General features: G+C 46.0%; 109 protein-coding genes and 2 tRNA genes (2 of these 111 only partly in view). 37 read left to right on the top strand and 74 right to left on the bottom strand.

Translation table 11 applies throughout. The annotated features are described in order from the left end of the window. From ICL80_RS09965 to ICL80_RS09920, 10 genes are all read right to left on the bottom strand, one after another. On the bottom strand, window positions 1-59 hold the start of the coding sequence (locus ICL80_RS09965; RefSeq protein WP_194211844.1) for an XrtA/PEP-CTERM system-associated ATPase. Its footprint begins 985 nt before the window's first position; the window shows 59 of its 1,044 coding nt (coding positions 1-59); it begins with the start codon at window positions 57-59; its stop codon lies beyond the left edge, outside the window. A gap of 6 nt (window positions 60-65) precedes the next feature. Beyond that, window positions 66-1,538, bottom strand: a complete 1,473-nt coding sequence (locus tag ICL80_RS09960; protein WP_194211842.1) for a TIGR03016 family PEP-CTERM system-associated outer membrane protein — start codon at window positions 1,536-1,538, stop codon at window positions 66-68. An 8-nt stretch (window positions 1,539-1,546) separates the two neighbouring features. Next, window positions 1,547-2,650 (bottom strand): XrtA-associated tyrosine autokinase, encoded by a 1,104-nt coding sequence (locus ICL80_RS09955; protein ID WP_194211840.1) that lies wholly within the window; start codon window positions 2,648-2,650, stop codon window positions 1,547-1,549. 17 nt (window positions 2,651-2,667) lie between these two features. After that, window positions 2,668-4,296: an XrtA system polysaccharide chain length determinant gene (locus ICL80_RS09950; protein ID WP_194211838.1), complete on the bottom strand. Its 1,629-nt coding sequence runs from the start codon at window positions 4,294-4,296 to the stop codon at window positions 2,668-2,670. 32 nt (window positions 4,297-4,328) lie between these two features. Then, window positions 4,329-4,928 (bottom strand): XrtA/PEP-CTERM system exopolysaccharide export protein, encoded by a 600-nt coding sequence (locus ICL80_RS09945; RefSeq protein ID WP_194211836.1) that lies wholly within the window; start codon window positions 4,926-4,928, stop codon window positions 4,329-4,331. A 331-nt stretch (window positions 4,929-5,259) separates the two neighbouring features. Next, window positions 5,260-6,264: a UDP-glucose 4-epimerase GalE gene (gene galE / locus ICL80_RS09940; RefSeq protein WP_194211834.1), complete on the bottom strand. Its 1,005-nt coding sequence runs from the start codon at window positions 6,262-6,264 to the stop codon at window positions 5,260-5,262. A 19-nt stretch (window positions 6,265-6,283) separates the two neighbouring features. Continuing rightward, window positions 6,284-7,471 carry a glycosyltransferase gene (locus ICL80_RS09935; protein ID WP_194211832.1) on the bottom strand — a complete coding sequence of 396 codons (1,188 nt, stop codon included), beginning with the start codon at window positions 7,469-7,471 and terminating at the stop codon, window positions 6,284-6,286. 2 nt (window positions 7,472-7,473) lie between these two features. Beyond that, window positions 7,474-10,275, bottom strand: coding sequence for an XrtA/PEP-CTERM system TPR-repeat protein PrsT (gene prsT, locus ICL80_RS09930; RefSeq protein WP_194211830.1), 2,802 nt, complete (start codon window positions 10,273-10,275; stop codon window positions 7,474-7,476). Window positions 10,276-10,306: 31 nt separating this feature from the next. Next, complete coding sequence (locus ICL80_RS09925; protein ID WP_194211828.1) at window positions 10,307-11,695, bottom strand: TIGR03013 family XrtA/PEP-CTERM system glycosyltransferase; 1,389 nt, start codon at window positions 11,693-11,695, stop codon at window positions 10,307-10,309. A gap of 119 nt (window positions 11,696-11,814) precedes the next feature. Continuing rightward, window positions 11,815-12,693, bottom strand: coding sequence for a nicotinate-nucleotide--dimethylbenzimidazole phosphoribosyltransferase (locus tag ICL80_RS09920; RefSeq protein ID WP_194211826.1), 879 nt, complete (start codon window positions 12,691-12,693; stop codon window positions 11,815-11,817). Window positions 12,694-12,937: 244 nt separating this feature from the next. Here ICL80_RS09920 and ICL80_RS09915 point away from each other — a divergent pair, with 244 nt between their 5' ends. Beyond that, the gene (locus tag ICL80_RS09915) at window positions 12,938-15,325 is read left to right on the top strand and encodes a hypothetical protein (protein WP_194211823.1); all 2,388 of its coding nucleotides are present in this window, start codon (window positions 12,938-12,940) and stop codon (window positions 15,323-15,325) included. Window positions 15,326-15,460: 135 nt separating this feature from the next. Here ICL80_RS09915 and ICL80_RS09910 read toward each other — a convergent pair whose 3' ends face one another. From ICL80_RS09910 to ICL80_RS09885, 6 genes are all read right to left on the bottom strand, one after another. Next, entirely contained in the window at window positions 15,461-15,862 is a 402-nt protein-coding gene (locus ICL80_RS09910) for a helix-turn-helix domain-containing protein (RefSeq protein ID WP_194211821.1), read from the bottom strand. A 258-nt stretch (window positions 15,863-16,120) separates the two neighbouring features. Next, a complete protein-coding gene (pepN, locus tag ICL80_RS09905) occupies window positions 16,121-18,745 on the bottom strand; it encodes an aminopeptidase N (RefSeq protein WP_194211820.1) in 2,625 nt (874 codons plus the stop codon). A gap of 2 nt (window positions 18,746-18,747) precedes the next feature. Next, window positions 18,748-19,239, bottom strand: coding sequence for an Lrp/AsnC family transcriptional regulator (locus ICL80_RS09900; protein WP_194211818.1), 492 nt, complete (start codon window positions 19,237-19,239; stop codon window positions 18,748-18,750). 268 nt (window positions 19,240-19,507) lie between these two features. After that, entirely contained in the window at window positions 19,508-20,188 is a 681-nt protein-coding gene (locus ICL80_RS09895; protein ID WP_194211816.1) for an HvfC/BufC N-terminal domain-containing protein, read from the bottom strand. After that, window positions 20,181-21,053 (bottom strand): MNIO family bufferin maturase, encoded by an 873-nt coding sequence (gene bufB, locus ICL80_RS09890; protein WP_194211814.1) that lies wholly within the window; start codon window positions 21,051-21,053, stop codon window positions 20,181-20,183. The genes ICL80_RS09895 and bufB overlap by 8 nt, the downstream gene beginning before the upstream one ends. Before the next feature lie 32 nt (window positions 21,054-21,085). After that, complete coding sequence (locus ICL80_RS09885) at window positions 21,086-21,364, bottom strand: BufA1 family periplasmic bufferin-type metallophore (RefSeq protein ID WP_228073408.1); 279 nt, start codon at window positions 21,362-21,364, stop codon at window positions 21,086-21,088. A 187-nt stretch (window positions 21,365-21,551) separates the two neighbouring features. On the opposite strand from ICL80_RS09885, the gene ICL80_RS09880 reads away from it, so the two are divergent. After that, window positions 21,552-22,208, top strand: a complete 657-nt coding sequence (locus ICL80_RS09880) for a cyclase family protein (RefSeq protein ID WP_194211813.1) — start codon at window positions 21,552-21,554, stop codon at window positions 22,206-22,208. 16 nt (window positions 22,209-22,224) lie between these two features. Here the strand turns inward: ICL80_RS09880 and ICL80_RS09875 are convergent, their stop codons facing one another. Genes ICL80_RS09875 through ICL80_RS09840 form a run of 8 tightly spaced genes read right to left on the bottom strand, consistent with a single transcriptional unit; the run spans window position 22,225 to window position 30,273 of the window. Then, window positions 22,225-25,341, bottom strand: a complete 3,117-nt coding sequence (locus ICL80_RS09875) for a tetratricopeptide repeat protein (RefSeq protein ID WP_194211811.1) — start codon at window positions 25,339-25,341, stop codon at window positions 22,225-22,227. Then, window positions 25,328-26,047, bottom strand: coding sequence for an OmpA/MotB family protein (locus tag ICL80_RS09870; protein WP_194211809.1), 720 nt, complete (start codon window positions 26,045-26,047; stop codon window positions 25,328-25,330). Before ICL80_RS09870 ends, ICL80_RS09875 begins: the two co-directional genes overlap by 14 nt. Then, on the bottom strand, window positions 26,047-26,715 hold the full coding sequence (locus tag ICL80_RS09865; RefSeq protein WP_194211808.1) for an OmpA family protein: 669 nt from the start codon (window positions 26,713-26,715) through the stop codon (window positions 26,047-26,049). The genes ICL80_RS09870 and ICL80_RS09865 overlap by 1 nt, the downstream gene beginning before the upstream one ends. A 23-nt stretch (window positions 26,716-26,738) precedes the next feature. Then, window positions 26,739-27,389, bottom strand: coding sequence for a protein phosphatase CheZ (locus ICL80_RS09860; protein WP_194211807.1), 651 nt, complete (start codon window positions 27,387-27,389; stop codon window positions 26,739-26,741). A gap of 39 nt (window positions 27,390-27,428) precedes the next feature. Then, window positions 27,429-28,094: a MotE family protein gene (locus tag ICL80_RS09855; protein WP_194211806.1), complete on the bottom strand. Its 666-nt coding sequence runs from the start codon at window positions 28,092-28,094 to the stop codon at window positions 27,429-27,431. 28 nt (window positions 28,095-28,122) lie between these two features. Further along, the gene (locus ICL80_RS09850; RefSeq protein WP_194211805.1) at window positions 28,123-28,536 is read right to left on the bottom strand and encodes a DUF6468 domain-containing protein; all 414 of its coding nucleotides are present in this window, start codon (window positions 28,534-28,536) and stop codon (window positions 28,123-28,125) included. Window positions 28,537-28,540: 4 nt separating this feature from the next. Continuing rightward, entirely contained in the window at window positions 28,541-29,674 is a 1,134-nt protein-coding gene (gene fliM, locus ICL80_RS09845) for a flagellar motor switch protein FliM (RefSeq protein ID WP_194211804.1), read from the bottom strand. 35 nt (window positions 29,675-29,709) lie between these two features. Continuing rightward, the gene (locus ICL80_RS09840) at window positions 29,710-30,273 is read right to left on the bottom strand and encodes a flagellar basal body-associated FliL family protein (protein WP_228073406.1); all 564 of its coding nucleotides are present in this window, start codon (window positions 30,271-30,273) and stop codon (window positions 29,710-29,712) included. Between the two features lie 346 nt (window positions 30,274-30,619). Here ICL80_RS09840 and ICL80_RS09835 point away from each other — a divergent pair, with 346 nt between their 5' ends. Genes ICL80_RS09835 through ICL80_RS09820 form a run of 4 tightly spaced genes read left to right on the top strand, consistent with a single transcriptional unit; the run spans window position 30,620 to window position 34,009 of the window. Further along, window positions 30,620-31,366, top strand: a complete 747-nt coding sequence (locus tag ICL80_RS09835) for a flagellar hook-basal body complex protein (protein WP_194211802.1) — start codon at window positions 30,620-30,622, stop codon at window positions 31,364-31,366. A 27-nt stretch (window positions 31,367-31,393) separates the two neighbouring features. After that, window positions 31,394-32,179 carry a flagellar basal-body rod protein FlgG gene (gene flgG / locus ICL80_RS09830; RefSeq protein ID WP_194211801.1) on the top strand — a complete coding sequence of 262 codons (786 nt, stop codon included), beginning with the start codon at window positions 31,394-31,396 and terminating at the stop codon, window positions 32,177-32,179. Between the two features lie 12 nt (window positions 32,180-32,191). Beyond that, a complete protein-coding gene (flgA, locus tag ICL80_RS09825) occupies window positions 32,192-33,187 on the top strand; it encodes a flagellar basal body P-ring formation chaperone FlgA (RefSeq protein ID WP_194211800.1) in 996 nt (331 codons plus the stop codon). Between the two features lie 15 nt (window positions 33,188-33,202). Next, window positions 33,203-34,009, top strand: a complete 807-nt coding sequence (locus tag ICL80_RS09820) for a flagellar basal body L-ring protein FlgH (protein WP_194211798.1) — start codon at window positions 33,203-33,205, stop codon at window positions 34,007-34,009. Window positions 34,010-34,185: 176 nt separating this feature from the next. Here ICL80_RS09820 and dksA read toward each other — a convergent pair whose 3' ends face one another. Together dksA and ICL80_RS09810 are read right to left on the bottom strand one after the other, a co-directional pair. Next, complete coding sequence (gene dksA, locus ICL80_RS09815) at window positions 34,186-34,617, bottom strand: RNA polymerase-binding protein DksA (protein ID WP_228073405.1); 432 nt, start codon at window positions 34,615-34,617, stop codon at window positions 34,186-34,188. A 161-nt stretch (window positions 34,618-34,778) separates the two neighbouring features. Continuing rightward, on the bottom strand, window positions 34,779-35,198 hold the full coding sequence (locus ICL80_RS09810; protein ID WP_228073881.1) for a flagellar assembly protein FliX: 420 nt from the start codon (window positions 35,196-35,198) through the stop codon (window positions 34,779-34,781). 202 nt (window positions 35,199-35,400) lie between these two features. Between ICL80_RS09810 and ICL80_RS09805 the strand changes: the two genes are divergently transcribed. From ICL80_RS09805 to ICL80_RS09790, 4 genes are all read left to right on the top strand, one after another. After that, window positions 35,401-36,528, top strand: coding sequence for a flagellar basal body P-ring protein FlgI (locus ICL80_RS09805; protein WP_194211794.1), 1,128 nt, complete (start codon window positions 35,401-35,403; stop codon window positions 36,526-36,528). Beyond that, window positions 36,529-36,870 (top strand): rod-binding protein, encoded by a 342-nt coding sequence (locus tag ICL80_RS09800; RefSeq protein WP_228073404.1) that lies wholly within the window; start codon window positions 36,529-36,531, stop codon window positions 36,868-36,870. Between the two features lies 1 nt (window position 36,871). Further along, window positions 36,872-37,348: a hypothetical protein gene (locus ICL80_RS09795; protein ID WP_194211793.1), complete on the top strand. Its 477-nt coding sequence runs from the start codon at window positions 36,872-36,874 to the stop codon at window positions 37,346-37,348. A gap of 572 nt (window positions 37,349-37,920) precedes the next feature. Further along, a complete protein-coding gene (locus ICL80_RS09790) occupies window positions 37,921-38,751 on the top strand; it encodes a flagellin (RefSeq protein ID WP_194211791.1) in 831 nt (276 codons plus the stop codon). Between the two features lie 113 nt (window positions 38,752-38,864). Here ICL80_RS09790 and pseC read toward each other — a convergent pair whose 3' ends face one another. The 10 genes from pseC to ICL80_RS09740 form a co-directional block, all read right to left on the bottom strand. Further along, window positions 38,865-40,058 carry a UDP-4-amino-4,6-dideoxy-N-acetyl-beta-L-altrosamine transaminase gene (gene pseC / locus ICL80_RS09785; protein WP_194211790.1) on the bottom strand — a complete coding sequence of 398 codons (1,194 nt, stop codon included), beginning with the start codon at window positions 40,056-40,058 and terminating at the stop codon, window positions 38,865-38,867. 11 nt (window positions 40,059-40,069) lie between these two features. After that, window positions 40,070-41,107 (bottom strand): UDP-N-acetylglucosamine 4,6-dehydratase (inverting), encoded by a 1,038-nt coding sequence (pseB, locus tag ICL80_RS09780; RefSeq protein ID WP_194211789.1) that lies wholly within the window; start codon window positions 41,105-41,107, stop codon window positions 40,070-40,072. Between the two features lie 103 nt (window positions 41,108-41,210). Further along, window positions 41,211-43,199: a glycoside hydrolase family 57 gene (locus tag ICL80_RS09775; protein ID WP_194211788.1), complete on the bottom strand. Its 1,989-nt coding sequence runs from the start codon at window positions 43,197-43,199 to the stop codon at window positions 41,211-41,213. 40 nt (window positions 43,200-43,239) lie between these two features. After that, on the bottom strand, window positions 43,240-44,388 hold the full coding sequence (locus ICL80_RS09770; protein WP_194211787.1) for a Gfo/Idh/MocA family protein: 1,149 nt from the start codon (window positions 44,386-44,388) through the stop codon (window positions 43,240-43,242). Then, a complete protein-coding gene (locus tag ICL80_RS09765) occupies window positions 44,385-45,620 on the bottom strand; it encodes an ATP-grasp domain-containing protein (RefSeq protein WP_194211786.1) in 1,236 nt (411 codons plus the stop codon). Before ICL80_RS09765 ends, ICL80_RS09770 begins: the two co-directional genes overlap by 4 nt. Then, window positions 45,617-46,708, bottom strand: coding sequence for an FkbM family methyltransferase (locus ICL80_RS09760; RefSeq protein ID WP_194211785.1), 1,092 nt, complete (start codon window positions 46,706-46,708; stop codon window positions 45,617-45,619). The genes ICL80_RS09765 and ICL80_RS09760 overlap by 4 nt, the downstream gene beginning before the upstream one ends. 1 nt (window position 46,709) lies before the next feature. Then, window positions 46,710-47,648 (bottom strand): class I SAM-dependent methyltransferase, encoded by a 939-nt coding sequence (locus ICL80_RS09755; RefSeq protein ID WP_194211784.1) that lies wholly within the window; start codon window positions 47,646-47,648, stop codon window positions 46,710-46,712. Further along, window positions 47,632-49,386: a cytidylyltransferase domain-containing protein gene (locus ICL80_RS09750; RefSeq protein ID WP_194211782.1), complete on the bottom strand. Its 1,755-nt coding sequence runs from the start codon at window positions 49,384-49,386 to the stop codon at window positions 47,632-47,634. Before ICL80_RS09750 ends, ICL80_RS09755 begins: the two co-directional genes overlap by 17 nt. Beyond that, window positions 49,371-50,234, bottom strand: a complete 864-nt coding sequence (locus ICL80_RS09745) for an N-acetylneuraminate synthase family protein (RefSeq protein WP_194215824.1) — start codon at window positions 50,232-50,234, stop codon at window positions 49,371-49,373. Before ICL80_RS09745 ends, ICL80_RS09750 begins: the two co-directional genes overlap by 16 nt. A gap of 11 nt (window positions 50,235-50,245) precedes the next feature. Then, window positions 50,246-51,994 carry a tetratricopeptide repeat protein gene (locus ICL80_RS09740; protein ID WP_194211780.1) on the bottom strand — a complete coding sequence of 583 codons (1,749 nt, stop codon included), beginning with the start codon at window positions 51,992-51,994 and terminating at the stop codon, window positions 50,246-50,248. 212 nt (window positions 51,995-52,206) lie between these two features. Here ICL80_RS09740 and flbT point away from each other — a divergent pair, with 212 nt between their 5' ends. From flbT to ICL80_RS09695, 9 genes are all read left to right on the top strand, one after another. Further along, the gene (gene flbT, locus ICL80_RS09735; protein ID WP_194211778.1) at window positions 52,207-52,605 is read left to right on the top strand and encodes a flagellar biosynthesis repressor FlbT; all 399 of its coding nucleotides are present in this window, start codon (window positions 52,207-52,209) and stop codon (window positions 52,603-52,605) included. A gap of 29 nt (window positions 52,606-52,634) precedes the next feature. Beyond that, window positions 52,635-53,057, top strand: coding sequence for a flagellar biosynthesis regulator FlaF (gene flaF / locus ICL80_RS09730; RefSeq protein WP_194211776.1), 423 nt, complete (start codon window positions 52,635-52,637; stop codon window positions 53,055-53,057). Between the two features lie 288 nt (window positions 53,058-53,345). Continuing rightward, the gene (locus tag ICL80_RS09725; protein WP_194211774.1) at window positions 53,346-54,173 is read left to right on the top strand and encodes a flagellin; all 828 of its coding nucleotides are present in this window, start codon (window positions 53,346-53,348) and stop codon (window positions 54,171-54,173) included. A gap of 244 nt (window positions 54,174-54,417) precedes the next feature. Then, window positions 54,418-55,245, top strand: a complete 828-nt coding sequence (locus ICL80_RS09720) for a flagellin (RefSeq protein WP_194211772.1) — start codon at window positions 54,418-54,420, stop codon at window positions 55,243-55,245. Window positions 55,246-55,514: 269 nt separating this feature from the next. Then, complete coding sequence (locus tag ICL80_RS09715; protein ID WP_194211770.1) at window positions 55,515-56,342, top strand: flagellin; 828 nt, start codon at window positions 55,515-55,517, stop codon at window positions 56,340-56,342. A 113-nt stretch (window positions 56,343-56,455) separates the two neighbouring features. After that, the gene (locus ICL80_RS09710) at window positions 56,456-56,854 is read left to right on the top strand and encodes a flagellar protein FlaG (protein ID WP_194211768.1); all 399 of its coding nucleotides are present in this window, start codon (window positions 56,456-56,458) and stop codon (window positions 56,852-56,854) included. A gap of 232 nt (window positions 56,855-57,086) precedes the next feature. After that, window positions 57,087-57,932, top strand: coding sequence for an AAA family ATPase (locus ICL80_RS09705; protein WP_194211767.1), 846 nt, complete (start codon window positions 57,087-57,089; stop codon window positions 57,930-57,932). A 21-nt stretch (window positions 57,933-57,953) separates the two neighbouring features. After that, the gene (locus tag ICL80_RS09700; protein WP_194211766.1) at window positions 57,954-59,126 is read left to right on the top strand and encodes a vWA domain-containing protein; all 1,173 of its coding nucleotides are present in this window, start codon (window positions 57,954-57,956) and stop codon (window positions 59,124-59,126) included. Window positions 59,127-59,225: 99 nt separating this feature from the next. Then, window positions 59,226-60,728 (top strand): alkaline phosphatase, encoded by a 1,503-nt coding sequence (locus ICL80_RS09695; RefSeq protein ID WP_194211765.1) that lies wholly within the window; start codon window positions 59,226-59,228, stop codon window positions 60,726-60,728. A gap of 184 nt (window positions 60,729-60,912) precedes the next feature. Here ICL80_RS09695 and ICL80_RS09690 read toward each other — a convergent pair whose 3' ends face one another. From ICL80_RS09690 to ICL80_RS09675, 4 genes are all read right to left on the bottom strand, one after another. After that, complete coding sequence (locus ICL80_RS09690; RefSeq protein WP_194211764.1) at window positions 60,913-61,416, bottom strand: hypothetical protein; 504 nt, start codon at window positions 61,414-61,416, stop codon at window positions 60,913-60,915. Next, a complete protein-coding gene (locus tag ICL80_RS09685; RefSeq protein WP_194211763.1) occupies window positions 61,409-61,960 on the bottom strand; it encodes a response regulator in 552 nt (183 codons plus the stop codon). Before ICL80_RS09685 ends, ICL80_RS09690 begins: the two co-directional genes overlap by 8 nt. Window positions 61,961-62,083: 123 nt before the next feature. Continuing rightward, complete coding sequence (locus tag ICL80_RS09680; protein WP_194211762.1) at window positions 62,084-62,428, bottom strand: Hpt domain-containing protein; 345 nt, start codon at window positions 62,426-62,428, stop codon at window positions 62,084-62,086. 2 nt (window positions 62,429-62,430) lie between these two features. After that, window positions 62,431-62,703, bottom strand: a complete 273-nt coding sequence (locus ICL80_RS09675) for a hypothetical protein (protein ID WP_194211761.1) — start codon at window positions 62,701-62,703, stop codon at window positions 62,431-62,433. A 161-nt stretch (window positions 62,704-62,864) separates the two neighbouring features. Between ICL80_RS09675 and ICL80_RS09670 the strand changes: the two genes are divergently transcribed. The 5 genes from ICL80_RS09670 (at window position 62,865) to ICL80_RS09650 (ending at window position 70,269) form a co-directional block, all read left to right on the top strand. Beyond that, complete coding sequence (locus ICL80_RS09670) at window positions 62,865-65,636, top strand: coiled-coil domain-containing protein (protein WP_194211760.1); 2,772 nt, start codon at window positions 62,865-62,867, stop codon at window positions 65,634-65,636. A 22-nt stretch (window positions 65,637-65,658) separates the two neighbouring features. Then, window positions 65,659-67,116 carry an APC family permease gene (locus ICL80_RS09665; RefSeq protein ID WP_194211759.1) on the top strand — a complete coding sequence of 486 codons (1,458 nt, stop codon included), beginning with the start codon at window positions 65,659-65,661 and terminating at the stop codon, window positions 67,114-67,116. A 130-nt stretch (window positions 67,117-67,246) separates the two neighbouring features. Further along, on the top strand, window positions 67,247-68,317 hold the full coding sequence (locus ICL80_RS09660; protein WP_228073400.1) for a TRAP transporter substrate-binding protein: 1,071 nt from the start codon (window positions 67,247-67,249) through the stop codon (window positions 68,315-68,317). A gap of 13 nt (window positions 68,318-68,330) precedes the next feature. Continuing rightward, complete coding sequence (locus ICL80_RS09655; protein ID WP_228073880.1) at window positions 68,331-68,900, top strand: TRAP transporter small permease subunit; 570 nt, start codon at window positions 68,331-68,333, stop codon at window positions 68,898-68,900. 1 nt (window position 68,901) lies between these two features. Then, window positions 68,902-70,269 (top strand): TRAP transporter large permease, encoded by a 1,368-nt coding sequence (locus tag ICL80_RS09650; protein WP_228073398.1) that lies wholly within the window; start codon window positions 68,902-68,904, stop codon window positions 70,267-70,269. Window positions 70,270-70,329: 60 nt separating this feature from the next. Here ICL80_RS09650 and ICL80_RS09645 read toward each other — a convergent pair whose 3' ends face one another. Further along, the gene (locus ICL80_RS09645) at window positions 70,330-71,454 is read right to left on the bottom strand and encodes a DUF2336 domain-containing protein (RefSeq protein ID WP_228073397.1); all 1,125 of its coding nucleotides are present in this window, start codon (window positions 71,452-71,454) and stop codon (window positions 70,330-70,332) included. A 241-nt stretch (window positions 71,455-71,695) separates the two neighbouring features. Here ICL80_RS09645 and ICL80_RS09640 point away from each other — a divergent pair, with 241 nt between their 5' ends. The 3 genes from ICL80_RS09640 (at window position 71,696) to ICL80_RS09630 (ending at window position 74,409) form a co-directional block, all read left to right on the top strand. Next, entirely contained in the window at window positions 71,696-73,246 is a 1,551-nt protein-coding gene (locus ICL80_RS09640; protein ID WP_194211758.1) for an alanine/glycine:cation symporter family protein, read from the top strand. A gap of 118 nt (window positions 73,247-73,364) precedes the next feature. After that, window positions 73,365-73,784, top strand: a complete 420-nt coding sequence (locus tag ICL80_RS09635) for a c-type cytochrome (RefSeq protein ID WP_228073396.1) — start codon at window positions 73,365-73,367, stop codon at window positions 73,782-73,784. Between the two features lie 22 nt (window positions 73,785-73,806). After that, window positions 73,807-74,409, top strand: a complete 603-nt coding sequence (locus tag ICL80_RS09630; RefSeq protein ID WP_194211755.1) for an MlaC/ttg2D family ABC transporter substrate-binding protein — start codon at window positions 73,807-73,809, stop codon at window positions 74,407-74,409. 12 nt (window positions 74,410-74,421) lie between these two features. Here ICL80_RS09630 and ICL80_RS09625 read toward each other — a convergent pair whose 3' ends face one another. Then, entirely contained in the window at window positions 74,422-74,958 is a 537-nt protein-coding gene (locus tag ICL80_RS09625; protein WP_194211753.1) for a glycine cleavage system protein R, read from the bottom strand. A gap of 80 nt (window positions 74,959-75,038) precedes the next feature. Here ICL80_RS09625 and ICL80_RS09620 point away from each other — a divergent pair, with 80 nt between their 5' ends. Then, on the top strand, window positions 75,039-75,266 hold the full coding sequence (locus tag ICL80_RS09620; RefSeq protein WP_194211751.1) for a DUF4170 domain-containing protein: 228 nt from the start codon (window positions 75,039-75,041) through the stop codon (window positions 75,264-75,266). 56 nt (window positions 75,267-75,322) lie between these two features. Here ICL80_RS09620 and ICL80_RS09615 read toward each other — a convergent pair whose 3' ends face one another. Then, window positions 75,323-75,511: a hypothetical protein gene (locus ICL80_RS09615; protein WP_228073395.1), complete on the bottom strand. Its 189-nt coding sequence runs from the start codon at window positions 75,509-75,511 to the stop codon at window positions 75,323-75,325. 268 nt (window positions 75,512-75,779) lie between these two features. On the opposite strand from ICL80_RS09615, the gene hspQ reads away from it, so the two are divergent. Continuing rightward, on the top strand, window positions 75,780-76,124 hold the full coding sequence (gene hspQ / locus ICL80_RS09610; RefSeq protein ID WP_194211747.1) for a heat shock protein HspQ: 345 nt from the start codon (window positions 75,780-75,782) through the stop codon (window positions 76,122-76,124). 71 nt (window positions 76,125-76,195) lie between these two features. Here hspQ and ICL80_RS09605 read toward each other — a convergent pair whose 3' ends face one another. The 7 genes from ICL80_RS09605 to ICL80_RS09575 all read right to left on the bottom strand — a co-directional run bounded on the left by ICL80_RS09605 (window position 76,196) and on the right by ICL80_RS09575 (window position 86,249). After that, on the bottom strand, window positions 76,196-76,306 hold the full coding sequence (locus tag ICL80_RS09605) for an aa3-type cytochrome c oxidase subunit IV (protein ID WP_194211745.1): 111 nt from the start codon (window positions 76,304-76,306) through the stop codon (window positions 76,196-76,198). Window positions 76,307-76,658: 352 nt separating this feature from the next. Continuing rightward, window positions 76,659-77,984, bottom strand: a complete 1,326-nt coding sequence (locus tag ICL80_RS09600; protein ID WP_194211743.1) for an aminotransferase class III-fold pyridoxal phosphate-dependent enzyme — start codon at window positions 77,982-77,984, stop codon at window positions 76,659-76,661. 78 nt (window positions 77,985-78,062) lie between these two features. After that, window positions 78,063-80,363 carry a TonB-dependent receptor gene (locus ICL80_RS09595; RefSeq protein ID WP_194211741.1) on the bottom strand — a complete coding sequence of 767 codons (2,301 nt, stop codon included), beginning with the start codon at window positions 80,361-80,363 and terminating at the stop codon, window positions 78,063-78,065. A gap of 116 nt (window positions 80,364-80,479) precedes the next feature. Further along, window positions 80,480-82,105, bottom strand: coding sequence for a tetratricopeptide repeat-containing sulfotransferase family protein (locus tag ICL80_RS09590; protein WP_194211739.1), 1,626 nt, complete (start codon window positions 82,103-82,105; stop codon window positions 80,480-80,482). 9 nt (window positions 82,106-82,114) lie between these two features. Beyond that, window positions 82,115-83,428, bottom strand: coding sequence for an NAD(P)/FAD-dependent oxidoreductase (locus ICL80_RS09585; protein ID WP_194211737.1), 1,314 nt, complete (start codon window positions 83,426-83,428; stop codon window positions 82,115-82,117). Window positions 83,429-83,455: 27 nt separating this feature from the next. Further along, window positions 83,456-84,799, bottom strand: a complete 1,344-nt coding sequence (locus tag ICL80_RS09580) for a glutamine synthetase family protein (protein ID WP_194211734.1) — start codon at window positions 84,797-84,799, stop codon at window positions 83,456-83,458. 1 nt (window position 84,800) lies between these two features. After that, window positions 84,801-86,249, bottom strand: coding sequence for an NAD-dependent succinate-semialdehyde dehydrogenase (locus ICL80_RS09575; RefSeq protein WP_194211732.1), 1,449 nt, complete (start codon window positions 86,247-86,249; stop codon window positions 84,801-84,803). Window positions 86,250-86,632: 383 nt separating this feature from the next. On the opposite strand from ICL80_RS09575, the gene ICL80_RS09570 reads away from it, so the two are divergent. From ICL80_RS09570 to ICL80_RS09545, 6 genes are all read left to right on the top strand, one after another. Next, window positions 86,633-87,505, top strand: a complete 873-nt coding sequence (locus tag ICL80_RS09570; protein WP_194211730.1) for a hypothetical protein — start codon at window positions 86,633-86,635, stop codon at window positions 87,503-87,505. Then, window positions 87,502-88,257 (top strand): gamma-glutamyl-gamma-aminobutyrate hydrolase family protein, encoded by a 756-nt coding sequence (locus ICL80_RS09565; protein ID WP_194211728.1) that lies wholly within the window; start codon window positions 87,502-87,504, stop codon window positions 88,255-88,257. The genes ICL80_RS09570 and ICL80_RS09565 overlap by 4 nt, the downstream gene beginning before the upstream one ends. Window positions 88,258-88,277: 20 nt before the next feature. Next, window positions 88,278-89,660 (top strand): glutamine synthetase family protein, encoded by a 1,383-nt coding sequence (locus ICL80_RS09560; RefSeq protein ID WP_228073394.1) that lies wholly within the window; start codon window positions 88,278-88,280, stop codon window positions 89,658-89,660. 3 nt (window positions 89,661-89,663) lie between these two features. Beyond that, window positions 89,664-91,043: an aminotransferase gene (locus tag ICL80_RS09555; RefSeq protein WP_194211726.1), complete on the top strand. Its 1,380-nt coding sequence runs from the start codon at window positions 89,664-89,666 to the stop codon at window positions 91,041-91,043. 229 nt (window positions 91,044-91,272) lie between these two features. Beyond that, entirely contained in the window at window positions 91,273-92,649 is a 1,377-nt protein-coding gene (locus ICL80_RS09550) for a Na+/H+ antiporter NhaC family protein (RefSeq protein WP_194211724.1), read from the top strand. An 8-nt stretch (window positions 92,650-92,657) separates the two neighbouring features. Next, entirely contained in the window at window positions 92,658-93,413 is a 756-nt protein-coding gene (locus tag ICL80_RS09545) for a GntR family transcriptional regulator (protein WP_194211722.1), read from the top strand. A gap of 12 nt (window positions 93,414-93,425) precedes the next feature. On the opposite strand, the gene ICL80_RS09540 is transcribed toward ICL80_RS09545, so the two are convergent. The 4 genes from ICL80_RS09540 to ICL80_RS09525 all read right to left on the bottom strand — a co-directional run bounded on the left by ICL80_RS09540 (window position 93,426) and on the right by ICL80_RS09525 (window position 96,707). Beyond that, the gene (locus ICL80_RS09540; protein ID WP_194211720.1) at window positions 93,426-94,268 is read right to left on the bottom strand and encodes a MipA/OmpV family protein; all 843 of its coding nucleotides are present in this window, start codon (window positions 94,266-94,268) and stop codon (window positions 93,426-93,428) included. Next, window positions 94,268-95,266 (bottom strand): endonuclease/exonuclease/phosphatase family protein, encoded by a 999-nt coding sequence (locus tag ICL80_RS09535; RefSeq protein WP_194211718.1) that lies wholly within the window; start codon window positions 95,264-95,266, stop codon window positions 94,268-94,270. Before ICL80_RS09535 ends, ICL80_RS09540 begins: the two co-directional genes overlap by 1 nt. A gap of 133 nt (window positions 95,267-95,399) precedes the next feature. Beyond that, window positions 95,400-95,822 (bottom strand): group I truncated hemoglobin, encoded by a 423-nt coding sequence (locus ICL80_RS09530; RefSeq protein WP_194211716.1) that lies wholly within the window; start codon window positions 95,820-95,822, stop codon window positions 95,400-95,402. A gap of 3 nt (window positions 95,823-95,825) precedes the next feature. Continuing rightward, complete coding sequence (locus ICL80_RS09525) at window positions 95,826-96,707, bottom strand: DUF3034 family protein (RefSeq protein WP_228073393.1); 882 nt, start codon at window positions 96,705-96,707, stop codon at window positions 95,826-95,828. A 186-nt stretch (window positions 96,708-96,893) separates the two neighbouring features. Here ICL80_RS09525 and ICL80_RS09520 point away from each other — a divergent pair, with 186 nt between their 5' ends. Continuing rightward, window positions 96,894-98,180 carry a sensor histidine kinase gene (locus tag ICL80_RS09520; RefSeq protein WP_228073879.1) on the top strand — a complete coding sequence of 429 codons (1,287 nt, stop codon included), beginning with the start codon at window positions 96,894-96,896 and terminating at the stop codon, window positions 98,178-98,180. Window positions 98,181-98,216: 36 nt separating this feature from the next. Here ICL80_RS09520 and ICL80_RS09515 read toward each other — a convergent pair. From ICL80_RS09515 to yajC, 11 genes are all read right to left on the bottom strand, one after another. Further along, a tRNA-Glu gene (locus ICL80_RS09515) sits at window positions 98,217-98,292 on the bottom strand. Between the two features lie 28 nt (window positions 98,293-98,320). Then, window positions 98,321-98,396 (bottom strand) — tRNA-Glu (locus tag ICL80_RS09510). 69 nt (window positions 98,397-98,465) lie between these two features. After that, window positions 98,466-100,277 (bottom strand): single-stranded-DNA-specific exonuclease RecJ, encoded by a 1,812-nt coding sequence (recJ, locus tag ICL80_RS09505; protein WP_228073392.1) that lies wholly within the window; start codon window positions 100,275-100,277, stop codon window positions 98,466-98,468. An 8-nt stretch (window positions 100,278-100,285) separates the two neighbouring features. Further along, window positions 100,286-101,242 (bottom strand): class II fructose-bisphosphatase, encoded by a 957-nt coding sequence (gene glpX, locus ICL80_RS09500; RefSeq protein ID WP_194211712.1) that lies wholly within the window; start codon window positions 101,240-101,242, stop codon window positions 100,286-100,288. Window positions 101,243-101,265: 23 nt separating this feature from the next. After that, window positions 101,266-102,567, bottom strand: a complete 1,302-nt coding sequence (locus ICL80_RS09495; protein ID WP_194211710.1) for a homoserine dehydrogenase — start codon at window positions 102,565-102,567, stop codon at window positions 101,266-101,268. A gap of 18 nt (window positions 102,568-102,585) precedes the next feature. Continuing rightward, the gene (locus ICL80_RS09490; RefSeq protein WP_194211708.1) at window positions 102,586-103,803 is read right to left on the bottom strand and encodes an LL-diaminopimelate aminotransferase; all 1,218 of its coding nucleotides are present in this window, start codon (window positions 103,801-103,803) and stop codon (window positions 102,586-102,588) included. A gap of 207 nt (window positions 103,804-104,010) precedes the next feature. Then, window positions 104,011-104,289, bottom strand: a complete 279-nt coding sequence (locus ICL80_RS09485) for a hypothetical protein (RefSeq protein ID WP_194211707.1) — start codon at window positions 104,287-104,289, stop codon at window positions 104,011-104,013. Between the two features lie 73 nt (window positions 104,290-104,362). After that, on the bottom strand, window positions 104,363-104,764 hold the full coding sequence (locus tag ICL80_RS09480) for an Mth938-like domain-containing protein (protein ID WP_194211706.1): 402 nt from the start codon (window positions 104,762-104,764) through the stop codon (window positions 104,363-104,365). An 18-nt stretch (window positions 104,765-104,782) separates the two neighbouring features. Continuing rightward, a complete protein-coding gene (secF, locus tag ICL80_RS09475) occupies window positions 104,783-105,757 on the bottom strand; it encodes a protein translocase subunit SecF (RefSeq protein WP_194211705.1) in 975 nt (324 codons plus the stop codon). 12 nt (window positions 105,758-105,769) lie between these two features. Continuing rightward, window positions 105,770-107,371, bottom strand: a complete 1,602-nt coding sequence (secD, locus tag ICL80_RS09470) for a protein translocase subunit SecD (protein ID WP_194211704.1) — start codon at window positions 107,369-107,371, stop codon at window positions 105,770-105,772. A 73-nt stretch (window positions 107,372-107,444) separates the two neighbouring features. After that, entirely contained in the window at window positions 107,445-107,786 is a 342-nt protein-coding gene (gene yajC / locus ICL80_RS09465; RefSeq protein WP_194211703.1) for a preprotein translocase subunit YajC, read from the bottom strand. Window positions 107,787-107,955: 169 nt separating this feature from the next. On the opposite strand from yajC, the gene ICL80_RS09460 reads away from it, so the two are divergent. Further along, a complete protein-coding gene (locus ICL80_RS09460; protein WP_228073387.1) occupies window positions 107,956-108,834 on the top strand; it encodes an ATP-binding protein in 879 nt (292 codons plus the stop codon). A 37-nt stretch (window positions 108,835-108,871) separates the two neighbouring features. Here ICL80_RS09460 and ICL80_RS09455 read toward each other — a convergent pair whose 3' ends face one another. The 9 genes from ICL80_RS09455 to ICL80_RS09415 form a co-directional block, all read right to left on the bottom strand. After that, window positions 108,872-109,900: a M23 family metallopeptidase gene (locus ICL80_RS09455; RefSeq protein ID WP_228073385.1), complete on the bottom strand. Its 1,029-nt coding sequence runs from the start codon at window positions 109,898-109,900 to the stop codon at window positions 108,872-108,874. A gap of 72 nt (window positions 109,901-109,972) precedes the next feature. Continuing rightward, the gene (surE, locus tag ICL80_RS09450) at window positions 109,973-110,755 is read right to left on the bottom strand and encodes a 5'/3'-nucleotidase SurE (RefSeq protein ID WP_194211701.1); all 783 of its coding nucleotides are present in this window, start codon (window positions 110,753-110,755) and stop codon (window positions 109,973-109,975) included. Then, window positions 110,755-112,032 (bottom strand): serine--tRNA ligase, encoded by a 1,278-nt coding sequence (gene serS / locus ICL80_RS09445; RefSeq protein ID WP_194211700.1) that lies wholly within the window; start codon window positions 112,030-112,032, stop codon window positions 110,755-110,757. Before serS ends, surE begins: the two co-directional genes overlap by 1 nt. A 28-nt stretch (window positions 112,033-112,060) precedes the next feature. Beyond that, window positions 112,061-112,909, bottom strand: a complete 849-nt coding sequence (gene tatC, locus ICL80_RS09440; protein ID WP_228073383.1) for a twin-arginine translocase subunit TatC — start codon at window positions 112,907-112,909, stop codon at window positions 112,061-112,063. After that, the gene (gene tatB / locus ICL80_RS09435; protein WP_194211699.1) at window positions 112,906-113,247 is read right to left on the bottom strand and encodes a Sec-independent protein translocase protein TatB; all 342 of its coding nucleotides are present in this window, start codon (window positions 113,245-113,247) and stop codon (window positions 112,906-112,908) included. Before tatB ends, tatC begins: the two co-directional genes overlap by 4 nt. 50 nt (window positions 113,248-113,297) lie before the next feature. Then, window positions 113,298-113,528 carry a twin-arginine translocase TatA/TatE family subunit gene (locus ICL80_RS09430; RefSeq protein ID WP_194211697.1) on the bottom strand — a complete coding sequence of 77 codons (231 nt, stop codon included), beginning with the start codon at window positions 113,526-113,528 and terminating at the stop codon, window positions 113,298-113,300. 59 nt (window positions 113,529-113,587) lie between these two features. Then, window positions 113,588-114,295 carry an SMC-Scp complex subunit ScpB gene (gene scpB / locus ICL80_RS09425; RefSeq protein WP_228073381.1) on the bottom strand — a complete coding sequence of 236 codons (708 nt, stop codon included), beginning with the start codon at window positions 114,293-114,295 and terminating at the stop codon, window positions 113,588-113,590. Beyond that, the gene (locus ICL80_RS09420; protein WP_194211694.1) at window positions 114,288-115,100 is read right to left on the bottom strand and encodes a segregation and condensation protein A; all 813 of its coding nucleotides are present in this window, start codon (window positions 115,098-115,100) and stop codon (window positions 114,288-114,290) included. The genes scpB and ICL80_RS09420 overlap by 8 nt, the downstream gene beginning before the upstream one ends. Window positions 115,101-115,126: 26 nt before the next feature. Beyond that, a protein-coding gene (locus ICL80_RS09415) for a site-2 protease family protein (protein WP_194211692.1) crosses the window boundary here: on the bottom strand, window positions 115,127-115,343 show its 3' portion. The gene runs 431 nt beyond the window's last position; only the last 217 of its 648 coding nucleotides appear in the window; its start codon lies off the right edge, out of view — the gene reads right to left on this strand; it ends in the stop codon at window positions 115,127-115,129.

The raw sequence follows: 115,343 nt of genomic DNA, 5'->3' as shown, positions 1-115,343 counted from the left end.
CGCGGATCAGGTGTTAACTGAAACGGGCGCCCCTGTAGATTGTAAAAACTTTCATACATAACGACTTAATACGTTCCTCTTATATAAAAAGTCAGAGTGTTCTCTTCAATATCTGCACCTTGCGCAGTTGATAACCTCTCACTATGCCCGTATCCTACGGCAATTTTGAAATATCTGGAAACTGTTTTTGCCCAATCCAAGTTACCTTCAAAATAATCGTCTACACGGTCAGAATTTTCAAATTCACTGCGACGATACCCTAAACTGCCAGAAAGTGTAGTGCTTTTGTTTATTTTGTGCTTAAAGCCCGTCGATGTACCATAAGAATTGGCCGTGCCTGAATCATTATCAAATGTGCGACGTTCATAATTTGCGGTGATATACGCATCAGTTCGTTTATGGCGCCATGAAAGTGTCATTTTCGCAACCCTGCGACGAAAATCTATATCTGAAAACGAGAATTTTGGATCTGATTCATCTGAAGGTAAGCCTTGGCTATCTATTATGCCAATATCATCATTAAACTGGTATGATTGCAGTGTATCATTTCCAACAATAGTGTTCGCTGTGATAATGTCCTGATATGAACCCGTTAATTGAACCCGCGACGTTATAAGGTATTGCATCGTAGCATACCATGTTTTGCGGCTTCCCTCTCTACCATGTCTGACGGTTAAATCGAGCTTACGGCCTGGTGTCCAGCGAAAACCTGCATCCCAGCCAAAACCCTGTTCAGACAAGATCGCGCTTTGAAAATCATTAGAAGAATAGCTAACAGATCCAAGAAGTGAAAAGAAACGGTTAAATTTGTACTTTAGCTCAGCGCCCACATGTTCATTACGAAAGTCATTCGTCTCAAGACTACGGCTAACCTTTGAACTATCCGCATATAACCGCCACTCAAAATGTGTAAACCTGTCCCCAGAACCAAGAGATGCTGTTAGTTCTTGCGAAGTTGAGTCAGAAAAATTGGAAGTCAATGTCTCGTCATCAAGATTATCAGCGGGCGACAATGAAACACCATACCGATATGTCATGCGCCAATCTGCATAATCCCTCAAGCCACCCTTCAGGATTGCTGTGCCTGTATAATTTTGCAACGTTCTTCTGTTATCTGTCCGGTTTGCAAAGCTACTTGAAAGGCTACCCCGCTGGTTAAGGTATTGCTGGCTAATACTAGCCCGACCATTAATGCTTAAGTGATCTTTCCATATCTCAGAATCGAGCGTACTAAACATTTTGTGCCGGACATCATGGCCACCGTCAGACAAATAATAATAATAATCGTAAGCGTAATCTAGCGCTAGACGCGTTCTAGCACTTTCAACATGCACATTTATGCCGGGAGAAAGGTTTAACACAGCATCTTGCACCCTGTCGCTTTCAGTGAGATTAGCATTATCCGTTAATGTCACTCGCCCTTCACCCCGTGGATCAATCCATACATGCTGTGCATACGCAGCCTGTAAGCTCACTACGGGTAATAAAAAAAACACTGCAACGCGTGCAGCTTTTCTATATGGGGCAGCAGTCTGCATAAAAACTCCTACCGACCACCATAGCCATAGTACGTAGCGAAACGCTTATTACTGCCGCTAAATTTCGTTTGGTTAAGTAACAGGTTAATATTTTCGCACGCACTGATCATGTTAAGGCTTTCCTTGATCTGCGGCTCTGATGTTTCTTCTGCCTTAATAACGAAAACAACTTGCCCCATATAAAGGGCAAGAACTGAAGCTGCAGAACTGGCAAGAACTGGAGGCGAATCAAAAATAACAAGTCGATCAGGGTAGCGTGTAGCAATTTCATCAACGATTGCTTCCATCCGCTCACTGGCCAGTAGCTCGGTTGTCAAATTATGCTGCCGCCCGGCTGGTAACAGTACCAGATTGGGAATGTTGGTGCGAATGAGACAGTCTGATACATCAAGCTCACCGTCTGCCACCACATCCATTAAACCTCGGCCACCAGCAACACCAAGCCTATTAAGAACCTCTGGTTTCGAGAAATCCGCATCGACAAGTAATACGGTAGTATCCTGCTCCGTAGCGATGGAAAGTGCTAGATTAATTGTGCAAAATGTTTTTCCCTCAGCCGGATTAGAACTCGTTACCAAAATAACATTACTATTTTTGCTTTTCTGCATGCCCTTCGAAAAAGCATTTAGAAGAATAGACCGTTTGATGATCCTGAATTCCTCTGACATTAAGTTAGGTGGCATGTCAGGTGTAATATAGCCCGCCTCACGCAAGCTTACCAAATCAACTTCTTGCTCCGGCTTTTTCTTGGCTTTTTTTATCTCAACAGGAGTTTTATCTGCCCCCCCGCTATCGATATGGCTTTTGCCTATCGCAAGTGTTGTTGGATCGTCTTTCTGCGGTAAATCTGCATCCGCGTTTTCGTCTTTTGGCTTTGCTTCGCGATTTTTTCTCGCACTTGAATCGCCTATTCCACCAGCAAATGGTCTGCTCTGACTTTCCTGATCTCCAGGGTTCATTGAAGAAGGGTCACGCTTCTCTGTTTTGGCGTCCCCAGATTGTTTTTTAGACGCAAAAGGCGATTTTCCGTCGAGAGAGGCAGCTCGCTCAACAAGGCTGGAGGCCTTCTTTTTCTTTTCTTCGTCTTTTGCTGACCGTTCTATAATATCCATTTTACTACTCTTCAATGTTATCCAAGTGATGGTCCGCCTAAAATATCCATCGCAAGGAACACTGCAAATACGATAAACAGCAGCGCACTAAGGCCCGCAAATAACAACAAATCGATACTACGCTGCTTCGTCTCTTGTTCAGAAAGCGTCCTTGTGACATTACCGAGAACAGGCAAATCAAAACTCGCCCTCAACTGTTCAACAGTAATGATTACAGGCCGTAACTGCGACAAAACAAGTGCCACACCAATACCGGCAACTAAAGCACCAACAAGAACTGCGCTCATAAAAAGCAAGCGCGGCGGGCCACTGGGCTTTTTAGGTGCAACAGGAGGCTCAACAACACGAAACGCAACGGTTTCATCTGCGCCTTCAACATCCGCTCGTAAATCAAGGCTTTGTTTTTGTTTCTGTAATGATTCGTATGTTTTCCGGATCAAATTATAATCGCGCTTAAGCTGGCTTTCCTCGGCCTCAATCTCTGGAACACGCTTGGCTTTTTCTTCAAGCTCAGCCACTTGATTTATCTGTTCTGCTTCACGTTGCTCCATTGACTTGATCTGCGTTAACGTTTGTACGTTTTGAAGCATTAATTCTTCATAAAGCCGGTTAGGCGTCTCAGTGGTGAGGTTTGAGGCCCGCCCTGTCTGAACAGCATCTTCAATTTCAGCGGCTACTTCTGCCTGTTGCTGTTCCATTTCCACTTTTAAGGCATCGATCTGCCTACTTACATTCACCACATCAGGGTGCATATCGCGGAAGCCAAGAATTCGAAGTTGATCTAATTTTTTCTGCAGGTCAGCGAGCCTTTCTTGCAAAGGATCTCTGTCACCTCCATTTTTAGTGCGAGCAGAACGTGCCTCCCTGATTGTCGGAGGCACGTTTTTTAATTGTTCCTGCAATGTTTGCTGCGAAACTCGCAACTCGCCTATCTTGTTACGCGTTTCTCTTAAATCTTTTTTGGCATTATCTAGGCGTGTCAGAAACTTGCTATCGCCACCAACATACTCAAGGTTATCTTGTAAAAACTTAGCATGAGCAGCTTCAGCCGAGCTTAACCTGTCGGAGTATTCCCGAATATTCTGTTCAAGAAACTCCTGACCTTGGCGAACGTCACTTCCGCCTGATTCTCCCCCTTTCTCCAAAAAGAAAGAAAGAAGGCTGTTCACAACATTTTTTGCCACTTCTGAGCGCTGCTTATCACTCAGTCTTTTTTCATCAATCTCATACTGTATTCTGTATTCGCCGTCATCCAGCGGTATAATACGTATATCTCGCTGCAGACTGGCTACCATCTCGGTTAATAGTGCATCATTACTTGCTAAACGATCAAGATAATCAGAGCGGCGGATAATTTTTTCGATATTCGGACGTGTTATCAAGGTCCTGCGGATAGCATCCACTTTTCGAGTTGTATCAACATCAATACCAAGATTTTTTGCAATCATCGGCAAAATAGTATCCGCATCAACAAAGATACGTGCATTTGCCTCGTAACGATAAGGCATTGTTGACACTAGTCCCCAGCCCAGCAAGCTGATAATCCAGCTTGTCACAAGCAAATACCAACGCTTTCTCCATATGCCATAAGCAATGGTTTTAAGCTGTTGAAAGACTTCATGAAGTCCTAATGCTTGCGCGGCCAATTATACCTCCTGAACCTTTAGTGCACTACTTACTACAGAATACTCTCTGGAATTATTAAAACATCACCAGGCAAAATCTTAACATTTGCGTCAATTTCGCCGTCCCTAATCAAAGATTCAATCTTTAATCCATATTCCTTTTGCTCACCTTCTTCAAACCGTACAAGCGTTGCACGGTCTCCAGCAGCAAACTCAGTTAGGCCTCCCACCTGGATCATCACATCCAACAAGGTCATATTAGCCCGATACGGAATAGCTTGCGGGCTTGCAGCTTCCCCCACAACACGTACCTGCTGCGAAAATGGGCCAACAAAATTTTCAACCATTATTGAAACAATTGGCTGCTGAATATAAACGCCAAGAGCTTCCTCGATATCACGGGCAAGCTGGCTTGGAGTTTTACCTGTAGCTGGCAAATCATCAATCAAAGGAATTGAGAGCCTTCCGTCCGGGCGCACTGTTATACCAACAGACAACTCTGGATTACGCCATACAAACACATTTAATCGGTCAAGTGGGCCTATTAAATACCCAGGACCAGGGCCTTCGTTAGGAGGCACAAACGGCGCGGGTGGCAGCTTGCCATGGTTGGAACAACCAGAAATGATAAGTACAGCCCCAATTACGAGCATGCTCTTCATCCAATTACGCAACAAACAAGACACCACAAGGCCTCTCCCGTATCGATAAATTTCGAATTAATAGTAATAAAGTGTATAACTCAAATACAATAAGCTAATCCAGCCAAATATTTAGCCTTCTATATGACAAGACACTTAATCAATATACTAAAAAATTTTACTCTGGACTTTGATTTTTGTCAGAAATGTTTTTTGCTGAAAATTTTTCATCTCTTTTTTGGCCAGTAAATTCGGCCTGATCATCATTTTGCAGACACCAAAAAATCACATAGGCGATTATAAAACAAAACATTATAAAGTAGACTGTATCCATAAAATGTCTCTATTTCTCAAAGTTTGTTCTTTGTCGCCATTCAAGTGACGTCGCGATTATTTCTTTTAAATTAGCGTGTTGGGGTTTCCAAGCCAAATGTTCAGTGAGCATTTTTACATTTGCAACAACGGATGCGGCTTCCCCTTCCCTTGCTGGCACGAATTCGTAAGGCACAGGTTTACCGCTAATTTCTTCAAGACACTTTATCACATCCAGAACACTATGTCCCTTGCCATATCCCAAATTTAATAGGCGGTTTTTAGGTATGCTTTGTAGATTTTGTAATAAAGCAACATGGGCATCTGCTAAGTCAGAAACGTGAATATAATCTCTAACACCTGTTCCATCGGGTGTTGCTAATGTATTACCAAATATCTGCAAAGGCGGAGCCGTTCCCAGCAAGGCATCGATTGCACGCCCAATCAAGTGCACCGGTTTTTCTAAAAACTGCCCATGTCTAAAGCGCATATCAGCGCCGGCTACATTAAAATACCGAAAGATGCCGTATTGCATACCATGGGCCTTGGAAACGTCCTGTAACAGGCGCTCAGTAAAGAGCTTAGACCACCCATATGGATTAAGGGGGTGCACCTCAAGCGCTTCATCAACAGTTTCTACGCCTGTAATTGAACCATATACCGCTGCGGTTGACGAAAACAAAAAAGTCTCAACATTGTTATGCACGGCTGCCTCGATAAGCACCCGGCTACCGTCTGTATTGTTGTTATAGTACTTCAAGGGGTTAGATATAGACTCGTCTACCTTAATAAACCCGGCAAAGTGCAATATGGACTTTATCTGGTGCTTTTTCAGAATTTCACTAACAAGGCCTTGGTCTTGGATTCTACCTTGATAAAAAGCTGTATTTTCGTGAAAGGGTCGTACACTGCCTGTTGATAGATCATCAAGAACAACAACATCAGCGCCTTGATCCAGTAAACTTAAAACTGTTTGCCCACCAATATACCCAGCACCGCCAGTAACAAGTATAGGGCCTGTAATAAGAGCATTCATACAAGAAGTTCCCATTTATTCATTTATTACCAAGAGCTTTATCAAAAATTTCTTTTTGGCTTTTTGATGTTTCGCGCCAGTCATAATGATTAGCAAATTCCCTTATCGCAGCACGGTCCTTACATCTATCGAGAACACTTTTAACAGCTTCGGCTATTATAGCAGGATTATCTGATGAAACGACCTGCCCTACATGCTCGCTAATAAAATCAGCGGCGCTCCCAACATCTCTGCTTACAACCGGCGTGCCACATGCCATAGCCTCTAGCAAAACATTTGCCCACCCTTCCCGGTCAGATGGCAGAAGAAGTATATCAGCTCCGCTAAACAGCGCAGGCATTTCTGTAGGTTTTTTAAGGCCCTCAAAAATGATACGGTTTTCCAAGCTTTCTTTTAAAACCCAATCATCTATAGAGGCCCTCAAAGGGCCATCACCAACAATTACCGTTCTTAGATCAGGCAATAGTTTCGTAACTTCAAGCACAATATCAAGGCGTTTACGGGGGATTAGCCACCCGGCAAAAATCATTACTGGCCCAGTTGATCGCCAGCGTTCTCTAGTTTCATCACGATCAGTTTCATGGAAAAGCTGAAGGTCAACGCCGTTTCTTAGGGTTGATATTTTGCTACAGGAAACACCAACATTATTGACCAAGTCACGCTTTAAGTTTTCGCTTACTGTAATAATATGAGCGGCAGATTTAGTCATATTCAAAATCATTTTTTTAGGCCAGGCCATCAGGCCTATCTGCGTCACATCACTTCCTCGTGCTGTAGCACAAAAGGGCACAGAAAACTTTTTCGCAAGCCATTTTGCCGCTATTGCGTCCGGATAGAGGTAATGTGAATCAATCAGATCAAACTGATAGCCTTTTTTAACGAGCTTCTTAATGCAAAGTAAAGCAGACCAATACAAAAAGAATGGGGTTAAAAGCATACCAATTTTCGGTATAACCAGAAATCGTGGATGAAAAACAGTAATTCCACTACGGACTTCTTTTAACGGTGCGCGTGCAGCTTTTGCGTAAGAACCAAACTTTTCATTTGTGAAAGGAAACCAAGGCACTGGCGCAACGACAAACGCTTCAACATCTTCATCATCTAATAAATTACGCAACCTGTTCTCGACAAAAACCCCCAAGCTTGGCTCTGCTGGGTGAGGAAACAATGTAGAGAACAGAAGAATACGCACCGGTTTAGCTGACATTATTAATAGTCTAACAATGAAAGTTGTCGCCTAGCCTCAGAGGCGCCTTCAAACGTAGGGTCCAAACTTAAAGCCTGCTCAAGGAATTTACGGGCATCAACACGATTACCACGTGCTACATACGCCATACCAAGATGATATTTGTAAATTGCTTTTGCTGGGTCACGCCTAACCGCTTTTTCAAGCGCCTCAATTGACTCTTCCGTATTGCGTCCGGCCTGCAATATAACCCACCCGTAAACGTCCTGAATAAAAGGGTCGTCCGGCATCATAAGATGCGCGCTGGATGCTAATTTGATACTCTTATTATTACCAAGCATGAGATAAACATATGCCAGCCGCGCCGCAATTTGGGCATCAGCAACGCCGCTCCGCAATATTTTTTCATATTGCCGGCTTGCATCATCATACTTTTGAACAGCCTCATACCGTTTACCGAGTGATGCTAGAACAATGCGATCTTCAGGCTTTTTAGTAAGGTACTTTTCAAGTTCTTTAATAGCCTCAGCAGCCTTTTCTTGCGACGAAAGTGCATTAGCAAGACCAATAACAACATCGCTCGTTGGTTCATTTTGCATAATACTGCGATAAGATTCTTCTGCCTTAACCGGCTCTCCTGTCGCCAAAAGGAAATCACCCACAATACTTGCTTTAATATCTGCAGGCCTCTTCGACAAGTTAAGCGAACTTAATCGCGCGGCAGCTCTATCGTATTTATTGCCTAAAGCTTCTGCTGTAAAAAAGTACCATTCAAGCTCCGCTTTATCAGCCAAGTCATTAGTTGCTGTTTCAGCGCGGCTAAAAGACATGGCAGACCCGGTGTATAAACCCATCTGCAACATTGCCCTACCGTGCATAACATGAGCTTCGCCAGAATTCGGATTAAACGCAGCATACCGCGATAAAGGCCGCTCCGCTGCGGCAGGCTGCTGTAAACGCAATAGTAAAAGGCCCATACGCTTTAAAACGGCAGGGTCATCTTGCCCCATCACGGCGGCTTTCCGCGCCTGCTCTATTGCCTGGGTAGTAATGCCCGCATCGGTTAAGGCTTGAGCGTAATCAGTGGCAAGCTTCACAGAACGCGGCATCACACGAATAGCTTCACGAAAATAATCCGTCGACTCTGCGGCTTCCCCCATTAATAATAATGTTTTGGCTAGTACAGCCTTTGTAAGAACATCATTAGGCTCATCTGAGAGTACTTGCTTTAAGTCTTTCTTTGCATTTTTATAATCACCAAGCTGCATATATGATAAGCCGCGATTACGGCGTGCCGTATGATAATTGCCGCTTATATCAAGAGCCTTGGAGTATGACACAATTGATTTAGCGTATTCGCGCCGCTTAAACTCCAATGTTCCGCGCATATTATAACCAAGAGCACGATCAGGTGCTAATTTTAGCACTCTGTTTATTGTATCTTCAGCTCCCTCATAATCCTGCGCACGAATTTGCATGCTACCCATTAAGCCAAGTTCCCGAAGGTCAACCTCACTACCTGCAATAACACTTGAAAGAGTTGCCAGCGCTTTTTCACTATCACCAACAGCATACTGTGCAAGAGCAAGCTTGGTGCTAAGTCCACCAACACCACCACTAGCTCCTGATGCCTTTAACGCAGAAGCGCGTTTATAATATTCTTCGCCTTTAGCGGCATCTCCTGATGCAACTGCCGCTGAAGCAGCAACCGTTAAGACATTCAAATCCACCTGTTCCGCCTCTAGCAAAGGCGCCAAGATCTTCAGGGCAGTCGCTGGTCGCTCTGACTTAGAATAACTGGTTGCAAGCGCCAAGCGTGCCGGCTTATTATCTGGTCGTGCGCCTATTACTTTTGTAAGAGATTCAATTGCCACATCATATTTTTCCAGTTGAAAAGCAACCATCCCTTTCACATAAACAGCAGGCAAATACACATCCGCAAGACCTTTGGCGCGGCTTAATAATGTTGCTGCCTCCTGATAGTTCCCTTTAGAGGCATTAATAACGGCAGATAGATAAAGTGCTAAGGGCTGGTGCGGCGATACAGCATATACCTTATCAAGCAAAGCTTCTGCTTCAGCAATTTTCCCGTCATTAACCTTACTGCTCGCAATTTCGATATTGGCCATAATATTATCTGGGTATAGCCGAACAGCCTCAAGGAAATACTTCTCAGCCTCTGCTGGAGCACCTGTGTAGCGCGCAATAAGCCCCAGTGTATATTGCACCATTGTATTATCAGCTGCACGGCTTTCCGCTTCAACACCGAACTCCTGTGCCTTTGCAAGGTTACCTCGGCGTAACTCCAGACGCGCAAGCCCCAGAAAAGCTTGAAAATCAGTATCATCTTTGGCTTTTGCAAGCTCATAGTCACGTTGTGCTTCTGCAAATTTATTTTCAGCAAAGTTTGCATCACCTGATATGATATAAGAATCTCTCAGGTATTCATCAGGGATACTTACCCCTCTTAAGGCTGCTTTTGCGGCCCCATATTTACCCTGAATAAGTAATGCTTTTGCATAAGGCACTGCAGTTATAGCGTAATCCGCTCCTAAACGGCGCGCTCTATCGACCGCAGCTTCAGCAGCAATGCCTGCGCCCGTTAGCAAATAAACCTGTGCTAACAGTCTATATTTTTCAGCCTCTTCAGATGAAGAAACCGTTAATTTATTTAAAGTTTCAATTGCTTGGTCATACTGTTTGCTGGCAATCAATTTCTGTACAGGATCAAAAACAGCCGTTTGCGCTGTAACCTGCGTTGATAAAGAGAGTGATAAAGCTCCGGCAATAATAGGATAAAGTAACCGGTTGTGTATAAGTTTCATTACGGCCTCTCTTGAAGTTACTTTTCAATCATTATCGAACGCCAACAGGGAATAAAATGACCCGTATTGTTTGTAGTATAATAAGTAGATCGAGGAAAATTGAATAATTTTTGATATAATAAAGATCATATTCAAGTTTTCTTTTACTATCTTCAAAAGACGCCCCATATGGATACTGTATTTGCGCCCAACCTGTTATGCCAGGTTTTAAACAATGTCGCTCTTTAAAAAATGGTATCTCTTTTTCTAATTGAGAAACAAAAAAAGGCCGTTCCGGACGCGGCCCAACAAAGCTCATATCACCCTTAAGGACGCTCATCACTTGAGGTAACTCATCAATGCGCGTGCGCCTTAAAAAGCTACCAACAGGCGTCACTCTCGGGTCAGCTTTTTGAGCAAATTCAGGCACCCCATCTTTTTCCGCATCTACCTTCATGCTCCGAAACTTTAAAAGGTTAAAACATGCGCCGTTCAAGCCAACTCTTTCTTGGCGGTAAAAAATTGGCCCTTTACTAGTAACCTTAACAGCCAAGGCAGCAAGTAAAATAATGGGCATAAAAAGAATAAGCGCACTTAAACTAACAACAATATCAGACACGCGCTTCAGAGCCCTTTCCCAACCACTTCCACCTTTAAAGCCGTCAGAAAATATAATCCATTCCGCCTTAACGCTTGCCAGATCCACATACCCTCTGACCTGCTCAAAAAATGCCAATCGATCCTGCACCTCAACACCCGCTAACTTACAAGCGATAAGTGCTTCTACGGGCAAGCTTTTGGTTATATCACCAGCAATAATCACTAACTCTGCCTGATACATATGTATAAACTGTTCAAGGTTGCCAATTTCTTCAATAGGTACCGAATCCTTTACAACGACAGTATCCTCAGGTAGCGCAATTGTTGCCACAATAGTGAGCCCTGCATCTGCAGCCCTTCCTGATAACTGCATCAATTCTAATGCCGAAGCGCCAGCACCTAAAACAACCACCCTTCGGCTTAGAAAATTTCTATCTGTAAATTTTAAAAACAGCCAATGCGTGACAAAAACCAAAAGACCACCAAGCAAAATCGTCATTAAAAGAATAGACCGCCATAGAGGCAACATTGGTAACATGTACAGAAAAGCTGAAAGAGCAAGACCTGAGCCAAGCAAACCAACCATAAGCCTTAAGAAAAACACACGCATATCGCTAATAGCTTCGGCCTCATACCCCCCAACCCCCAACAGAATAGGGATAACAACACAAGGAACAAGCAAATTAGCAATAAGAGACTGGCTTTCCAAAAATGACTGCAGGCCAATCATTTCATATCGTATAAGTTCAGCCAGAAATACACTCGCAAGAACAACACCAAAGTCTACAAGAGCTATCGTCAGCTTTACCGGCGATACATAGTGCCTAAAAATTCGAACCATTCAAACCCAGCCTTTTACCCCCAAGGATGTCAACAATCTAAAGTGCTTATGAGTCTTAGGCAAGTTATTGTAAAAATGTTATTTTTAAGGGCAATCATCAGGAAGCTTATGTCATCGTCTTAAATATCACAGGCCGCTTTCAAAAGGGCCATGCTGCTAGCAACACCACAACCCGTACCTTCGTCAATACAAAAACCAACTAAAGGCACCTTGCCAATTTGACGCGCTATAAGCATATATTCATCGTCCTCTGCCGCAGCCACCAACACATGATCTGAAGCGCCCTTTTGCACTGCCTCCAGAACAGCCACAGCAGCTAATCCGGCCCATGCATCAATAAGCACCGGCAACCTTCTGCTGCGGGCAGCAACCAACGCACCAATACTCGCTGCAATTTCACGGCCGCCATTCGTACGCATCATATGAAGAACCGAAATCGCATCTATCACCTCTCCATTTACATTATGCAGCGGTTGAACCAAGCCCAAGCTTTCATCGTAGATAGATTTAATAACAGAGATAGCCGCAGCTTTGCCACCAGGAGCAATAGCCGACAACCCCAGAATATTGCCACCTGCCGCAGTTGCCTCCATCCCAAATGCCACAGCAGCCATGCACTCAGATTCTAGCCAGCCATCATTGCAGGCATGCGGTAGCTCTGGCGCTAATTCAAGCACACGTAGCCCTACACCCATATCGACACATAATCGATTAACCGGCGCGGTGCCTTTGGAAGCCCCCGCAATAAAGTTTTTTACACTTGAAACATCCTCTCCTTTATAACAAGAAGCTAAAACACAAATGTGAGCTTCGTTTACAGAGGGTGTTTCCGACCCCTGCCAACCAGCCAGCCAAGTCTTCAACCCTATTAAAGTAAGGCCCTGCTGCATGGTCGGTGAAGGGCAAGCCGTCTGTGCCTTTTTGACAGCACAGTGATCAATATCAGGCAACTGATGAATGATACCTTGTAAATCAGAAAATGGAGAGTGTGGCTGCATATCTATTCCAAACCGCCAGCCTTGCTAAACCTATAAGAATAAACTGACTAAAAAACAATTAAATGAGAGGATAATTATGAAACTATATGCCTTATTCGCAAGAAAAGGATCAAGCCATATTGTTAAGTAAAGCAATCTTTTCTTAGTTTACTATAGTGAATAATTTTCATGCTGGCTTTTTATGTCAAGACATTATAAAATATAATAATATTGGTGTGTCCAGATAAATTAAACGAGACCTTATATGTTTTCGAGCAATAAATCACTTGTCATTTCAACGCTTCTTGCGGGTACTGCTGTCGCAACAGGGACTTTACTTTATGGTGTTTACCAAAAAGATGGCGATGATTTGGCTATACTGGATAACACTATCCCCCCGGTAATTGGCAATGGTCTGCTGCCACCACCAGCGACTTATGTCATGACAACGCCGCCGCCTAAGGAGATTCCCGGTATACGTAGGCTGAAAATTGCCCGCCCTGCCCTTCGCGGTGTTACAACTGATAAAGTTGATGAAATTGGCCAAGCCTCTGCTTCTGCTGCTGAAGAAGAGTTTTACCTGACAGGTACACGAAGCGCAGAACTTATTCGGTCGCCAGTAGAAGCACGTATCGAAACCTTCCCAACCGTAACATTGGACGAAGCCGTTGAGGGCGCCCTTGCTGTTGACGAATGGGGATTTCAAGTTGTTCAATCCTACCTCAATCAAGCGATGGGTGATGCTGACGCTCTTAAAGTGCGTATGGATGCTATTCTTCATAAAATTGAAGAAAAAGCTGGTGATTATGATTTGGCAACCATTTCTGATGCCGCAAACCTGATTATTGAAGCTGGCGCGCGCACTCACTGGACCGCCTTTATGGCGCCCTTTGTGCTAGACGACTCATTCAAGTTATCAGAAGACGCAATTGGCTGGGACTTTGGGCCATCGCAGTATGAACCATACGACAAATTTACCCGTGTTGGTTCTGAAAGTAAAATGCTTGTAGGTACTAACATTGGCGATGAAGGCGATGTTGAAGGCCCTTCAATTCTGCGTAATGGTGTTCGAAATGTTGAACAGTTTGTCGCCACAGGCTTAAAAAATGGCCGGTATAAAGTTGTTATTCTAACAGCGCCGCGCAACGATGGCTCTGCACCACTTTATCCGTTCGGCGTTGATTTAAAGCGTAATGGCGGCAAAGTTAACATGGTTGACACGCGGGCAACGGATAACGTAGTGCCCATGATGAAACTTTCCACCGGTGGACCTGGTCGTTTAACTGATGCCCCCGCAGAAACCGGTGGGGCAGCTGATGCAGCAGGCTTTGATATACTGTATTCCATGTCTGGTTCATCTTCCGCACCGCTACTATTATCAGCAGACCCGCTTCTTGCCGCAGAGCGGATGGGCAGTGCCAATATTGGTATGCAGAATTTGGGCATGCTAGAGCCTTTTGCTCAAGCAAGCGACTTTGCACCTTTTTATCAAACAGACGGTAGTAGTGGTCATTCCGCTACAGGGCACATGCTTGTAACACGTGCCGAAGTGGTAGATGGGACACTGCGTATCAGTTTCCGGCAACTAGGCGGGCAAGACACTTATGTAACTGCGGTTATTATTTACCCTGAACCAGATGTAAATATAGAAGAAGACCTTGCTGAAGAAATGGTTGAGTTTCTTGAGCGGATCGCTCCTGCCGCTGGTAACAACCTGACTGCAGAAAATATTCTACGAAGTGATGCTCCGATTGTTGATGCGGTTGTTGTATTCTCTGACAACAGTAACGGCCTGCCTACGCCTGAATCTGAAAATGCTACCCCTGATGGAGGAACCCCTCCCCCATCACCAGAACCAGAGCCTGAACCAACACCGGAGCCTACTCCTGAGCCAACGCCAGAACCTACTCCTGAACCAGAGCCAGAGCCACCATTTACTGGCACCCCTGTGCCTGAGCCAGAGCCAGTTCCTGAGCCATCGCCAGAACCAACCCCTGAGCCAACGCCAGAACCAACTCCTGAGCCAACGCCAGAACCAACTCCTGAGCCAACGCCAGAACCTACTCCTGAGCCAACGCCAGAACCTACTCCTGAGCCTCCTGAGCCTGAAACTCCTGAGCCACCACCTCCTCCCCCTCCCCCTCCCCCCCCACCGGAGCCGGAAATGAAAAGACTCATCCTTGATGCGGGTGGCGGTGATGATGAAGTTTACGACCCTGTTTTACTTGGTGAAGCTTTCCAGCTTGATGGATGCGGCGCTACTTTTGAGGCTGAGATATACTGTGACCTAACAGATACGTCTGATTTTGAAATCGTATGGATACTGAACGGACAAGAAATTGGAACTGGAACCTATTTGACCGTTCAAACGGGCGCAGGCACTTTATTTGATACGACTGGTACAGTTAATATTACTGCTGCGGTACGGTATGATGGTGTTCTTCTTCAAGATGGGGCCATTATTAATATAGGTAGTAGTGGTGGATCAGGCATGCCCTTTATGCCTGGTGATATTATTTTAACTAGCCTGGATACAGCTATCATTAGGATTGTAACAACAGTACCTGAGCCAGGAGCACTGTTCCTGTTAGCACCAGGGCTAGTTTACCTGACTGTGCGAGAGAGAAGACGCAGAAAAGCTAAAAAGCCATAAATTAACAACAATAAGAAGAGCCCATTTATAACTGGGCTCTTTTTCTAAGTGTTGCAGCTGCATAGTTAAAGGGCTGGGCATATAAAATGCCCAGCCCTTTAACTTAACTAGGTAATATCATCAGACTTACAGCACTTACATGCCATATTCGTCTACACCACTAGAAAGTAACCGAGCCAAGCCCAAAACTTTTTTACGAATTCGCGGATCAGCAATACGGTAGTATGCCTCCACCAGCTCTTGAGTTTCCTGTTTTTCGTATATACTCTGGTCTATAGCCTCAAGCTCTTTCTCATACCCCGGCAATTTAGTTTCCGCGCCCTCAAAAAAGTAAGCTACAGGAACATCAAGTGTCGAAGCCATTTTGAATAATCGGCTTGATCCAATTCGGTTAGTGCCACGTTCGTATTTCTGCACTTGCTGGAAAGTCACTCCCAATTCTTTCCCGAGCTGTGTCTGTGATAGACCCAGCATCTTTCGGCGAGCGCGCACCCTTTGACCTACATGAACATCAATAGGATCAGGTCCTTTAATCATGATACTCTCTCCGGTGATTGGCAATGCTCAGTATAAGTCCCAAAACAGGATTATTCTATAGAAGAATATAACACCCGGCCATGCTGAAAATTCCCTAACAGCCAATCATCATACATTATGTTTTTATTACACAACCATTACAATTGTTAGACCCCGCAGTGGCGCACGCTACTACGATACAAATCAATACGCAACAGGCACTATAAGTTCGCGTCTGCTAATACATTTCAGAGGTTTATAATGCGAATTAAGGTTGAATTACTCGATAGACTTCAAGCAAAGCTCCCTAACATCATCACTAATATTAGGCTTATTTAGAATCCACTTGAGACTTTCTTGCATTTGACGCATTGCAACCGCATTTAATCTTTGCCACCTGCCAAGAGGTGCAACAAGCTTGGCTGCGGTTTGTGGATTATACGCATCCACCTTAACAATCATTTCAGCAAGAAACCGATACCCAGCCCCACCACTGATATGGAACGCAGCCTGATTCAGCATACTAAACGCAGAAACAAGTGAGCGTACACGGTTTGGATTTTTAAAGCTAAAACTTGGATGCTCAACAAGCTTTAATACCATTTCCACTGTATCAGACCTTTTACTGAGTGCCTGAACAGAAAACCATTTATCAATTACGAGCGCATTTGAGTGCCACGTTTCGTAAAAGCCATTCAGCAGCTCTTGCCTGTTCTCATAGTCACTATGAACAAGAAGCTGCAGTGCCGCCATGCGGTCAGTCATATTATCAGCCGCTTTAAACTGTGTCTCAACATAAGTCGCGCCTTCGGGGCAAACACTAATATATGCCAAAAGTATATTCTTCAGGCGCCGCTTGGCTACAGAGGTTTGATCGAGTGAATAAACACCTGTATTTAATTTAGTGTAGCGTTTAATCAGATACTCTTTATTTTCAAGCGCGAGCTTTTTTATCAGCTTTTCACGAACCTGATGGATACCTGCGGGATCCAGAGTTTGCATTTTCTGACCAAGATCAATTTCACTGGGCAGCGTTAAAAGCTCCGCGACAAACGCAGGGTCTGTTTCTTCGTCTCTTAATGCAAAGTGAAATGCTTTCTCAAAGGCTCCATCAATTAACGGTTTACCATTCACTTCACTCAAGAATTGACGCGATGCAAGTTGTTGTGCCGCCTCCCAGCGCGCATACGCATCACTATCGTATGCCATTAAAAATGCGAGTTCTTTATCACTCAAATTATGATCAAGCTTTACAGGTGCAGAAAACTGCCTATGCAAGCTAATAACGGCCCCTTCTGGAACATCCATAAACTCAAACACTTCTCTGGGGCTTTTCAGTTCCAGTAAGCAACTTTCTTTGAGCCATTTACCGCCCGCTCCAATATTAGGGCAAATAGGGTTCCCTGCGCTATCAAGCCATCCAACAAGCAAAGGCATATGATATGGCTTTTTATCTGGCTGGCCTGGCGTTGGTTTGCAAGATTGATCAATAGTTAGCTTGGCGGTCCCGTGGCTGCACGTAATGTTAACTTTTAAGTGCGGGGTACCTGCCTGCGAATACCAAAGCCTAAACTGCTTCAGGTCGAGGCCGCTTGCATCTTCCATAGCAACGACAAAATCTTCACACGTTACGGCATGGCCGTCATGACGGCCTATATATAGGTCCATCCCTTTTCTAAAGGTTTCAGCCCCCATAAGGGTATGCATCATGCGTATAACTTCAGCGCCTTTATTATACACAGTGGCAGTATAAAAATTATTGATTTCAACATACTTCTCAGGCCTAACCGGGTGAGCAAGTGGGCCACTATCTTCCGTGAACTGCAATAGACGCAGTATGCGCACATCATCAAGCCGTTTAAGCGAACGAGATGCCATGTCACTGGTGAATTCCTGATCTCGAAAGACCGTTAGCCCCTCTTTCAGGCTAAGCTGAAACCAATCACGGCATGTAACCCTGTTTCCCGTCCAGTTGTGGAAATACTCATGGCCAATCACACCTTCTACATGGCTAAAATCCGCATCAGTCGCGGTTTCCGGGCTTGCAAGCACATACTTGGTATTAAAAACATTAAGGCCTTTATTTTCCATTGCCCCCATGTTGAAATCAGAAACAGCCACAATATTATAAATATCGAGATCATATTCGAGGCCAAAAACCTCTTCATCCCATTTCATGGAGCGTTTCAGGGAAGCCATCGCATAATCACTTTTGTTCAGATCATCAGGAGCAACATATATATTAAGTTCAACATGCTTTCCGCTAGCTGTAACAAAGTGATCATTTCGGCACGCAAAGTCTCCAGCAACCAAAGCAAAAAGATAAGAAGGCTTTGGGTATGGGTCTTCCCATACTGCATAATGATAGCCACCAGACATAGAGCCTTCAGCTACCCTATTTCCGTTTGATAATAGTACGGGGAACTTACTCTGCTCTGCCTCTATCCGAACTGTGTATTTTGCCAAAACGTCCGGCCTGTCAGGATAATATGTGATATGGCGAAAACCTTGTGCCTCACACTGCGTGCAAAAGTTGCCACTAGAATGATAAAGCCCTTCAAGCCGTGTGTTATTAACAGGGTCCAGTTTTGTGACAACTTTCAAAAGGAACTGATCTGGTACGCTGTGCACTGTCAGTGCTGTGGCACTTACTGTATAAGCACGTTCATCAAGAGGTGTGCCATCAACTGTTATGGATTCAAGAGCCATATACGGGCCACCATCGAGAACTAACGCGTTGTCAGTCTTAGAATTCCTTCTAAATTTAGTCTCTGCCGTTACGCGCGCGCCTTTTTCGCCAAGATTGAAACAAAGTGATATTTCATCCACCCAAAAGTGCGGCGGCTGATAATCTTTCAAAAAGATTTCCTGTTTTATGGCAGGCGTCGCTTCTAAAGCGTCCATTATTAAACCTTTCTACGGCGAGAACGAGCATCATCAAGGGCGTAATCCAGAGGAAGTGCCGTCGTATATTTAATACGCTCCATCGCAAATGATGAACTAACATCTGTGAGTTGCACCTTCTTGATAAGGGACTTGTAAAAAATATCATAAGCCGCCATGTCAGGCACAACCACACGCATGAGATAATCAATTTCACCGCTCATACGGTAGAGCTCAACCACTTCGGGAAACTCACAGACAATCTCTGCAAATTCATCAAGCCATTTCCAATTATGCTCATTCGTCCGTATGGCAACAAAAACGTCTAGGGGCACATTGACCTTATTGCGGTCAACCAGCGCCACACGGCGTGTAATATACCCCTCTTGCTCAAGAATTTGAATTCTGCGCCAACACGGCGTTGTTGATAGACCAACAGATTCAGCAATATCCGCTGTACTCAATGTTGCGTCTTTTTGCAGTAAATTCAGTATCTTACGATCAATGTCATCCATAATGATCTTCCCATAGCTATAGTTTGGAACACATATACCATAAAATGTCATATTCTTAGCGTTTTCTTCCAAGAAAACCATACATTGTACAAAAATAAGGAATGAATTGCCCATAGCAACACCATCTATGGATTTTCATTCTTAAAATTAATTCCGGAATTTAAAGCCTGTTCTTTGACACAAAACCACCTGCAACAATACAGCCAGTGCAAAAGGGCAAAAAAGGCGGGCTCAGTGTAAAGCCTTTACATTTTTTATAGGTATCACATTATAAAATAACATCTTTTTTGATTAAGCTCGCAAGTTCATCAGACGCAAACGAGGCGATACTCCCTCCCCCTTGAAGAAGGGAGACAATGCTTTCTTCATCGCGATTAAGGCTTACAATTCGCACTTCATGGTTTGACAAAACAATACACACCGTTTGCGGGCCTTCTTGTAAGGAAACTGCTTCAGGCTTTAATTGCCCAATGCCCGCCAACCAAAGCTTCATAAGGGGGTACTTACTTTTAATAACTCTAATATGTGGGTTTAACGTCTTACTATTTGGGTCAACAGAAACAGGGGGTTTATGCTGCAAGGTATGCACTGACCATTCAAGCAACGCTATATCAGCCACATATGGTACATTTTGAGCTGGCTCAAAGTTTTTCAAAAACACAGGTAACCTGTCCCCATATGATTGGAGAGCAGGTCTAGATGGCGGGTATTTTTTTATAAATTCCCAGCAGACGTGGCCCATAAAATCTTCCCCAACAAAAGTGTTAACGATAGGGAATATTGAAGTAAGATTTTCAGTTAATGAGTATACATAATTGTTCTGATATACCTGCAGCCGCTGTTTAGAGCTTACTGTATCACTCACAATTCCATCAAGCAGAGCGGCTTTAACCTCACCAGAATGAAGAGCTATTTTCATAGCTTTCTGAACTTCATGTAAACTAGGCATATGCACTAGCTCTTTCAAATTTTCTCATCAAAACTGAAGCTTTATCAGCTTCCTGCACGAACGTTTCCAAAGGAGGTATATTTGTATCCCATTCAATAAGAACAGGTTTTGACCCCCAACTTGAAAGCGCTGTTTGAAAAAGGTTCCAAACGTTATTAGAAATAGCCGCGCCGTGATCGTCAATTAGAATAATGCCACCATCAACAGTACGAACTGTATGCCCTGCCAAATGAATTTCCTGAACAGCTTTCCCATCAATATATTTTAAATACTCCTCTGCATTCCAACCTAAGTTGGATGCCGAGACATAAACATTATTCACATCCAGCAAGAGACCACAGTTTGTTCTTTCAACAAGCCCCGAAAGGAAATCTGGCTCAGGTATCTCACTGTTCTTAAACGTAAGATAGGATGATGGATTTTCAATCAATATCTGACGCCCTAAAAAGTCCTGCATGTGGTTTACATTATCTGCAACAACAGCCATGCTTTCCTGCGTTAAGGGCAGTGGAAGAAGGTCGTTAAGGTAATACCCATCAACGGCTGACCATGCCAAGTGCTCAGAAACCAACATAGGGTTAAACTTATCTACAATTGCTTTAAATGCTTTCAGATGAGTGTGCGATAAACCTTCAGCAGAACCAAGCGACATGCCTACCCCGTGAATGGACAAAGGATAATCTAGGCATACTTTTTCAAGAAAGCGCCGGTGATTACCGCCTTCAGACATAAAGTTTTCCGCGTGTATTTCAAAAAAACCTACACGTGGTTTTTGCTTCATAATATCAAGAAAATGTTGGTTTTTAAGGCTTATACCAGCTGTTTTATAGACATCAGGTGGTAAAAAATCTGATATCGTCTCCATATTTTACCACCTGGGCTAAATTGCTTTAAAAATTACATTGCAGCAGGTTCTTTTGAGCCACCCGCTAGACGATCACACATTCCGGCAGGAACATAAACCCATTCCTCTGGGTGTGCATCCTCTGCACTTTGCCCGGCACAGCTATGTGTAGAGGTGCCACAATCATTCATCCCTTTAGCAACCACACCATAGCATTTTTCTTTTTTGGCTTTCATCTCATCATCAGCATGTATGCTTGCCGCAGCAGTCATGGCAAAGGCCACTGCACTTGTCGTGACGAAAGCGGACTTGGCGAACTTAGAAACTTTCATAATGTATCCCCTTCAATTGGCTTTCCTGTCAGTGCACTTTTTTGTGCCTGCCGAAGTATGATTCACTAAATTCACATAAAGATAAAATAATTTTATCATCACGCTTTGGTGAAGCCCTTTAACCACTCTTCATTAGGTCGTATTATATAATCGCTGCTAACACTCTGAAAACTGAGTAGATACCCATATGCCAATAATTGACCTAAGCCACACCATACAGCATGGGCAGACCACTTATAAAGGCCTGCCACCTGTGCATATTTGTGACTATCTATCGAGAGAAGAAAGCAAATCATTATATGCAGAAGGCACTTCTTTCCAAATAGATATGCTCACAATGGTGGGCAATAGCGGCACATATATTGACTCTCCTTTTCACCGGTATGCAGATGGCGACGATCTCTCTACTCTAGCCCTTGAAACAACAACAAACCTTCCTGCACTTGTTATTCGTGCCCCCTATAGCTGTAACTGGCATGCAATTGACGAAGATACGCTTGACGGAAAAGACTTTAAAAACAAAGCTGTTTTGTTTGATACAGGCTGGTCCAAAAAGTTTGGGTCCGATACATATATGGAAAAACACCCGTTTTTGACGAAAGCTACAGCACGCGCCTTGGAAAAAGGCGGCGCTGTTCTTGTTGGAATAGATAGTCACAATATTGATGATATCAGGCTAAATGAAAGACCCGTTCATTCCATTTTACTGAAAAGCGCCATACCCATTGTTGAGCACCTAACAAACCTTAGTGCTTTACCAGACCAAGGTTTTAAATTTTACGCCGCCCCACTAAAGATAAAAGCCGTTGGCACGTTCCCCACACGAGCCTATGCCATTCTTTAAACTGTTTGCTGCTCGCTTACCGCCCAGAGAAATCGCTTCGATAATCACGCATAAACGATTGCAACTTCTCTACACTTGCGATTTGGCTAGCTATCGAGCCAATTTCCCCACGGGTTAAGTCCTGATCATTTGTGAGCAATTCAAAAGCATTTGTAAAATCGCCAGAGCGCATTTGATTGCCGTACCGCCTGCGCATTTCGATCAAGCCCGCCCTGTCTTCGGTAAAAGTCATAGCAATAGCAAGTCGAATAAGGTTTAGCCTTTGAAGAGCGGTTATAGTTTCATTGCGACGCCAGCCGTCTCCTAATAACCTGCGGATTGTTGGTACAAGACGTGACCAGTCCTTCGCACCCCAATAAATATCCGCCCTTAAAATATCAGCCTCAGTACCTCGGTCCTGTTCAATAAGAACTTCGGCTTCTTCGTACTTTTCAAGCTCGATTAAAGCACGAGTTTCCACATGTTGGCGATTTTGGGCAATATCATCTGGCAATCGGGGTTCTCGGGTTGCGCGCAGAATTTCTAATGCATCATTTGGCCGCTCATCGAGAAGGTATATTTTTGCAAGATTTGCAGCAATTTGTGCTCTCGCCGCACCTTCTGTACGGGCTTTTACCTGATATTCAAGAAGCTCTGCTGCCCTCCCAAGCAAATCGACAGACACAAGCCGTTCAGCCAAACGCCTGATCATCAAGTCGCCCTCGGTTCCAAGCGGCGTTAAATCACGAAACTTGTAAAACAAACCAATTGCTGCAACAGGGGTCATTTCATCTGCCCCATTATCAAGGAACAAATACCGGAAAATATCTCCCATACGAAGCAGCATACGTTTTTGTCTTGCTACTTCAGGGTAATAAGAAATGCCCTGCCTTAAGGTTTCAAGAGCTTCCTCATATTTGCCTGCATTTACATACAGGTTAGCCAAGTCATCGAGTAATTGGGATTCAAACCTGTCTCCGCGCCATGCGTACCGAAGCCGCTCAAGCTGATCAATCGCAACACCAACATCAATATCGCCATTTTTAAGGCTAAATTTAATACGGGAGTATCGCGCACGTGCTGAAATCCAACGCTCTCTGGAACCGGACAAATCATCATATTGCGCATATGCCGTTTCATACTGCCCCTGTTTTTCAGAAATACGCGCACTTTGATAAACAGACTCTGCTAGCTGCGCACCGGTCAGCTCGAGCCCATTCAGTAATCCAAGCTCTTGCTGTGCAAGCTCAAGATTGCCTGTTTCAATAGCAGCTCTTATAACTGCAAGCTGAATTTCCGCACGGTCATACTCGTCATATGTTCCCATAACATCACGGCCGCGACGATAATGCTCAAGGCTTTGCTCATATTGGCCCAGTGCTTCCGCAACAAGGGTACGCCAAAGTTCGGCGTCCTGCTCTGCCTCAAGTTCACGGGCAGAGAGATCGCTCATAGCTTCCGTTAATCTACCCTGTTTAAAGTTGGCAACCCCACGAACAGCTAGATATTCAGTATTTTTAGCCAGCAACGGGTCTTCTAGAAGCATTACATTTAATACACCTATACATTCCGCGGCCCTACCATGAGCGAGATAATACCGTGCAAGCTTCCAGCGAACACCATTTCTTTCCTTTTTGGGCTGCAAGGAAAGCTCATACAAAAGTCTGGCTTTATTCTTTCTATATTCCCAAGGTTCACCAATGCGCCAGTTCTCAAAGTCAATTAATCTAGAAAAGCCCGCCTGTATATTATCGCCAATACCCGTTGCGCGGGAAAGCCTTGAAGCTGATAAGATATCATTACCCGTTGACCGCACAATGATGCCGTCTCTAAATCTCTCAACCTCAACAAAATCAGTAAGTGGTGTAATGGCAACACCCTGTGCTGTTTCGAGTAACTCTGCTGCGGCATAACTATAACTTTCCGCTAAACCATTCCCTTGCCGCGCAAGAGGCAGAACAATAATTGTGTCGCCAACATCTGGGTCCTCAACTTCAATTTTGCGGCCAATATCTGTGGCAGAAACATAAATCTGCTGCCCTTGTCCCTCAGACCTGCGCTCTGGCTTCAAGGGGAAACGTGGCTTGGCCGGCGTATCTTTTAAATAAAGCACCCATTTGTTCTGATCGCGCTCAACAACTGCATTCTGATTGGAGCGTATAAACATTCTCAGTACAAAGGCATCAGCATTTGGGCGTTGTTCTATCCGGTTTATACGCCCTGTAACCAAGTTATCCGCTTGATAAATACCCTCTTTATCAAGTTTGCCAATCTGATCAAAAACCACCCACAATACGCCGCCACGTTCAAAAACTGCCGCAGCTGTTGCTTCAGGCCAATCAAAGCTTAAAGAAATTCCATTATCATTTTCAGCGACTGAAACAGGAACAACCTGCGCATCCGTCGCCGCTTGCTCTGTACCCGCAACTACAACACTACCCTTAGGTCGTGGTTCTGGTGCTTCAATGTCTGTGACTGCAGCACTTGGTGCGCTAGGCGGTAAAGCCTGTTCTTTCTCAGGTGCTTTTGGAGTTTCTTTAATCGGCTCTGGATCGTTCTCGCTATTCAAGCTCTGTGGTTCCACACCTGCTTCTTCTTCAGCTTGTGTACCCTGATCAGCAGAGCCTTCTTCGGCATCATTCTTATTTTCATCATCCGCGGACGAGTTGCCACTTGTATCATCCCCCCCGGTTTTCGCTGGCCCATTTGCCGCTGAACTTGGCAGCAAGGGTTGTGGTTTGGGCAAAGTTGACCCGGCATCACCGCCATAAATATCGATGATTAAGAACTCGCCTGATCTAAAATCGCGCGGTGAAACATTAGGTAACACATCAAAGGTTATAATAGTTTCATTCAGGTTTCTAGTTATGACCGGGTTACCAACTTGCCTTAGATCTGCATTTTCAACAGCCATCATATTAGGGCTTAAATTACCTTGAAAATATATCCTGAGCTTCGTGCCGGTTAATGCAATCCGGTAAACAGTTGTGGCAGGCACCCCAAAACCCAGTCGGGCATAACCAGAAAGCTGGGCCGCTTGAACCACAACAGCCTGCTGCCCAACCTGAGCATAAACCGAAGGGCTGATTGCAAAGGCAATAGCCAACACGCTCGCCTTAGATACTTTCGCCAAATATCGCTTAAAACAGATCATACAACCCCTTTTCTCTGCTTTCTGCGACAATGATAATATCAACCCGCTCATCAAAGGCCATATCGGCGATTGTATCCGTTTCAGCATTTCCTGTATCTGCATAGCCTAGGACAGTGATTGGCTCCGTATATCCTGCATCAGACATCATGCCCGCCACGATACGCGCGCGCACCATTGAAAGTTCCCAGTTAGACCGGTACCGACCATTGATAATCGGAGCTGAATCTGTATGCCCCGCTACCTTTATATGATTATCAATTTGCACAAAAGTGCCCGCCATTTGCTTTAGCGCTTTCTCCACACCAGGTTGAAGTATTGTATCTTTCCGAACAAATAAAAGACTGGCTGGAATGGATATAACAACACCACCCTGAACCCTCGTCACCCTGGACCCTTCGAAAACTGCCTGTTTCACCATAGCTCTCTCGAACAAAACTTGAAGATAATTCAAGTTTAGGCCTTTACCCTTTCTTGTCTTTATTTGTTCAACATCCGTTATTTCTTCAATTACAACCTTTGGCCGCGAAGGGTTAAACTCATAAGTCATTGTATCTACAACGGCTTTCCAGCTTTCAAAACGCACAGAACTCATTGAAAATAGCAAAACAAAAAATGTTAGTAACAGCGATAGCAAATCAGCAAAAGTGAGCATCCAGGCTGCACCATCCTGCTTGGTAGTAGCTATTCTTTGATCATTCCTAAACACTACCGCCTTACCCCCGCAACAGGTTGGGGGGCACTATAAAAAGCCGCTAAAATTTTTCCTTCCGGCACAGCAACAAACCCGGTTGTGAAGATGCCATCAGGAATACCCTGCTGCTGCAAATAACGCGCAACAGCACCAGCTCGTCGTGTCGCAATTTCCTGTGACCGCGTCATCTCTCTAGCCACGGCACCAGTACCTGAACCAAACATGATGGCCATTTGTTGCTTATGTGATCTTGGTGCCTGCTGTACGACTTTAATCAATTGGTCCAGAAAAGGGCTCATATCATCCCGAATACGCATAGAGCCTGGTTCAAACAAATAATCCGCAGGAAACTCAACCTCAAAAACATTCCCGCCATTACTCGAAAACCTGCCTTCAATATTCATTTCAGATAGAAAAGCTTGATGAACACTTTTCAACACCGCATCGCTCGCTGGTACATCTTCACCTTCTGGGTCAAAGGGTTTAGGGTTAGTAGGCTGGTTGGCTTTTTGAAAAGTATTATTCACACTTTCCATCGCATCCATAGCCCTTGACGCAGCGTGCTCAGATACAGCATTCATCAAAATAAAAAATGCCAGCAAAATAAGATAAAGTGCAACAAACAGTCCCATAGTTGGGTCTGTTCCAAAAAGGCGTTTAGTTTGATGATCTTCATGCATCATAATGCAGTGCCATACCTTGCCTGTTAATCAAAACTTGCCAAAATTGCATCAATTTCATCCTGACTGTTGCCCTCACCTTCAAGTTGCGGGCCGTGCAGTAAATCATCCGCGTCAACAGCAATGCCGTCTTCATCAATTTCCAACTCGGCCTCATCCGGAGCGACATAGTCATCACCGATAGCATCAGCAAGAGCATTCAGCCGTTCTTCAAGATGCTCAAGAGTGCGGGTTACTTTTGTAATACGCTGTCCCGTGATATCCTGAAAACTTGATGCCTGAAAAAGGTTCGTAGCAATATCATTCAGCTTAACTGCGGTATCATCGTCTACGTCTTCCGCAATCGCTCCAATCTGGTCTGCGGCATCCATAATAGAGCTGGCAGCAACTTCAGTTGCACTTACAACTGCATCAAGCTGTATTCCAGCATCAGGTATGTCCCGGTTCGATAAAGACTTGGCCTGCATACCGACCAATTCTTCTTTAGCTGCCCCAATAAACTGTAAAAGCTCCCTCAGCTCTACTGCAATTTTATCAAGGCCGTCATCATGGGTTGTGCCCTCGACAAGAGCACCCACGACACCTGCAATATCATCAACTGACACACTATCGCCTGATGTGTCCCTTAATGTTTTAACCCGATCTTCAAGTGTTATGACTTTTGCCTGACTTGCCATAAACTTTCGCTCCTATTCCCCTACCAAATTTAAAGAGGCCTAATTGTCCCCTTGTAACTCACTTATCCCAGGTGGCTGTGCTCTGGTAGCAAGCTCTGTTGTGAGTGCAGATGCCCTGTTTGGACTCATTTTTTCCATTAATGCCGCAACTTTGTTGGGCTTCATACGCGTTACAAGATCTAGCTGCGTTTGCAATGACAAAACTTCAAAACGAGGTGCGGCCTCTTTTGGCTTCATCGTTTCATACACTTTTACAATTGATTGCAGTTGCTCATTCTCGCGCTCTTCATATAAGCGCAGGTGCCCTTTAATCTGCTGCTCCAACGCTTGCAATTGAACAATTTTATCGTCGATTCTTTTTTCTGTGCTGGAAAGAAGCTGCTCTTGAAGCTCTAGTTGATTTGACCGCTGCTCAAGCTCTACCCGGCGTTGACGTAACTGGGTAATGATTTCCATTTCTTCATTATCAGGTAAACCAACAATGATCGGAGCCCTCGCGGCTTCGCCTCCAACGTCAGCATGTGCTGTTTCCGTTTTTTCTTCTGCTTTAGTAGCGGCCTCTGCAGCATTCTCTTCCGCTATCACAGGTATCTCGAGAAAATTCAAACCCGTATAGATATCAACAGCGCGCAGCGATAAAGAAACCAACGCCACCATAATCAGCATCGGGAATAAACGTATTCGGGAAATAATGGTATTTCGCATTATTTATATAACCTTTCGCAAAAAAACATCAGCGCGCCTCACGAAGAGCAGCTAAAATTTCTTCCTGCTGTTTTTTATTTGTTCCTTTATCTATGGCGGGCTTACCATCTCCTTGCGTTAAACCTTTTTCGATGCGGTCCGCAAGGTTATTGCCTGCCTCAGTAATAAGGGATAACTCGTCGGCTATTGCCGATGCTTTTTGAACTTCGACTTTAAGTCGGCCCTCAATATCACTCGCAGACTTCCCCAAGGTTCCAACACTACGCTGTGCTTCAAAAACAGCAGTATTTAACCTATCAACCAAATCTCTAAGTTCGGTTTGGCCTTCCTTGATAACAGATAGCTTACGATACACAATCAGGCAGACAATGATTACCGCAAACAGTAAAACAGCCAGAACACTGTCAACTATCAGTTCAGGAATTGCTATGGAACCCGTCATAATCTTAATCCAAATCTAGGTTTTGCAGGCGCTCTGCCGTCTGCCGTATTTGAACTGCAACGTGCTGACCAGACCGGCCAATAGCACCGCTTACCATAGGCACATTACCGCATTTCAAAACCACATCATCTTTTGGCGACTTGTTAAATAGAATGGTTTGACCCACCTTAAAATTCATGACTTCGCCCAAAGTCATATTGGTTTCATCCATAATGGCCAGCAAATCTACATTCGCACGCCAAAGCTCTGTAGCCAAATGCGTTTCCCAAATGGTATCGCGGCCAAATTTTTCCCCCATAAAGCGCTGCAGAAGAAGCTCGCGAACAGGCTCAAGCGTTGCATAAGGGAACAGAATTTCGCACCTGCCGCCACGGTCTTCCATATCAACGCGCAGTTTAATAAGAACTGCGGCATTAGGCGGCCGGGCAATAGTAGCAAATCTCGGATTAGTCTCTAGTCGGTCAAAGGTAAAGTTCACGGGGCTAAGCGGTTCAAACGCACCACACATGTCTTTCAAAATAACCGAGATCATCCGCTCAACCAGAGTTTGCTCAATCGTTGTATAAGGCCGCCCTTCAATTCTCATGGCAGCCGTTCCTCGGCGGCCACCAAGCAGAACGTCAACAATCGAATAAATCAAACTGGAATCAATGGTCATCAAACCATAGTTATCCCACTCCTCTGCCCTGAACACCGCCAGCATCGCCGGTAAAGGGATAGAGTTTAGATAATCACCAAACCTCACAGAGGTTATATTATCCAGAGACACTTCAATATTGTCGGATGTAAAATTCCGGAGAGATGTGGACATCATCCGCACCATCCGATCAAATACGATATCCAGCATAGGTAGGCGTTCATATGAAACGAGCGCACTGTTTATAAGAGCGTGAATACCGGTTACATCATCGTTACCATTGTCGCCGTCAAAGCCTAAAAGGCTATCGATCTCATTCTGGTCAAGAACACGGCCAGGTGAAGGCCCGCCTGAATCATCAGCTTCAGCATCGCCGTCATCAGCCATAGCTTCCCATTCAGCAGCCATGGCATCTTGGTCAGCGTCATCGTCGCCGCCCGCCATTGCTTCCCATTCCGCCGCTACGGCATCATCATCAATTGGTTCGTCTTCGTCAGCCATTTATCTTTTTCCTGACATAGCCTTATGTCTTATCATTACTGGCCCTGCACTAAAAACTGGCGGAACAGAACATCTTTAACCCGTGTTGGAGCAACAGCCTGATTAATACGCATTAACAGTTCTTCTTTAAGCCTGAATATACCTGCCGCGCCATCCAAGTCTTCAGGGCGCAATTCTCGCATATAGGCATTAAACTCATCAAGAATACGAGGCATCTTGGCATTAATCTCGGCGCGATAGCTTTCACGATCAACTTCCAGAGATATTTTGGCCTGTAAAAAACTGGTACCTTGTCCGCCTGTGTTCAGATTGTATAGCTGATCTGGCAGCTCAACAAAAAGCGCCTGCAATTCTTCAACCGGCTTGTCCTCTTCCAGCTTTGCCTGTTCGCGGTGCTCGGCAGCTTCTGCCGCCATTTTTTCAATAACCGCATCTTCTCCTGTATCCTCTTCATGCTCGCCGCCAAAAAACGACATAACACCCATCACGATAATCAGGAGAACAACGAGTGCTGCAACAATAACAACAAGCTTTTTGCCGCTAAACTTCTTTCGTTCCAGACCTTCAACCAGTTCGGCTTCACCTAGTGTTTCTTCCATGTCACCCGCCATTAAATTGCCATTCCGTTAATTTGCCTGATCCGGTATGCGAATTCTGGACCAACTATATTATCAGAGCCTTAAGAAAACTTTACCTTTAATTCTTTATGGTTAACAACCATTTCTATGAATTTTTATTATAGCGCATTCCTGCCTGCACACCAAATCAACCTTCTCGGCAAATATTGACGGCAATAATTTCCAACTGTCACCATTGGTATCTGCCCGCTTTTTAGCAACCCATTGAAAAATAATCATATTATAAGTTGGCACACTTCATGCTCTTACTTTTGGCAAATAACTGTGAAAACACAGAAACCATATCTGCGAATGCAGGAGAAGAATAATGGATACCGCACTTTATGTCGGGTTGGCTCACAAAGCAGCACTTAAAAGGCGAATGGATGTCGTGGCACACAATATCGCCAATATGTCTACAACCGCCTTCAACAAGGAACGCGTTGTCTTTAGACAGCTGTTAATGGATGCGCCCGGCGCTGAAGCAACAGTTGGAGGCAAGATTTCCTACGTGCAGGATTACGGCATTATCCGTAACCTTAACCCTGGGACCATGATTCCATCCTCGAATCCGCTTGATGTTTTCATCAAGGGAAGAGGCTATATTCCTGTTCAGAATAAAGAGGGCGAAACCCTTTACACCCGTAATGGCCGCATGATGATAGATAACAACAGAAACCTCACCCTACTTTCTGGTGAGCTTGTTCTGGATGATTCTGGTCAGCCCATTTTGTTTGATGATGACGACTTCGACGTTCACATTTCCGACGATGGTACAATTTCAACAAACAATGGTGATAAAGGCAAAATTGGCCTAGCTCAGTTTAGTAACGAGCAAGACATGAAACGTCGTGGGTCTTCCTTATATGAAACCACTCAGGCCCCGGTTGCTCAAGATAACATGACAGATATCGCTTTACGTTCAAAAGCCTACGAGGGCTCAAACGTAAACTCTATTGAAGCAATGACAGAGATGATCGATGTCATGCGAGCTTACGAAAAAGCATCACAAACTGAATCAAGTTACGATGACCTGAGAAAAGATGCCCTCAAACGGCTATCGCAAGTGCGTTAAGCCAAGGCCTGAGGAAAGGATAATATTATGAAATCACTTAGTACCGCCGCAACAGGCATGCTTGCACAGCAGTTGAACATTGAGGTGATATCAAACAATATCGCCAACATGAACACCACGGGCTTCAAACGCCAGCGCGCAGAGTTTCAAGACCTTTTATACCAAAACATTGAACGAGTGGGTGCCAGTTCATCTGATGCAGGAACTGTTGTTCCAAGCGGCATTCAGGTAGGTGTTGGTGTACGCGCTGCGGGTGTTTACCGGATATCGGATCAAGGGGCCTTGCAAAATACTGGCAACCTCTATGATCTCGCCATAAACGGTAAAGGATACTTCCGTATTCAGCTACCTGACGGACAGGATGCTTATACACGAGCGGGGTCTTTCCAGATTGACCAAAATGGACAGTTAGTTACCCCTGAAGGCTATGCTGTACAGCCTGCTGTTAACTTCCCCCAAGGGGCCGTTGATGTCTCCATCAATGAGCAAGGCGAAATTAGCGTGAAACTTGATGGCCAGCCAAATCCTCAACAAATTGGCCAACTTGATCTCGCTATTTTTCCAAACGAAATTGGGCTGGAAGCAATCGGCAACAACCTTTTCCTTGAATCACAAGCGTCAGGCGCTGCCAACCTTAGCAGCCCGGGTCAGGACGGCTTTGGGGTCGTCATGCAAGGATTCCTTGAAAATTCAAACGTGAACGCGGTTGGTGAAATCACAGCCATGATTTCAGCACAGCGTGCCTATGAATTGAACTCAAAAGTAATTCAAACATCTGACGAAATGCTTCAGGCAGCAAATAACCTTCGCTAATAGGAGCTAACAATGTTTTCAACCGCCTCAGATAACAACAAATGCAAAAGCATGATGCGTACATTTTTGATGCTTGTTACAACCAGCATCACCAGCACGTATCTTGCGCCCGCCTATGCTGCTGATCTACTGGAAAACCCAGTTATTGAAGATAGCGTAGTTCGGCTTGCAGATATATTTTCTGGCACGGCTGAAAAAGGCAACGAAATTGTTATGCAGGCCCCAGAACCGGGTAAACGTCTTGTTGTAACAAGCTATGAACTAGACCGGCTGGCCAAGGCGTATGAATTGGACTGGGAACGCCCTGTTTATCTGAAACGTATCTATCTGCAACGCGAAGGTGAGGCATTCACTTTGGATGACCTTGAGCCAATCATAAAAGGCTTGCTACAAGAAAACGGCGTGCACTCGGATGTTGAAATCAAGCTCTATGGTCGCCAGTCAGGGCATTATCTACCTGTTGGCTACAGCGTTGAAGATATCACATGGAAAAGCTTCACCCTTAGCGACAGAAAAGATCGCTTTATTGCGGTCATCGAGGTGCCCACGGGAGACGTTATTCCCAATGAGTTACGGCTTACAGGAAGCATTCAAGAGGTTAGTCTCATGCCGGTCTTAAACCGCATGATTACCCCCGGAGAAATCATTACAAAAAGTGATATTTCATGGGAAAAGCAGCCAACCAGGCAAATCAACAGAAATTCGATTGTCAGCAGCCAGCAGCTTATTGGCCAAACAGTAAGCAGAGCACTGCAAGTGGGAAGCCCTTTAAGAACAAATGACATCGCAACACCCGTGATGATTGAGAAAGGTGCTTTCGTGACCATGACATTCCAGCAAGGTGCTTTGTTGCTCTCCGTTGAAGGTCGGGCGCTTGATGATGGCGGCAAAGGCGACATTATCCGGGTTATGAACTCAAAGAGCAAACAAAGCCTTGAAGCAAAAGTTATATCACCGAGCACAGTTGAGGTGCAGTCATCTGCCTTTCAACAGGTAGCTACACGGTAAAGAAGGAGACACAAAATGATTGGCACATTTGTTAAAAAAGCTGGCCTTACTGTGGCCCTTCTATCGGTCGCCGCTTGCGGTGCAGCAGAACGTATTGGTGATATTGGCAAAGCCCCTGATATGACCCCTATAAAAGATATCAAAGCTCCGGTTACAGAGCGGTCTATCAGTTTGCCCATGCCATCTAGTGAACCAACAACCTATCAACCAAATTCGCTTTGGCGCACAGGGGCCAGGGCCTTCTTTAAAGATCAGCGCGCCTCAAAAATTGGCGACATTCTGACAGTCAATATTGCTATTTCAGACAGCGCGCAAATTGGCAACACAACATCTCGTGCCCGCACAACAGCGGAAGATGCGGGGCTGAGTAATTTTTTAGGGCTTGAAGCTGCGATCCCTCACCTGCTTTATGGTACAAACCCCGATACGGGCGCGGCAGGCAATGGCACCCGAAAAGCCGCGGCAGCAGCAGCTTTTGCGCCAGACACAATGGTAACTGCTGATGCCACATCAAGCTATAACGGCACTGGCTCTGTAAACCGCAGTGAAGCTATCAATATGACAGTCGCCGCAATCGTTACAGATGTCCTGCCAAATGGAAACATGGTTATTCAGGCGCGCCAAGAAGTCCGTGTAAACTTTGAAAAGCGGGAAATGTTGCTTGCCGGCATTGTCCGCCCAGAAGATATTTCATCTTCGAATGAAATATCTCACACCAAGATTGCCGAAGCCCGCATTTCATATGGGGGCAAGGGGCAAATTACCGATGTCCAACAGCCTCGTTATGGGACCCAGCTGTACGACATTGTATTTCCATTTTAACAATTTAAGAGGAGATGTCTAACGGAAGACTAGGAATTTACTTACCGAATAAAGCCAACTCAATTCTGCATTATGTGCAGTGGCCGGAAGCCCCCAGTGGCTACCGGCCCTTTTTTCATATAAAAAAGGGAGCCAATCAATAGCCCCCCTCTTCCCTTGATCAATGTCTTTGATGTTTATTCGTCGCGGTGAACTTTTTCAGCACGCTCATGAGCTTCCTGCGCCTCAATCGTCATAGTCGCAATAGGCCGTGCATCAAGCCGTTTCAAGCTTATTGGCTCGCCAGTAACTTCACAGTACCCATATTCACCTTCATCAATTCTGCGAATAGCAGAATCAATTTTCGAAACAAGTTTTCTCTGCCTGTCTCGCGTGCGCAGCTCAACAGACCAATCCGTTTCTGAAGATGCACGGTCAGCAATATCTGGCTCGCGCAAATTGTCCTGTTGTAAATTTTGCAGGGTTTCTGCAGATTCCCTGAGTATATCTTCACGCCATGCTATTAATTTTTGGCGAAAATACTCAAGCTGCAGTTCATTCATAAATTCTTCGTCGGGTGATGGCATATAGCCTTCGGGTAATTTCATTGCCGTTGTAGTTTGTGTCATTGCCACTTCCAAACAAAATAATCACTCAGAGCTTACACCTCGGAACACGTAAAAAAAGCTCGGGCGTTATATAATGGCTTCAAACGCAACAAACAAGCGGAATAAGCATCAACTGCAGCTAATCATCAAAAACAGTAGAAAAAATAATATGATAGAGAGAATTATTCACCGTACTTAGCAAGCTCAACTTCGGCTCTAAGCTCTATATCAGCTAAAATTTCGTTCAATCGGTCATCGCCGGTTTTAGATTTTTGATTCCGAGCCATGTCTGCAAGGTTCCTAAGGTTAGGCATAGAAATAGCCCCTAGAAGAATCCCTTTTCGAATATCATCAAGCAAGCTCAGCATTTCTTCTGCCCGGGCAAGCCCTTTTGAACGCCCATCAGTACTATCTGTCACTCCCTGCAATGCAAGAAGCGCATCCACAGAAGCAATACCAGAGGTCCCCCTGACAGATTGAGCTGGAGTGGAGTCAGACGAACCCGACACCTGACTACTAAAAACACTACCAGAAGACCCCTTAGATGAAGATGTCTTCTTGAGCGTTTTTGACTGAACTGGACCTGAACCTGTAATTTTCATAGCCACAACTTATGCCTAACTGCTGAAGAGAGCAAGCCCTGCTTGGTTTACCGGCAACAAATTCCGCTTCTGCAACCATAATTAAGAATAATGCAATTAAAACAGCAGCGTATACCAACAACAGCGGTTGGCACAAAACTCGCATATATAAGCCCGAAGAACTGGAATAAGGCAATATTAGCCGCAAAACCGGATAGTTGTTATGGTAAATGCAAATCGATTCACACTCATATTCTCTGCTCTTATTGCTCTGGCATTCATGGCTGGAACATCAGTGCAAGCAGCGACTTCTCGCATTAAGGATATTGTTGCAATTGAGGGAATCCGCGAAAACCAATTGATCGGTTACGGTCTGGTTGTGGGCCTTAACGGTACAGGTGATACACTCCGTAATGCGCCATATACCGAGCAAAGCCTAACAGCCATGCTGGAACGGCTCGGCGTAAACGCCAAAGGCACAACAATGCGCCCGGAAAATATTGCCGCTGTTATGGTAACAGCAAACCTCCCTGCATTTTCACGCCAAGGCACACGTATAGATGTTTCTGTTAGCTCAATGGGTGATGCGAGCAATCTCTCTGGCGGCACACTGATTGCCACGCCATTAATGGGTGCAGACGGCGAAGTGTATGCGGTTGCCCAAGGCGCGGTTGCAACAGCTGGTTTTGCGGCCGCAGGTGAAGCGGGCTCTGTTGTTCAAGGTGTACCAACAAACGGTCGCATTGCAAACGGTGGTATTGTTGAGCGGGAAATCCCTTTTGAACTACGTGATATGTCATCGCTCAAACTATCTCTTCATAACCCAGACCTGACGACAGCACGCCGTATTGCAACCGCCATTAACGGGTATTTACAAAATGATATTGCTCGGTCGCTTGATCCTGCAACTGTGCTGCTAACGCGCCCAATTGGGTACCGCCTATCTATGGTAGATCTGCTAACAGACATTGAAAAATTAAGCGTTCAACCTGAAAATAAAGCACGGGTTATTATTGATGAACGTACCGGCATTATTGTTATGGGCAATGAAGTACGCATTAATTCAGTCGCCATTGCACAGGGCAACCTTGTCATTCGTATTTCCGAGCAACCCCAAGTATCCCAGCCTGGCGCCTTTTCACAAGGCGGCCAAACCGAAGTCGTACAACGTTCAGCCGTTGATGTTGAGGAAACAGGCACAGAGCATATCGCGGTTCTGCCACCCTCCGTTACACTGCAAGAACTGGTGGATGGCCTAAACTCACTCAAAATTGGTCCCCGTGACATGATCGCTATTCTGCAGGCTTTAAAAGCCGCAGGGGCCATGCAAGCTGAATTGCAGGTGATGTAAATGCAAACCCAGATATTCAATGTAGCGCAATCACAGCTTATGGACGCCCAGTCCCTTGCGGCAAAAGCAAGGGTGGACAGCAGTTCATCTGCTCTAAAAAACGCTAATAAAGACTCTCTTAGAGAAGCAGCTGAAGATTTTGAAGCCGTTTTTATTGCGCAAATGATGAAACCAATGTTTGACACAATTAACCGCGAGGGTGGCTCTATGTCAGGCGGTTCAGCAGAAGAAATATATCAGTCCATGATGGTTGAAGAAGTTGGCAAATCTATCGCTAAGAGTGGCGGCATAGGTATTGCCGACAATGTTTACCGTGAACTTCTTAAGCTACAGGAGCACTAAAATGCCCCTTGATCCAATCCCTCATGACATAGAAGAAAGTGCTCCGGTTCTATCTGGCCACGGCGCCAAACTGGCTAAATTAACGATTGAGTTAACAGATATTATTGCCCGAGAAACAGACTTACTCAAAAAACGGCTACCGCGTGAAGCACAAAGCTTACATGCCGCCAAAAGCCGCTTGATGGCTGAATACACCGCTACACTGAATAATTTAAAAGTGAACGAAAAGCTCTTGGGTCCAAGCGATTCCCCTGCCCGCAAATATTTGAGAAAACTTACAGATCTCTTACGGGAAACACTAAGGGATCATGCTCGCATTATCCTGCGTTTAAAAGCCGTTGCCGAAGGCATTATTAAAAGTGTTGGTGAAGAGGTTGTGAAAAAAAATCGCCCTGTAATGGCTTATGGACGAAATGCATCTTATCAACCCCTGAAAGGTGCACGGCCAACGTCGCTTCAAATTAATCAGGTTATTTAATTAAATGGCTGTCCAACCAGTTAGAGCTGGCGCGGTTCTCCAACACCTTCTTAGTATCGCTAAACCTTTCTCCCAAAAGCCAGCCACTAATCTTTTTGTTGCAGTCTTGCGTGATCAGCTATCAGGCAACAACCCGGCCCCTCAGCAATTCCAAATACATACCTTAATGGGCAGACCTGTCATTTTCATTCCAACACAAATGTTTGAAATGGGTGCTGCATGCGTACCCCAAAAATCAACTGATAAGCGAAATCAAAAATCACGCAAAACACTGCGAAACTCAACAAACACACCCTTGTTTAATCTAGGCAAAAAATAACACACAACTGTTTTTTACCTACCTTAAGAAATCCGCATGTCAATTTCTCCCGGCAGATGTTGCACAAACCGACAAAAGATTCCTCCTTCACAATTTAACGCCCGGTCAACATTTTCGCGAAAATTCAAAATATTTTAATTTATTATTTAATTTCAATGACTTAAAAAAAATAAAAAACTGGCACACTCATTGCTTTATTCAATGCAGGCCGAATAATCGGCAATGGAAAAACGTCATAATGAGGAGAGGTTAAATGACCTTTTCAATTAATGTTAATGCAAGCGCTCTAAACGCTTTACGTAATCTGAATATTACCGGTAAAGAGCTGGAAAATACGCAGACAAAAATTAACACGGGCTTGAAAATTTCATCTGCAAAAGATAATGCTGCAGTATATTCAATCGCGCAAAAGTTGCGCGGTGACCTACGCGGGCTAAACGCCGTTCAGCAATCACTTGATCGTGGTGTATCTACTGTAGACGTGGCACTCGCTGCAGCAACAGCCATTTCAGACCTTCTCCTTGAAATGAAAGAGAAAGCCGTTGCCGCCGCTGACCAAGGCTTGGATACCACAAGCCGGGCGGCCCTTTCACAAGATTTCACATCGCTGCGTGACCAGATAAACACTATTATTAATAACGCGGCATTCAATGGCACAAACCTGATTGACGACGGCACTGACGCTATCGTGGCAATCACGAATGCAGATGCCACACAGACCCTTACAGTTTCCCACCAAGACCTTACTCTTGGCGGCGGAAACATCTCTATCACCTCGACACAAAGTATTGCGACACAAGATACAGCCTCGGCTGCGGTAACTGATATTGGCGAATCTATTATTCGCTTGAATGCTGTATTGACAAGGCTCGGCTCTGGCTCAACGTCACTAGAGCAAAACCGTAGTTTTTCCGGTAAACTTGCTGATGTGATAGAAGTCGGCATTGGTAACCTTGTTGATGCTGACATGGCAAAAGAAAGTGCAAACTTACAGGCCCTCCAAGTGAAGCAACAACTTGGTATTCAGGCACTCTCGATTGCCAACCAGTCACCTCAGTCTATCCTGTCTCTGTTCCAGAGCTAATAACCGCACAGGTAGGACAGCCTACCTTGCATTGATTATGACGTTTCCATTTAGCCCTATGCCTATACTGGCATGGGGCTTTTTTTTGCAATTCAAAGGGTAGCAGGAATATTTTAGTTGTTGAGTACCGCCTTAAGGGTTTTTACAACAAAACCAGGGTCTGTATCAAACATTGATGGGAACAAAGGAAGCGTTAGTGTGCCTGCATAATAATCTGCGGCACCCGGCAAATCTTGCACCCCATAATGTTTTTGATAATAAGGCTGTTCGTGCACAGGGATATAATGCACCTGAGTGCCAACCCCCTTCTCTGCAAAGCTACGCATAATATGGCCTCTGCTCTTGCCCATAGAAGCAAAATCAATTTTGACAGCATACAGATGCCAAGCAGAGTTACAGTCAATAGAACGAGGGTTTGATGTTACCACAGGAGCAAGAGGCTCTAAAAGCGTATCGTACATATCAGCAAGTTTAAGGCGTCGCGCCAAAAATTTATCGAGTTTACCAAGCTGACTAAGACCTAGCGCACACTGTATATCCGTCGCGCGGTAATTATACCCCAGTTCGTGCATTTCATAATACCACGGGTTAGGTTCGCCGCTATCATCAAAACCGAGCTCTGGGCGTACAAACTCTTCTGGAAGGCGTCTCATATCGTGGCTACGAAGTTGCCGTATATACCGTGCCAGTTCCGGTGTTTTTGTCGTTACAACCCCGCCTTCACCCATAGCAATACTTTTAACTGGATGCAGGCTATAGCAACCGAAATCTTCGAATTGCCCGTCTCCCGGCGAGCCGCCTGCCTTATAGCTTGCTCCAATCGCGTGGCAACAGTCAGAAATAATAACCATGCCTTTATCTCTGGCATAGTCATGAATTTCTGCCATGTGCTCGGACTGACCTGTCAGGTGCACTGGTAAAACAGCTTTTGCTTTGTAGTTTGATTTTTTAAAGGCCGCCTTCAGTGTATCTGGTGTCATTAAACCAGTTTTAGGACAAACATCTGCAAAAACAACCCTGCCACCTGCCATATGAACAGCATTCGCTGTAGATAAAAACGTCAGTGTCGGAACAATGGCAATATCACCAGGACGAAAGTTTGCCGCCAATAAAGCTAAATGAAGAGCTGTTGTACCATTGGACACAACAACAGCCTCCACAGCACCAATTTTACGAGCAAATTCTGCCTCAAATTCATCCACTTTGGGGCCACAGGTAAGGGCACCGTGCTTTAAGACATCAACAACAGCAGCAATATCATCGCTATCAAGTGTGTGCCGCCCATACGGTAGAAAATGCTGTGGCATGATTAACCCCGTTATGACCCACTATCTGGGATCGTTTTTAAAATCGTCCTTAACGATTCAACATCCAGCCAGCTATCATTTTTGTCGCTAGAGTACTCAAAACCCTCATCCATTATAGAATGCCCGCCTTTTGTATGAGCATCCTTATCCCAAAAGTTCCATTCAGGTTGAATGATATACCGGTCACCATAGTCAACCGTGTTTAATGCATTATGTTCAGTAATCATGATTTCATGCAGCTTTTCACCGGGCCGAATACCCACATGTTTTTGCCCAACATTAGGTGCAAGTGCTTCAACCAAGTCTGTTATACGCATGGACGGTATTTTGGGAACAAAAATTTCACCGCCCCGCATGATAGAAATACATGAAAGCGTAAAAGCAACAGCCTGTTCGAGGGTTATCCAGAAACGTGTCATCCGTGCATCCGTGATAGGAAGCTCTGTTGCACCTTCATTCAAAAGCGACCGGAAAAATGGAATAACACTCCCCCGTGATCCAAGAACATTACCGTATCTTACAACAGAAAATCGTGTACCAGTTCCTGAGGCCAATGCATTGGCCGCCACAAAAATTTTATCAGATGCAAGCTTACTGGCACCGTAAAGGTTAATAGGGTTTACAGCCTTGTCTGTTGACAAAGCCAAAACCTGTTTAACACCGGCCTGAATAGCCGCTTGCACCACATTCTCTGCACCAATCACGTTTGTTCTGATACACTCAAAAGGGTTATATTCAGCGAGCGGCACCTGTTTTTGAGCCGCAGCATGCACAACAAGGTCAACATTCCGCATCGCCATAACAAGGCGGTCACGGTCGCGTACGTCCCCAATAAAGAAGCGCACTCTGGATTGCTGGTCCTCTGTCAGGCTATTCTGCAGCAGAAAATGGTTATACTCACCTCGCGCAAAAATAATCACCCGGCGCGGCTCATGGTCCCTTAACAACTGCTTAAGCAGCGTTGAGCCAAAAGAACCAGTACCCCCGGTTATTAAAATTGACTTACCTTTAAGATCAGCCGTGGAACTGTCAAAACCTGTCAGTGCCATAGAGGCCCTCCCATAATATCTGCACCGTTGAATGGAAGCCTATCATTCAATACTATAAGGTGAAAGAACTTCTTTATTTCTAACCGTTTAGAAAACAAATCATTTATGTATGCGAGCCAAAAGACAAGGTGGCCGCCACACAAAGCGGCGACACCATATCCTGAAGTGTAAAATGATCCCGCCCGGCAGTTTCATCCAGTTCCTGCAATGAAACAGCTGCTCTAACAAAAAAGCTTTTGCTCACGGCCTTACTGGTTATCATTCCGATGCCTGCCGCTGCTGTACGATCAACTTCCAATCGGACATAGTTTTTATCATCCCCAAATTCCAGATAGCCCCCAGTCATGCCAAGGCCTGTTGTTGCTGATACAAGCCGCGAAACAGGTGCACCGTGGTCAATCTCGATCAGGCCTTTACCCCATAAAGCATGCCTATCTGGGTTTTTACCGCCATTATGGGCTGCGTAATACAGATGTTTCTTTTTAAAGGCCCGTGGGTTCAGTGTTATATTGAACAACCGCAGACTACCAACTTGCGGCAACGGTATGCCCTTATATTCTATTTTTAGCTTGCGTTGGTACGGATAGAATAAAAGGCGTTTGGTTATTGTGCCCAGAGACGTTTTAATAGGCGCCGTAATTTCAAGCGCTTCTATCTCAGGCAACCAGGATAAAGCATGGCCAACACGCACCAAGTCTGTCACTTTATGGCTAGCAGCTGGCTCGAACGTAAAATGCCCGGTATAAAAGTCAGCCCCCATGGCAATATCTTGATAAAAACCATGCGACAAAGTGCCAATAAAACCATTGCGCGCCGGAGCACCTGCATTTTCCACCTGCGCTTTTCCCGGCCCGTAAGACTGAATAGCCATCCCCCGGTAAAGGTTTAAAATCAGATGAGCCTTATCAGCATTTATCACCAAAAAACGTCTATCATTGCTGATATGCACATCATCAGACACGGTCTCTCGTTTTTGCTGTACTACAGCAGAGGCACGATTGATTTCAGGCAAACTGGAAACCATGGTTTTCCAGCGCTTTTCTGTAATATGTGTCCGGTAATCGCTGGCCCACAAGGCGCAAAGCGCACGCCATTCATTACTGCCTGCTTTGGCATCACCTTTAAGACCTTCAAAAACACGCCAGCAATGCGTATTTAAAAGAAGGTCATTTCTACCTGAAACTGCCCATCTGGTAATATTGTATTTTCTTTGCTTTTTAACAGGCACTGGTGCCGTTGCTGTCTCCAACCGTACAGGCTTTGTATCAGTTGCCAACAAAGAAAGCGCATCTGACGGTAAACCAAGTTTTACATATCCACTGTTTTTCAAAGCCACCAGCAGCAGCCGAATACGTTCATACTCAGAAATAGCACCTTGTAACGCCTCACTCTGAAACCTGCCGGGGCGGTAATCAAATATTTCAGCGTCACTTGTGTAGAGCGGGAATGTTTTGGCCCCCTCGCCCAACTGCAAACTTAAAAATTCCAAATATTCATCTGCGTCAATTTCGCCTTGGGCATAACGTTGAAATTTTTGAAATGAAATTGCATCAGACCACACCACAGGAATAACACTATCGCCCGCGCCTGCAATACACTGTGGATAATGTGCAAACTTATTTTTCCACGATGTATTATGACTGGCTGGTTCTGACCAATCCATCATAATTGCCTTAAACCCGGCGGCGCAGTATAAAGGCACCAGTCCTGGCGCATATGCCTGTTCATTAATGAGCGCAATAGAAGGCTTAATGCCTAAAATTTCTTCATAGTCCAGCAGGCCAAGCTTCAGGTTCCATTCGGTTACCTCGGGTGGCACCAGCGGCGCAATCATTTGCGTAAAACCACTGCCTATAAACTCAACACTTCCAGCCTTGATTAAAGCTTTCAGTTTAACAATCCATTCTGGATCAAGTGCCTGAATAGCTTTCAAACTATAGCTGGTTGCTTCGATCCCGATAGGAAAGCCTGCCTCAGCAAGCTCTAAAAGAGGCCAATAACACTGCTTTATAACAGCAGATCTGTCCTCCTCCTCAATTGAAGAGAAGGCCATATTGATATGAAACGCTGTATATACTAGCGGTAGCGGCACGTACAAAGCCCCTGTTACATTTTCACAGGTAACACTAGCGTTAATCTAATGTTCTGTAATCAAATTCTTTGCCGGTTTTAAGCGCTTCCTGAACACCGAATAAAACCTTTTCTGTTTTGAGGGCTTCCTCAAGCGTTGGCAAAATTCCAGAAGATGGCCATTTTTGACCAGACTGCACAAGGTCGAGAAACGCCTGAACGCTTTTATAACCGTATCCAGTGTAATAGCTATTCCCCATAGCATCCAATGCCTCACCGAAAAAGTAAGGGTTAATTTCAGAGACCCCTTCTTCGTGCCATATTTCAATACCACGCCGCGTTTGATCAAGGTTCACCAGCCCTTTCTCAAATTGCACTTTCAATACCTGCAGGCTTTTTGTCGGCGAACCAGCAGGGTTAAACCAGCCAATATTCATGGGCACCAATAGCTCATTGCCCTCCACATCAAAACGCAGTGTTGCAATCACACCGTCAAACTGGCCCGTTTTTTCATAAACCTTGCCTTTTACGGGATATGCAGAGGCAGAAACAGGGCGCGCACCTGGGTACAGATAAAAAACCTGATCAACATAATGACAGCCAATATAGGTGAAAACATCCACATCACTGGTCCAGTCAAAGACCTGTGTTGGCAGTGTATAGGGCTGATGATAGTCAACTGAATACACAAGCATTCTGCCATAGTCACCAGCTTGGCCTTTAAGCTTCAGATAAGCATTAGAGGGGTCAAAACGCTTGTGATAATCAACCCAAACATTTCCACTTAATTCGCCACATATCCTGCTTAAATCTTTCGCAGCGCCATAGTTTCCGGTCAGAGGCTTCACAAGCCATACTGGGCAGCCATGTTCTATAGCAAGTTTGCAGTATTCCGCATGATGTACATCAGGAACTGCAATAAAGCAGGCTGCAACATCACCAGCGGCAAGAATGTTTTTTACAGCGGAAGCTGCTTCAAACTTAACTTTAACTTTATCATTTATTCCATTGAAATAATTAATAATAGCTTCAACTTCACTCTGCTTTTCAGGTAGTTTTTTTTCGCTCTGATATGTAAGCGTAATGGTAACAGCCTGCTGCTCAGCTACCCTGCTATCTTTGGTCCACTGCAAGACAGACCGCAAAACAACACCGGGTCCGAACGGGTCACTCAGAACATAAGACCCAGAGCCAATGATCAAAATGTTCATGTTAGTGTCTCCAGTGTTATAGCTTTCACCAGTTGTTCAACAATTGTCTGTGCTCTTTTGTCAGCATTATCTCTGGTATCAGCACTACAGATAACATAGCCAATCCTGTCCCTGTGCGACATAATTTTGGGCGCTTGAGCCAAGTCTTGAAGGTCATCTCTAAACCACCATCCAATAACATCTTCCTGCAAAAGAATATGCTGAATTGTTTTGTATTCCTTTAACCGGTTACCCTCAGGAATTAAGACAAAACGCTGTGACACACCAACATGTCTGTCCGCTTTCAGGTATGCAGGATCAGGCGTTTGCCCTAATGCATACTGAATGAGCGGATACAGGATATTTACCCCTGTACTAACAGGCACAACAGTATCACAGAAACGGCCACCTGATGTGCGCACCGCCATTTCCAGTACGATAATCTCACCTGATGGGGAAATAATTAAATCTCCCTTTAACACGCCCGTTTCAATACCAAATGCTGCACGACATTTTTCAGTCACATCATCAATAGAATTTTGCAGCTCAAGAGAGGCGTCATAGGGCATTGAGTGACCATCTTCGATCTGGTGTGGCCAGAGATGCTGCGTCGTATCATAGTGTCTAAGTGCAATACTCGTGCACACAAGCGCACCGTCAAGAGCAACACTTTCTGTACTAAGCTGGGTACCTTGCAAAAACTCTTCAAGTAAAAAGTCTTGCGCTTTAAAGCTTTGTTTACCCTCGAAATATCGCTGCAAGGCTATTTCATCTGGTATAAACTCCACCCCTTGCGCGCCTGCAAGCTTGGTGGGTTTTGCTATAATCGGATAGCCAAGGGCATCACCAGCGTTTCTCCATGCGCTCCAATCAGATGCAGCAGTCAGTGGCTGATACTTTGGTATCCGTACACCTGCCCTCAAGAGGCACGCTGCTCTCAAGGTTTTATCTGTTCCAAGCTTGGCAGATTCCACCGAAATACCAGGTAGCCCAACAGCCTCAGCAACCAGCGCGCATTCAATAGCAAGCTCAGCCGCATGAACAAAAACGGCATCGAGCCTGAGTTCTTTTGCCTTCGCTATAAGTGCGGCATGGTCTTTAATATTCACTTGGTAAAATTCGCATGCCTCAAAGGCGCAAGCCGCTGTTTCGTGCCCATCAAAAACAATAACCTCGGCGCCTAATTCCTGAGCAATACGAAGCGCGTTCAGTTGCTCAAAACCACCACCGAGTAATAATAGCCTTTTTTTCATAGAGCCTTCGCACCCGTAAAAGAAATATAATATTCCAGCTCATATACAGCCTGTGGGTGATGACCAATTCGCACATCAAAGCCAGTGAAGTTTTCCTGAAAAAACTTAATTATATCAATGCAGTGGGACTTAACATGATACGCACTTATAGCAATATGGGGTCTATAATCAGCCAAAGTCTTTTTCGCCCCTTCCAGAAAGGCGAGCTCAAAGCCTTCAATATCAACCTTGAGAGCAGTCAGGTTTTTCAAACCCAAGCTATCAAGCGGAAAAACTTCTATTTTTTCCTGCCCCGCCTGATCCTGCCCGTCAGTTTCAACAATACGTGCTCGGCTTGATACATCTTCTGTATTCTGCCACAGGGTTTCCCTGCAGCTACCAAGCGCTATTTGCCGAGGTTCCAGTTTCTCGCCTAACTTATTTTTTTTAATATTATATAAGAGCTTATCATAATTTTTTGCAAAAGGCTCAAGGGCAACGACCTTATCAAATAGTCCTGTCGCTAAAAAGTCTATTGAGGAAACGCCGTCATAGGCACCAACATCACAGCAAACACCGCCCGGCCTAATAGTCGCTTGCCACGCCTTGTGTTCATATTGCCGCCCAATAGAAGCCATCGCTTTTAAGGTTGAATAATTCCCAGTTTCTTTAAAAGAAAGCCATGTTTCAAAATAGCTTTTTTCTTCCAAAGTTTTCAGGCCTTCCAGCACTTTTTGCAGCACCGGGTTCTCAACATAACCTGCCCCATACGTGGGGAAAAACATACCATCAAGGTGCGGGAAAATTCTTTTATTATCAATACCTTCCTCAATGAGGTATTGATAAATTTCAAGCTGATAAGCAGACACAATAATAACACCGGCTGCCTCAGTGGAAGCCTGTAAAAAAGTTGCTGGTGCAATTACAGGATAGCCTAAAAAATCCACCGATTGCTTCAAAGGATCACGGTCTACAAAAGCTGCTATCTTTTTGCCGTGCTTCTTGAGTAAAGCAACCGTCTCAACCGCTGCCGGTGTTGCGCCGTACAGAAAAAAGCTGTCAAACTGATCATAGCGTTCTTTGAACATATTTATATCAGCTATGCCCATCTTATTCATCACCCAGAACAGCAAATACAATAGCGAGCCTACCCATGCGGGCTTCTGCAAGCTTTTCATAGAAAGTGCGCAAAAGTTCTGGCGATACTTCGGCTATATTTGTGTCCATCGTTTTACGCCAGCCATGCATTTGTCGGCCCAAAGCCGGGTTTCCTGCATAGTCTTGCCCCATAAGTAAAAATAGCTCCATCGGGAAGTTTGTGAGTTCCTTCTTAACCCTCAAACTATTTTTTTCAATAAGCCCTGTTAAGCTATCAAAATCGAAGTAATTCAGATGGTGATCAGGCACGATCCACCACTTTTCTTTCTCAAGTTTTTTAACAGAAACACCCTGTAATGGATTGAAATCATTAGGAACTGATACACACAGAACACCGTTTTTTTTCAAAAGGCTTCTTGCCAACTTTAACAAAGACTCTGGTTCAGCGATATGCTCTAACACCTCACTCAAATGAATGAAATCAAATCGTCCAAGATCTTTTGCTGTGTCTGCATTGAAGAAACCATTAATGACATTCAGCCCACGTGAAGCCGCATAGCGAGCAGCAACAGGTGAAGGCTCAATACCAACAGCATCCCAGCCCCTTGACTGTGCCACTTTTAAAAAGTCTCCGGGTCCACTGCCAATATCCAGAACACGTCCGGCTTTAATACCTGACAGCTCAACCGCAATATCAATTCTTAGGCCGCACTCCACTGCTTTCCATGCAAAATCTTCTTCTGCTTCAGCCAGATACTTAGCTTTCTCTGACTGGTAAAAGCTCTCTTCATAGAATGCCTTTTGCACAGTTTCGCTTGGGAGTGGCACAATGTGCCTAAACCCGCAGCATGCACACTCAATCAGCGTATCAGCACCCTTTTGCCACAAAACAGCCCCTTTATGGGCGCCGTATCTGGCATCCTTCCATTCATATTCAGGAGGCATCGGCATATTCCACTTTTCTTGCAGCCAGCAACGCGCCAATTCTGTTTGCAAAATTGGCAGGCCCTTGACGCATTTGATCTTGCAAGGCTTGCAGCTTGTTGGTGTCCGCGCTCCTAACCGCCTTCAGCAGTTTATCGAACGCTTCCTCGTCTGTATCAGCCGTAAACTCTGGGAATAACGTTTTGAGATACGCCCACTCTTTTGGCTTGGCCGCCCCTGCCGCATTTGAGACAACAGCAGGAACACCAGCCAGTAAACACTCAAAATAAGAAACACCAAAAACGACAAGCGCCGCCGTATAAGAAGGCAGCAAGTCTGTTAGATTGTCAGGGGCATGCAGAATATTCATACCCGCTCCAGCGAGCATAACTGGCGGTGCTGCAAATGGCCCTTGCACCCAGTCAATTTCAGCGGCAGTGTTCATGACAGCCAGCAGCTTTTCTGGCCATACAGCACCCAACCCAGCGGCATCACTACCACCGGTTAAAACCACCACACGGTTCTGATCATGATCAGGCTTTTTTGTATTATTGCCTGCCCTTAACAAAAATGTATGCCAGCCATATTCAACTTTATCAGCACACGGCTTAATGGCTTCCTCGTCAAGATACATACAGGGCTGCCACATGAAATCAAATGTATCATGCAGCTTTAAGTCCTGATCAACAGCTATTTTCAAGGTGCCATCAGGGAGTTGTTCCAACACATCAAACAGGGGCTGATCAAGTGTCTTTACATCAACAACAGCGGCATCCCAAACCTTACCTTTAGTTGTAAAATTTGAAAAACTATCAACCCAGCAGTGTGGCACAAGTGCCAGCGCACTGTGCCTAAGCGCTTGCCCTTTAATACAGAGCATAACAGATGCAGACAGATGGTCTTGCAGTGCCTGTATCACCACTAACACTCTGGAAAGATGCCCTAGCCCCACGGTGGGGCCTGCTTCACAGAAAATCACAACACGCGGGCATTCTTCACCCACCTTGCGTTGCCGAACTTCCTTATTGGTTTTTGTAAGATCCGGGTCTGCTAAAATCCGTTGAATAACAGTTTTCAAATCCACCAAACTTTCAGGCCCATTATCTTTGTACCAATCCTCATAGATACGCCGCATAAAAAAATAGTCTGACGATGTATCAACCGATAGTCTGTGGTCACAGCTTGCATAAATATCATCGTCGATTACGTTGGCTATTTTATTCGGGCTAACCTTATGCAGATGGTGGTACACTGCGCCAATATGCTCGCGCTCAAAAGGCTCAAGAGCAACTTTTTCCATCCGATCCCAAAATGATCGGCGGAAAAGATCAAAACCTTCATGAATATATTTTTTGCTATCGTTGCGGGGCATAAAGGCGGCCATTTCACATGCGGGGTCGGCCAACATGGCATCCACCCATTTTTCAATACTAGCCGGTTCAACAAGAGGACAATCGCCGCACACATAAAGAAGCATATCAGCGTTATGTTTCTGCACAACGCTGTCTACCCTTCCCACAAGATCATTAACATCACCGTTATATGCTTCAACGGTAATACCGTATTCCTCTGCCCAGTTCACGAGGTCGCCATTGTAATCATCGCCTGTCGTGGCGAGAATAATATCATCAAGGGACTTTACCGTACGCAGCCGGTCGACAAGACGCGCAATAAGCGGCTTGCCGGCAAGGGGTAAAAGCTGCTTCCGGGGGAGCCGGCTACTGTTCAGCCGTGCCCCAATAACTGCAATTATTTTTTCGCCCATTCCCGCCTCATTTCAAGGAATGGCCTAAGGCCATCTGATGGGTCCGCACGCCAGATTCTATCTGATATTTCCGCAGGGGTTGGCTCTTTTATACCGGTGCCGTTAGCAGCCTCAAGCTGGCGACAAGCCGCAATTACCGGTGCTATCTCTTTTGGAAGCCAACAATGCCCTGAGGCATACTCAGCGCCCTGTTCATCAAGATCAAGGTGAAACTCAACGACAGAAGCACCCCAATGGTTCAAAGCCTGACTAACAATAACCGGATTACGACTATGGTCTGACCACCCAACCGGTACATCAAATGTTTCCCGTAATGTTTTAATAGCAGCGAGATTGCAAAACTCAATTGGCGTTGGATACCCAGATACGCAGTGAAGGAGCGTTAAGCCCTTGCCGCCTGCATCATGAAAAACAGCCACAGCATGCTCAATCTCGTCTATTGTAGCCATACCGGTTGATAAAATCAGTGGTTTTCCCGTCGCAGCGCAGGCTTTAATCAAGGCATCCCAAGGCAGTTCATACGAGGCAATTTTAAAAAAGCTTACATGGGGGTCCAGCTCTTCAACTGCCTTTAGATAAAAAGGCGTGCAGGTAAAAGCAAGGCCGTGGTCCGCGCTAGCTTTGGCAAGGTCTGGTAAAAACTCAAGCGGCAGTTCCCACTGCCTGCGCCTGCGGTGCTCCTCGCTTTTACTAAGAATTTCAGGGGCAAAAAGCTCGTCAATTTTAAAAAGCTGAAACTTGACAGCATCACAGCCAATCTCAGCTGATGCTTTTATAAAATCAATACAGCGCCCTAAATCGCGCGCATGATTGCTTGATACTTCTGCTATAAAATACGGAGAGTTCATAGTCACAGAAATTACCCCTTCAAATTCAGACGCGATACCATCCACTTTCTGACTTCTTCCATAATTTCAGCCCAGTCATGACCTTGCAGACCAGAGCTAAAATGGCAATCTTTTACAAAAGGAATGGAATTCTGCTGACCATAACAATACCACGGCGGTACTTTATGCATCAGCATTGTTGGCCGTCCAAGAGACATGGAAAAGATACCCGGCGCAGAACAAGCACCAATCATGATGTCGCAGTTTTCCATGATTGCCAAGTTAGCCTCAATATCCGCTTTAAGATTAACATCTTCAAAATTATGAACAGTTACGCCGTAACGCTCTTTCATTTCTAGCAGTTCATGGGTGCAGTCACCGTATTGAAGGTTAACAAAGTCCACCTGATCTTTATAGGCAAACAAGGGGGCAAGCTCATCAATACCCGCGTAAATACCAACCCTGTCTGCAGCCATCAGGCCACTTCGCCACGCAAGACCAACTTTTGGTTTATCCCCCAGTGCCTGCAACCGGCTTTTAAAGTCCGCTGCCCTTACCGGGTCTGCCACTAGAAAGGTATCTGGGTGACATTTAACATCGTCTTTTGTAAGCCAATCATACATAGGGGCACTTGCAAGAGGTATGGCATAATCCATATGCAACTCACCCTTTTGCATGGGGCCTTGAATAAACGGAAATGTACGGTACCTGTACCCTGCTTTAATCTGATCAACATAGGCGCTTACAATTGCATCTGGAAAGCGCCTTTGGTAGATAGATACCAAACGCCGGTCACACCCAATCGCCAGCTTTGCCGCACGCTCGTACAAATAAGGCAGGTAGTTTCCAAACATAACCTCGTCGCCAATGCCCTGCTCTGCGGCCACAAGCACAGCTTTTCCTTCCAGGTTCTCACCCTGCCATTCTTCTAGCCCGTGAGTATATATCTGAGTCTGCGTAATTTTACGGCGCGGGCTTAATCTATGCTTATAATTTTCCCAGCCTGTTTTCATGTCACCTTTCATGAAAGATATCTGGGCAACACCCATACGCGGCTCTGGGTTACTCGGGTTAACCTCAACAGCCCTAAGATTCATAGCCAGCGCCTTGTCATACTCAAGTCGCGCCGTGAAAGACTGGGCATAATTACTGATAACCTTAAAGTCATCCGGGTTCAGCCTTAAGGCTTCATCAAAAAAGACATCTGCAGCAGCGGCCCCGTCACGTGCCCGCACTTGCGTCGCCAGCACATTCCACAAATCAGCTGTATCAGGAAATACTGGCAGTATCGCCTGTAACATTTCAATACTTTCATCAAAAGCATTCATGCCCGTATAGGCGGTGGCCAAATTTACATAGTGCCTCGGCGCATTTGGTTCCATTGCGATCAATTGCAAACCAAGCTTTGATGCTACTTCATACATACCCATATCAAGTGCAAGTGTTTGCATAATGGTGCAAAGATCAATCGTTGGCTCGTGTTGGCTAAGAGCCCGCTCAAGAACCTTAATGGCATATTCTCTAACACCAAGGCGCGAGAGGCCCTGTGCGATAAGGGTTAGAACGCCAATATCATCCGGCATTGCATCCCATGCCTTCAGAAGCGGTGGCAGGGCATTTTCCCAATCTTCCGCTTCAGCATACTTTATGCCTTTGTTTAAAGACTGCCGCAATTCCTTGATGGACATATCGACATCTTGAAAACCAAGCTTTTCCAGTTTGGTTTTTTTCTTGGGCGCTGCAGCTTTTTGCTGTGTCTTGCGCTTTCTTGCTGTTGCCATTATTGCCCCCTGCCTTTATTTATGCGGCAAAAATTGCAGATTGCGCATATAAATTTGCATACCGGCCTTATATTTGCAAAGCTGATGCCAACAAGAAAGGATAAACCTGTCTTTAACTTTATTCATATAGTATAAGGCTCTAAAAGAACAGGATTATACTGATTGCGTAATTATATAGAAGCTAGCTGACCGAAATTTCGGGGGAGAAACGTATGGCTTTAAAACTTTCCTTAAAACCAGATGAGAAACTGGTGATAAATGGCGCAGTAATTGCAAATGCTGACAGGCGTGCAACATTGATTGTCCATAACAAGGCATCAATACTGCGAGAAAAGGATATTTTGCAGGAAGAGCAAGTCGATACACCAGCTAAACGGATCTACTTCCCGATTATGCTGATGTATATGGATAATGCTCCCACGCCAAAATATTACGATGAATTTGTTGTCAGAATGACAGAATTCATGCACGCGATTAGCACCCCCGAAGCAGTGGAAAACTGCGTTGGAATTAGCCGGGATGTTATGGATAGGAACTATTACAGGGCCTTGATGAACTGTAAAAAGTTGATCGCTTTTGAAAATGCGCGGCTGGCGCCCTCCAGCGAGTAACAGTTTAAAACAACAAAGCAGGAATACGAATGTCGTATCAAGCGTATCAGAAAGCTCAGAACACCGCAGAAACTCCAAGTCAAGTGGAGTACAGGCTCTTTGCTCAGGTTACCAATGCCCTGATGAAAGCCAAAGACAGCGGTGTTCGCGATATGAAACTTATTGATGCAGTGGACTGGAATCGGCGGATGTGGTCGACACTGTCTAGTGACTGCGGCGCTAAAGGTAATTCCCTGCCCGACCAACTGCGTGCAAGCATAATATCCTTAGCCATATGGGTCTCGAAACATTCTTCCCTTGTTATACGCGGGCAGGAATCTGTTGATGACCTGATCAGCATCAACCGCACCATTATGGAAGGGCTTGCCGCCCAAAGCCAGCTACAAAAACAAGCTGCTCAAGCGTCAAATACAGACCAGACCGCCCCCACGCCGATCAATTCCATTTTATAAACAGTCTTCGGTTGCCGTAAAACATGCGGCAACACTTGCCTCATTAGGCATTTTTTACCCACTCAACACTGCAAAAAATTCTACATAGGCAAAAAATGCCCAGATAAAAACAGTAGCATTAAATCATCGTCAGCACATCAAAATCAAAAATATTCATTTATTATCAATACATTAATAAAAATCGTTCAATTATATTAAAATTTGGCACACTAGATGCTTGTATCACTCCGAACGTAAAATGCGTTCGTGAGCAAAAGGCTCAATGAACTCTCAGAACGGAGAAACAACATGGCGTTTTCAGTAAACACCAATGCAGGTGCGTTTGCAGCCCTGCAAAACCTCAATAAAACAAATGCATCTCTCACCACAACTCAAACCCAGATCAACACTGGCTTAAAAGTAGCGTCTGCCAAAGACAATGCTGCAACTTTTGCCATTGCGCAAAAACTGCGTGCTGACGTATCTGGTTTGAATGCGGTTAAATCATCTCTTGACCGTGCACAATCTACTATCGACGTAGCAATTGCTGCCGGTGAAGCTGTGTCTGACCTGCTCATCGAACTGAAAGAAAAAGCGGTTGCTGCTAAAGACAGTGGTCTTGACACTGCCAGCCGTACATCTCTCAACGATGACTTCAAACAGCTCCGCGATCAGATTACATCGATCGTCGATAACGCTGCTTTCAACGGCACAAACGCAGTTGAAAACGGTGGTGACGCTATCATCGCGATCACAAGTGATGACGGTAGTAACTCTATCACAATCGCAGCGCAGGATCTGTCTCTTGCGGGTTCTACTGTTACCCTCACTGCAGGTAGCTCTATCAGCACGCAGGATCTTGCATCCACAGCTGTTGCAAACATTGAATCTTCTATTTCCAATGTGAACACGGCTCTGTCTGCTCTTGGTTCAGGCGCAAAACGCCTTGATCTACAGCGCAGCTTTGTGGACAAACTGTCTGATTCTATCGAAATCGGTGTTGGTAACCTTGTTGATGCTGACCTTGCCAAAACAAGCGCGAACTTGCAGTCGTTGCAGGTTAAACAGCAACTTGGATTGCAAGCCTTGTCGATCGCCAATCAGGCACCAGGAACAGTTCTCTCTCTATTCCGGTAAGTGGTTCTTAGAAAACCGCAAACGTCTAAAGGGGCCTTTGGGCCCCTTTTTCTATGCGTGCGCCGCTGCCACAAGGTCAATTTAGTGGCAATTCTTGCCGACTAGATATTGCCTCGCCCTCCCTCAATGTAAAATAAATCACATTATATCATTATATAACAAAGACTTATAATTGGCACGTCCCTTGCCATTATGAGAGCAAGAGCAAAAGGCTCAGATTTATTTTCTCAAAAGGAGACGACTAATGACATTTTCCGTAAACACAAACGCAGCCGCTTTATCAGCACTACAAAACCTTAATAAAACGGCTACCAGTCTCGGAAAAGTACAGACTGCTATTAACACAGGAATGAAAGTGGCTTCATCTAAAGATAACGGCGCCGTTTTTGCTATAGCACAGTCCCTACGGGCTGATGTGTCTGGCATTAATGCGGCAACAGCATCAATGGACCGTGCATTATCAACAATTGATGTTGCTATTGCTGCGGGCGAAGCAGTTTCAGACTTGCTCATCGAAATGAAAGAGAAAGCAGTTGCCGCAAAAGACCAAGGGCTTGATACGGCTAGTCGAACTTCCTTGAATAATGATTTCAAGCAGCTTCGCGACCAAATCACATCCATTGTCTCAAATGCCGAATTTAATGGTACAAACGTAGTTGAAAACGGCGGCGATGATATTGTTGCTATTACGAATGACGATGCCAGCAACACCATTACCGTTCAGGCGCAAGACCTGTCGCTGACCGGCAGTATAGTTTCACTGACGGCGGGTAGTTCTATCAGCACACAGGATCTCGCATCTACAGCTGTTGCAAATATCGAAAGCTCTATCCAGAATGTAAACTCCTCGCTATCTGCACTTGGCGCTGGGGCTCGCAGACTGGATCTGCAAAGAACATTTGTTTCACAACTTCGCGACACTATTGAAGTAGGCATTGGCAACCTTGTTGATGCTGATATGGCAAAAGCCTCAGCTAACCTGCAAGCGCTGCAAGTAAAACAGCAGCTCGGTTTGCAGGCCTTGGGCATTGCCAATCAGGCACCACAGTCGGTGCTCAGTCTGTTCCAATAGCCATTTGGCACGCCGGGCGGGTTCGCCCACCCGGCAAAAATTTCCTCATAACACCCCTTTCATGTCGGCAAATATCACCACCCGGCAAAAATTTCCCATGCCCGAGATACATCAAAAAACACGACCATCATAAAAAATCATTTAAAAATAATACCTTAGCCATGTTGATAAAATTTCGTTATTTGGCCCCATTCTTGCAAATATAGGTTCGGGACAAAAAGTCCCGTGGGCAAAATGCCTGTATAACAACTCCAAAAAGGAGAAGCAAAATGGCTTTCTCGGTAAACACCAATGCGGGTGCTTTTGCAGCCCTGCAAAACCTTAATAAAACCAACTCTTCGTTAGAGAAAACTCAAAGCTCTATCAACACTGGCCTTAAAATCGCATCTGCCAAAGACAATGCTGCAACTTTTGCCATTGCGCAAAAACTGCGTGCTGACGTATCTGGTTTGAATGCGGTTAAATCATCTCTTGACCGTGCACAATCTACTATCGACGTAGCAATTGCTGCCGGTGAAGCTGTGTCTGACCTGCTCATCGAACTGAAAGAAAAAGCGGTTGCTGCTAAAGACAGTGGTCTTGACACTGCCAGCCGTACATCTCTCAACGATGACTTCAAACAGCTCCGCGATCAGATTACATCGATCGTCGATAACGCTGCTTTCAACGGCACAAACGTTGTTGAAAACAGTGGTGATGCAGTTGTTGCTATTACAAGTGATGACGGCAGTAACTCTATCACAATCGCAGCGCAGGATCTGTCTCTTGCTGGTACTACAGTTACCCTCACTGCGGGTAGCTCTATCAGTACGCAGGATCTTGCATCCACAGCTGTTGCAAACATTGAATCTTCTATCGCCAATGTGAACACGGCTCTGTCTGCTCTTGGTTCAGGCGCAAAACGCCTTGATCTACAGCGCAGCTTTGTGGACAAGCTGTCTGATTCTATCGAAATCGGTGTTGGTAACCTTGTTGATGCTGACCTTGCCAAAGAATCTGCAAACTTGCAGGCCTTGCAGGTGAAACAGCAACTTGGTCTACAGGCCTTGTCGATCGCCAATCAGGCGCCATCGACAGTACTTGGTCTCTTCCGTTAATACCTATTTGGGTGAGCCGGCAAGCCGGCTCACCTACAGGTACTATATAAAGAGGCTCCAGTACGTAGGGATACAATCATAAACAAGCATGATTTATCGCTTGGAGTGGAACAATGACGGACATAAATAACATTAAGAACAGTGGAGAGGTCGCAAGTCTTCGTGCCACCAATGCAAGCCAGCCATCCGTGGCTAGTAGCGCTCGCTTTTCTAGTGCTTCTTCAATTACTTCAACTGCTCAAGTCACAGCGGTTTCCAATACCAAGACTTTTCTAGAGTCAGGTCAGGATCCGCTAGAAAAAGCAGCCAGAGCGATTGAACAACTAGTACCTGAAAACGGCGAAAATACACGGCTTCGCATTAATAAAGATGATGATACAGGTCGTTTTGTATACCAAAATGTCGATAATGATTCCGGTGAAGTGGTGAGCCAGTTCCCCCCTGAAACCATCTTGGAAATCATTGCACACTACAGAAGCCTTGAAGGCCTAGTTGTAGACGACAAAGCTTAAACTACGCGGTCCGCCGTTAAAGCCGCGTAGTTTAGAGTATATAAAACTTATTCTGATAAACCTTTATGGCCACCTTCTGGTGTGCGGTAAGGGATTTTTTGCGTTTATAGGTAGTTCATCAATCCCTGAAAACCTAATACACCCATTAATAACATCCATTCTTGTCATTATCCTGCAATGCCCTATCTTGAATAAAACTGTAAAAGCGTAAGATTTCGCACGGAGAGTATTCATGAAATTCACAGGTACAGAACACTATGTAGCAACGGATGACTTGAAGGTGGCCGTTAATGCTGCGGCTACATTAAAGCGGCCTCTCCTTATTAAAGGGGAACCGGGAACCGGAAAAACTGTACTGGCCCAAGAAGTTGCACAAGCATTTGGCACAGACCTGATTGAATGGCATATCAAATCTACAACCAAAGCACACCAAGGGCTTTATGAATATGACGCGGTTTCCCGGCTACGTGACAGCCAATTGGGTGACGAAAAAGTAAAAGACATTAAAAACTACATTAGAAAAGGCAAGCTTTGGGAAGCTTTTGAAAGTGAAACAACCCCGGTTCTGTTAATCGACGAAATTGACAAAGCTGATATAGAGTTCCCCAATGACTTACTGCTGGAACTGGACCGGATGGAGTTTTATGTTTATGAAACGGGCGAGACCATAAAGGCAAAAAATCGCCCTATTATTATCATCACATCAAACAATGAAAAAGAACTGCCGGATGCTTTTCTGCGGCGTTGCTTTTTCCACTTCATCAAGTTTCCTGACGCTGGAACCATGAAAGAGATTATTGCAGTTCATTACCCTGACATCCAAAAGGAACTGGTCAAAGATGCCCTGTCTATATTCTTTGATATAAGGGACGTACCGGGGCTAAAGAAAAAACCGTCTACAAGTGAATTACTTGATTGGCTGAAGCTTCTGATGGCTGAAGAACTGCCTCTTGAAGTTCTTAAATCAAAAGACCCATCCAAGCTAATCCCGCCGCTTCATGGTGCCCTGCTCAAAAACGAGCAAGATGTGCATCTATTTGAACGTCTTGCCTTTATGAACAGACGGCAACAGGGCTAGAACTGGTCAGAGAGGCTTTGTATGTTTGTTAATTTCTTTTACGAGCTCAAGAACAATGGCTTACCTGTTAGCATCAAGGAATATATGACGCTAATGGAAGCCCTAAAACAGGGCTGCGCAAGCTATAGCATAGATGATTTCTACTATTTATCTCGCGCGACATTTGTAAAAGATGAAACAAAGCTTGATAAGTTTGACCGTGTATTTGGTAAAGTTTTTGATGGCATAGAGTTCATAGGAGAAGACGAAGGCGTTGATATACCTGAAGATTGGCTTAAAAAAATGGCCGAACTTTATCTAAGCCCTGAAGAAATGGAAAAAGTGCAATCCATCGGTGACTGGAATAAACTGATGGAGACACTTCAAAAGCGCTTGGAAGAACAAAAAGAGCGCCACCAAGGTGGCAATAAATGGATTGGCACCGCAGGCAGAAGCCCTTTTGGCGCATACGGTTACAACCCTGAAGGCGTTCGCATTGGCCAAAAGGAAGGCCGCCACGGTAAAGCTGTAAAAGTGTGGGACAAACGCGAGTTCAAGAACCTTGACGACACTTTGGAACTTGGTACCCGCAACATCAAGGTTGCCCTCAGGAAACTGCGCCAATTTGCGCGGCAAGGTGAAGCAACAGAGCTTGACCTAGACGATACAATACGGTCAACCGCACATAAGGGCTTTTTGGATATCAAGATGGTACCAGAACGCCATAATGCGGTTAAAGTTCTGTTATTTTTAGATGTTGGCGGGTCGATGGATTCACATATTCGTGTCTGCGAGGAATTGTTTTCTGCCGCCAGATCTGAATTCAAGCATCTAGAATTTTTCTATTTCCATAATTGCATGTATGAACGCGTCTGGAAAGATAACAGCCGCCGTATGAGCGAAACCATACCAACCATGGACGTTTTGCACACCTACCCTCATGACTATAAAGTTATTTTTGTGGGTGACGCCTCTATGAGCCCTTATGAAATTTCATACGCTGGTGGCTCTGTGGAGCACTGGAATGAGGAATCTGGCGAAACCTGGCTCAAGCGCGTAACAAATATTTACCAAAAATCTGTATGGTTGAACCCGATTCCAGAGCAACACTGGGACTACGGCCACTCAATTCAAATGATAAAAGGCTTGATGGACAACAGAATGTTTCCCCTGTCGTTAAGGGGAATAGACGAAGCGGTTTCAAAGCTCCGGTAATTTAGTTTCATCTTTTTGACATACAGCTCGATTAGCGTAATACTGCGCAGGTTGTCACGCCCTGTAACCAAACTTTAGACAACTCTTATCGAGGACTATATGAAACATACACATACCTTGAAGGCCGTTTTGTTCTCAGGACTGGCAAGCATATGCTCATTCGCAGTTATAGCCGAAACCAATACCGATATGAAAGACTGGATTGGCACAGAAGAAAGCTGGCTGGAAGCTGGCAAAGCAACTGTGGACCAAAAAGTTGCCCAGAAAATCAACACGAAACGCGCTAAAAATGTCATCCTCTTTATTGGTGATGGCATGGGGATTTCCACACTCACCGCAGGCCGTATTCTGGAAGGCCAGCTAGCAGGCAACCCTGGGGAAGAAAACTATCTTAGTTTTGAAAAGTTTCCCTACTCAGCTTTGGTGAAAACATACAATGTAGATTCGCAGGTTGCCGATTCAGCAGGCACAGCAACTGCTTTCAACACCGGGGCCAAAACCCGGCTCGGCGTTATCAATACTGTACCAACACTGGATCGTAGCCACTGCGACGATATAGAGCATAATAAACTCACCCCTATTGCCGCCTATGCCGAACGCGCAGGCCTTAGCACTGGCGTTGTCAGTACAGCGCGCCTCACGCACGCTACCCCAGCAGCTGTTTATGCCAACAGCCCAGACCGCGACTGGGAAGCAGACACAGATGTACCGGCAGAGGCCAAAACAGCGGGCTGCACAGATATTGCCAGCCAAATCATTGAAACCATGGGTGGCAACGGACTTGAAGTTGCCCTTGGTGGTGGCCGGGCAAATTTCCTGCCTAAAGGCACAATGGACGGCAAGCGGGCAGACGGCAAAAACATTGTCAAAGACTGGCAGTCAGCATTCGCTGGCTCAGCGTTTGTGACCAACAAAGCCGAACTTGAAAATATTGATTATACAAAAACACAGCATCTGCTTGGCCTTTTTAGCCCTTCCCATATGGACTATGATGACCGGCGTAGCGCTGACCAGCCAGAACTGGCTGAAATGGCAGAATCAGCCATTAAAATGCTATCCAAAAACGAGAATGGCTATTTCTTGATGGTTGAAGCTGGGCGCATTGACCACGGTCATCATGAAGGCAATGCCCATAAGGCACTTTATGATACTGTTGCCCTATCTAAAGCAGTGCGCCGCACCCTTGAATTGGTGGACACAGAAGAAACCCTTATTCTGGTAACCGCTGACCATAGCCACACCTTCACGATTGCAGGGTATGCACGGCGCGGCAACCCTATATTCGGCCTTGTTTCACCAGCTGCACTTCCAGAAGGCGAGTTGCAAAAGGCACTGGACGGCAAGCCTTATACCACGCTTGGATATGCAAACGGCCCTGGTGCGGTAAAGGGTGAACGCTCTGAACTTACGGACGCTGAAACACAGAATAAAGATTTCAAACAACAAAGTCTTATGCCCTTACATTCAGAAACACATGGCGGCGAAGACGTGGGCCTGTTTGCCATTGGCCCGTGGAGCCACCTAGCAACGGGTACAATTGAACAGAATGTCATTTTCCACATTATGGATCATGCACTTGATCTGCGTAATCGTGCCAAATAACCCATAACAACTTAGCACTTGAAAGGGCCCTTATTGGGCTCTTTCTTTTTGTGCCAGAAATAAAAAAGCAAATTTACGTCGATGAAACCTATCATCACCCCAATATGGCTTGATCGTGTGGAACCTGCCAACAAATATCTGTAACAAGCCCGCTCACTACAACTGACATATTATTGTAAAAGGCTTATTCCTGATACTTCGCGATTGCAGCGTTAAGAACATCTGTAAGCTTAATGCCTATATCACCGCCATCACCACTTACACGGCCCCGAATAACTGCCCGCATGGCATCTACGTGGCTTTTAACCAATTCCACCTGATTATCAGAAATATCGCCGGCTCGCTTTGTTGTAAAACCATAAAGCGAGTCTGCAAATGTTGTAATCAGAGGATAGCCAAAGGTGCCGCCCTGCCCCTTCATATCATGGGCAATGTGATTAATTGCCTCAAAATACTCATTTCTTTTTTCAGGGCTGTCAACACAGCGCCCATGTTGCTCTTGCAGCTTGCCCACAAGACCTGACACCCAGTCAGGGTAGTCCTCAGCCATTTTACTGAGCGCCTGTTCCGCAGCCGCAAGTGCCTCCGGCGAAATTCCGGCGGATCCCGGTGCCAAGCCTGCCGTTTTTTCGCGCAGGCGGTTTTTAAAACGATAAAATCGAACAATAACAGGTTTGCTACTAGCCACGGATAATCTCCACGCCTTCACTCTTATCAGTTAGCAGCCTGCGCTCTGGCCCTGCTATCTCTAGCTTCTGGCGGCGTCGGTCTGGCCCAAAAAAGTCTTTTGTGTGAACAAATTGTCTGGGGCGCTCTATAATAGAGATCAGCTTTTCACCAATATTTTTAATCGTGAATGGCTTTGCCAAAATTTCGCTGACCCCCATTTCGCGGGCCTGCATAATACGGTCTGGCTCTGTATAGCTTGTGATCATGACAAAAGGCACAAACCTGTCAGGGCTATCCTTATGCCTGCGAACCCAGCGCAGGAACATCATGCCGTCAATCGGGTGCATATCCCAGTTAGAGATAACAATATCGATCTGCTGAACGCCAATTTTCATGGGTTCATTTTTAACACGCTGCAAAAAATGAATGGCATCACCGCCGTGTTCAACAGCATAAACATTACCAACGCCTAACACCTTGAGTGAATTTACAAGGAGGGAGCGAATAAACGGGCTATCTTCTGCAAGTAAAACACTAACCCTGTCAAAATCATAATCACTCATTTAGCAGCCCCGGCTCACTATTATGTCTTGTGTCATAAATGTTTTACCCTGCAGTTTCAAAAAACGCTAATATTTTCATACTCCTTTGTAACGGATAAAAGGCAGCAACAAAAATTTGCGGCGCTATTTTTGCCGAATATGGCGCAGTAATGCCTCAAGCCGTTTGGCCAATTCTTTTAAAACCACAGCTCTTTTTGGGTTATCATCAGCAGGCACCACCATATGCTCGGCCCGCTCGGCCTCTGCTGCCAAGCGCCATGCACCAATACTGCGCGCTGCGCCTTTAAGTTTGTGGGCAGAAGCCTTCCAGTCAGATGCGGGCGCCTCAATTAAAGCCACTAAATATTTAGGGGCATTGTTACAAAAAGTATCAAGCACCGCATTTACAAGCTCTTCATCACCGCCGGTAAAGGAAGCAAGATGGCTGATATCCAGAATTATTGTTTCATCCCACCTTGAGTTTGGCATCGTTATTTTCTCTTGTTTAGCAATCGCACGCCTTGCTGCGTTAGTTTGCAAACTAGCCAATCAGGCTTTATCGGGTTTCTATACCACGCTTCACACCAGCCATTCTTTAAGCAGGCGCGAATCGTTTTAGGGTTGATTCGCTGGCCATCCTTGTCAAATAAGGGTAATTTACCGCCGGGCTGATCTTTACCGCACATCAAATAGCGTATTTGTGCGCTTGTTGGAAGAACGGTCTTTGTATTCGCAGTTTTGCTTTCTTTTACCTGCTCATTCATGCCTAACCTGCCCCTAATACTCTCATGTGCGGTAATCTTCATTATGCCATAAACTTCTGACAAACAGAAATTTACGGCAAAACTGTTGACGATAGCCGTTTCAAGGTAAACTATTATGCATCTAAAGGGAGACTGTCAGCATTGCTGACCAAGGGGGCTGGATGTCGAAAGCCGAAATGGATTTTCCTGTGACGGAGGATCAAAAAACAGAAATAGAAGATACCGAAGCCGTGACTGCGCGTACAACTGCGCGCAACATCAGGCGTTTGGTGCCGGTCATAACGGCTGGCGCACTTAGTCTAGCATGGACAGGGCTGGCTGCCTTTTATTTTCTCCACACCGACATCACCGCCCTATCAGAGCTCAAGCTTACTGAGATTACATCACTTATTGCAGGCTATGCGACCCCGGTTGCGATCTTTTGGCTCATAGCGCTTGCTTTCCAGCGTACGGATCCCATGCTTGAACGGCGCCTTGCCATGGCACAAAACCTTCACCGTGCCATTGCGCCCGTTGAAGTGGCCGAACAGCGTCTGGCAACCCTTAACCGAACACTGCGCAAAGAACTCCAAAATATTGACGCTGTTGCAGACCTAGCTGCAGACAGAATTGCCAACTTGGAGAATAGCTTTCAGAAACAAATTAGTAATCTGTTTTCGGCAACGGCAGACACCGAAGCGCGCACAGCCAGCATTCGCGACATTCTGGAGCGCGAGCGCACTGCCATAAGCACTATTACACACGAAGTTGAGGAACGCTTTAACAGCCTTGAGCAGATGGTGCAAACAATAGCGGACCGTATGGAAAGCGCAGGCACAACAGCCGCCTCTACAGCCGATACTGCAAAAGAGAAACTGGATGTAAGCCTTAGCAATTTCAGTCATGCGACAGAAAACTTTGAAACCAGACTGGAAAAAGCCAGCCAAACGGTTGAAGGCAGAGCGGAAAAAGTACACGCCATTGCAGAAGATGTGGAACTGCGCCTGCATACTGTAACCGAAAGCACGCTCGCGGGCATGGAACGCTTCCGCCACGATGTTGAGGGCTTAGAGGGCCGGTCAGCCGAACTTGCAGACCATATGAAAACGCAGGCAAATGTGCTGAAAGACCTGGCCGAACTTGCAGCTATTGAATCAGCCAAAATTGAAGAAAGCCTGAAAACCCATGTTGGTGAAGTGCACGCTGCAGCAACAGAAGCGCTGTCCCGTACCAATGATGTTAGCGCAACTGTTTCAGAGCGTTCACAGGCCATGTCAGAGCAAGTGCTGGCAACAGTTGACCGTGCCAAAGCACTGCTTGATGAAGCAGGCTACAGCCTTGCAGAACACTGCGACCAAGTACTTTCCACCAGCGAGCGCGTGAACAAAACAACGCTGGAAACAACAGAAGCGACTGGCGCTGCGGTAATTGCACACGCAGAAAAAGCAGATCAAATTTTGATGGATAGTTTAGAGCGTGCGCAAACAGCCCTCAATAGCGCCATGCAATCTATTGAAGAGCACGGCGCTTCCACAGTGCGTGAGGCAGAGGAAGCTGCCAACAGGACACTGCAACATATTCGACAACTTCGCTCTGGCGTTGAAGACCAGTTAGCAGAACTTGCACAAGCAAGCAAAAACACAGAAGAAACAATGGCTTCTTCCGCTGGTGCCATTGCAGAAAAAACAGAAAACCTGAAGCAGCAATCATCAGAAACCGTGACAGAATTAACCGCTGTTCGCGCCCAAATGACTATACAAAGCGATGTGATAGCCGAAGTATTGAACGAAACCCGCATGAAGCTGGCGCGACTTGAAGAGGACCTGACAAACCAGCGCGAGATTTTAAATGCAGCCTCTCATGATGCAGCCAGCAAAGTCATTGAAGCAGCAGAGCGTTTTGCAAACAATAGCCAAATGCTGCAAAGCACGGCAACCTCCGTTGAAGAAAATCTTGATGCCAAAGGCGGTGAACTTGTTAAGCTGATAGACCAGATCAACAGATCATCAACAGCCTCTAAAAACCAGCTTGAAACATCTATTACTGGCCTTGGAAACAAAGCATCCGAACTTCGGGAGGAACTGAAAGATTCAAGTGAAGCCCTAGGCAGTGCAGCAGAGGCCTTTGCGGGCGAGCGACACCGTATTCGCGGCGAAACCGATAGTGTTGTGAACGACCTAAACCGGGCATCTGACGCTATGGGCGCAGAAGTGGCAAGATTTACCGAAAGCTCTATGGATGCAGCTAACAGGCTGGATTCCGCAAGTCAGGCCCTCATGGACCAAACCCAGCGCGCACAAAGCGATATGGAAAAATCTGTCGAAAGCATCAGGAATGAGCTTTCTGCCAGCATGGATGAAATCAGCAACAAAGCAAATGAGCGCATCACCTTCCTGCAGGAAGAAATGCAAGCCACCCTTGCCCGCGTGTTACATAATTATCAGGACACCGCTGATCAGGCAGAAAAAGAAAGCGCCCTGCTTGCCTCGAGGCTGGGTAATGAGGCTGATAAAATTGCGCGGCAGGCCGAACACTTCATCGAGAAAACGGCAGATATTGAAAAACGGATCGCATCCGCCACCAAAAATGATTTTGCCCGCACATCACAGCTTTTAATGGAAAGCCTGCAATCTACATCTATCGACATTAACAAAGCACTATCAAACGACCTGCCCGACACAACATGGGAAGCCTACTTGTCAGGCGATAAATCCGTCTTTATGCGGCGTACTCTTAAAATTGGGACGCGCCAAACCCGCAAGGCCATTGCCGACAAATTCAAGCTTGAACCAGAGTTCAGGGAAGCTGTGGCGCGCTACTGCCGCGACTTTGAAGGCCTGATGGAGCGTGCAATGATGGGCGACAAAGGCAGTGCCATGTCGGTCACACTTATTTCATCTGATATGGGCAAGCTTTATATTCTGCTTGGGCAATCCCTTAAAAAGTTTAGCTAAGTAAAAACATTGTTGGGGCCTTATGAATAAATCAGATACTAGTCCCCAACGGGACACACTCGAAAAAGTAATTGGCTTTCGGGACTATGTGGCCATTGGCTTTGGTGTGATCATTGGTGTTGGCTGGGTAGTTTATGCTGGCCAATGGATCAAAACGGGTGGCACGTTCGGTGCTATTCTCGCTTTTTTAATTGGCGGCCTCTGCCTTATCCCCATTGGAAAATGTTATGCGGAGCTAACATCCGCCCTACCGCTAACCGGCGGCGAGGTGGCTTTTGCCTATAAAGCCTTTGGCCCGCTATGGAGCTTTCTAACAGCATGGGCACTGGCCCTGAATTATGTAGCCTTACCCCCCTTTGAAACCATAGCAATAGGGGCGATTGCTGAAGCAACATTCCCCGCGATAAAATCTGCCGCACTCTATGAAATTGGCGGTTATAGAATTAGCCTATCAACCATTATTCCCGGTCTTGTCGCCGGATACTGGATTATATGGCTTAACTGGCGCGGCGCAAAGAACACAGCGCGATTCCAAACACTTGCAACCGCAGGCCTGCTGCTGTGCACTTTCCTTTTTTGCGCTGTTGCTTTCTTGAACGGTGACTATAAAAACATGACGCCCTTTTTTGCAGGAGACGGTGCATGGTGGGCAGTTGCCCCTGCCTCGATCATTTCTGTTCTGGTTATCGTTCCGTTTTTCATGACAGGCTTTGATGTTATTCCCCAAGCGGCGGAAGAAGCTGGTAAAAAGGTTGAGCCACGGCAATTAGGTGTAGCGATTGTTACCTCTATCATCATAGGCACGGCCTTCTACGTGCTTATTATTGCAGCCCTTGGGTACAGCGTGTCAGAAGAGCAGATGGAAGCTATTTTGGCGCAGCCTGACCAGCTTGCCATGGCTCAGGTTTTTCATGCCAGTTTTGGTAATGAATGGGCCGCCAAGCTGGTGTTAATTGCGGCGTTTCTAGGTATTGTATCCACCCTAAACGGCATGTTTATGGCAGCAACACGCCTGCTTTTTGCTCTAGGGCGCGGCGGTATGGTACCGCACTGGTTTGCAGTTCTGCATAAAACACATCACACACCCAGAAATGCAATTATATTTGTAGGCGCCCTATCCCTTGCTGGGCCATTTGTTGGCAAAGCGGGCCTTGGCCTTATTGTAAACAGCGGTTCCTTCATGTTTACAGCGGCTATTCTTATTACTGCCACAGCAGCACTGCGGCTCCGCAAAACTGCACCTGAACTAAAACGGCCCTACAAAATTCAGCCCTATACCATTTGGCTAGGTATTATTATGTCGGCTCTGCTGGCGGGGCTAATGACATTCCCCGGCAGCCCCGGTCAGCTTGGCAGTGCTGAGTTTTTAACCGTTATCCTATGGATGGTCCTTGGTTTGGCTTTTTATTATTACCGTAAAAGACAGAATGATATGAACGCTGATACGCAAGCTGAAATGGTTTTAGCTGAATATCGCTGATACGTACAAAAAGCTTTATAGAATATAATCGTTTCAACGATATCAATATATTCCAGTATGCAATATGATATAGACATGGGGAAAAAATCAGCTTTATAAGCAGACCATCATATACCGGGGGGAATAGTGGGTGGATATTAAAAAGTCAGTTACAGTTTTTTTAGGTGGTCTACTGTGCCTAACGACAGCCTGCAACAAACTAGCAAACACAACAACACAAGAAACTGCGCCAGAAACGCACTGGCGTATGTCGAGCACCTACCCTTCTTCCTTAATCCAGTTGGGCACATTGGGAAAACGGCTAGAGAGCGAAATTGCACACGTATCAGGCGGTACTGTAACCCTTGAGTTTGTGGAACCCGGTGTGCTGGCACCGCCCTTTGAAATATTTGATGCTATCAGTTACGGCGCGATTGAAGCCGGATGGTCTACCCCCGGCTACTGGGCGGGCAAAGAACCGGCCTTGCAGCTTTTCTCATCTGTACCCTTTGGGCCATCCGCCCCTGAGTACCTCGGCTGGTTTGATTTCGGCGGCGGGAAAGAACTGTTTGAAGAAATATACCACAAGCACAATATTCATAGCATTATCTGCGGCATGACACCGCCTGAGGCCTCTGGCTGGTTTAAAAAAGAAATTAAAACCATTGATGATTTTAAAGGCCTTAAAATACGTTTTTTTGGGCTGGGCGCCAAAGTGCTTGAAGAAGTCGGGGCTGCGCCGCAGCTTATTGCAGGCGGCGAAATATATCAGGCGCTGGAGCTTGGTACCATTGATGCCACAGAATATGCCATGCCTGCTGTTGACTATAAAATGGGCTTTTATGAAGTGGCAAACCACTATTATTTTCCCGGCTGGCACCAGCAATCTACCTTTTTTGAGCTTATGATAAACTTGGACAAGTGGAACAGCCTTAGCGAAACACAGCAACACCAAATCAACACAGTGTGTGCGGCTAATGTTAGATACGGCATCTCTGAGGGGGAAGCCCTGCAAGCAGAAGCGATTGTTAACATTGAAAAAGCTGGCGTTCAAATTCACACATGGTCACCTGAAATACTAAGCGAGCTTAGAACTGCATGGGACAAGGTGGCAACTGAGCTTGCAGAAAACAACCCAGATTTCAAACGAGCATGGGTATCCCTTCAGACCTTCCGCGAAACCTATCAAGGCTGGGCATCTCGTGGCTACCTGAAGGAATAATCCATTGGAAAAAGTGTTTAAAATCATGCAGTTTCTTGATTTTCTAAACACGCGAATTGCAAAAGTCGCTGTTTGGATTATCCCCCTTTTAGTGCTGGTCATTATGACAGATATTACCTTACGACACTGGTTTGTTATTGGTTCTACCAAACTGCAGGAACTTGAATGGCATCTGCACGGTGCCCTGTTTCTGTTTTGTCTTGGGTGGGCTTATATAAAAAATGCGCATGTACGGATTGAGCTTTTTGCAGAAAAATTTTCCGCTCGCACTTCTGCCCGCATTGAATTGTTGGGCTGCTTGTTGTTTTTAATGCCTTACTGCCTTGCTATCCTCTATTTTGGCATTGATTATATCGCCTACAGTTTTGCTTACGGCGAATCTTCTGCCTCCGCCACCGGCCTGCCTTACCGCTGGATTATGAAGTCTGGCATATTGGCAGGATTCAGCCTTTTACTATGTGCGGGCCTTACCCGCAGCCTTGAAGCTATTATCTATTTATACGGCCCTACATCACTCGCACATCTCACATTCTATGGCACAAAGCCTGTGCACATGAGCGGCACACCAGTGGGGCGGTCATAACATGGTTGATATGTTCATCGACATTTTACCCTTTTTAATGTTTGCAGCCCTTATCCCGCTTTTATTTTCTGGTTACCCTGTTGCGTTTATCCTTGGTGGGGTTGGGCTTTTGTTCTGGGGCCTTGCTGTTCTTTTAGGCGCAGAAAACCCGCAGAGCTTCTTTCTTGTTGTAAGTCGTATTTTTGGCAGTGTGGTTAGCAAGCCCTTGCTTGTTGCTGTACCCATGTTCATTTTCATGGGTACCGTTCTGGAGCGCAGTGGCATAGCACGCGACCTCTTAAACGCCATGCAGGTCGCCACCCGCCGCATTCCCGGCGGGCTTGCCATTTCTGTTACCGTTATTGGTGTTATTCTGGCCGCCACCACCGGTATTATTGGTGCAAGTGTGGTTATGATGACCGTTATGGCCCTACCTGTAATGCTCTCACGTGGGTACAGCCCCGAGCTTGCAACAGGTACAATAGCGGCATCAGGCACCCTTGGTATCCTGTTACCGCCCTCTATTATGCTTGTTGTTATGGCCGACCTGTTATCCACATCGGCCGGTGGGCTTTTTATGGCAGCTATCGGGCCAAGCCTACTGCTTGCGGCATTTTATATACTCTATATTCTTATTAGAACATGGATAAACCCTGCCCTTGCACCACCTTATGAAGCTGACCCCCAAGAGGCAAAATATAGCCTGTGGCTTTTTATCAAAAGCTTTGTCCCACCTGCTTTATTAATAGCGGCTGTTTTAGGGTCTATTTTTGGCGGCATTGCAACGCCAACAGAGGCTAGTGGTATTGGGGCTTTTGGCGCGGTTATTCTCGCGCTTGTTCGGCGCAAGCTAACATTTCCCGTTTTCCAAGATGTTCTGGAGCAGTCAGCCCTAACCACAGCCATGCTATTTGGCTTGTTTGTAGGTGCGACCGCTTTTTCCTATGTATTTGCCCTTCTTGGCGGCCATGAAGCTATTTTGCATGTGATGGATACAACAGGCACCGGCCCTTGGGCAGTGTTATGCCTCCTGATGGTGCTTGTATTTATTCTCGGTTTCTTTTTCGATTGGATCGAAATAACCCTGATAATTTTACCAGTGTTCGCACCGATTATAGCTGCCCTTGATTTTGGGTCTCATCTACCCAACACGCAGGCAACCGTTACATGGTTTGCCATTTTAATGGCTGTTAATCTGCAAACCAGCTTTCTTACACCACCCTTTGGTTTTGCGCTTTTTTACCTGAAAGGCGCTGCACCAAACACCGTAAAAATACAGGCTATATATAAGGGTATTATCCCGTTTGTTCTGATTCAGATCACAGCGCTTGTGATATTACTTATCTGGCCTGATCTTGCTTTATGGTTACCCGCAAAACTTAGCCAATAAAAAAGGGGCTTATGCTGCCCCTTTTTCTTTACTGTCGTGATACTCGGCAACAATACGCTACTAGGCAGGCACACTTTCTGCCACATCAACTTTTTGCAATTTTCCAATGAGATAATTAAGATTATCCGTATCAACATCATCTTCGATGGTGGTTAAAACCCGCTCGATCATAAGCTGCTTGAACAGTTCGCGGTCATCACCGCCGGTTAGCACCATTTCATCTGCCACTTGCAGGGCGGCACGGGCCATGCCCAAAAACTGCGGCGGTATTTTAGCGGCATCGAACAGCCGCTTTAGGCCCAGGTCACCTTTATCATGAACAAGCATGTAAGCGTTCAAAACGGGTATGCCAACTTTCTTGGCCAGAGCAACTTCAAAGAATGTTGTATCCCCCATGCAAAGGGCACGCAGCATAAGGGTTGGTGTCAGACGCTTACTGGCATAGAGTTGGTCAACAAGGTCTTCTACAGTTTTGCGGCTTTCACCCTCAACAAGAGAAACCGTTGCTTTTTCACGGCTTTCAAGCAATAGATCGCTTGCTGTTGCAGGTGAAACTTCATGATGCATCATAATGTGGTCACGCAGTTGTTCTGAAACCAGCGTTACCAAACGCTCGGCAACACCGATCGGTATATGGTCTCTGTGCGCTAAAGGCGTCTGTACAATTTCACTGTCGCCGAATTTATCCAGAACTTTTGAAAATGTTCCATCGCTAATGTCTGCGCCTTCATTGCTAACCAGCTTAGCAACAACCTGCTCATCGCCTTTTTCAACGAGAACATCAGCGAGCTTCGCAGAAACAGTTGCGCGCCCAGCAACAGCTTTTTGCGCTTCTGTTCCTCGTGTTTGGATAATGTCGACCAAATCCTCATCGGTCAGGACAATCGAACGCTCGATAAGGGGAATGGCAACCTCATCAACATCGCGTGCTAATGTCGCCGCAACATCATGGGGAACATCCGGGTTATCTTTCAGGCTATCCGCAAGTGCATGACGCACCCTTACTTCAGCATCCTTCAGCATATGGCGAAAGATACTCTCGGCAATATCGCGTTCTGCATCTGTTAGCTTGCTGCTATCGAAGTTAGCCGCAATTTTCTTTGCAGCCGTCGCACGGTTCGCACCGCTCGGATCCTGAAGCAACTTTGCTACATCTGCACTTGAAAGTGTCATATCTTCTGACAACGCCCTTCCCCAAAACAAAAAATTACCATCTAAACCATATTTTAAACAGGTTAATTACGCGTTAAAAGAAAAAACGCTTTTTATATATCGCTTACACCTTCTATATAGCAGATTATGTTTTCGTTGAGAACAAGACTATTAATAGATAGCATCAACGAGCAAAGAGCATATGGGGGCATATGTAATCACGCATAGAATAAGATTCTATGCACTGGTATAAATAAAAAAGGGGGGCCGTCTTATGAAGCGCCTATGGGCATTCATCGCGCCATTAATGTTATTTTCTCAGTCTTTATATGCTGCCGATGGCAGTGTTGCTGAAACTGTAAACAACTTCATGTTACCTATTAGTAACCTGATCTCTACCATTATATTTGTGGGCATCCCAATGGACTGGCTCTTTGCTGGTGCCCCTGACCTGCCCCTAATTGTTATTTGGTTATTTGGCGGCGCTGTATTTTTCAGTTTTTATATGGGCTTTCCAAACATTCGCGGTTTTATGCAGTCCATCCGCATTGTAAAAGGCACATATGATGACCCGAACGACCCAGGTGAAGTGACCCACTTCCAAGCCTTGACTGCTGCGGTCTCTGGTACTGTTGGCCTAGGAAATATCGCAGGTGTTGCTATTGCGGTTTCTGTAGGTGGCCCCGGCGCCACTTTCTGGATGATTTTGGCCGGCCTATTTGGCATGACAAGCAAATTTGTTGAATGCACCCTTGGCCTTAAATACCGCGAGATTGACGAAAACGGTGTCGTTTCTGGCGGGCCAATGCACTATTTATCAAAAGGGCTTGCTAACATAGGCTTACCTAACCTCGGCAAAGTGCTGGCCGTTATAGCTGCTGTATTCTGCATTGGCGGTGCTTACGGTGCTGGCGCTATGTTTCAGGTTAACCAGTCCGCCACACAGTTCACAAACGAAATTGTTGCCTTAACTGGCGGCGATGCCAGTTTCTTTCTAGGTAAAAGCTGGCTTTTTGGTGTAGTGTTTGCCTTAATAGTTGGCCTTGTTATTGTTGGTGGCATCCGTAAGATCACCCACGTTACCGAGTTCCTCGTCCCTATTATGGCGTTCATTTATATTGCAGCATCCATGGTTATTATTATTAGCCACATTGATATGCTGCCATCTGCATTTGGTCATATTATTTCTGGCGCGTTCACAGCAGAAGGCGCACAAGGCGGCGTTATCGGTGTTCTCATTCAAGGGCTTCGTCGGGCAACCTTTTCAAATGAAGCGGGCCTTGGTTCAGCGTCTATCGCACACTCAGCCGCAAAAACAAAAGAGCCGGTTTCAGAAGGCCTTGTTGCCCTGCTCGAGCCTTTCATTGATACGGTTGTTATCTGCACGATTACAGCCCTTGTTATTATCTTAACTGGCTCAATCGACCCAAGTGCAGCAGGTACAGCAGCAGGTATTGCCCTAACGTCAAAAGCCTTCTCAACGGTTATCGACTGGTTCCCGTATGTGTTGACAATAGCCGTGATCCTGTTTGCCTTTTCAACATCGATCACGTGGTTTTATTATGGCCAGCGCTCTTTCCTCTGGCTGTTTGGTAATAATGCCAAGGCAGACTTCCTGTTTAAAATGTCGTACTTAAGCATTCTTGTTATTGGTTCGGCAATGTCTCTTGGGTCTGTAATGGACTTGGCCGACGCCTTACTGCTCGCAATGGGTTTCCCTAACATTATTGGGCTTTTCCTTCTGCGGAAAGAAGTGCGCGGCATGCTCGACAGCTATTTCAGCCGGATAAAGTCTGGCGAAATAAAACCCTACAAAGGGTCATAACAAAACACGCACTTGTATTTTGTTCATGCGTCATTAAGTAACATTGGCCAATAGTTGGGTGGTTTTATAGTCACCGCACTATTGGCCTTTTGTTTAAATACTAAGTATGAAGATTTTTATGCCTTTGAAAAAATATGTTTATCTAGCTGCCATTGCCATATTAGCAGCACCGGTTACTTTCCAGATGTCTCATGCTGCATCAACCGGAACTGGCAATGCAGAGACTGGAAAACGGCTTTATAACCAATGCAAGGCCTGTCATAGCCTGACAGAAACTGACCGGCCTCGGCTTGGCCCAGATCTTAATAATATTTTTGGCCGCCAGGCTGGTGCAAAATCTGGCTTCACCTACTCAAAAGCCCTGCAAGATGCGGATTTTAAGTGGACAGAAGAACACCTTAACGAGTGGCTCACAAAGCCAAATGCCTTTCTGCCCGGCAACAAAATGCCATATGCTGGTATGCGCAGTGAACAAAATCGCAAGGATTTGATTGCATATTTACGTATGGCCACTGTATCAAAGGACGAAGAAGAATAAATTAATCTTCACGAGGATAGCTATGAAAAAGATACTGACAATTCTGCTACTGGCATTTTGGACCGCGGTGCCAGCTTCTGCACAAGACCAAGCTGTTGATGACCCGCGTGGGGCAATGGACTTTATCCGCCAGATTGCAGATGAAACTGTTAATGTCTGGAGTGATAGCAAGCTTACTGAAGACGAGAGAAAAGCTTCTTTCCGCCACATATTTGAAGAAGCAACTGATATAGACCTGCTGGCAAGAGGTATGCTTGGGCGTCATTACCGCACAATTACAACTGAACAGCGTACCCGCTATATGGCTGCCATGCGTGATTTCATTGTGGCTGAGTTTGACAAACGTATGCAACAAGTTGGCTTCAAAACGCTGGATATTACTGGAACAAAAGCGGCTTCCGGCAAAAATGGTCATATATTTGTGCGTACTGAAGTAAAGCGTGAAGAAGGCCAGCCAATCCTTGCAGACTGGCGCGTTCGCAAATCTGCCGGTAAGTTTCAAGTGGTGAACCTTGAGTTTGAAGGCATTAACCTGATGATCACAAACCGTGATGTGTTTTCTTCAAAAATTTCTGAAGTGGGTATTGAGGGTTTAATAAGCTGGCTAAAAGAGCAATCCTCTTAAACCCTGATTATATCAGACCTTTTCAAAACTACATTCAAGCCTGAGGCTGCCCGCTGTATTATAGAGGGCAGCTTCAATACCCGTAATAGGCTCAGCAACATTAATGGCAAAACGGGTTCTGTAATCAAAACCACCACCAACAGATGTGACACGCCGACTGCTCATCCTTACGATGTTAGCGCCGTAATCGACCAGAACCTCGCTCATACGGGCAACAAGGCCGGGCCTGTCACCACCAGAAATTTCAACCACATGTGTTATCGTCCCGCTGTCCCCCCGCAGCAATTTAAAAGGAAACTTGCTTACAGTAATACGGGCGCCGTCTAGCAGCTCAAGATCATTAAGCCCGGTCTCCAGTTCTTCCTGTTCCATTTCTGCCGTAAATTCAGCCACACAGGAAAACTCAAACCCTTCACCTAATACTGCAAACGCACAGTCAGCCAGATTCGCACCTGCCTCAAACAAATAATTCGATACGGCAGAAACGACGCCAACCTTGTCGCGGCCAATGATAGATATAAGAAATGTATCGCCCATTTGCTGATTCATTGTATACTCCGGGGTGTTATTGTTACGATATATATAGTAACACTATTCAAACATTTACATTTTTCAAAGGGGCTATTTATATGGCGGAAGAACAGCTTCTTCATCTTGTGTTTGGCGGACAAGTAACAGACCCACAAACCCTTGAGTTTAGTGATCTGAAAAAGCTTGATATTGTTGGGATATACCCCAGCTATGCTGAAGCACAAAGCGCATGGCGCAGTGTTAGTCAGGCCAATGTTGATGATGCTATGACCAAGTATGTGGTGGTTCACTTGCACCGGTTGCTGGAACCCGACCACAAGCACTAAAGGCACCTCAATGCCCTGTCGTAACCGTTCCTCGGATACGACACTGGCATTGTAAGCTAGTTGCGAGTGGCGCGTGTAGAGAAGTAGCTGTTAATACCAGCTTCAATGATAGTACCATCTCTGTCGTAAGCACCAACTCTGCCGCGCATTAGGCGTTGTGCTTCTTCTCTTGTGCCGGGTAGTAGGCGGGAAAGCTCAAGCTTAACAAGACGGCGCAAGCCATCAGAATCGATTACGTGACTCATCTTTTTTCTATCCATTTCTGTCATTATAGGCGTCATAGTTCCCTATTTACAGTCATCTCAGGTCAAACATGTGTCAAATTAATGACCATTTTGTAACACGGCTGTATTTGCTGCCCCGCCCTAAACCTTTGTAAAAGCTACTTGTTGAAAAATATGAGCTCAAATCAGCCTTAAAAGATACAAGTTTAAAAATGCCCCCCTCTTTGCTTTAGTTGACAAAAGCCATGAGGACGCCTATTTCACGCAGGTGTTAAGGAGTATAGTTTAGATGTCAGATTCACCCAACATTTGCAAAAGCCCGCTTTTTACAATTGGGCAAGTTGTGAAACACCGACTTTTTTCATTCAGAGGTGTAATCTTTGATGTGGATGCCGAGTTTGCCAACTCTGAAGAATGGTGGGAATCTATCCCCGCAGAAATAAGGCCTGCAAAGGAACAGCCTTTTTATCATTTATTTGCAGAAAATGACGACTCTAGCTATGAGGCCTATGTGTCGCAGCAAAACCTGCTGCCTGACCATTCAGACGAGCCCGTGAACCATCCTGAAGTGCCAGCTCTCTTTGAAGAACTAAAAGCCGGGCAATATCAGCTTAGAGCATTTGCAAAACACTAAGATATTTTACGTCCTAAATGTAAAAAGCGGCTAAAAGCCGCTTTTTTTATGCATCCTACAGTATATAGGTTTTAGGCAACAAATGCGGCCAACAGCAACATAACAACAACGATAGCAACCAAAGACCGTGTTGAGTACTTTATAAACCCACTATATGTCTGCTTTTGATCATCAATATCCATCAAAATGCTCCCTTCTTCACACACTGAAACCAATTTTGAAAAATCTATACCTCAGCCGATGCTATTGGCCAAGTTTTAACTGATATTTTTAGCGTTCTTTTGTTTTTTTCTCGCCTGCCACCAACGGCCAATCTTTATTTCACATTTCCGGCGAAACCGCCTCACCGATGGAAAATCAACAGACAAAACAACCACGCCAAGAGGAAGCATCCAGAAACCTAAAACAGGAACAAAGCCAAATATACCCCCTATTATCAGTAAAACGCCTGCAATAGTGCGCCCAATTCGGGACGCTGGCATCAGCTTTTTGACTTTTTTTCTAACCAAGATGCTTCACTCTAAACACTATACTTTAATCAACCTCTTTAATGGTTTTAACCATCATATCAGTGATTAAGTCAATATCACGTCGCTTTGTAATCAGTGGCGGTGCAATTGCGATTGTATCACCGCTCACACGAACCTTAAGCCCATTTTCATAAGCACGCTGGAATATTTTTGAAGAACGCGACATAGGTACATCGTTAATTCTGCTATGAGTCAAAGCGCTCATATAGCCAATATTCCTGACGTCAGTGATAGAGCTGTGTGCATCCTTTAGCGCATGAATGGCCTCACCGAAATACTGCTCGTTTTCGCGCACATTTTCGTAGATGCCCTCTTCCTTGTAGGCCCTTTGCGCAGCGAGTGCTGCAGCCACAGCAAGCGGATGTGCAGAGTAAGTATAACCGTGGAACAGCTCAACACCCTCAACACCATCCATATATGTATTATAGATTGCAGACTGAGCAGCAACAGCCCCCATTGGCACAGCACCGTTTGTTAGGGCTTTCGCCATTGTCATCAGGTCCGGCTCAACGCCAAACCGTTCAGAAGCAGAAGCATAGCCAAGCCTGCCAAATGCCGTAATTACCTCATCAAATATAAGCAAAATACCGTGCTTTTTAGTAATTTCGCGCAGGCGCTTCAAATAGCCTTTTGGTGGCACATAAACACCAGCAGAACCAACAACAGGCTCTACAATAACGGCAGCAATTGTGCTGGCATCATGGAGCGCAATTATCGTTTCTAGTTCATCAGCATACTGTGCGCCACTCTCAGGCTGGCCAAAACTGTTATGCATGGATGCATCATAGGGAAACGGCATATGATCAACGCCCGGCAACTGAGCCCCAAAATACTTGCGATTATTAACCATACCCCCAACAGAGATACCGCCAAAACCAACGCCGTGATACCCATTAAAGCGCCCAATAAAACGCGTACGCTGCCCTTCACCGCGAATACGGTGATAACCAAGGGCAATTTTAAGCGCAGTATCAACTGATTCAGAGCCGCTATTCGTGAAAAATAAATGGTTCAAACCACCCGGCAATGTTTCAGCCAGTATTTCAGCCAGTTCAAAAGCCTGTGGATGGCCAAACTGGAAAGCTGTGGAATAGTCAAGCTTGCCTGCCTGAGCGCGAATAGCTTCTGTCACCTTAGGGTGGTTATGCCCAAGGGCCGAACACCACAGCCCTGAAGACCCGTCAAATATTTTGCGGCCTTCCGTTGTGGTAACATACAGCCCATCTGCACTTTCAAGCATGCGCGGAGCAGCCTTAAAAGCTTTGTTTGGTGTAAAGGGCATCCAGTAAGCGCCCATCTTGTCGTTTTTATTCAAGCCACGATCTGTCATGGCACACCTCATATGTTAAGAGAGGTATTGCTACCTCTCTTTTGTTACTAATTTACACTTCAGTCTGGGATGAAGTTCTTAATCGCCGAAACGATAAGATAGTTTCACACCAAATGTTCTTGGGCGGCTAACGCCGAAATATTTGTGAGGGATTGGGCCTGCGCCGTCATTTGAACCATCAAAATAGATTTCATCAAACAAGTTTTCCACATAAGCCGTCACTGCCCAGCCATTAAAGCTTTCATAACCAAGCCGCAGGGACACATCTGTCCAACCCGGGTTGCGAGAATCTACAAGGTTTCCGAGGCCCGCATAGGTACCAGACTGTGTACGATATTCAGCGGATGCATTGATTTCACCGTTGCCTGCTTCTTGGTGGTAGCTCAGAACGCCAGCTGTAGTCCATTTAGGTGTGCCCGGCAGTTCATTACCGTCGCTGCCCGGTTCAATATCATTGGCATCATTCACTTCGTTATTGATGTATGAACCTACGATATAGAGGTCAAAGTTTTGGCTCAACACAGCCTGAGCAGATGTTTCAATACCAAAGGCTTTGGCTTTACCAATATTGCCAACACGAGCGCCGTTATCAAAGTATGAAAGCTGCAAGTCTTTATACTTGTAGTAATAAGCATTCATATCAAGGCGTAGCCTGCTATCAAACAGGTCTGTTTTCGCACCAACTTCATATGACCATACGGTTTCGGGGTCAAAAGCGTTTGGCACACCGTCGATCACAACCAGATCATCCGTCACACTGTCATTAGGGTCTTCGATGGCGAAACTACCAAACCCGCCTGATTTATAACCTTTTGTAACACTGGCGTAGAGTGTCCAGTCATCATTCGGCATATAGCGCGCCACAAAACGCGGTGTAAAGGCATCCCATGATTGCTTGCCGTAATCAAAGCCGTCCGTTGTGACACCAAAGATGTAAAATGGCCCCAACTCGCTTTCAACAGGCAGAATGCTTATACCAAAGTTCTTGGTGTCTTTTGTGTAGCGCATACCAACACCGATTTCGAACTTCTCAGATACGGCATATGTAAGATCAACATAGGCACCCCAGCCTTTGTATTCGCCTGTATCAATATTGCTTTCAAGCAGGCCGACGTCTGAAGGGGTAAAGTCTGCATAGCCCCAATAAGCAAACAGGTCTGAACAGCTATAATAATAATAGGACTGACACATAACCTCTTCGTCAGCACGCTCATCAAAACGGGCTGTGATGTTCTCTTTATAATAGGAAACACCGGCATACCAACTGAGCGGCCCATCGCCTTGGCTAACAAGACGTAGCTCTTGCTCGAAATAATCGCCTTCCTGATCTTGCGCATAATCATTGGCGCCGTACGGCATCGCATCAAAATCTTCAGCATACTGGTAGTTATGGTCTTTATAACCTGTGAGAGATGTTAAGGTCGCAAAACCCAGATCCCAGTTAATTTCGGCCATTAATGATAAAATCTCACCCCTGTCAAAGTTGCCAAGGCTGGCATCGCTGTCTAGATCACGCAGGCCACCGCGCTGTGAAGCACCGTCAACATTATCGACAAGAAAATCATACTGATCATTGCCTGTAATAGCACGGTAAATAGAACCGCTTTGGTCCCTGTCTTCATATTCTACAACCAGATTTGCATCCCAGCTTTCGCCGCGCAGTGCTGCTGTTACCCGGAAGGCATCTTTATTGTGTGCAACAAGGTCATCATCATTCGGCCGGGCATAGTTATAAACATAACCATCTTCTTCACTGTGGTAGCCAGCGATACGCAGTGCAAAATTCTCATTCACAGGCACATTAACCATTGCCTCTGCTTCCAGAATACCGCGTTCGCCAAACCCTACTTCAACATAGGCCTTGCCGTTTTCAAAATCTGGCTTTGCAGTATAAAGGCTGATAGCGCCGCTAATCGCATTACGGCCAAACAGAAAACCTTGTGGCCCACGCAGCACTTCAGCGCGTTCCATATCAAACATGGAAGAAACTACAACACCGTTACGGCCTTGATATAAACCATTTTTAAAGAAACCAACTGATGGGTCACCACCAACACCAAAGTCGTTTGTCGAGATACCCCTGATGTTAATATAATCAATAAAACTGTCTTTACTGTTACCAGCGAAGCCTGGGGTAAATTTTACTAGGTCTTTTACATCATCAAGATTAACGCGTTTAGTGAAGCTACTATCAAATGCAGACATGGAAACTGGCACGTCCTGTACAGACTGAACCCGTTTTTGCGCGGTAACAACCACTTCTTCTATACCCCGTGTGTCAGCGCTTTGCTGTGCTGATACTCCACCTGCCGCTACAAGTGCTGTTAGTGATGCCCCCATAATGAGGTGACTGCGGCGACGTAATTTTATCGTATCCATTTTATTTCCTCCACTTGATTTGGGTAGTTTTCATCCACCTTGATATCATTTGATCCAATATAAAAAGATAGTGACTATAGGAACAATATAGCCGTTACGTTCAGTCTCGGAATTGATTATTCGTTAAATAAGCCTCTTTGCTTTAAGGTTTTTTTCATTGGCTGCAAAAATACATCAAATTCACGCCAACGCCCAACTGACCTTGTGTGCGCTTTTTCACGCACCTGTGCCGCGCTCGCCGTTGTAACTGCGCTTTTTTGGGTATGAAAATCCAAAACTTCATCCTGCCAGTCTAGCTCCAGATACTGCATGATCCGCTCTGCATTTTCTTTTGTATTCTGGACAACATCTTCATAATGCACATCCAAAATTCTATCACCCAACACTTCATGCCAGTGCTGCATCAAGTCTCGGTAGCGGGCATGATGGCGTGCCATCTCTTCCTGATCATAGGAGTGATAATAAGCGTCAGCAAAAAGCTGTTTATAACTCGCAAAACAACTATCCATCGGATCACGCACAACATGTATTATTTTTGCATTGGGAAATGCCGCCGCAATCAATGGTGCATAAAGGTAGTTAACCGGCATCTTGTCCACAAACCTAGGGCTTTCGCCGCGCATGTTTTTTGTGGTATTCAAATACATTGCAGCAAGCTTTTTTAAATCAATGCTCTGCGATTTTATAATGGCCTCTGCCTGCACAGGCCCCGGAGAGACTACTTCCGTCACACGCTTGATTGCCATTCCAAATTGCTGCAATTCACCCGCAGAATGCACGTCACTATGTGCGGTCATAATGCGCTCTATAAGGGTCGTACCCGTCCTTGGTTGACCAATTACAAAAATAGGCGATCTGTCATCGCTGCCTTCAGGCAGGCTTTCGAACCAGGTTTTTGTATAGGTTTCTTTTAGCGCCGCAAACAGGCGCTCCTCGGCGGCTTCATCAAAAGTAACTTCACGCCTTCGCGCAGCAGCACCCGCCTCATAAGCATGAAAAGCATTTTTCCAGTCGCCCAAGTCTTCATATTCTTTAGCAATTGCATACTTCAAAAAGGGCTGTGAAGGGCTATTAGCCGGGGTAGCCGCAGATAGCTTTTCCATTTGTGCAATATGGTTTGTATCAATAGTTTTTTGTACACGGGACAACATCCAGTGTGCTTGTGCAGCATCCGCATTCGCCTTTAACACAATATGCAATGATGCTTCTGCTTCTTTCAAGCGCCCCAAAAAGGTGTATGCCTTGGCCCGGCTTAATTCAAACAATGGGTTTTGCGACACATTACAGGCCTTATCGTACCAGAAAAGCGCCTGATTCTGGTCCCCTATCAAGCTAAAAACAGTGCCAATAACATCCTGAACCAAGGGGTCTGTCGGTTTCAGTTCAACAACAGATGAAAGAGCTTTTTCAGCGTTAGCATACTGGCCTAAAATAACAAATGATCTGGCAAGCTGCGCCCAGCCCGCCGCATGCTTTTCATCGAGCGATACCACATTTTGAAACGCTTGCCGCGCCATAGGCCACTTGGCCATTTCAGCCGACACCAAGCCAATCAAGAAGTGTGCGCCAATCTCTTTGGGCCTATATTTTAGCACCAAAACAGAGCAGTTTCCCGCTTCTTCAAAGTTTTTAGCATGCATGGCTTCATAGCCGCGCTTCAGGAACTTTTGGGCGTCGGCGTCAGTAAAGGCTCGCGGCTCTGGGCCCCGTCCCTTACTTTTTGATTGCCTGACAACTGCCATTCTTTGCCCTTATCGTTTCAGTGTATCTAACATTCTATAGTATGCCATCCCTACTGCTTGCGCAGGTTTGCGCAGCAACCGTCCACCGGGGAATGGTGGATGTTTAACATGAGCTATAATATCAAACCGTGACGTATCCCCCATAATTGCCTCCGCAATCACCCGCGCAGATAAATGCGTGGCGGCTACGCCGTGTCCAGAATAGGCTTGAGCGAAATAAACGTTATCATCCACTTTACCAACTTGTGGTATCCGGTTTAGGCCAATGCCAATGTACCCACCCCACGTATAGTCGATCTTAGTATCTTTCAGTTCAGGAAATACCCGTAGCATCAAAGGCCTAATAGCTTTCACCAGATCACGTGGGTGAATACCTGTATATGTTGCAAGCCCACCAAACAACAATCTGTCGTCTGCCGACATACGAAAATAATCAAGCGCCCAACGTTGATCACAGACAGCATAGCGTTTGGGCATAATTTTATCCGCTAGCGCTTTGTCCAAAGGTTCTGTTGCAATAACATAACTGCCACACGGCAAGATGCGGGCATCAAGTTTAGGTACTAATTGGCCTAAATATGCGTTGCCTGCCAGAATAACCTTATTAGCAATAACTTTACCCTGATCCGTATCAACCGTTACCTTATCACCATAAACCAGCTTGCTAACACGTGCGTCTTCATAAATTTTTGCGCCCAGCTTTTGCGCAGCCCGCGCCTCACCGCGCACAAGGTTCAAGGGATGGCACTGCCCCCACCCCATGTTTACCAAACCACCAATAAAACGCTCTGAACCAACAACATTGTGAATTTGGTCTTTACCAACAAACTGCATCTCATGTTTATAGCCAAGCTTGGAAAGAACATGCTGCTTCTCTTCCAGTTCTTTCATTTCACTGGATTTCATCGCGGCATCAAAATAGCCCCATTCCAAATCACATTTAATTTTATATTTAGCAACGCGGTCACGGATTATATCCGTAGTTTCATTAGCCATTTCCCATGCAGTACGAGCATTATCCTGACCGTAAACAGCTGTATATTTGTCAAATTCGTCAAGCTCTGGTCCATACCCGCCAAGAACTTGCCCGCCGTTGCGACCGCTTGCACCCCAGCCAATCTGGTTTTGTTCAAGCAATATAACATCCACACCGCGCTCAGCCAGTTCAACTGCTGCTGCAACACCTGTAAAGCCACCGCCAATAATACACACGTCTGCTTTTTCAGTCCCCTCAAGGCGCTGAAACGGAGCGAGGTCATTACAGGATGCCGTGTAATATGACGGCGGTAACCTGTCCGTATGAATTCTGTCGCGTATACGCATAATAGTAAGTCCACCGCTGTTAAATTATTAAAGGATACGCAAATATTGCTCATAGTCCACGCTGGTTACAGCCCTATGGAACTCTTCTTCTTCGCTGCCTTTAACTTTCAAATAAAGGTCAACAAAATCATTCCCCAGATACTGCCTCATCACGTTGCTCGCCGCAAGGCGGTCAAGCGCAATACGCCACCGGCTGGGTAAAACATTCACGTGGCTTACATTATCAAATTCACCGAGCGGTTTGCCTGGGTCAATCTTGTTTTTCATCCCATAGTGAGCACCAGCCAAGATACTGGCCGCAACCAAGTGCGGGCACCCATCAGCGCCGCTAACCCGGTGCTCAAAGCGTCTATTTTCACCGTCAGACATAGGAATACGGACAGAAAGCCGGCGGTTATTTTCACCCCAATTAGGTACAATCGGCGCATACGATAGTGGATCAAACCGGCGGTAGCTATTGGCGTTTGGCGCAAAAAAAGCTGTTGAATCCGGCATTGTTTCCAAAAGCCCCCCAATAGCGTCCTGTAACTTTTGCTCGCCGTCAGGAAGGCCAAAAATATTTTTGCCGTCTTTATTCAGGATACTAACATGGGCATGCAACCCGCTCCCAACATCGCCCGTGAAAGGTTTTGCCATAAAGCTTGCAAGCATACCGTGCTTACGGGCCACACCGCGCACAGCACGTTTCACCATCATGGCATGATCACATGCCTGTAAAACATTCTCGGTATGGTTTAAATTGACCTCGAATTGGCCGTCACCATACTCTGATATTACCCCTGTTATATCAATACCTTGACTAGAGCAGGCTTCGTTTATTTCCTGTAGCAACAGCTCATAATCATAGAATGTATCCATGTTATAGCTATTTGCGCCGTTGGCCTGCACCATACCATTCACAGGTGAAATAGCCACTGGCGGCACACTGCCTGCCGTAAACAGAAAAAACTCATACTCAAGCGCAATAACCGGCCGCAGTTCGTCAGCGCGGTAATATGACAAAATTTTATCGAGCACATGACGAGGATCAAAAAACATAGGTCCACCGTCAGTGTCTTTCATCGAGATCAAAACCTGAGCCGTTTTTTTAGTTGCCCACGGCATAAGCTGCAAAGACCCCTCAACCGGGTGGCAGGCCCTGTCAGGGTCTGCACAATATTCCTCAACAACAGCTTCCGGGTTCGTACCATTCGTTGTCAGAAAAGGAATAGTGATCGGGAAGTAGATGCTGTTCTTCGCAACCTTTTTCAAAGCATCAGCAGGCAGCTGTTTACCACGGCAAACACCATTAACATCAGTCAAGAAAACCTCAATCATTTCCAGATCGGGGTGATTACCCAGAAAAACCTCTACTTCACGATCAAAAGACATACTATATACCAGCCATACACAAATATTTCATTTCGAGATAATCATCTATCCCGTACTTGGAACCTTCTCGCCCCAAGCCTGATTGTTTAACGCCACCAAACGGCGCAACTTCGGTTGACAGAATACCGGTATTGATACCAACCATGCCATATTCAAGCGCCTCGGCCACACGCCACACACGTGACAGGTCACGTGCATAAAAGTAAGATGCCAAGCCAAATTCGGTATCGTTTGCCATAGCGACAACATCAGCTTCATTTTCAAATTTGAAAACCGGCGCAAGAGGTCCAAAAGTTTCTTCTTTTGAAACTTTCATATTCTGTGTCACATCACGAATAATAGTTGGCTCAAAGAAACTACCCCCAAGGCTGTGACGTTTGCCGCCTTCGATAATTGTGCCACCTTTTTCAAGCGCGTCAGCAATATGTTCTTCAACCTTATCAAGGGCTTTTTCGTTAATAAGCGGGCCTTGCACCACCCCTTCGTCCATACCATTACCAACCTTCAGCTTACGAACGGCTGCGGTAAATTTCTCGAGGAAAGCTTCGTAGACACCAGCCTGCACATAAAGCCGGTTTGCGCATACACATGTCTGCCCAGAGTTGCGGTATTTGGAAGCCATTGCACCCTCAACCGCCGCATCAATATCTGCATCATCAAAAACGATAAAGGGCGCATTACCACCAAGCTCGAGCGAAACTTTCTTAATATCATCAGAGCATTGGCGCATAAGAATACGGCCCACGCCTGTTGACCCAGTGAAAGTCAACTTGCGTACTTTCGGATTCTCGCATAGCTCGCCGCCTATTTCACGCGAATTCGTGCCCACAACCACGTTCAGCACACCCGCTGGAATACCTGCCTTTTCCGCTAGAGCTGCCAGCGCAAGTGCTGAAAGCGGTGTTTCTGCTGCAGGTTTCACAACAACACTGCAACCAACAGCAAGCGCTGGCGCTACTTTGCGTGTAATCATAGCATTAGGGAAATTCCACGGCGTAATAGCCGCAACCACACCAATAGGCTGCTTCAGCACCAAAAGCCGTTTATCACCCTGCTGCTGCGGAATGACATCCCCGTAAACACGCTTGCCTTCTTCAGCAAACCACTCGATAAAGCTGGCGCCATAAGCAACTTCGCCTTTTGCTTCCGCCAAAGGCTTGCCCATTTCCAGCGTCAAAATCTTTGCCAAATCGTCCTGAGCAGCCATAATCAGGTCATACCAGCGCTTTAATATAGCTGATCGCTCCTTTGCAACCAGAGAACGCCACTTTACCTGCGCCGCCTCTGCTGCATCAATAGCTGTTTTTGTTGCTGCCCGGGCCAAATCAGGCAGTTGAATAATTACCTCGCCTGTTGCTGGGTTTTTAACATCAAACAGGGCGTCGCCGCCTACCCACTCGCCATTAATATAAGCCTTATCCTTCAACAAGGACTGATCTTGCAAAATCATAATACATCCATTTAATTTAACAGTTCGGCCAAATCCTAACTACCGAATCAGATACAAGTTTTCAGCCTCTGCAACAACGGCTTTTACATCTCATTCGGTAAAGTGATCACATTTATGATTTCATGTCAATATACAAGCTATTTTCTTTAAAGCCGCTTTATTCAACAGTGAAACAAGTCCAGCCATAGCTGTTGCAGAGGCAAACAATTTAGTAACAATATTAACGCCCTTGACGTTTTATCATTTTTGTGATCACTTTTAGAAAAAATGTGCTGTATTTTAAAGCACTGTCTAAGCTTTTTTAAGAGAAATTAACCGCCTCATGAATATAATAAGCGACAGTATTAGACCAAATACCATATCGAATTAAATGGAATCTATTTATGCCGAACTTCGTGACAGTAGATAACAGCACACGCGAAAAGCTGTTTCAGTGGTTTAAGTACCTGATATATTTCATGATCTTCCTGAATGTATTCTATTGGTTGCGTGAAGATTACATTGCTTCCGCTTACACATTTAGAGAAGGCTTTGGCTGGCAGCAAGTGGGGGATGTTTTTGCGCAAGCACTTGATACTTTTGCATGGCTTATTCTCTTAATAGCTTTTGAATTTGAGACCAGCGTTTTAAGTGATGAAAAACTCGAAAAAGGCTGGAAATGGGTTTTAAACGCCATTGCGGGTATCTGTTATCTTTTCATCGTTTTAGCCTTTTTAGGGTACGTGAAAAAATTTAACCTCACTATGGGGTTTGAGCCACTTTCTATTACAGATGGCTGCGCTGCCGTAGGTCAATATTTATCATATGCCATTGATCTGGATGAATATATTGCCTTAACCGCTGCAAATTGCATGGAACTGACAGGCACCCTCTATGCCAATCCTGCTGCAAGCATGATAACCACAGCGGATACACACATGCAGCTTGAGTGGCTTGCAACTGCCGAGGTGATAAATGCCGGGGCATGGATTCTTATTGTCCTGTTTCTATGGATAGACATGTTCATTCAACTGCGCGGCATGGAGCATGGCAGGCTTTACCGGGTTAATGTAGTATGCAAATTCCTGCTATATTCTACATTGATCATTGTATGCGTTTATTGGGGATTTGAAGGCAACTTTATGGACTTTTGGGATGCATTTCTCTGGATCGTGGCTTTCTTCCTTATTGAAATGAACATTTTCAAATGGTCCGAAGAAATAGAGGCGGAACATCTTGAAGAAGAACACAAACAAGAAAGTGAGCACGCATTATGAAGCCGGTTATCGCTGTTATATGTGATACCACTCAGTCAGGGCCTCACATATACCATCAGGTTGGCGATAAATATGTGCAAGCGCTTAGAAAGTGCAGTGATGTTACGCCCGTTCTTGTTCCTGCTCTAAGCGAAAGCCCTGTTGCTGTTGCTGAAATTATGGCGTTTGCTGATGGTATGCTTTTCACAGGTGGATATAGCAATATTGAACGCCATCATTACGGAGCCGCCCCCGCCCCAGAAGGGGAGCACCAAGACCCTGCCCGTGACATGAACACCCTGTCTGCCCTGCCTGCTATTTTAAAAGCAGGTATTCCAATGCTGGGAATCTGTCGGGGCTTACAAGAGCTTAATGTCGCTTTAGGCGGAACGCTTTACCCACGCCTCCATGATATAGAAGGCCGGATAGACCACCGCGAAGATAAAAAGGCCCCTATTGAGGTTCAATACGGCCCGGCACATGCTGTTACTGTCACAAAAGGTGGCCTACTGCATAAAATTGTTGGTGATGACGTTTTTATGGTGAACACTGTACACGGGCAAGGAATTAACAAACTGGCGGATACTCTGAAAATAGAGGCCCTAGCAGACGATACAACGATTGAGGCTGTTTCTGTAAAAGATGCCAAAGCTTTTGCACTTGCAGTACAGTGGCACCCGGAATGGCGGGCATGGGAAAACCCTCAATCAGTAAAGATTTTTAATGCGTTCGGTGATGCCGCGCGCGCGTACAACCTTAGTAAAACAAACTAGAAAAGGACAGTGTGCCAGCAATGGCAGCTGAATGGTGTTCCATGTATGATGCCAAACGCATCGAAGAGCTGGACAATTGGTTAAGGTCTGAAAATATTGATGATATCGAATGCATGATCCCTGATTTTGCAGGAATTGCACGTGGTAAATCCATGCCACGCGGTAAATTCATCGATGGCCTTACGGCAAAAGCCCTGCGGTTTCCAGAATCAGTCTTTGGGCTGACTATCACGGGAGACTACGCCACAAATGATCATATGAGTGAAACAGAGCGGGACGTTATATTAATGCCTGATCTGGACACAATTTGTATGACACCGTGGCACTCCGAACCTACAGCGACGGTTATATGCAACACGTTCCTAGAAAACGGCGAGCCGGTTGAGTTTGATAGCCGAAATGTTTTAAAGCGTGTCTTGAAACTTTACGAAAATGAAGGCTGGCAGCCTATTGTTGCCCCTGAGTTTGAGTTTTATCTTCTTGAAAGACAGGATGATGTGGAAGCGCCGCCACAAGCGCCCGTTGGCACTTCTGGTCGCCGCGATTCAGGTTCTGCACCCTACTCAGTGGATAGTCTGGATGAATTTGCCCCGTATTTTGACGATGTTTATGACGCCTGCGAAGCGCAGCGCATTAACGTTGATACGCTTATTCACGAGGCTGGCCCAGGGCAGTTTGAGTTTAACGTTGAGCACGGCCCAGCTCAAGGCGTTGCTGATCAGGCATTCCTGTTCAAACGTATTTTGCGGCAGGTAGCCCTTCGCCATAATATGTTCGCGAGCTTTATGGCAAGTCCATACCCTGATAGTTTTGGCAGTGCCATGCACATTCACCAATCCGTTGTTTCCCTGAAAAACGGTGAGAATATTTTTGCCGATAAATCGGGTGAAAGCACGCCACTATTTTTGTCTCATATAGCAGGCATTCAAAAATACCTGCCACAGGCAATGCCCCTTATTGCGCCATTTGTGAACAGTTACAGACGCTTTTCCAGCGGGCTTTCGTCCCCTACCAATACACATTGGGGCTATGAGAACCGCTCTGTTGGGCTTCGGGTACCAAGCGGTCCGCCAGCTGCGCGGCGCATTGAAAATCGTGTAGCAGGTTCTGATGTGAACCCCTACCTTGCGATTGCAACCTCTCTTGCTTGTGGCTATCTCGGCATGAAAGAAAAGCTGAAAGCATCTCCTGAGTTCAAAGGTTCCGCATATGAGGCAAGCAGCAGAGCTTTACCGCGCCATTATTTGGACGGTCTTAAAAATATGCGTAAATGCGACCCTCTCAAAGAGGTTCTCGGTGAAGGCTTTGTCGAAACATACTTGGACGCCAAGGAAATGGAATTTGATAGCTATTCTTCAGTCCTGAGCCCTTGGGAAACAAAATATCTTCTGTTAACGGTGTAAAACATGACAACGACAACTTCAAACCGCACAAAATTCTGGCAAAGCCAGGACGCTGAGCATCATCTTCACCCTTTCACCAACCATGGTCAGCTACGCAAAAAAGGCGTGCGCATGATCACGGGGGCTAAAGGTATCTATATAACAGACTCTGAAGGCAAACAAATGCTGGACGGGATGGCCGGCCTCTGGTGTGCACAATTAGGATACGGGAACGAAGAACTCGTGGAAGCTGCAGCAACAGCCATGCGCGAGCTATCGTATTATAACCTGTTCTTCATGACATCCACACCCTATGCAACGGAACTGGCCGCAAAAATCGCCGAAAAAACACCGGGCGATATTTCTCAGGTCCATTTTGCATGCTCAGGCTCTGAAGCTGTTGATACAGCCTATAAACTGGTGAAATACTATTGGAACATGAAAGGACAGCCAAAGCGCAAACATTTTGTGGCACGTGTTGGTGCCTATCATGGCTCTACGACCGTTGCAGCTTCCCTTTCTGGCTTGTCCGGTATGCACCCTCAGTTTGACCTGCCTTTAGAGGGCATTCATCATGTTGGGCCTACACCGCACTGGTATGCAAACGGCCAAGGCCTAAGTGAAGAAGAATTCACGGATGTCTGCGTGAAAGCTGTAGAGGATAAGTTCCTTGAACTTGGCCCCGAAAATGTTGCTGTCTTCCTCGGCGAACCAGTTATGGGTGCTGGCGGCATGATGCCTCCTCCAAAAGGATATTGGGCCAAAATTGAAGCCCTTTGCCGTAAATACGGCATATTGCTTTGGGCCGATGAAGTAATTTGTGGCTGGGGTCGCACAGGCAAATGGTTTGGGTCTGAATATTATGGTTTTCAGCCTGACATTATGACAATGGCCAAAGGCATGTCATCTGGTTACCAACCAATATCTGCCGTTGCTCTTGGCGGCGATATTGCCGATGCTATTGCGAGTAATGATGAGGAAATGGCACACGGCTTTACCTATGCAGGACACCCTGTTGCAGCAGCAGTTGCCCTTAAAAACATTGAAATAATGGAACGTGACGGTCTTGTGGGCGATGCCGCTCAAGATCGCATTGATTATTTCCAAAGCCAGATCAGGACGCTAGAAGACCACCCGCTGATTGGGCAAGTGCGTGGTCTTGGTTTTCTGGGTGGTTTGCAAATGGTTGCTGACAAAGAAACACGTAAAGCCTTTGATTCCGAAGTTGATATTGGATATCGCTGCCGCGAAAACTGCTTTAACAACGGCCTTGTGATGCGAGCTGTGGGCGATTCAATGGTTCTGTCACCTCCGCTTATTATTACTAAGGAACAAATTGACGAGTTGGTTACAAAAGCACGTTATGCACTTGACCTAACCGCCAAAGAAGTAGGGTATATGTAGGCTTTATGACCATGCTGCATGCCATATACATAATCCCCCCCAGTAACAGCGCTGCAAAGGCTGTTACTGGTGCTGTATGGCCTGCAATAAAATATGTTTCAGGTCGCATAGCCGCTGCCCGAAAGTGCACTACTGACAAATATACACACTTGAAGACACTTCAGGTTCAATTATAAAAACTAAAAGGCGTGGCTGGTGGCTGCGCCTTTAACTTTTAGGGAGAAAAAACGTGGAAGCTGTTGATGCTGTTGTTGCTCATCAGGGGCTGATAACCCTGTTACCAACAGTACTTGTTCTAGTACTGGCTGTTACCCTGCGTCGCCCAATTGAAGCTCTGCTGCTTGGGGCAATCGTTGGCATAATCATTCTTAATGGCAGTGACTTCGTAACCGTAACCGCAGCAACCACAATGCGCGTTCTGCAAGATGATGACCTTGTATGGGTTATTCTGGTATGCGGCGCAATGGGTAGCCTTATCGGGCTATTTATCAGAACGGGCAGCTTGGCAAGTTTTACTGAACTACTAGCCAAGCGGGCACAATCAAAATCCAGCACCTTGCTCGCTACATGGTTTTTGGGCATTGCACTGTTTGTTGATGACTATCTTAACTCCATCACGCTTGGTGCAGCCATGCGAAAGCTCGCAGATAAATATAAAATCTCCCGCGAGATGCTGGCTTATGTTATCGATTCTACAGCTGCACCGGTGAGTGTGCTTATCCCGCTTTCAACATGGGGGTTTTTCTTTTCAAAACAGCTTGAAGATGCAGGCCTTGCTGCTGACGGTGAGGGCTGGATGACCTATGTTAGCGGCATTCCTTATATGCTCTATCCGTGGATCGCCGTAATTATGGTGCCTCTGGTTATTTATGGTAAAATTCCGCTCTTTGGCCCTATGAAAAAAGCTGAACTTCGGGCTGCCTCTGGCCAGTGTATTCCGCCAGGCGCAGAGCACGTTGAAGCTGCAAACGAGTTTGTTGTCGAAAAGCCGGATATCAAGCGTTACACATCTTTGTTTGTTGTCCCCATGATAGCGCTTGTCGGTTTCACTGTCTGGTATGACATGGACTTCCTGCCAGCAATTTATATGACGCTTGCCCTTACTATTATCATTATTATTGCCACTCGATTACTTGACCACCATGACACATTACATACGGCGGTTGAGGGTTTTAAAAGCATGCTAGAAGCGCTTGCCATCATTTTTGCAGCGTATGTCCTTAAAGACATTAACGACCAGCTGGGCTTCACGACCTATATTCTGGAAGCTACACGACCCTTTATGTCAGCAAATACACTACCCTTCATTATCTTTGCTGTTATGGGTGTTATTGCTTTTGCGACCGGGTCTAGCTGGGGTATGTTTGTTATTGCCATGCCTGTAATCGCTGAACTAACCGCCGCAACAGACTCTAATATTGCCTTGGTGGTGGGTGCAGCCCTTTCCGCAAGCACATTTGGTTCACATGCCTGTCTCTATGCAGATGCAACAGTATTGACAGCACAGAGCAGTGGTTGTACCGCCTTGCAGCATGCGTTAACCCAGCTACCATACGCTTTGATTGCAGCAACGATTTCCCTTATCGGGTTTGCGTTGCTCGCGTAGGACAGAGAATGAAAAAAACAGCAATACGGTTTGACAAGCTTTCGCGCACCGAAGATGAAACAGCTCAGGAATGGGTTTATCGGGCGCTTCGTTTTGCTGTTATGTCAGGGCAGGTTCAACCCGGTCTTGCCCTGACCATTCGCGGCATTGCTGACATGCTTGATGTTAGCTCGATGCCGGTTAGAGAGGCACTTCGTCGCTTAACGTCTGAGGGCGCACTCCTGCTAAAAGCAAACCGGCGTATTATGGTGCCTGATATTGTACCGGCAAAACTTGTTGAACTGATAGAAATGCGTATTCTGCTGGAATGTCATGCCGCAGAACGTGCCTTGCCCTATGTTAATGATAAAAAACTTGATGAACTAAAGGCCTTGAACGATGAGCAAAACCACGCGTTTGAAGCCCCAGACCCTGAAGGCATTATCCTGAACAATCTAGCATTTCATAAATGCCTTTATTCTGCACACCCCTTCCCCGCCTGTATTCCTATGATTGAGCAAATCTGGCTTCAACTTGGCCCTTTGCACAGGCTTGCGCTTGCAAACTTTGAAACACATTATATCAAAGACCGGCATATAGAAATTATGCAAGCTCTCAAAACTCATAATTCGTTTGGTTTGAAAGCGGCGATTGAAGCGGATATTCGTGACGGCGCTGGCTACATGACACAAACCGAGTTACTCGAACGCTATAACCGTGCAGAAACAGATAACCTCAGTATCCCGGGACATGATTATATTGACCGGCTCGGTGTTAAAAGCTGATTGACTAATACTTTAGAACAGCCAGACAAGCGCCATAAAACCTGATGCCTGATTTTTAGACCCTTCCCTGCTTTCCAAAACCGGGCTGCCAACAGCCGGGCCAGAAAGTCTGGCATAGCGCAGGCTGCCTTTCACAAGCCAGCGTTTGCCAAGCCTATACTCTAGGGCAGTTTCCAGAAAATATTGAAAGAAACCACTTTTAGCTTCATAGGCTTCATACTGTGCCATCAATTCATCTGGTGCACCAAAATAGGTTTTAACATAGTTAGCTGACCCCCACCCTGTACCAATTATAGGGGTAATGGAAAACTTCGAATTCATTTCAAAGGTATAGCCTGCTTCCAGATCAATAGCAGCGCCCCTGTTGACATTGCTTACATCCATGTATAATTCGCCGGTCAGAAACAGCTTATACAATGATGTGCCCGCAAAAGCCCCAACTTCAAAGGCCTTTTTAATTTTAGGTAAACCAGCAAGGTCCGTTTCTGACAGGTCTTCATTGCGACCACTTTTCACCCGGCCAAGAACGCCCGCCTTCAAAAACCTTTCTTTTAAAAGGACAGCCCCGAACCTGCTATTTTCAATGAATATACGGTCCCGAAAGCTCGCTTTAAAATCAAAAGCAGAATAAACAGAGTGATTATCTGCTCCTAGAAAGTCTGGCGCATAAGAAACACCAAAGCCTAAACGGCCATTCCAGTTATCGCGCTTGCGGTACCCCTCCACTTCTTCTGATTCTATATAGATAGGCTTGCCTGAAAAACTGAGGTCGACATCATCATTTGCATAAACCGGCAGTAGAAAAACAGTTGAAACCAGCATTGCCCATAGAACTGAATGGAAACGCGGCAGCATCACTTCATTCCTTTAACGGCAACATGTTTCTCTGTCTGCGAAAGCCTGTATATCACTTCATAGCCAGTGTGATCGGAAAGCGGTTTACCCTGAAGTTTTTCATCAAATGGCCGGTCAATACTCAGCGGGAAAATCGTTACAGTCTTGCTGCCCCGGTAAAACTGCTTGTCGTTTGTATCATGCCATACAGACGCTGGCGTAACGCCAGTATGAAGCCTACAATCCTGCACTTCCTGCAGGCAAACCTCCGCCACATCATCAAGCTCAACCGTTGCTTGAAAATAGTCATAGCGCTTTCTGGCTTTCGTATTAAAGTCACCTCCAATAATGATCGGGTTACCGCTATTCACTTGCCCTAAAAACCATTCAAATACATCCGTTTGTTTTTTGTGTGCCTTAAAGGCGATTCTTGATGGTGCCTTGGCAGAATTCAAGGAATTAAAGTGAGTGGTAATAATATCAAGAGGGGTTGCCATACCGGGCACCTGAACCCGTGCCAGCAAAATAGCCTTGTTTGAAAGGCAGTCAATACCGGCACATTCATCAGAATTAAAAGCCTTATGCCGCGCCTCTATAATCGGAAAGTCACTTAAAATAAGCAATCCGCTGCCCATAAACTTTTGTGGGTCGGTAAAGCTTGAATAGGTTTTACGCGCTTTCATAGCCCAGTGCACGTCACCGCGCTTGCTGGTATCGCGCCGGTCAGGGCCGCGCAGTACGTAAGGGTAGCCTGTTTTTTCCGCTATAACACGGGTATGGTTATCAAAAGCTTCCTGAATAAGCACTATGTCGGGTTGAGTACCTGCGCGCCGACGCTCGCGCAGCAGTTCAGCAATCCGCTCAAAATAGGGCTCCCTGCCCGTTTGAAGCGGCGCTGGCAATCCATTAATATTATAGGAAAGAACACGTACATCGCGTGTTTCACTAGCCTTTAAAGGCAGAGCAAACCCCACAAGAAAAAGGGAAATAATAGTTTTAATAACACAATAGTTTTTCATATCAGGGCCCGCCCACACTTCGTGCCCCCAACATATTCATGCAAACTCTGGCACGAATATGACCTCAATTCGACACAACAAGTATAGCTTAAAGGAGTAACCTGTTTATTAACATTCAGGCAATTTATATAATTTATCTTACAGTGACTATATCACTATGCAAGGGCGCAAGACGAGCAATCAACCGGTTCTGCACACTGAATGGTATTTTTTCTTCCCGCATGGCTTGCTGCAGTGATTCTACCACTGCATTAAACTGACTAGTTGTTATATCCATTGGGTCGTGAAGTTCTTTCATCGGAGCCCCATCATAAACACAGGGACCATCAGCAACTTCGCATAGCATCAGCGACAGCTTCTCCTTAATGTTTTTCATATTGGCAAAGCGAAAATTTTCGCGGGTTAACTCATCTTTCAAAGCAAGGTCGAGCGTACGGCTGGCAACATTTTGTATTTTTTCCATGCCGCCCAAGTCATCAAAAAGTGTTCCTGCACTTGCGGGCAAAGAAACGCTGGCCATAACAAAAACTGCTGAAACAAGCGACGGAACTTTCATTACCTAAAAACCTGTCTGAAGTGAAACATACATGCCTTGTTGTCTACCTTGCAGCGCAATAGGTCCTAAATCAACTGCTGCCACTGTTACAGAGAAAAACTTATTTGGGAACCATGCCAAATAAACCGCTTTGCTGTCGCCTTCTTCGGCAAAAGCAAGGTTATCGGGTTTGGTTCTATAATCCGCCCCCAGCACTAAATTATGCTGCAACATATAAACTAGCGAACCTTCAAACTGAGGCTTATAACTATCAGCCCCAACGCCGCCAAATCCAAGCAAACCAAACTGGTTTGCCCTAGTAAAGCGCACGGCTCCGCTTGCAATCAAGCTTTTGCTCAAAATTGCTTTTGTGGCGGTTAGGTAAAAATCAAAATCATCATCACGCTGGGCCCCCACTGCTGTCAAAATTGGGGCCTTGCTGGCGTTCTTATACTGCACACCAACAGCCACCTGTGGTAACCAGCTATCTTGCGTATAAAGCGCATCACCAAACAGGCGTACCTTAAGGCCCACAATATCTTGGGAAAAAGTAAAATCTTCACCTAGCCCAAGCCGCGCACCAGCATCGTCCGTATCAAACCATTGACGAGCAAGAGACACCTCAACCCGGTCATAAAGGCCAATAGCCACACCTGTACTATTGAAGGTAAAATCATCAAGCTTAACGAATGTGTGATGGACATTCACCCCTACACCGCGCTCAGATCCATACCCAGAGATCAGTGCCCATGTGCTAAGGCCAGCACCACCCGCGCCCTCAATCTGGCTCACGCCGCCCGTTGCCAGCAGCTTCCCTTGGTCAAACAGCTTTTCCGGGGTCGATTGAGCACGCAATACTGACGTTGTCAAAATACAGGCAAAAGCTACTAATGTTATAATTCGCACAACAGATCCCGCTAAAGACTCTAATCTAAATTAAGGTACCTATATAAAAAGCTTAAAAAAAGGGTAAACATGCATGCCGCATCATAAATATGATAAAATCGCTCATGTTTCGTCATAAACGCAATGATTTTTTAATAAGTTCCCCCATATCATTCGTTCTTTAAAAGGTGATGAACTGTGAATGTTATGATTGATTGGTTATTTGGGGATTCGGGACTAACCCCGCATGGGTATTGCCTGATTTGGCGACAAGACCTGATTTTTATGCATGTAGTATCAGATATACTTATCAGCATATCCTACTTTGCCATTCCTGCTTTTCTTTATAAAATTCGAAAAATAAACCCTGATATTATCCCTGCTATATGGGCATATCTATTCTGTGGTTTCATCGTTTCATGCGGTATCACCCATGTTTTTAACCTAATCACATTGTATTATCCAATTTACGGCATTTCTGGTCTAGCAAAGGTTATTTGCGCTCTCATATCGGTTACCACTGCCGTTGTACTTGCCATTAAACACACACAAGCAAACAAGATTCCATCAGTTAACCAGTTGATGAAGGTTACTAACGACCTTACCACTGAGGCTGAACACCGCAAAAAAGTTGAAGAAGACCTAAAAACACTTACCAAAACGCTAGAACAGCGCGTGATTGAACGTACCCTACAACTTAATATTGCCATTGAAAACGAAAAGAAAATTCAAGCCGAAATACGTTCCACCATGAAAATGCGGGAAGAGTTTTTAGCCTCGATCAGCCATGACTTCAAAACGCCGCTTAACGCAATTCTCGGTTTCAGTGAAACTGTTATGACTAAAATATTTGGAGATAAGCTAAACGGTAAAAACCTTGAATATATTGGGCTTATTCACAAGTCAGGCAGTATGATGCGCAATTATATCAACCGCCTTGTTGCTGTGTACCAAATGGGCAGTGAAGCCGATGCACTTGTTGCATCATCCTTTGAAATAGATGAGATGATCAACAATGTTGTCGATGAAGCACAGATTCTGGCACGGCAAAAAAACATTCGTATCATCACAGAAGAATTACAACCAACCCTTTACCAAGGTGATAAAATTCTATGCCACAGCCTGATATCAAACATTGTCTCAAATGCTGTTAAATACACGAATAAAGGCAGTGTCTGTGTTTCTTTGTCTGAAATACCTGATGGTGTCAGTGTTTCAGTGAAGGATACAGGTGTTGGTATACCTGAACGAGAACTCACTAAAATATTTGACCTGTTTCACCGGGTGGAAGAACCAACCATCTCAACAGAAGGCAATGGCCTGGGCCTTGCTATTTGCCTGTCGATCGCTAAAAAACACGGTGGTAACATTACTGTTTTCTCAACGGTAGGCGAAGGCAGTACTTTTATCGTCAAACTTCTCAATCAGCCGGTTGATGAAAGAGAGGAAAGTGCAGCAACCGTTGGGCTTGATGCCAAGCTCACGTTGGTATGATACAGTATTGGTATGATATAGCATCAAAAGAAAGTATGGTGATCCCTACGGGACTCGAACCCGTGTTTCCGCCGTGAAAGGGCAGCGTCCTAGGCCACTAGACGAAGGGACCATCCAAAACTTGAATGGTACAGAGAGAATGGTGATCCCTACGGGACTCGAACCCGTGTTTCCGCCGTGAAAGGGCAGCGTCCTAGGCCACTAGACGAAGGGACCATCTCTCTGTTGACCGGGGGCCTAGATACCCACCTGCCTCGTTTCGGTCAACATCTTTTTACATTTTTCTTATACAGGGCCAATTAGCGCGGCATCATCCAGCATCATTTCCACCTTTGGGGTGCCGCCCCATGTGTCTTTTTTCAGCTTTCCTGCAATGTGGAAGCGCCTGCCTGTTGCTGTCCGTAGCAACTGACCAAAAGGTTCATTTGCTTGCCTGAAAGCCATAGCCTTTATTGATTTTCCGTCTTTTGACTTAAAAATACAGCGCAGATGATTCTCTCCAACGAGGTCAGCCTTCAATAAATCAACCTCAGGGATAACAAACCGGGGCGCAGGGTTACCTGCCCCAAACGGGCCAACCTGCTCTATTTCATCAATAAGTTCTGGCGTAGCACCAGACAGCGCAATCACCGCATCGATTTTCAGCGACCGGTTTTCAGATGCGCGGGCGACCTGCTTTTCTAAAAATACCTCCAGAAAAGCTGTGAGCGCATCAATTTTATCTTCTGCAACACTGAGGCCTGCCGCCATCGCATGGCCACCACCTTTTAAAAGCAGACCCTTTTGTACTGCTTCTATTACAGCTGCGCCAAAATCTACCCCAGAGACAGAGCGACCAGAACCTTTTGCTTCGCCGTTTTCAAGTGCAAGCACAAGTGATGGTACGCCGTACTTGTCTTTTAGCCTGCTTGCGACAATACCAATCACACCGGCATGCCAACCCTCTCCGCAAGCGACTGTAATCGTCGCTGGGTGGCCATCAGGGCCGTAACGGGCATCAAGCTGGCTTGTGGCAGCTTCCAGCACCTCTGCCTCAATATAACGGCGTTCTTCATTATATTTATCAAGCCTGTCTGCAATCTGGCGCGCCTTTATAGGGTCATCCGTTGTTAAAAGTTCCGCCCCAAGGCCTGATTCTCCCACACGGCCGCCAGCATTCACGCGCGGCCCCAATATAAAGCCCGCATGGTATGTATTGGGCGCTTCGTTAATACGCCCCACATCGCTTAAAGAGGTAAGGCCCACATTACGCCGCAAAGCCATTACCTTTAGACCTTGGGTAACGAGCGCCCGATTAAGGCCCACAAGTGGTACAACATCGGCAACTGTGCCAAGTGCTACGACGTCAAGCAGGTTTAAGAGAGCGGGTTCTTTTCGGTCTTGTCCAAACCAGCCAGCCTCGCGCAAGGTGCGGTTAATATCTACAGCCAGCAGAAAAGCTACACCAACCGCAGCGAGGTATCCCACACCGCTGTCATCATCCAGCCGGTTTGGGTTCACAACAGCCGCAGCCACGGGTAGTTCAGCCTCTGCTTTATGGTGATCAACCACAATAACATCCAGCCCTACAGCCTTTGCGGCCTCAAGAGGAGCAAACGAGAGAATACCACAATCAACCGTTATAACGAGGTCAACCCCGGCTTTCCTAAGCCCTTCCATAGCTGGTGCATTTGGGCCGTAGCCCTCGATCATTCGATCCGGAATATAAATGCGCACTTTGGCGCCAACAGCCGTTAGATACCGGTACAGCACCGCGCTTGAGGTAGCGCCGTCGACATCATAGTCACCGTAAATGGCAATTTCTTCCCCAGACTGAAGTGCACGGATAATTCTGGCTGTCGCCTTATCCATATCCTTAAGGGTTCTTGGGTCAGGCATGCTATCTTTAAGGGACGGGTTATAGAATGTTTCAGCGTCATCGATAGAAACACCGCGCCCGGCCATAAGCTGCCCAACCGCGTAAGAAACCCCAAGCCGTTCGGCTATAGCCTCGGCCACCCGAACAGGAGCCGGGCGCATTTCCCACGCCTGCCCCAAAGCAGAACAGCGCACCCCCAGTAAAGGGTCCGCTGTTTCTTTTGGTTCAATGCTATTCACAACAGGGCCTACCGGTGGCCGTGAAGGGCCTTTACCCTGCGGATGGTTTTGGTTTTAGACCGCATGGTAATCGTGTCTGTTGTAATGCCTTCCGCTGTTACATGCACACCGTCCAGCATAGCGCCGTCTGTAACACCGGTTGCCGCGAAAATAACATCACCTGACGCCAAATCCATCAAGTTATATTTTTTATTCAGGTCGGTAATGCCCCATTTATGAGCACGGCCACGTTCATCGTCATTTCTGAACAACAAGCGTCCTTGCATTTGGCCGCCGATACAGCGTAGTGCCGCAGCCGCAAGCACACCCTCAGGCGCGCCGCCAGAACCAATATAAAGGTCAATACCGGTTGATTTATCTGTTGTTGCAATAACGCCTGCCACATCGCCGTCACCAATAAGTGCAACGCCGCAGCCCAGTTCGCGCAGTTCAGCAATCAGTTTGGCATGGCGCGGCCTATCCAGCACGCAAACCATCATGTCTTCCACTTTTTTGCCTTTTGCTTTCGCCACGTCACGCACATTGTCTGCCGTGCTTTTATCCAGATCAATCACACCGTCAGGCAGGCCGCCGCCTACTGCAATTTTGTCCATATACACGTCAGGTGCATTGAGTAAGCCGCCAGCCTCAGAAATAGCAAGCACGGCAAGCGCATTTGGCATCGCTTTGGCACAGATCGTGGTACCCTCAAGCGGATCAAGTGCAATATCCACTTTTGGGCCTTTGCCTGAACCCACCTTTTCACCAATATACAGCATTGGCGCTTCGTCGCGCTCGCCTTCACCGATCACAACAGTACCGTCTATCGGCAATTCGTTAAAAGCCTTACGCATAGCCTCAACTGCGGCGGCATCGGCGGCTTTTTCGTCACCCCTACCGGTTAATTTACTTGCGGCAATGGCCCCTGCTTCCGTGACCCTTACCACTTCGAGGACCAGAATCCGGTTCAGATCCTGTGATGACATAAGCTTGCTCCCTTAAACTCTAATCAGACTTCTTCAATACGCAACATTGCTGGGGCTTCTAACACACTCTTGAGCGCGTTGAAACGCTCAAGCACTGCTGTAATAGAAGCTTCAACTGTACGGTGTGTTGTTAGAATAATATAAACACCACCATCATCAGCTTTGCCGCGCTGTAAAATACTTTTAATCGACACTTGCTCCTTCGCAAGGGCTGCCGTTATTTCGGCCATAACACCTGGTTTGTCTTCCACACTAAGGCGGACATAGAATGTGCCATAATGCTTGTCCGCAGGTATTGCAGGCAGTGTTTGCAAGTCTGCCACTTTAACACCAAACGCCGGGCAGAGGTTGCCGCGCGCGATATCGATGATGTCGGCAACCACAGCAGAGGCCGTTGGCCCTTCACCAGCGCCAGCGCCTTCGTAAACTGTCTCTCCAACATAGTCGCCGTGGACAACAACAGCATTCACAGCATTCATAACCCCCGCCAGCGGCGCAGTAAGGGGTACCATAGCAGGATAAACACGGGTTTCAACACCGGCACTATCTTTGCGGGCCACGCCTAAAAGCTTGATGCGGTAGCCAAGTTCCTTGGCATAATCAATATCAACCGGCGCTATCGTCCGAATACCTTCAACTGGCAGGTTTGCCATGTCAGGGGCCACACCAAAGGCAATTGCTGCAAGAATAGCTGTTTTATGCGCCGTATCGATCCCATCAATATCAAAGGTTGGGTCTGCTTCAGCATAGCCAAGGCGCTGCGCATCGGCCAGCACTTCAGCAAAAGACAGGCCTTCACGCTCCATACGGGTTAAAATGTAATTGCAGGTACCGTTTAAAATACCGTGCAAACCGGTAACCTCATTAGCAGCAAGGCCTTCAACCAATGCCTTAATGATAGGAATGCCGCCAGCAACTGCTGCTTCAAACCTTAGTGTAGCGCCATTTTTTTCTGCAAGAGTTGCAAGCTCCTTACCGTGTACGGCGATAAGCGCTTTATTAGCCGTTACAAAAGACTTGCCTTTTGAAAGCGTTTCCCGTGCGAGCGTAAGTGCCGGACCATCACTGCCACCGATCAATTCCACAACAAGATCAACATCATCAAGCGATGCTGTTTCAACCGGGTTATCACACCAATGATACTGCGTAAGGTCAACACCCCTATCCCGGCTTCTGTCGCGCGCTGAAACTGCTGTTATCTCAATTGCACGGCCAGCCCGCCTTGTGAGAAGGCCTGCATGACCTTGCAGAATTTTTACAACGCCTGCGCCAACAGTACCCAGACCAGCAATACCAACCTTCAGGGGTTTAGATGCGTCACTCATAAATGTATCCAATCACTCTTATTTATTGGCCTTGCGCCACTCAGCAAGGTGCATATCTTTATCTTGCATGAACCGTTTTATATTTCTAACTGCCTGACGGATCCTCTGTTCATTTTCCACCAGCCCAATCCGTACATAACCTTCACCGTACTCACCAAAACCAACACCCGGAGATACCGCAACCTTGGCATGCTGCATCAACAGTTTTGCAAAGGCCATCGAACCCATTTCCATAAATGCCTCAGGTAAGGGTGCCCATGCAAACATAGTGGCTTTGGGTGATGGTACTTTCCAGCCAGCGGCCTCTAAACCTGAAATCAGGGTATCACGCCGTGCACGGTATATACTGCGGGTTTCTTCAATGCAATCTTGTGGGCCATTCAGCGCCGCTGTTGCTGCAACCTGAATAGGCGTAAAAGCACCATAATCCAGATAGCTTTTCACCCGCGCAAGTGCACTGATAAGCTGCTTGTTACCCGCACCAAACCCCACACGCCAGCCAGCCATTGAATATGTTTTGGACAAGCTGGTAAATTCCACAGCAATTTCTTTTGCGCCTGGCACCTGCAAAATCGAAGGCGGCGGGTTACCATCAAAATAGATCTCGCAGTAAGCAAGGTCAGATAAAATCCAGATGCCTTTTTCTTTACAGAAAGCAACCACTTCCTCGTAAAATGCCAGATCAACTACTTCGGCTGTCGGATTGCCGGGATAACACAAAATAACGGCGCTTGGCATTGGCACACTGTGCTGCACAGCGTGCCGAAGCTCTGCCATAAAATTATGGCCCGGCCCCATTGGCAAATGCCGTACAGAAGCACCTGCAATCATAAACCCATAAGGATGAATTGGAAAGCTAGGATTAGGCGAAAGGATAACATCGCCCGGCGCCGTAATAGCCTGCGCAAGGTTTGCCAGCCCCTCTTTGGAACCAAGGGTAACAATATTTTCAGTCTCAGGGTCAATATCTACCCCAAAGCGGCGCTTATAATAAGCAGCATGCGCCCGGCGCAGCCCCGGAATTCCGCGAGAAACCGAATAACCATGCGCTGTTTTATTATCGACAGTTTCTTTCAGCTTATCAACAATATGCTGCGGGGTTGGCAGGTCTGGGTTGCCCATACCGAAGTCAATGATATCTTCGCCGCGCGCTCGTGCTGCTGCCTTCATTGCATTAATTTCAGCAAACAGATAAGGCGGCAAGCGTCGTACGCGGTAAAATTCATTATTGGTCATGATAAACTCATTCAAATACACATGTTTGAAACTATAGAGGCAACCATTTAACAGTGAGGCCTCTGTCTAAGCGAAAACCCCGAAAAGCGCAACGACCTGTATGCTTTCTTGCATAATTAAGTGAATATTATTGCAGGAAAAGCTTTTTTGGCTTTCTCGTGGATATTTTAGACGTTCTGGATAAACCGGCTTTTGCCGTATGTGATTTTACTGCGCGCCCTTAGGCGCTGCGGCAGGTGCTGCATATCCGGTAGGTGTTCCGAGCGAACGCCCTCCTGCAGGATGGGTGTTTTTTGCTTTACACGCCACGCTATCTTTAGTGGCATGCCCATCGCCGTTTGCAGCAGACGTACTGAACTCGTGATACATAGCACCAAGGCTATCAAATATTACAAAATCCTCCATAGAAGCAGCCGCATGGGAAACAGATGAGCCAACAAGACCCAACCCAAGTACACCAACCATGAATAACTTTTGGAATATCATTTCGTAACCCGTCCCCTATAGAAGGCGAATAATGCCGTATTTAGGCAAGAACAGCAAGGGCTTCTTGAGCAAGCTAGTCAACGGCTAGCAGCAAAGCCGAAACCCGACGCCCTTCCATAAGAAGCACATTATAGGTGCGTGCTGCCGCGCCCGTGTCCATCAACTCATAGGGCAGGCCCTGCTGCTCAAGATAAAGCCGAATTTCTTTTGGCAGCAACGTCATGCTATCGCCAGTTCCGACCAAAAGCAGCTCTGTTTTTTCATCTGCAGCAAATAGCTTGTCAAAATCAGTTACGGCTAAATCTTTAACCACCGTTTTGGCGACAGGGAAATAGCCTTGGGCAAGAACAAGGACACTACCTTCTACTCTGCGTTCCTGTAAACGAAAACCACCGCCGCCATAGGCCTCTATCAGCAGCAGGTTCTCATCTTCCTGCTGCTCCATATAAACACCGCTTGCCTGGATTTTGTCCAAAACGCCGTTCCTTTTTATTTACATCTGGTCAAAGGGTGTAGGCCGCGACTTATCAACCGTTGGATCATCTTTATCATCTTCGCGCAGTAATGTTTCTGCCCGCATGTTAAATGTCGTTAACAAGGGCGACGCAATGAAGATCGAGCTATATGTACCGACAACCACACCCCAAATCATTGCCGCAGTGAAACCACGGATTACTTCACCGCCCAAAAAGAATAAGGCCAGAAGAGCAATAAGCGTTGTGAAAGATGTCATGATCGTACGGTTCAATGTCTGATTAAGGGACATATCAATAATATCAGCCATATCTTTTTTGCGGAACTTGCGAATATTTTCACGGATACGGTCATAAACAACAACTGTGTCATTAAGGCTATACCCAACGATAGTCAGCAAAGCTGCAATGATAGTGAGGTTAAACTCAAGCCTGGTGATTGAGAAAAAACCTACCGTCAAGAGAACATCATGCACCAAGGCAATAACGGCCCCGACCCCAAACTGCCACTCAAATCTAAGCCAGATATATATTAGAACCATAAATACAGCGACAGATACGGCTATTGTGCCATCACGCGCCAACTCTTCTGAGACAACTGGCCCGATGATATTGGATTGCCGGAAATGTAGATCGGGAATTGCTTTTATCAGCTCGGCCCTAACATGGGTCATAACATCGCTCTGCGCGGCATCATCACCCTGTTGGCGCTCAATACGGATCAATACCTCGCGGTCAGAGCCAAAGCGCTTAACAGATACATCACCAAGGCCAAGACCACCAAGGGCCTCGCGCACATCAGCAAGAGGTACAGGCTTGTCTTCCATACCAACCTCAAGGGTAATACCCCCCTTAAAGTCAATACCAAGGTTCAGCCCTTCAATTGCGAATAAGGCAATTGATGCCAAAATAAGCAATGCCGATGCACCAATAAAAAACCTGCTTTTCGAGAGGAATTTAATATTTGTCTGTTCTGGAATCAGATGTAAAAGCATCTTCTATTCCTCCTATATCGGCAGGGAAGCAGGCCGTGCCCGCTTCAACCAGATTGAAAGAATAAGCCGCGTGAGCAATATGGCTGTAAACATGGATGTGAGAATACCTATCGCCAATGTTACCGCAAAGCCCTGAACTGGCCCAGAACCAAGAAGATACAAAACAGCCGCAGCAATAAAGGTGGTTATGTTCGCATCAATAATGGTTGAAAATGCCTGACCATAGCCCTGCTCCATTGCTTGAAAAGGCTTTTTGCCAGCTTGCTGCTCTTCCCTGATACGCTCAAAAATAAGCACGTTTGCATCAACCGCCATACCAATCGTCAGCACAATACCTGCAATGCCCGGCAGCGTCAGGGTTGCCTGCAACAGGCTAAGAAGCCCCATAATAAGTATCAGGTTGGTCACAAGGGCGATATTGGCAGCAATACCAAACAAGCCGTAACACAGCACCATAAACACAACCACACCAAGGAAACCAACAACAGCAGCAAGCTCGCCTGCTTCAATAGAATCAGCACCCAAATCAGGCCCAACGGTTTTCTCAGATAGAACGGTGAGCTTAACAGGAAGCGCCCCGGCTTTAAGGAGCGTTGCCAGTTCCTGTGCATCATGCGCCGTGCCCATATTGGTAATCTGTCCAGAACCGTTCAAAATCGGTGATTGGATGGTAGGTGCGCTAATGATTTGGTTATCCAGCACAATAGCAAACGGTCGCTTTAAGTTGTTCCGTGTATGGGTCGCAAAACGCCGTGCCCCTGCTGTATTGAACTCAAAGGAAACCGCAGGTTTGCCGAACTGGTCAAAGGTTGCTTGCGCATTTGTCAGGTCATCGCCGGAAACAATCACCCTCTCCTTAATCACCATCATGCCGCCATCTTTCAAAGGCAGCGCTTTTTCACGGCTGCGAAGGCGGCCATTTGCAATATCTTCCTGCGAAAGGCCTGTTACTACGTCATGGAAACTAAGTTTGGCTGTTTTACCAATTAATACCTTGATCTGCTCTGGATCATCAGCACCGGGTACTTCTAGAATAATCCGGTCGCCGCCTTGGGCTTGCAGGGTAATTTCCTTTGTGCCATCAGGGTCAACACGCTTGCGGATAACCTCCATAGCGCGGGAAATAGCATCCCGTTTTTGCAGAGCAATACCTTCATCTGTTAATGTAAGGCGAAAGGTCTTGCCTTCATTTTCAAGCGTCATTTCCTCAACGCCGCCCATAAGGGGGTTTACCCCAAAAGACTGCGTTGTTGTTATGGGGCGCAATTTCTCGCGCGCCAAATCAATCATACTGTCTTCAGAGACCTCAAAAACAACCGAATGCTCTTGGATTTGAATGTTCCTGAAAGTCAGGCCATCTTCGCTTCTGCGAATATCACGAATCTGATCAGCAATATTACTCAGGCGACTTTCAACCACGTCGTCTGTTTCCGCGCCCCACAAAAGGTTTACACCGCCCCTAAGATCAAGCCCCAGATTGAGTGTTTCCTTAGGTAAAAAACCCGGTAGTGACATACGTTCTTCATCTGACAGGAAGTTTGGTAGTGCCATCAAAATACCGGCAATAACAACCCCTAGAACCATCACTACTTTCCAGCGTGGAAAGGTTAACATGGAAAGCCCCTTATACTATATAGTTACTCTGTAATTCACAGACATTGAAACAGTACCAAAACTCAGAAAAGCTTTATTTCTTTTCTTCTGTTGCAACAGGCTGGTTTTTACTGCGTACTTCAGAAAGGGTGCTTTTAACCACTTTCACACGTACACCCTCAGACAATTCCACTTCAATTTCGGTATCATCTTTTACCTTGGTAACCTTACCAATCAAGCCACCCGCTGTTACCACCGTATCGCCCCGGGCAACATTATTCACCATAGCGCGGTGATCTTTCATCTTTTTATTTTGCGGCCTTAAAATAAGAAACCAGAAAACAATAACGATCAGAACGAGTGGTAGGAATGTATCGATTAAGCTTGGTGACGGCGCACTACCGGCCGCCTGTGCAAATGCAGGTGATGAAAACATGTGAATAAACTCTCCTGAAGTACTGGTGAACTTGGTCACCAGATAGCTAAAAAACATCTGGCCGGGACTATAGCTTTATCCGCCTCAAATGCAACACTGGCCTCGCATGATATAAATTCCCATGCTATGAGCTAAACCCCTACATGGTACTATGCAGACGAGGTTGCAAGTGACAAAAGACACTATTGATACGAATGAAGCCCTGATTGCTGCGCTTAAGGGCCTAACTGAGGCTATTAAAGGCACTTCAAACCAAAGTGTAAATAATAACTTTAACAAATCATATCAATCTTATGTTTTTAATGCACAAAATGGCATATTAAAGCCCATTGAAAAAGTATCCTCACCGCCTCTTGATATGCTTTTAGGCATTGACCGCGCGAAGGCAACACTTCTAGAAAATTCTCGCCGCTTTGCAGCAGGGTATTCTGCCAACAATGCCTTGCTATGGGGTGCTCGCGGTATGGGGAAAAGTACAATCGTTAAATCTATCCATAACCAGATTATAACAGAAAACGGCGAGAGTGCCCCTGCACTTGTTGAAATTCACAGGGAAGACATTAGCCACCTGCCTAGCCTTTTGGATCAGTTACGGGACACTGACAAACAGTTTGTTATTTACTGTGACGACCTATCCTTTGATCAGCCTGATACAGACTTCAAAGCCCTAAAATCTGTGCTTGAAGGTGGCTTGGAAGGCAGGCCAGAGAATGTTATTTTTTATGCAACATCCAATCGACGTCACTTGTTACCGCGCAAAATGGCGGATCAGGAAAGTGCAACAGGCATTCACCCAAACGAATCGATGGATGAAACCATAGCCCTCTCTGATCGATTTGGCCTGTGGCTGGGCTTTCATGTTTGCGACCAGCAAGATTATTTGGCTATCATTAGCGGATACATGGAAAAGTTTGACCTGCACCCAGACTTTGACTGGCACCATCAGGCGCTGGAGTGGTCTAAAACACGGGGCAACAGATCGGGCCGAACAGCATGGCAGTATGTTAACAACCTTGCAGGCCAGTTAGAGCGTAAAATAAAATTCTAAGCCCGGTTAAACCTAAAGCCAACTTTCCTTGCTTATTTTATTTACCGCGGCCACCACTTAAATAATCAAGCGGATCAAGTGCACGGCTACCTTTACGAATTTCAAAATGTAGCTGTGGCTGGCTTACACCACCAGTTGAACCAACTCGCGCAACCACTTGACCTTTATCAATTCTTTGCCCTTTACGGACCAATAGTCTTTCCGTATGAGCATAAGCCGTTATCCAGCCATCCGCGTGCTTAAGCAGCAATAGATTACCATACCCTTGCAAGGCATTTGATGCATAAACCACGACGCCTGCCTCAGAAGCCTTAACGGGTGACCCTGCGCTTGCCAGAATATTAATACCATCATTATGCATGCCGCCCGCCTTGGGGCCATACCGTGATGCAAGCTTGCCTTCAACAGGCCATATAAAGCCAGAGGCACTTCGCGGTGGCGGCGCCGGAATGGAGACACTCCTGCCTCGAGAAGGCGGTGTCGCTTCAACCCTTACACGCGAAGCAACTTTCTTGCTTGCGCCACCGGGTAATTTTAGTTTTTGTCCTACAGCTAAACGGTATGGCGGCTTTATGTTGTTTGCCTCCATAAGGGCAGAAGCCGTTACTCCGTACTGCCGTGATATGCTGTAACCGGTTTCACCCTTTTGCACACTATGCACTTTTGTGCCTGGCACACTGAGCACCTGCCCTATTTTTAGCTGGAAAGGCTCTGACAGGTTATTCTCGCTTATTAACGAGCGGACCGGTACACCGTATGCCCGCGATATGGCATAAAGAGTATCGCCTTTTTTAACAACAACGCGGCCACCGCCAGATGTGGGCGAGCTAACAGGGGTAAGAGTATTCGCCGATATGGTCTGTGTCCGTACCGGTACAGGGTTTGCCGCAGTACTTGTTGCATTAACACCGCGCCTTGGGTTCCAGCGTACATCTGGTACGGGAAGCGGCGAATTTCTAATACGGTAAACCGGCTGGATATCAGCAGGAGATTTAGGCCCAGATACACAGCCAGTGAGCAAAACTGCCCCAATCACCAGCATGCTGTATATTCTTGGCAAGGTCAAACTGCTATCCTCCACACGAGCTGATCAGAGAATAGCCATATCGCTGCAATAGGGCAACTGCTTCAAGCCCATTTAACGAAAGCTTTTTTCTAGAACAGGTACCAAAGCTTTACGCGTTTTATGGTGGGTCAGGTCAAGGTGTAACGGCGTTACTGATATCCATTTGTCCCGCACGGCCTTAATATCCTGCTCGTGCCCCGGTGCACCAACTGCACGGCCAAGGCCAAACCAGTAATACCGAAACCCGCGTGGATCAACACGCTCTTCAATATTGTTACCAACCATTTCACGGCGGCCCTGCTCGGTTACCTTAATACCCTGTATTTCATCAACAGGAAAAGCCGGGAAGTTAACATTCATCAAAACATCACGGGGCCAGTCAATATCAAGCAGGCCTTTAATCACATCAGGAGCATACCGCTCTGCTGTAGCCCAGTGGATTTTGTCCTCTGGCCTGATACACTGACTAAAAGCAATTGATGGTATGCCTGCAAGGGTGCCTTCCATAGCAACAGAAACGGTACCGGAATATGTAACGTCCTCTGCCAAGTTACCACCCCGGTTAATGCCAGAGAGAATCAATGTTGGTAGATTATCTTTCATCAGATGGTTCACTGCCATCATCACGCAGTCAGTTGGTGTTCCAGAAACAGCCCAGCGCTTCTCGTCAAGCTTCCTCAGTCGCAAGGGCTTTGTAAGAGTGAGCGAGTGCCCAGCACCTGACTGCTCCTCAGACGGTGCAACAACCCACACATCATCACTAAATTGGCGCGCAATGCGTTCCAGCACACCAATACCAGATGCATTGATACCATCATCATTGGAGACCAGAATACGTTTCAGAGAAACAGGCATCAGGCGCCAATCATTTCAATACCACCCATGTAGGGGCGCAGTGCCTGAGGCACACGAATAGTGCCGTCGGCTTGCTGGTTATTTTCCATTACCGCAATAAGTGTGCGCCCAACAGCAAGGCCTGAACCGTTTAATGTGTGAACAAAGCGTGTTTGCTTCTCGCTCTTTGGCCTGCAGCGCATTTTCATACGCCGTGCCTGAAAGTCACCCATTACAGAACAGCTTGAAATTTCGCGAAATCTATCCTGCCCCGGCAACCATACTTCAATATCGTAGGTACGGCGTGCACCAAAGCCAATATCACCGCTGCAAAGCTTTACAACGCGGTAGGGCAGATGTAAGCGCTTTAACACTTCCTCTGCGCAGCCTGTCATGCGCTCCAGTTCGTCATCAGACTGATCTGCCGTGGTCACAGAAACCAGTTCCACCTTCTCAAACTGATGTTGGCGGATCATGCCGCGTGTATCACGCCCTGCTGACCCAGCTTCTGCTCTGAAACACTGGCTATGCGCAGTAAGTCTGATCGGCAAATCAGCTTCATCCAGAATTTCATCTGAATGCAGGTTGGTTAACGTTACCTCAGATGTGGGGATAAGCCAGTGACCCGTTGTCGTCTGGAAGGCATCATCGCCAAATTTTGGTAGCTGGCCAGTACCCAGAAGCGCTTCGCCCCGCACCATAGCTGGAGTGAGAACCTCCTCATAGCCATGCTCGCTAGTATGCAGATCGAGCATAAACTGGCCAAGCGCACGTTCAAGCCGGGCTAGTGCACCTTTCAGCACCACAAAGCGTGAGCCAGACATTTTGGCAGCACGTTCAAAGTCCATTAGGCCCAGGTCTTCGCCGAGGGTAAAATGCTCTTTTGGTTCAAAAGCATATTTCGCAGGCGCACCCCACCGGCGGACCTCAACATTATCGTCTTCACTGTCCCCTTCAGGCACATCATCATAAATCATGTTCGGCAGGCTCATAAGCGTCATATTAAGCTTTTCACCAATAGCCCGTTCTTGATCTTCAAGTTCTGCCAGCTTTGCTTTAAGGCCGCTCACTTCATCCATTAATGCTGTCGCACCAGCTTCATCACCCTGCGCTTTTGCGCGACCAATAAGCTTTGAAGCCTCATTACGGCGCGCTTGAACTGCCTGAGCTTCAGTCGATAAAGCACGGTGATCTGAATCAAGAGACAGAATTTTTCCAGACATGGCAGCTTCGCCGCGGCGAGCCAGTGCCTTGTCAAAATCTTCCGGATTTTCACGTATAAACTTCAGGTCAAACATGCAGAGTTCCTATGTATTCAAGAAATAACTAGTCAGCAGCACTATCAGATTTAGCTTCTTCCGCAGCTCGTTTTCGCTCGGTAGAAGCTATCAAAATAATGGACAGCTCATACAGGAGCAGCATAGGTATGCCAAGTGCGATTTGGCTTATGGGATCTGGCGGTGTCAAAAATGCGGCAACTAGAAAGGTTGCAACAACCATATACCGCCTTCTTTCACGCAGGCCTTGTGCAGAAACAATCCCCGCCTTGCCCATTAATGTCAGCGCAACAGGCAACAAAAAAGCCAGCCCAAAACCAAATATCATTTGCATCACAAGCGAGAGATACTCACTTACCTTGGCTTCGGCAGCAATTTCAATGGCACCAGCACCACCCGGTTGCTCAAACCCCAACAAGAATTTCCATGCCCACGGAATAACCAGAAAATAAGCAAGGGCCGCGCCGCAGGCAAACAGCACAGGTGTCGCAACCAAAAACGGCAAAAATGCACGCTTTTCATTGCGATATAGGCCCGGTGCCACAAATTTCCATATTTGCAAGGCGATTAAAGGGAACGTTACAATGAAAGCCCCATATAAAGCGACTTTCAGATTTACAAAGAAACCCTCAGTTAGGGCCGTAAAAATCATACGGCGGTTACCGTCATCTCCTTGGGCATCCATATAAGGTTTTGCAAGAATATTGAAAATCTGATCAGAAAAAAACAGCGCAACACCAAAGGCAACCATCATGCCGATAATAACTTTGATAAGCCGCGACCGCAGTTCATTCAAATGATCAAGCAACGGTGCCCTGCTGGCATCCACTTCATCATCCAGGTCATCGTCTACTATATCAGGCTTGTTATTATCGCCACCAATCATACGCGTACTCATACCACTGTCTCGTCTGACTTGGGTTCAGATGGCTTATCTGCCTTTGCAGGCTGTTGCTTTTCCTGCTTACGGTTCGCCATAATGTGGTCTGTTACCTCTTCAGGGCTCATACCCGGCTTCAGACCTTCCTTTTTACGAAGGTCACTAAAGGGGTCAAGCTCCCTTTCTGCCTCGTTTGCAAGGTCATCAAGACTGCGGCGAAACTCATGCGTTAGCTCCCTCGCCTTCTTGACGATGCCGCCAATCGAGCGCAGCAATTTGGGTAGCTCTTTTGGCCCGACAACAACAAGAGCCAAGGCCGCAACAATAAAAATTTCCATTGCGCCAATATCAAACATATAGCTACAAGCTCCGCGTTAGGTGAAAGGGACGAAAAAAACCAAAAGTTTTAGCTTTTTGTTTCTTCTTTGGTTTTCACTATTTCACCATCAATTGTACGCCGGTCCGCTACAGTTTTTGTTTCTTCCTGCTCGGGTTCATCAAGGCCTTCTTTCAAACCTTTTTTGAAACTGGTAATACCCTTGGCAACATCACCCATAAGCCCGGAAATTTTCCCGCGCCCAAAAAGCAACAGCACAAGAAGCGCTACGAGTGCAATTTGCATCCATCCTGGAAACATGTGTCTAAACTCCTGTTACGGGCATCAAGCCCTTCATATCCTTGCTACTTATTATAGGTTCACACTGCTGGTTCATCTGCAGTATCTACCAAATCTTTTTTATTGGCACCTTCTATAGCATCCCTTTCAGAACGTGCAATTGCTTCCTCAATATCTATTTGTCCGTCATCCTGCTCTTCATGATCGGCGGGCTGTGGCATGCCGCCCAATTTATCAAGCGCAATATCCACGCTATCTAGTAACCCTGCAGCCTTTAATTCGTGCAGCCCGGGCAAGTCTTTGATTGTTTCAATACCAAAATGTACCAAAAATTCCTGTGTTGTTCCATATGTGGCGGGTCGACCGGGGGTTTTACGCCGCCCCATAATACGTACCCATTCCGCCTCCATAAGAACGTCAAGTGTTCCCTTAGATATGGTAACGCCGCGAATATCTTCAATCTCTGCTCGTGTAACGGGTTGGTGATACGCAATAATTGCCAAGGTTTCAACTGCAGCACGTGACAACTTTCTGGGCTCATCAATTTCACGCCGTAGCAAAAAGGATAGGTCTTCCGCAGTGCGAAACATATATTTACCTGCAACAAGCACAAGGTTAACGCCGCGCAGCGCATATATTTCCTGCAATGTTGCAAGGTGCGCCACAACATCTACTCCTTCTGGCAAGCGCTCTGTCATTTCTTCAACAGAAAGCGGGCTTTCGCTTGCAAACAGAATAGCTTCCACCATTCGGCAGTCTTGGTGCTGTTTTTGAGATTGCTCAGTCATTCTTAGCCTTATCCGAGGTGGTATCATCATCATTTTTGTAACGTAGATAAATAGGTCCAAATGTCTCCATCTGTCTTAAATCAGCCTGTCCTTGGCGTGCAAGTTCAAGGCTTGCCGCAAACATGCTGGCAAGCGCCGACCTGCGCAGACGCTTATCTTTGAGGTTCGTAGGCAGAAAAGTAGATAACTGTGCCCATGTAAAAGCATCGCCAATAAGGCCGGAAAGACGTTCTATAGCATCTTCAAGAGCATAGATCGGACGGCGTTCAATGCGCAGTTCTGTTACAGAGTGTCGCTGCCTATTGTCGCCGTAAGCCTTTAAAAGCTCATAGAAAGTAACATCATAACAGCCCAGTTTTAAAAGTTTCAGCCCCTCTGGCCTACCACGCCTGAATACATCACGCCCTAGCCTGTCACGAGCCATTAACCGCGCACCAGCTTCGCGCATAGCTTCTAGTCGCTGTAGCCGTAACTGTAGTCGAAAAGCAAGTTCTTCCGCTGAAGGTTCTTCATCGTCATCTTCTTTTGGAAGTAACAATCGCGATTTAAGATACGCCAGCCATGCCGCCATCACCAGATAATCTGCAGCCAGCTCTAACTTTAGCTTACGGGCAGCAGTTACAAATTCCAGAAACTGCTCTACCAGTTCGAGAATAGATATTTGTGAAAGGTCTACTTTTTGTGCGCGCGCCAAAGTAAGCAAAACATCAAGAGGGCCCTCAAAACCATCCATGTGCAAGACAAGCTGGTCTGGGTCCATTCTCTGCCGGTCTTTAACCGGTATATCTTCTTCAAACTCTGTCATATTGTGGCGTCTTATAGCACCTGCTTTTACAGCCCGGTTATTGATAACACCAGACTATACAAAAACTGCGACGGCACAACGATTATGCCGGGAACAAAGATAAACAAACCAATAATGACAAAAAAACCATATGGTTCAATTGTACGAAGGCCCTCTGCCGCATCGTCTGGCAAAAAATACTCAAGCACCTTACCGCCATCTAGCGGTGGAATAGGGAGTAAGCTGATAACCAGAAATATGCAG

Origin of the sequence: Kordiimonas pumila (assembly GCF_015240255.1) — a bacterium.
Classification (GTDB): domain Bacteria; phylum Pseudomonadota; class Alphaproteobacteria; order Sphingomonadales; family Kordiimonadaceae; genus Kordiimonas; species Kordiimonas pumila.
This window is presented reverse-complemented; position numbering and strand designations above follow the sequence as displayed.

Coding starts and splice junctions, on each gene's coding strand:
- flbT (WP_194211778.1), top strand. CDS start 52,207: ATGGCTTTAAAACTTTCCTTAAAACCAGATGAGAAACTGGTGATAAAT.
- flgG (WP_194211801.1), top strand. CDS start 31,394: ATGAAATCACTTAGTACCGCCGCAACAGGCATGCTTGCACAGCAGTTG.
- ICL80_RS09900 (WP_194211818.1), bottom strand. CDS start 19,239: ATGGATGACATTGATCGTAAGATACTGAATTTACTGCAAAAAGACGCA.
- flaF (WP_194211776.1), top strand. CDS start 52,635: ATGTCGTATCAAGCGTATCAGAAAGCTCAGAACACCGCAGAAACTCCA.
- ICL80_RS09630 (WP_194211755.1), top strand. CDS start 73,807: ATGAAAAAGATACTGACAATTCTGCTACTGGCATTTTGGACCGCGGTG.
- ICL80_RS09665 (WP_194211759.1), top strand. CDS start 65,659: ATGAATAAATCAGATACTAGTCCCCAACGGGACACACTCGAAAAAGTA.
- ICL80_RS09720 (WP_194211772.1), top strand. CDS start 54,418: ATGACATTTTCCGTAAACACAAACGCAGCCGCTTTATCAGCACTACAA.
- bufB (WP_194211814.1), bottom strand. CDS start 21,053: ATGGAGACGATATCAGATTTTTTACCACCTGATGTCTATAAAACAGCT.
- ICL80_RS09555 (WP_194211726.1), top strand. CDS start 89,664: ATGACAACGACAACTTCAAACCGCACAAAATTCTGGCAAAGCCAGGAC.
- prsT (WP_194211830.1), bottom strand. CDS start 10,275: ATGAAACTTATACACAACCGGTTACTTTATCCTATTATTGCCGGAGCT.
- pepN (WP_194211820.1), bottom strand. CDS start 18,745: ATGGACGCTTTAGAAGCGACGCCTGCCATAAAACAGGAAATCTTTTTG.
- ICL80_RS09680 (WP_194211762.1), bottom strand. CDS start 62,428: ATGCCAAACTCAAGGTGGGATGAAACAATAATTCTGGATATCAGCCAT.
- flgA (WP_194211800.1), top strand. CDS start 32,192: ATGTTTTCAACCGCCTCAGATAACAACAAATGCAAAAGCATGATGCGT.
- ICL80_RS09670 (WP_194211760.1), top strand. CDS start 62,865: ATGTCGAAAGCCGAAATGGATTTTCCTGTGACGGAGGATCAAAAAACA.
- surE (WP_194211701.1), bottom strand. CDS start 110,755: ATGCCTGTTTCTCTGAAACGTATTCTGGTCTCCAATGATGATGGTATC.
- ICL80_RS09675 (WP_194211761.1), bottom strand. CDS start 62,703: ATGAATGAGCAGGTAAAAGAAAGCAAAACTGCGAATACAAAGACCGTT.
- ICL80_RS09790 (WP_194211791.1), top strand. CDS start 37,921: ATGACCTTTTCAATTAATGTTAATGCAAGCGCTCTAAACGCTTTACGT.
- ICL80_RS09860 (WP_194211807.1), bottom strand. CDS start 27,389: ATGGCAAGTCAGGCAAAAGTCATAACACTTGAAGATCGGGTTAAAACA.
- ICL80_RS09590 (WP_194211739.1), bottom strand. CDS start 82,105: ATGGCAGTTGTCAGGCAATCAAAAAGTAAGGGACGGGGCCCAGAGCCG.
- ICL80_RS09840 (WP_228073406.1), bottom strand. CDS start 30,273: ATGGAAGAAACACTAGGTGAAGCCGAACTGGTTGAAGGTCTGGAACGA.
- ICL80_RS09540 (WP_194211720.1), bottom strand. CDS start 94,268: ATGCTGCCGCGTTTCCATTCAGTTCTATGGGCAATGCTGGTTTCAACT.
- secD (WP_194211704.1), bottom strand. CDS start 107,371: ATGTTAACCTTTCCACGCTGGAAAGTAGTGATGGTTCTAGGGGTTGTT.
- ICL80_RS09955 (WP_194211840.1), bottom strand. CDS start 2,650: ATGGATATTATAGAACGGTCAGCAAAAGACGAAGAAAAGAAAAAGAAG.
- ICL80_RS09755 (WP_194211784.1), bottom strand. CDS start 47,648: ATGCCGATGCCTCCTGAATATGAATGGAAGGATGCCAGATACGGCGCC.
- ICL80_RS09615 (WP_228073395.1), bottom strand. CDS start 75,511: ATGAGTCACGTAATCGATTCTGATGGCTTGCGCCGTCTTGTTAAGCTT.
- ICL80_RS09575 (WP_194211732.1), bottom strand. CDS start 86,249: ATGATTTTGCAAGATCAGTCCTTGTTGAAGGATAAGGCTTATATTAAT.
- ICL80_RS09835 (WP_194211802.1), top strand. CDS start 30,620: ATGGATACCGCACTTTATGTCGGGTTGGCTCACAAAGCAGCACTTAAA.
- ICL80_RS09715 (WP_194211770.1), top strand. CDS start 55,515: ATGGCTTTCTCGGTAAACACCAATGCGGGTGCTTTTGCAGCCCTGCAA.
- ICL80_RS09760 (WP_194211785.1), bottom strand. CDS start 46,708: ATGGGCATAGCTGATATAAATATGTTCAAAGAACGCTATGATCAGTTT.
- ICL80_RS09420 (WP_194211694.1), bottom strand. CDS start 115,100: ATGACAGAGTTTGAAGAAGATATACCGGTTAAAGACCGGCAGAGAATG.
- ICL80_RS09910 (WP_194211821.1), bottom strand. CDS start 15,862: ATGATTAAAGGACCTGATCCTATTGATGTTCATGTAGGTCAAAGGGTG.
- ICL80_RS09685 (WP_194211763.1), bottom strand. CDS start 61,960: ATGAGTGATTATGATTTTGACAGGGTTAGTGTTTTACTTGCAGAAGAT.
- ICL80_RS09650 (WP_228073398.1), top strand. CDS start 68,902: ATGGTTGATATGTTCATCGACATTTTACCCTTTTTAATGTTTGCAGCC.
- ICL80_RS09880 (WP_194211813.1), top strand. CDS start 21,552: ATGCCAATAATTGACCTAAGCCACACCATACAGCATGGGCAGACCACT.
- ICL80_RS09490 (WP_194211708.1), bottom strand. CDS start 103,803: ATGACCAATAATGAATTTTACCGCGTACGACGCTTGCCGCCTTATCTG.
- ICL80_RS09600 (WP_194211743.1), bottom strand. CDS start 77,984: ATGACAGATCGTGGCTTGAATAAAAACGACAAGATGGGCGCTTACTGG.
- secF (WP_194211705.1), bottom strand. CDS start 105,757: ATGCTTTTACATCTGATTCCAGAACAGACAAATATTAAATTCCTCTCG.
- ICL80_RS09585 (WP_194211737.1), bottom strand. CDS start 83,428: ATGCGTATACGCGACAGAATTCATACGGACAGGTTACCGCCGTCATAT.
- tatC (WP_228073383.1), bottom strand. CDS start 112,909: ATGAGTACGCGTATGATTGGTGGCGATAATAACAAGCCTGATATAGTA.
- ICL80_RS09430 (WP_194211697.1), bottom strand. CDS start 113,528: ATGTTTCCAGGATGGATGCAAATTGCACTCGTAGCGCTTCTTGTGCTG.
- ICL80_RS09565 (WP_194211728.1), top strand. CDS start 87,502: ATGAAGCCGGTTATCGCTGTTATATGTGATACCACTCAGTCAGGGCCT.
- ICL80_RS09695 (WP_194211765.1), top strand. CDS start 59,226: ATGAAACATACACATACCTTGAAGGCCGTTTTGTTCTCAGGACTGGCA.
- tatB (WP_194211699.1), bottom strand. CDS start 113,247: ATGTTTGATATTGGCGCAATGGAAATTTTTATTGTTGCGGCCTTGGCT.
- ICL80_RS09570 (WP_194211730.1), top strand. CDS start 86,633: ATGCCGAACTTCGTGACAGTAGATAACAGCACACGCGAAAAGCTGTTT.
- glpX (WP_194211712.1), bottom strand. CDS start 101,242: ATGTCATCACAGGATCTGAACCGGATTCTGGTCCTCGAAGTGGTAAGG.
- ICL80_RS09625 (WP_194211753.1), bottom strand. CDS start 74,958: ATGAATCAGCAAATGGGCGATACATTTCTTATATCTATCATTGGCCGC.
- ICL80_RS09595 (WP_194211741.1), bottom strand. CDS start 80,363: ATGGATACGATAAAATTACGTCGCCGCAGTCACCTCATTATGGGGGCA.
- ICL80_RS09795 (WP_194211793.1), top strand. CDS start 36,872: ATGCCCCTTGATCCAATCCCTCATGACATAGAAGAAAGTGCTCCGGTT.
- ICL80_RS09700 (WP_194211766.1), top strand. CDS start 57,954: ATGTTTGTTAATTTCTTTTACGAGCTCAAGAACAATGGCTTACCTGTT.
- pseB (WP_194211789.1), bottom strand. CDS start 41,107: ATGGCACTGACAGGTTTTGACAGTTCCACGGCTGATCTTAAAGGTAAG.
- ICL80_RS09725 (WP_194211774.1), top strand. CDS start 53,346: ATGGCGTTTTCAGTAAACACCAATGCAGGTGCGTTTGCAGCCCTGCAA.
- ICL80_RS09855 (WP_194211806.1), bottom strand. CDS start 28,094: ATGCGAAATACCATTATTTCCCGAATACGTTTATTCCCGATGCTGATT.
- ICL80_RS09580 (WP_194211734.1), bottom strand. CDS start 84,799: ATGTCTTTTGATCGTGAAGTAGAGGTTTTTCTGGGTAATCACCCCGAT.
- ICL80_RS09710 (WP_194211768.1), top strand. CDS start 56,456: ATGACGGACATAAATAACATTAAGAACAGTGGAGAGGTCGCAAGTCTT.
- ICL80_RS09895 (WP_194211816.1), bottom strand. CDS start 20,188: ATGCCTAGTTTACATGAAGTTCAGAAAGCTATGAAAATAGCTCTTCAT.
- ICL80_RS09935 (WP_194211832.1), bottom strand. CDS start 7,471: ATGTCAGCTAAACCGGTGCGTATTCTTCTGTTCTCTACATTGTTTCCT.
- ICL80_RS09800 (WP_228073404.1), top strand. CDS start 36,529: ATGCAAACCCAGATATTCAATGTAGCGCAATCACAGCTTATGGACGCC.
- ICL80_RS09635 (WP_228073396.1), top strand. CDS start 73,365: ATGCCTTTGAAAAAATATGTTTATCTAGCTGCCATTGCCATATTAGCA.
- ICL80_RS09865 (WP_194211808.1), bottom strand. CDS start 26,715: ATGATGCATGAAGATCATCAAACTAAACGCCTTTTTGGAACAGACCCA.
- hspQ (WP_194211747.1), top strand. CDS start 75,780: ATGTCAGATTCACCCAACATTTGCAAAAGCCCGCTTTTTACAATTGGG.
- ICL80_RS09530 (WP_194211716.1), bottom strand. CDS start 95,822: ATGAAAGTTCCGTCGCTTGTTTCAGCAGTTTTTGTTATGGCCAGCGTT.
- fliM (WP_194211804.1), bottom strand. CDS start 29,674: ATGGCTGACGAAGACGAACCAATTGATGATGATGCCGTAGCGGCGGAA.
- ICL80_RS09545 (WP_194211722.1), top strand. CDS start 92,658: ATGAAAAAAACAGCAATACGGTTTGACAAGCTTTCGCGCACCGAAGAT.
- ICL80_RS09820 (WP_194211798.1), top strand. CDS start 33,203: ATGATTGGCACATTTGTTAAAAAAGCTGGCCTTACTGTGGCCCTTCTA.
- ICL80_RS09945 (WP_194211836.1), bottom strand. CDS start 4,928: ATGCTCGTAATTGGGGCTGTACTTATCATTTCTGGTTGTTCCAACCAT.
- ICL80_RS09605 (WP_194211745.1), bottom strand. CDS start 76,306: ATGGATATTGATGATCAAAAGCAGACATATAGTGGGTTTATAAAGTAC.
- ICL80_RS09850 (WP_194211805.1), bottom strand. CDS start 28,536: ATGACGGGTTCCATAGCAATTCCTGAACTGATAGTTGACAGTGTTCTG.
- dksA (WP_228073405.1), bottom strand. CDS start 34,617: ATGACACAAACTACAACGGCAATGAAATTACCCGAAGGCTATATGCCA.
- ICL80_RS09485 (WP_194211707.1), bottom strand. CDS start 104,289: ATGATATTCCAAAAGTTATTCATGGTTGGTGTACTTGGGTTGGGTCTT.
- ICL80_RS09705 (WP_194211767.1), top strand. CDS start 57,087: ATGAAATTCACAGGTACAGAACACTATGTAGCAACGGATGACTTGAAG.
- ICL80_RS09770 (WP_194211787.1), bottom strand. CDS start 44,388: ATGAACATTTTGATCATTGGCTCTGGGTCTTATGTTCTGAGTGACCCG.
- ICL80_RS09875 (WP_194211811.1), bottom strand. CDS start 25,341: ATGATCTGTTTTAAGCGATATTTGGCGAAAGTATCTAAGGCGAGCGTG.
- ICL80_RS09915 (WP_194211823.1), top strand. CDS start 12,938: ATGTTTTCGAGCAATAAATCACTTGTCATTTCAACGCTTCTTGCGGGT.
- yajC (WP_194211703.1), bottom strand. CDS start 107,786: ATGTTTTCATCACCTGCATTTGCACAGGCGGCCGGTAGTGCGCCGTCA.
- ICL80_RS09750 (WP_194211782.1), bottom strand. CDS start 49,386: ATGGGCGAAAAAATAATTGCAGTTATTGGGGCACGGCTGAACAGTAGC.
- ICL80_RS09520 (WP_228073879.1), top strand. CDS start 96,894: ATGATTGATTGGTTATTTGGGGATTCGGGACTAACCCCGCATGGGTAT.
- ICL80_RS09745 (WP_194215824.1), bottom strand. CDS start 50,234: ATGAACTCTCCGTATTTTATAGCAGAAGTATCAAGCAATCATGCGCGC.
- ICL80_RS09805 (WP_194211794.1), top strand. CDS start 35,401: ATGGTAAATGCAAATCGATTCACACTCATATTCTCTGCTCTTATTGCT.
- ICL80_RS09640 (WP_194211758.1), top strand. CDS start 71,696: ATGAAGCGCCTATGGGCATTCATCGCGCCATTAATGTTATTTTCTCAG.
- ICL80_RS09810 (WP_228073881.1), bottom strand. CDS start 35,198: ATGAAAATTACAGGTTCAGGTCCAGTTCAGTCAAAAACGCTCAAGAAG.
- ICL80_RS09920 (WP_194211826.1), bottom strand. CDS start 12,693: ATGCAGCCACACTCTCCATTTTCTGATTTACAAGGTATCATTCATCAG.
- ICL80_RS09495 (WP_194211710.1), bottom strand. CDS start 102,567: ATGAGTGACGCATCTAAACCCCTGAAGGTTGGTATTGCTGGTCTGGGT.
- galE (WP_194211834.1), bottom strand. CDS start 6,264: ATGAATGCTCTTATTACAGGCCCTATACTTGTTACTGGCGGTGCTGGG.
- ICL80_RS09560 (WP_228073394.1), top strand. CDS start 88,278: ATGGCAGCTGAATGGTGTTCCATGTATGATGCCAAACGCATCGAAGAG.
- ICL80_RS09925 (WP_194211828.1), bottom strand. CDS start 11,695: ATGGTTCGAATTTTTAGGCACTATGTATCGCCGGTAAAGCTGACGATA.
- ICL80_RS09960 (WP_194211842.1), bottom strand. CDS start 1,538: ATGCAGACTGCTGCCCCATATAGAAAAGCTGCACGCGTTGCAGTGTTT.
- ICL80_RS09620 (WP_194211751.1), top strand. CDS start 75,039: ATGGCGGAAGAACAGCTTCTTCATCTTGTGTTTGGCGGACAAGTAACA.
- ICL80_RS09740 (WP_194211780.1), bottom strand. CDS start 51,994: ATGGCAACAGCAAGAAAGCGCAAGACACAGCAAAAAGCTGCAGCGCCC.
- ICL80_RS09535 (WP_194211718.1), bottom strand. CDS start 95,266: ATGAAAAACTATTGTGTTATTAAAACTATTATTTCCCTTTTTCTTGTG.
- pseC (WP_194211790.1), bottom strand. CDS start 40,058: ATGCCACAGCATTTTCTACCGTATGGGCGGCACACACTTGATAGCGAT.
- scpB (WP_228073381.1), bottom strand. CDS start 114,295: ATGACTGAGCAATCTCAAAAACAGCACCAAGACTGCCGAATGGTGGAA.
- ICL80_RS09885 (WP_228073408.1), bottom strand. CDS start 21,364: ATGAAAGTTTCTAAGTTCGCCAAGTCCGCTTTCGTCACGACAAGTGCA.
- ICL80_RS09765 (WP_194211786.1), bottom strand. CDS start 45,620: ATGAAAAAAAGGCTATTATTACTCGGTGGTGGTTTTGAGCAACTGAAC.
- serS (WP_194211700.1), bottom strand. CDS start 112,032: ATGTTTGACCTGAAGTTTATACGTGAAAATCCGGAAGATTTTGACAAG.